The sequence below is a fragment of the Lelliottia sp. CFBP8978 genome, from assembly GCF_034046055.2.
Taxonomy (GTDB): domain Bacteria; phylum Pseudomonadota; class Gammaproteobacteria; order Enterobacterales; family Enterobacteriaceae; genus Enterobacter.
In genome coordinates this window covers 3161359-3276701 of sequence record NZ_CM188253.1, presented here as the reverse complement: position 1 = coordinate 3276701, position 115343 = coordinate 3161359, and the positions used below count along the sequence as shown (strand labels likewise).

The following is a 115343-nucleotide window of genomic DNA, read 5'->3' as shown; positions in this document are numbered from 1 at the left end:
GGCACTGGTGTCTGATATCAGCACCCAGATTAGCCTGGTAACAGACAAGCTCAAAGCGCTCCAGTCTGCCGTGATACTGGCAACCGCTCCCCAGGGCGTGGCCTTTACCTCGGGTGAACATCTCCAGATGAGCAGCACGAAGAACACGATGATTAACGCCGGTCAGCACCTCGATATGGGGGCCATGAAAAACCTGTCAGTGACGGTTGAAAAAGCGTTGGGGCTGTTTGTGCATAAAGAAGGGGCAAAGCTGGTCGCCAACCAGGGGGATATTGAAATCCAGGCCCAAAAAAACACCATGGCATTGTTCTCGCAAAAGCAGCTCACGGTCACCAGTAGTGATGACGAAATCATCATCACCACCCCGAAAACACTGACGCTGAACGGTGGCGGGTCTTACCTGAGGCTGAGTAAGAACGGTATTGAACATGGCTCATCTGGTGAGTTCATTATGAAAACGTCGGACTACCTGGTACCAGGGTCTGGCTCAAATCTCCCCAACGAAACACCCAATTTCAGCCTGACGGATATCACTCAGGAAAGCAAAATCAGCAGCAAGTCTTTTAACGACTGACCTTTTGCGTGTTAAGAAGTGGCATTAATTCTGAATAAGGAAAGACGTATATCATGAAGTACCATTTGAAATTACATACGATAATCTGTGCTATTCTATTAGGTTTTTTTGCAACTTTTAGTTTCGGATCTTCAGATATAAATAACTCTCCAGAAACTGTTGTCAGCCATTTTTATTCTGACTATCTCGCTGCTTGGAATGACTCTGATGTTGGGAGTGGGCTAGAAAAAAGCCAGCAGGCTATTGATAACTTTACTACAAAACACCTTCAGAATCTGAAAAGCAAAGATGATTCAGGAGCTGATTATTTTACAAATGTGCAGGAGATCTGCCCTGAGTGGGTTAGTGAGATCACTACACATATCTCATCGCTAAATAATAGCAAAGCCATTATTGAACTGACTCTTGGCCACAGTGACAGCGAATCTAAATATAAAATAAACCTTGTCAAAAATGATGGTAGATGGCTCATGGATTCAGTGTTATTTGTTTCCAATGCAACAGGCCACTGCAACAATAACTAATGGTGAACAACATGTTTAATAGAGAAAGTGCCATTAGCACGCTAAACGAAAATGCAGCGGTCGTCGCAAGAGATAACTTAGATAGATTTAATCGTGGGTTAGATGATCACCTCAAATATGGGAAATCCCGGTGTGCCCATTATGTTAAAGTAGCATTAATCCAAGGTGGATTATCTTCCAGAAATTCAGGAATAAAGTCTGCCAAAGATTACGGTCCATGGCTGCTTGAAAACAATTTCCAGGTTGTTAATGATGCAGTGACTGTGCATGCTGGTAATGTCTTTTCAATTTCTGGCCAACAGACGGGGGATGTTGTCGTAATTCAGGATGCACCTGGCCATTCAGATGGGCATATGGCAATGTTTAATGGTACAAAGTGGGTCTCTGACTTTGTTCAGGAAAAAGGGTTTTATCCCGGCCAACCCTATCGTAATAACAACATTGCCTACAAACTATACCGTTATTCAGACAGCAGCAGTGCAACCCAAAACTCTGCTGATACTCAAAAAGGAAAGTTCAACATCGTCTGGCCGGTACCCTCTAACGACCGGGGAAAGGAATTCAGTAACCTGGAAGAAATACTCGCACATCTTGCGGGGGAATCTACCGGGCAATATACGATAGGCCGTAGCGGGATGTGGCATGGCGGGATCCATATAACGGAAGCCACGACCCCGTGGTGTGCTCTTAGCGGAAAGTCGCCTCTTGAAGCATTAGATTTCCCAGTTCCCTTTAAAGGGGATCAGGCTGTTCGATGCATGGCTGACGGCGAACTGGTTGCTTATCGGATCTGCAAGGATTATCTGACGCTTGGCTGGGAATCCGGTCCGCTAAGTTTTTCGGGGTCATTTGTCCTAGTAAAACACTATATTCAACCAGGTGAGAAAGAGTCCAGCGGACTGCATTTCTACACCCTGTATATGCATCTTGCGCCGTATTCAGCTTATGAGACCAAAGCAGAAAATCAGTGGGTCATTCAGGATACACTGAGAGCATATTCTGAAATGGACTGGCTGACGGCAAAACTTACTTCAGAAAAAACTTCTCCACAAATTGCCGGGCACATGCCTAAAGGTGCCAAAGTGGAGTGGGACCCAGCAGACAGCAATCTTAACGCCACAGGAAATAACAAGCGAAAATATGGTCTTGTGACGCTAAAAGGTTTACCCGAAGAAACCAACAGTACTCTCACACTTGGTCAGCGCTATTGGGTTGTTGTGGATAACAACAATGTTAAGTCAGCGCCGGGGGCCGGTCCAGGCTGGTGGCGACACTTGCTTCCCCCCGCAAAGGAAGTCATGGTATTCGATAAAACGGTAAGCCTCAGTACACCATTTGCTATTAAGGCCGGTGACCCGATTGGGCACATGGGCTACTATCAGGCACCAAAGGATGGGGGTTATGAGGCACGATACCAGGTACATATCGAATGCACGAGCATGGATGATAATCTGGAGAAATTCCTGACCAATCCTGAAAAAGTAGGGGAGAAAAATCCACTCTGGCTGAAGTATTCTCCTAGCCTTGCTCTGTACACAAAAGATGTCGCGAAAGGCACCTTCGCAAAGGTGGGGACGTCAACAACGCGGACAGGCATTCTACCGTTGAGTAAGGTCACAACTGAAACTGATAAATCAACAAAACAGGAATACTGGCAACTGCGTCCGGAAAATGCCTACGCTCCCAAAGGTCAGACGGAGCCTCAACTTCTGTCACAGTATGACTTGACACAACTGGGATTCAGAACGGAAATCGCAGAGCTTATCAGCTTTGATTACCTGGATGGAAAAAACCAGCCCACTGGATTTTTCCGCAGCCTTATCAACTCGCTCTACGAAGCTGCGACCGGTGATACACGAACCAGCCATGCACTGGTTAAGCATAATTATCAGCGCCTGCTGGATAAAATTGATAGCGGAAGTGACCGTTACTCTCCAATGGAATACTGGAGAGCACTTCATAATCCTGACTATCGTGATGTCATTCAGAAAACAATAGTAAAACATCCCAGTGACTGGTACTTCAAAAAAGGCGATGCTATCTGGCAACCGTTCCTGAATGCGCTGAAGAAAGATGCTCCGGAATGGAAGAAATACAGCGAAGATTTCCTTGATAAGATGGCGTGGATGCAAGATGTAACAACGGAGAATCTTGGCCCTTCATTATGGCACATGCATCCGATTATGTTTCTTGGAGCATTAATAAAGAACCGAACAGGTTGGGCACATAGTAAATTTGGTGATTTCCTTGGTAAGGTTGAGTCCAAAAATGATTATTCTGCTTATAACGTACATGTTACCTACAGACCACATTACAAAACTAAACTTACCAGCATGACAATCAAAGAAGTTATGACTTCTCAAGAGGATGACACTTCTAATGGTCTATTTGCTACAGGGCGATTCCAGGTGGTACCAAAAACTTTGAAGGACGCCGTGAGTAAACTTAGCCTGGATGTCAATTCTATTTACAATGAAGAAACACAAGACAAAATATTTAACGAATACCTTATAAAGATAAAGCGTCCAGCAATCATAAATTTCCTTGAAGGGAATGGCAGTGTTGAAGATGCTATTTATGATTGGGCAAAAGAATTTGCCTCTGCTGGGGTAAGAAAAGGAAAAGAGATAAGCCCTTCTAAAACTGAATTTGAAACAAATCCAGACGGTTCCTTTGTAAGGGACAAGAAAGGAAACAAAATTCATAAAAGAAGATATGCCCAAACAGAAGGTGTTTCTTACTACTCTGATGATGGGATAAATAAAGCGCACATAAAACCTGACGATATGGTTAAAGTACTTGAGGAGTCAAAATATGAAGGTTCTTAAACTTCCCTTTCTTTTTATTACTGCCATATGCTTTTCTGCACTAGCTAATGAAGGAGATGCTCCAACATTTAAAGAACATAATGTGTTGTTAAGTCATGGACCATTTACGACAAAGATTCACTTAACAAGTGAGCAGCTTAAAAAATCTGAAACATGGAAAAATCTAATGCAGAAGCAGCTCAGCGAAAAAATTAATTTTGCAGGGCACTATCGCCTATACATAATCGGGAAAGGTGAATTACCTAAAGATTGTGGAGTTAATGGCTGGGTTTGCGGATGGGTCGTTGATAAAGAAACTGGTGCTGTAGTTTCTGAGTTGCCTTCATTTAATGGCAATACTAAATATTACTCAACCATTGATAATGGCACTCCGTCTCCTGATTTTTTCTCTGCTGAGTTTTATCCAAACAGTAATTTAATTTGGATTAATGGTGAAAACATCCCAGAAAGTAAAATCGGAAACATATCGTTAGGTGATAAAAAGTGCTCGAATAGCGCTTATTTATTCAATAACAACTCATTCCATAATGTTTTTGAGGGTGAGTGTGAAACAGATACTGGTGGCTAACAAAGATTCATCAACAAAATCTTATAATCAGTAAATCTGAAATGCACCAGCGATAATATCCACAGGGAAATGAGCGCATTATGCTTCAAATTATCCGTAAAGGCGATAAAACCACCCACGGTGGCTCAGTACTGACCGCTTCAGAAACGATGAAATTCGGTGGTATCGGCGTTGCCCGCAATGGCGACAAAGTGTCCTGCCCGGTCGAAGGCCATGGGCCAACAACCATTATAGAAGGCAATCCTGATTACCTTGATCATGGTATCCCGGTTGCATTTCACGGTCACAAATGCGCCTGTGGTTGCACGTTGATCAGTTCATTTGCCGCAGCAAAGGTTGCCTGATTATGCCCGTCTGGCTGGATGCCATCCCTGAAAAGGCCCCTAAGGTAGCGCGTCCCGGTACCGGCCGTTGGTTGCTTTTCCTCGCGTTTGTCATGCTGGGGGGCATAGCGCTCACGCTATGGTGCTGGACGTCAGAGCGAACTGGTTTTGTCTTCTGGTTCACCGCTCTGGGCCTTCCATTTTGCATCTGGGGGCTTCTTTTCGGTCTACGCAGGGTTGCCTATAAAGCAGAGCAGGTTGGAGCTGAGTCGCGTAATGTCGACCGTGAAGCACTTATCGACAGTGAAATTCTTCGCGGTCAGCGCTGTGCCTGGATCCTCGGTACATACATTCAGGCCCCGGCCGGAAACAAAGCCGATGACCTGCTTGAGGCAATGAAGGCCGCAGCCCCCGCTGTCGACTTCTCCCGCCCAAGAGGATGTGACAAACCGGTCAGATACGCAGCATTAACAGAATACCAGGCAGATTTAGCAAAGGCCCTGACGGCGGCGGTGACTAAACTGACCACGCGTGTAGAAGGGATCGTTCAGCCGCTTCCGCCAGAACTGCCATGCTGGCTGGTGCTGGATTGTGATAACGACCTGTATCCCCTGATTGAAGAGCAGCTTAAGGCCGATCTCTCACTCAAGACGGGCAGGATTTTTCGCCTGATGTCCGGAAAAGGGCTGAGTGCATTCGATGCCTGGCTGGACAAGCGATGGGACAATCCGGGCATTATGGTTGCCATCACGCTGTCGTTACCGGCGTCTCCCCGGGAAGAAGATGCTGATGCCATCTCGATGGTGGTATTGAGCAACCGCAAAGCCCACGCCTGGCCGGATGCACTCCGCCTTCATCGCCCCGAAAGGGGAGCAGAAACAACGCTCACAAAGTCACTCAACCGGGCGCTGCTTTGGGCGAAGACCCGGCCCGATGAACTCAAAGGAAGCTGGATCTCCGGTCCCACATTGACGTCTGGAAGCGGCTGGAATAATGCCTGCGAGCAGAGCGGAGTGGAATTTAGCCTTTCAGAGGACAACTTCAGTATCGATCCAGTGCTGGGATACACGGGCCATGCGGCTCCATGGCTGGCCATCACGCTTGCCAATGCTGATGTTGAACAACGAGGGCCACAGGTTATCGCCGCACAACCCGCCGCTGACAAAGACGACATCTGGGTCGCCGTCATCACCAAAGAAGAAGTTCGCAAGGAATCGCCTAAGAATGTCTAAGGTAAAAGTAAAAACTCTCATCGGCTCCGTTGTGACTGTCGCTTTTTTCCTGACAGCCATCGTGGCATTTTTGTTTTATGCCTTTCCGGAAAATGTGGCCTCAGCCACCGGCTTCGGACCGTATGACGGCCAACGGATACTCACATTCTGCGCCATACTGGTTGCCGCGATATTTTTACTCGGCTGGCTGATAGAGAAGGCTTTCGACCACGCGGGTAAATCCGGGTTGTATTTCCAGTGGGGGCAGAAAAAGGCTGAGAGTGCCGCTCCGTTGACGAACCCAATTCCCAGTGAAGAAGACGACGATGAACCGGTTTTCAGCGAAGACGCCGTGTCCGAACACCTGCGCTTTCGCTATGGCCGACGCTGGCAGCGTAAGGTTCGTATCCTGCTGGTCATGGGCAATCAGGACGAGGTCCAGAAGGTGGCTCCGGGTCTGGGTCATGACCTCTGGCAGGAAGGCGACGGCAATGTGCTGGTCTATGGCGGTGACGCACAGTCTCTTCCGGATGACGTTTTCCTGTCAAAATTAAAACGCCTGCGTTCCGGTCATCCCATTGATGGCATCGTGCAGGTGATGAATACCGCCGCGTTGCCAACGGATATTGAGCGTGATGCGTTTTTACGTTGCCGCCAGAAAGCCGATCATCTGCTGGGCTGGCAGGCTCCGGTCTGGTTATGGCTGACGGACAAAGAATCTGGTGATCCAGAAGGGCGAGAGTCCGTGGCAACCGGCGCGATATTCGGTCCGGGTGCCGCGCCGCAGGACGCGGTTTCAACTCTGGATACGCTGGTCCCACGTTTGCGGCAGGTCGGGATGTCACAGGTTCTGAAGAACCCGCAACATGACGGGTTCCTGCAACTCTCTTCCCGTTTGCAGAGCGAACTGAAAGCGAGCCTGAATGTTTTGTTTACCGGACTGATGCAGGGCTCCGCCGCATATCGCCTTCGGGGGGCGATGTTCAGCCCGGAACTGGCTGTCGCCGGTACAGTGCCAAACACCCGAATCGACACGCCGACCTGGACTGCCGTCCTTGATGACTGTGCCGCCGTGCGTTCCAGAAAGCTCTCTTTCGACTGGCTGAAGGGCCTGCGGTTACTGCTGCTTGCCCTGATTGTGCTTTGGGGGGCCGGTACATTGCTGTCTCTTACCGTCAACCGGGCGCAGATTTACCAGGCGCAGAACACCGCGCGTCTTGCCGCCGATACAACACTGCCGCTGACTGAACGACTGCGTAACCAGCTCACGCTTCAGCAGGCTATTGCCCGTCTGCAAAATCGTGAAGCGACCGGTGCGCCGTGGTACACCCGCTTCGGTCTCAATCAGGACCACGACACGCTGGCGGCACTCTGGCCGTTGTATGCCCGTAACAACGCGCTGTTAATGCGTGATGCCACAGCAGACCACCTGAAGCAGCAACTGAACGCTTTTGTGCAGCTCCCCCCGGCCAGTGATGCCAGGGCGCAGGGCACACAACGCGCCTACGATGTGTTGAAAAGTTATCTGATGATGACCCGACCGGAGAAAGCGGATGCGGGGTGGCTGGCGAAAAATGTGCTGACGGTCTGGCCGACGCGTCAGGGCGTGGCGGACGGCACCTGGCAGGCGCTGGCTCCGAAATTGCTGGGCTTTTATGCGCAAAACCTCCCGGCACACCCGGAGTGGAAAATTAAGCCTGACGCTGAATTAATCAGTACCGTACGCCAGATCCTGCTCAAACAGATAGGGCAGCGTAACGCCGAATCAGGGCTGTATCAGGACATGCTCAAACGCATTGCCAGCAACTGGCCTGATTTAACGCTGGCCGACCTGACCGGTGATACCGATGCCTCGACGGTGTTCAGTACCGAAGAAGTGGTGCCGGGGATGTTCACCCGCCAGGCCTGGGACGAACAGGTTCAGGATGCGATTGACGAGATGGTCAAAACCCGCCGCGATGAAATTGACTGGGTACTGACGGATAAAACTCACCAGCCGGGAAGCGACATTGCCCCGGAAGCGCTAAAAGCCCGTCTGACCGAACGCTACTTTACTGATTTCGGGAATGCCTGGCTCAATATGGTCAACAGCATTCAGTGGCAGGAGGCGGGTTCGCTGTCAGAAGCTATTGCACAATTAAACCTGATTGGTGATGTCCGTCAGTCTCCTCTGGTGGCGCTGATGAACACGCTGGCCTGGCAGGGAAAAACCGGGCAGCAAGGCGAGGCACTGGCCGATTCGATTGTGGACTCCGCGAAGAAATTGATCGGCAAGAAGAAGAACGCAAAGCAGTTTATTGAACAGGCACAGGGACCCAAAGGACCGCTTGACGGGGTATTTGGTCCGCTAACGGGGCTGATGGAAGGTAAGGAGGGAACTGGCAATAACGGTAACCTGAGCTTCCAGTCCTGGCTGGCCCGTGTCACACAGGTACGTCTGAAACTTCAGCAGGTCACCAGTGCGCCCGACCCACAAGCGATGTCCCAGATGCTGGCCCAGACCGTGTTTCAGGGCAAAGCTATTGACCTGACCGATACACGTGATTACGGCAGTCTGGTGGCGGCAAGCCTGGGGCAGGATTGGAGCGGCTTTGGTCAGTCTTTATTTGTGCAACCGCTGGATCTGGCCTGGCGGCAGGTGCTGGCACCGGCTGCGGGAAGCCTGAATACCCGCTGGCAGACAACGATTGTGGATCAGTGGAATAAAGCGTTTGCCGGTCGCTATCCATTCAAAGCAACAGGCAGTGATGCCTCACTGCCGCTGCTGGCACAGTTCCTGCGCAGTGACTCCGGTCGTATTACCACATTCCTGAAAACCAACCTTGGCGGCATCCTCCACCAGGAGGGCAATCGCTGGGTGGTTGACCCTGCCGCCAGCCAGGGGATGGAAGTAAACCCTGATTTCCTTCGGGCGATTAACCAGCTGGCCGAACTGTCAGACATTGTGTTTGCCCAGGGTGATGCAAGTGTTCACTTTGAGCTGATGGCCCGTCCTTCCCGGGATGTGGCGCGTATCCAGCTCTCTCTCGATGAGCAGAAACTGGATTTCTTCAACCAGATGGAAAGCTGGCAAAGCTTCACCTGGCCGGGGAATACTTACTACCCGGGGGTGAGCCTCAGCTGGCGAAGTGTGAACAGTGGTATGCAGCTCTATACCAACAACCAGGGCAACTGGGGATTCATTCGGTTACTGGATCAGGCACTGATCACCCCACTGGATGGCAGTCGTACCCAGCTGGTGTGGATAAGCCAGGATGGCAACCCGCTGAAGTTTGTGATGCGCAGCGAGCTTGGCGACGGTCCGCTGGCATTGCTGAAGCTTCAGGGTTTCAAACTGCCGGTGTCCATTTTTAATGTTGACCCCGTCGCTGAGGGGTCAGAGTAGCGATGGGCGGGAATATTCATCCTGCACTGGCGTTTGCCCGACAGGTCGAGGGCTGGTCACCGGGCATATTCAGCAAGGTGGACAAGTGGCGGGAGACCGACTCGCTTGCTCCCTGGCGGTTTATGACGTTTCGCCAGTGCAAAGCCTGGCTTGCTGACTGGCTGAAGCACAACCCGACGCCTCAGGAGGGGTTTCTGAGTCCTCCGATCATGAAGCATTTCCCACCGCATATCGTTTATATGTCACTGGCAGCATGGCGCACCGGTAAGGCACTACTCCATTGTGATGAGTCACTTTTCCGGATGCTGGGTGAAACAAATCAGTCTGATGCACTCCCGGGTGACATGCTTCGCCGCCTGCCATTCTGGGGGTTCTGGCTCGATTTCCCCGCAGACACGGTCTTTGCGGAAGGTCAGGGGCCTTTGCTGGGAGCCTTTTTCACGCTCACCGATCATGACAACGGGACTGATGCGCTGCTGGCCCTGACGCTTGCCCAGGAACCGTTGGTGGACGGGAACCTGCCGCTGGGAATGGAATACCTCCCGTTGACCGCGCCGGTCTCTACCGCGATCAGTCTACAGGATGAAGGAGTGCGGGGATTCTGGCAGGCCGTATTGCCTGTACTGTTCTGGTTATGTTCAGAAAACAGTGAGTGGGGCACACAAGGTAAACCTGTTCGGCCACCACCACGACGAGTAGGAAAACATCAGCGATTCATTCCACCAAAGAAACCGGTGCAAATTTACGCCGGGGCTCGTGCAGGGGCTGCACTCCGTCAGCCATCTCGCCCGGAACGTGACAGTCCACTGAAGGAGCCTGGCAGCATGTCGAACCGCCGCCTGCGCCCCCACGTCAGAAAAGCCCACTGGCAAACCTACTGGAAAGGGAAACCCACACAGGGGGAGGAGAAAAGCATGTTACTGAAATGGAAACCACCCCAGATAGTGAACGGCCAGAACGACGATCTGGACGCTGTCGTGAGATTTATCAAAGAGAATAACAAACGGGAAAAAGAATGAGTTCGATGAAAACTGCATTGATATAACAGCAAGTTCTTTAACAACTAACAGGGAGTATACGTTGTGTCTGTATTACCCAAAATAGTCTGGCCGATCCCTTCCAATAATCGGGGAAGTGAGTTTGCTAACCAGGAAGAGATCCTTTCTCATGTAGGAGGAGAATCTACCGGTTTATATATGATTGGTCGTAATGGTATGTGGCACGGCGGAATCCATATCACCAGCGCCACCACGCCATGGTGTGGCCTAAGCGGTAAGGCGGCTTCCGAGATAATAGATTTCCCAACTGCCTTTAAAGGTGAGCAGGCCGTGCGCTGTATGGCTGACGGGGAAGTTGTCGCCTACCGTATCTGCAAAGATTACATGCAGATTAAATGGGAAACCGGTCCGCTGAGTATTTCCGGCTCGTTCGTACTGGTGAAGCACTATATTCAGCCCGGTGAGAAAGAAACCAGTGGTTTGCATTTCTACACGTTGTATATGCACCTGGCTCCCTACTCGGCCTACACAGTCAATCCAGCAGAAACAAAGTGGACCGTAAAAGATACACTTACGGCTTACGATCCTGAATGGGTGATGACGGCCAGTACTAATAACAAAGGCACCAGTGAAAGCTATAAAAAAGGGACCATGCCCAAAGGTGCCATTGTTGAATGGGACAAAACGGACAGTAACCTTCATACCGTTGCCTTCAATAAACGGGAATATGGTCTTGTGACCTATGTTGGCCTCACTGAGGATGCCCAACAGAGGGGCAAAAAAACAACACTGAAGCCGGGCCAGCAGTACTGGATGCTGGTGGATAAAAATAACATTTCTCCTGGTACTGACGGTGTAGCCCAGCCTTCGTGGTGGCAGCAGTTGTTACCGCCAGCTAAAGAGACAATGAAGTTTGATCAGGTAGTGTCTCCAACGCCCTATGCTATCAATGCTGGTGATCCGGTAGGGCATATGGGGTACTTTCAGGCGGCGAAAGATGGCGGCTATGAGCCCCGTTATCAGGTTCATATCGAGTGCATGAGCATGGATGATAATCTGGAGACCTTCCTGACGAATCCTGAAAAGGTTGGCGAGAAAAATCCTCTCTATCTGAAGTATTCTCCCGGGCTTGCCTTGTTTACAAAGGATGTCGCGGCCGGAACCTTCATGAAGGGGAAAATGACTGAACGGACGGGTATTTTGACGTTAAGTCAGGTGACAACAGAGGCTGACAAAACGACGAAACAGGAATACTGGCAGTTGCGACCAGAGAATGCCTATGCGTCAAAAGGGCACGCAGAACCTCAGTTGTTGTCTCAGTACGACCTGGCAAAGCTGGGATTCAGGACGGAAATCGCAGAGCCGTCGAGTTTTGATTACCTGGATGGCAAAACCCAGCCGACTGGTTTTTTCCGCAGTGTTATAAATTCCCTGCTCAGCGCAGCGAAGGACGATACCCGCGCCAGTCATGCACTGGTGAAGCATAATTATCAGCGACTTCTGGATAAAATTGACAGCGGAACACCAGATTATTCAAGCCTGGAATACGCAAGTGCGTTCCATAACCCGGATTATCGTGATGTCACTCTGAAAACGATAGTCAAACATCCAAGTGACTGGTATTTCAAAAAAGATGATGCCATCTGGCAACCATTCCTGAATGCACTGAAGAAAGAAGCCCCGGAATGGAAGAAATACAGCGAAGCGTTTCTCGACAAGATGACATGGATGCAGGATGTAACGACTGATAAACTGGGGCCTTCTCTATGGCATATGCATCCAATTGCTTTTTTAGGCCAACTTTCCTTAAAAGCAATAACTATCGAGGAAGCTAGAGTTAGGGCTTTCATGAGGATGATTAGGGTTTGCGAGGGAACTACGGGTGAAGAGGGATATGAACGGTTGTTCGGTGGTGAATCTTTCATTAAGGATTACCATAAAACATTCGCAACTCATCCGCAGATTAAAATTACTCGGCAAAACAAGAAAACCGGCAAAACATACATATCTTCCGCAGCAGGGGCATATCAAGTTATGGGATATACTTGGGATGACCGATCCACGGTTTTTTGGCGAAAACAATATGGAATTGCCGATTTTACGCCTGAATCACAAGATTTACTTTGTGTTGTAATACTAAAGGAAAAAGTTCGAGATAATGCATTGGATTTGATTATTCACGATAAGATTAAAGATGCCATTGAGAATAGCTGTAGTTATGAATGGGCAAGCCTTCCTCCTGGACGACATGGTCAGCCAATTAAATCGCTAAGCGAATGCCTGAGTGTTTATAATAAATTCCTCAAAGAAGAGATGGATGGGGAAACTAATTTACATATAAACAATGGGTTTTTAAATGATTTCTAAAATGACAAAAATCATCACAATGTTGGTTTGTTTTTTTCCTGTCTTGGTTTTGGCGAATACCGGAGAAAGTGTTGGTTACTGGGCTGTAAAATGCGGTGGGTTTGGCGGCTCCATAGAAATTGATGCTTCAAATAAGGCGAAAGTAAACGTAAATGATAATAATCTATATGTTTCTACGAATTTGGTTAAAGGTTCTAATAGTAAGTCACAACTTTTTTATCGTGATGTCATTGAATCAACTAACGACAAAATTAGTTGGGAGTCAATTTCCAAGAATAAACCTATTGCTGAACTTTCAATTGAGGATGGCATCATACATATGGCATGGAAAGGATTCTTTGATGTCAAAAAGAAAGCCTATATTTGGAAGGTGGAGCCGGATTTTATTGTTGCATCCGGTGGGAATGTAGATGTTGAAATGAAAAAATGTGATTTCTAATCAGCTGAATGGGGTGCGTGCAACGCATTTAATCTAATCGCGCACCACCCACATACTCGTGAAGAATGATTTTATTTGGTTCTGGTGGCTGAAATTCATGCTGTGAGTTGTTCAATATATAGCATATCAGGCCAGGAAGTTAAAGAAACGACTGTAAGTATTGATATAGAGTCGATGCAGGATATTATCCATAATATTTATGGTGCTGAATGAAAGGAATTAATTTATTAATATGTTTGTTTTCAGTGGTGATATTCACTGCTTATGCAGGCGTTAACAATAACACAAAGTTTTCCGATTTTCCAGTTACTGTTAGCACTGGACATTTTGTAAGTAAAATTGACGTCAGTGTCGAGCAAGAGCATCACACTGACAAATGGAAACAATATATTCAAAAAGAACTACTTAAACCTGTGAACTTTTCGGGCCATTATCGAATAATCATGAGTAGAAATGGTGAGTTGCCACAAGATTGTGGAAATGATGGATGGGTGTGCGGGTGGATAGTAGACAAATTAACCGGAAAGACTATATCCGAGTTACCTGAATTCAATGGGAATACTAAATATTATTCGACTATTGATAATGGAACGCCTTCTCCTGATTCATTTGACGTTGAGCACCATTCAAATAGCAGCATGATATGGGTTTCTGGTCAAAATACTCCTGCAAAAGGCAAAAAAGGAGAAGCAAAATGCGCTAACACGGCTTATATCTTCAAAGATAACGAATTTATTAAGTTAGTTTCATCTCGCTGTGAGGTTGATGTAGGTGGTGATTCGAATGCTGACCCTTATCTACCTTAACCCGATGATCTTTTGTATTTTAAAATATTAGGGAGCACTTGTGGGTTTAGCTGGTGACCTAATGATGGAATGTTAAATAACATTGAGGTTAACATGCGTAAGTTTTTCTTTGTATTGCTGTCACTTTTTTCAGAGTATGCCTTGGCTAACAGTTTTGACCTACCAGTAGTTCATTCAACAAAAAATGGGAATCAATGTGAAATCACTTTCAATAATAAAGTTGTTTCAAAGCATGATTGTGAGTATGAATCTCCCTCCTATTTAACATCTTACTCTCTCCTTCCAGATTCTTGGACAGGAGTGTGGGTATTTCATGATGTCCCAATGGGAAATTCTTGCGAGGCAGGGCCAATTAGAGTCATTTCTATGGATGCTGAAAACAAAATAGAAACTTACAATCCCATAGACTATTGCTCAGGAAAACTAACTATTAATAATGATGGCAATCGGATAGAGATACAAATTCGCGATAATGAGAATGCCAAAAATACTGAGGTATGGCAATTCAAAGATAATAAATTACTAAAGCTAAAGTAGGAAAAGTAAATCCCATTTCGACTAATGAAGAAAAATTAGAAGGGTTTATAGAAACTAATTATCCAGAGGTTTTATGAAAAAATTACTTTTCCTTTTAATAATTCCATGTTTTTGTTTCGCTAGCGAACCAAATACTTTCAAGTCATCTTGCGGTGGCATTCAATATAAGATTGAATCTTTTTGCAAGGCAAATTATTTGAAGGATGATCAAGACAAACTTGATATCCCTGTGTGTAAAAAGCAAGTCATCTCCCTTGAGGGGATAGATAATGATTTATCTAAAGCAACTGGCTTTGTTGATAGAATTAGTCAGAATGGAGAAAAGGTCAAGATGATGAATTTTGTCTTTTATGGAGCATCATGTAAAAACGATAGATTAATTTTATCTGGTTCTGGAGGGTGTAATTCATGTGGTGAGATGTTTAAGACATTTAACCTTTCCGGAAAAGAAATAAAAGAAGACTCAGGCTCTTTGGATTTGGAGTCTATGCAGGAAATTATTCCTGATAATAACAGTGCTGAATGAGATTGGATAAGATAATTCGAGGGCCATTCTATCTCGCATTTATTACTTGTACATGTTGCGTTAATCCAATGCTGAATATTGATTTTTCATTTAAATACTAATGGTATTACTTTCTTGTTGCTAAAAATAATTCTTTTGAAAGAGATAAACAAACGGGAAAAAGAATGAGTTCACCGGAAGCCCTGTTATCTGCATGCACTACTGATCAACTAGATCAGCAGCACCTTATCGCCCGGGCATCCGATGCTCTCCCTCTCTGGGATAACTGGTTGTTGCCACTCAGTCCTGAGCAGGAAACCGGAGACGACCCGGCATATGACGACAACTTCCAGCTGATGCGCGAAGAGATTAATAAGCTCTCCGGCACAGACCCTGAGCAACTGTGTGCGCTGGCGGAAAAGTGTCTTTGCGAAAGTGCCAAAGATATCCGCGTAGTAACCTGGTACATCCAGGCCCGCCTGAGCCGCGACGGAGAGAAAGGACTGGCGGAAGGTTTGCTGCTGATGGTGGCGATGTTGTCACGCTACGGCAAACGTTGTCATCCTCAGCGCCCTGTTGCCCGGAAAGCCGCGCTGGAGTGGCTCAGCAGTACAAAAATGCTGGATACGCTCTCACTCTGGCCGGAAGTCGAACGGGATGATGCCGGTCTGACCTCGGGGGCCATCAGCCTGCTGGCTGCGGCCGTCGCTGACTGGCCTGAGAATGAAAAGCCCTCTTTTGCCGGACTCTGTAGCGCACTGGAGAGTCGTCTGGCACGTTCCGGTGGGATGGATGCATTAATCCCTCAGAACAGCAGTCCCCATGAATCCGGGCACGAATCGGTCCTTTCACAGTCACCCCGGTTATCTGCCGTCAAGTCCGGACGCGATTTACTCGACCAGGCAAAGTTACTTTCCCGCTGGCTGGGTGAGCAACCACAGGGCTGGCTGGCCTCCCACCGGCTGATGAAAACCGTACGCTGGGATACCGTCGATCAAATCCCCCCGTTGGACAGCAGTGGCCGTTCCCGCCTGGTTCCGCCGAAACCAGAGTACCGGGCACAGCTGAAACGGCTGTACCTGCAAAAAAACTGGGCTGAGCTGGTTGAGCAGGCCAGTCAGATGTACTGCGAAGGGGTAAACCATTTCTGGCTCGATCTTCAGTGGTATCTCTGGCAGGGGCTCAGTCATGCGGGTCAACCGTGGGAGAGCTGGTCTGATTCCGTGCTGCTGGATCTGCGCCTGTTCCTGAAGCGTATGCCTGGGCTGGAGGGACTGGCCTGGAATGATGGTACTCCGTTTGCCGATGAGGTCACCACAGGCTGGATAGCCGAAAAGGTGAATGAAGAAACGCGGATGTTCGGAGATGAACCGGCAACGGTGACCAACGGACAGGGTGACGATGTGCTGTTACTCGAATCCGAAGCGATGGAGAAGGGAGACAGTGAAGGGCCCGAGTCGGCACTGGCCTGGCTTCAGTCCCGACCGGGACTGGACACTCCCCGGCAGCGCTGGCTGGTGCGTCTGCTGATGGCCCGGGTTGCTGAGCAGTACGGCCGTAATGAAATGGCGCTGCATTTGCTGGGTGAACTGACCGCCAGCGCCCCACAACTGACGCTTGGCGACTGGGAGCCGGGCCTGTTATTTGAGGTGCAGGCTCGCCGTCTGAAGCTTCTGCGTATGAAAGCCGGTCGCAGTGAAAGTGATAAAGCTCGACTGATGCCTGAGATGGATACGCTACTGGCAGGTCTGATTGCCATCGATCCTGCCCGTGCCATGGTGCTCTGTGGCTAACTTTTTGTCTTACCCGTCATACCTGAAGTTGCCTCTGTGTTGGCTGCTTTCGCTTACCCGAATCACTTACTTCAGTAAGCTCATCGGGATGCACTCTCTTGCCGCCTTGATGCAACTCCAGTTATTTAGGGTATATAACTTTCAGGATACCCGTGCATGGATGATTTAACCCTGCGTTATTACGAAGCCGAAATGCGCTACCTGCGTGAGGCCGGTAAAGAATTTGCCCGGGCGCACCCGGACCGGGCGGCAATGCTTAATCTGGATAAACCCGGCGCACGTGACCCTTATGTAGAACGCCTGTTTGAAGGCTTTGCCTTCCTGATGGGGCGTCTGCGTGAAAAGCTTGATGATGATTTGCCGGAGCTGACCGAGGGGCTGGTGAGTCTGTTGTGGCCGCACTACATGCGGACTATTCCGTCGCTTGCTATTGTTGAGTTTTCTCCTGAGTGGCAAAGTCTTCGCCAGGCGGAAACGCTGGCTGAAGGTTTCTCGGTTCTCTCGCGTCCGGTGGGGCCACACAAAACCGCCTGCCAGTACCGGACCACGCGGGATGTGCCTCTGCAACCACTGCACCTTGCTGATGCGCGTCTTCATACCGAAACCGATGGACGTTCTGCCATCCGCCTGCGTTTTGAATGCCCGGGAAAAGTGGACTGGAGCAAGGCCGGGATCGACAAAGTCGCCATTTTTCTCAATGCCGAAAGCCCAGTCAGCTCCGCCCTGCATCTGGCGATGACCCGTCGCGTTCATGCCATGCATGCCCGTCACGCCGGAACCCGCACCGAACGTCATAAGTTTGAGGGCTGGTGCAAGCCGATGGGTTTTGATGACAATGACGGCCTGTGGAAGAAAGCGGATTCCGCCTTCAGTGGTTATCAGCTGTTGCTGGAATACTTCAGCTTCCGGCCGAAGTTTATGTTTGTTGAGCTGCAGGGTCTTGAAACCATCGGGCTGAATGCGGCCAGCACCTGGTTTGAAATCGACATTGTCCTCAGTGAGGCCTGGTCATCTGACTTACCATTTGAAACGGAAAATTTCCGCCTGCACTGTGCGCCGGTTATCAATCTCTTCACACTCGAAGCCGACCCGTTGACGCTTAACCCACTGGATAATGAATACCTGCTGCGGCCACTGCGTCTTCAGGACGGCCACACTGAGATTTACAGCGTCGATAACATCCACGGTGCGGTGAAACTCGGCAAACACCAGTATGTCCCGTTCACCAGCTTCCGGCACCGGGGCGGCATGATGCGTCACGATGCACCCGAGCGCTATTTCCATACCCGCGTCAAACGCGGGGCATCGGGCCTTTATGACACCTGGCTTATTCTCGGTGGCCGCTCCTTTGAACTGGACCAGCTGTCTGAGAAACCCGAATCACTCTCGATGCGGATCACTGGCACTAACGGCCAGCTCCCGCGTAAGGCACTGGAAAGTACCTTGCTGGACAGGGTGGTCAAAGCAGGCAAAGTCCCGGTCCGGGTGCTGAATGTTTCCGCACCGACAATGCCGCTGTATCCCCCGGCGAATGACCGTTTCCACTGGCGGGTCATGAGCCATCTGGGGTCAAACTTCCTCAGCATGATGGATAACCCTGAAGTGCTGCGGGGGACGCTGGCGCTGTATGACTGGACCGACGATGAGATGAACCGCCGTCGCCTGGAAGCTATTGTCGCGGTGAAGCACACCCTGATCCGGCGCTTTGAAAAGGGATTTATGCTGCGGGGCGTGGATATCGAGGTCACACTGAACATGGATAATTTTGCTGGTGAGGGGGATGTGAATCTCTTTGGCGAAATGCTGCATCGCTTCTTCGCGCTGTATGCGGATATTCACCTCTTTAACCAGCTCACGCTGGTGTTGCAACCGACAGGGAAACGACTGAGATGGAAAGAATTCCACAGCCAGCACGTACCGGGCTGACACTTGCCCTCAACAAAGACATCTGGCGAGCTAACTTTTATCGTTTCTGCCAGCTGCTGGAGCAGGAAAATCCGGATTCACCCAAGCTCGGGGCCACCAGCCACCTGGCAAACGATCCGGTGCGTTTTCGCCCCTGGCCGGGGATGGGATTCCCGGTCAGCACGCTGAAGGCGGTTGAGACGGATGAAGACCATCCCGAACGCCCCCCGACCGTGCGCACGACTTTTCTGGGAATGTACGGTGTGGATTCTCCGTTACCCAGTGCTTATCTCGATGATATCGCGCAGCGCCGGGAAGGGCATGAAGCGGTCACCTCGTTTCTGGATATCTTCAGCCACCGTATCACCACCCAGTATTATCGGATCTGGCGTAAGTACGCATACCCGGCCACGTTTGAGGCCGGAGGGCGAGACGCTACTTCCCAGTGTCTGCTGGGTCTGGTGGGCCTCGGCATTCCGGGCACGGCTGAACATGTTGCAACCCCGGTTTCCCGATTCCTGGCGCTACTGGGCACCATGCGCTTACCGACCCGCAATGCGGAAGGTATCCGGGCACTGGTCAGCCTGCTGGCCCCGTATACCCGGGCGATCATCACTGAACCTGATCCGGTCAAAGTGCATATCAATAACCGCAGTGGGTTAGGGGCTGGAAACCGTGTTCAACTTTCGCAGCGAGCGACACTGGGCAAAACCGCCAAAGAAGCATGCAGTCGTGTTCTGGTGACACTGGTGACAGAAGACCCGGAGGAAGCCGCAGGCTGGTTACCTGGCGGTCACATCCATACTGATTTGCTGGCACTGATGCGCGTGTATCTGGGCTACCGCAGTGATGCGCGGTTACGCCTGACTGTACCGGTGCGCTTGTTACCTGAGCCACGACTGGGGAAAGGCCGACGTATTCAGCTGGGGCGTACCGGTCTGCTCGGACTGAAAGACGGCAAACTCAGCGATAACCGTGAAACCCTGACCGTCAGTCTGGGTTGCTATGAAGGGCTGCAATGCCAGGTGCTGGCACCGGCTGAAGATGGCCACTACCGTTTCGATTAATCGTAACTCATCAACTTTCCCCAAAATAATTCTGGTTGCAGGAAGGCGGCAAACGAATAAGTCCCCGGGAGCATAGTTCACTATGTGACCGGGGCGAATGAGCGCAGCCAACGCATCTGCAACCAGAATTATGAAGGGGAAAAAAGGAACTTCTGAATGGCAACAACAACCCGCTGGTGGGCGCTGACGCTTGTCGCCTGCAGTCTGCTTTCAGGCTGCGGTCTGACCCAGACCGTCACGGATGGCACAGTCAGTCTGACGAAATCCATCTTCTATAAACACATTAAAACCCTTCATCTGGACTTCACGCCGCGTACTGCCGTCAATGCCGATGGCGCACAGACGCCACTGGCGACAATGGTCCGGGTCTATCAGCTCAAAGACCGAAAAGGTGTGGATGCTGCTGATTATCAGACGTTGCTGCGTAACGCCGATACGGTACTCAAAGAGGATGTGCTGGCCTCAAAAGAGCTGCTGGTGATGCCCAACGGCAGCGTGTCGCTCAATATGCCGATGGATGAAAATGCGCAGTTCGTGGCGGTGGTTGCCCTGTTCAACCGGCCGGATATGAAAGACAACCGCTGGCGGAAGGTTTTGACCCGTGATGACCTCGATCCGGACAAACCGCGCACCATTGAGCTCGGTGATGGCTGGCTGAGCCTCGTGCCGGTAAAGGAGTAATGTGATGGATAACTGGTTAGCTCTTTTTGACGGGCAGACGCGCTATTGTCTGGAGATTAACGACAGCACCGTGAACCCCGATGTGCTGAATTTCACCGGGCGGGAAGCGTTAAGCGAGCCGTTTAGCTGGGAGATTGAATTTACCACTCCGCAGGCAAACATTTCCCCGGAGCAGGTGCTGATGAAATATGCCTCCCTGCGGATGCGCAGCGGTAAAAACGTTCATGGCATCATCACCCGTCTGGAATGGTTGTCCACCACCCAGGACCAGTCGCATTACAACGTGACGTTAAGCGCCCGCCTGGCGTTGCTCTCCTTTACCCGCCAGTGTGCGGTGTTCCGGGACCAGTCCGTCCCGGAAGTGGTGGAGCAGGTCTTGCGCCAGCACGGGCTGGAAGGGGCAGATTTTGAGTTTCGCCTGGAGCGGACCTATCCGGCGCGTGAACTCATCACCCAGTGGCGGGAAACCGACCTGGAGTTTGTGCAGCGCATTCTGTCGGAAGTGGGGATTTACTGGCGCACGGAGATGGACAGTACCCGTGAGCTGGATGTTTACCTCTTTGCCGACAGCCAGCTTAACTATCAGTTTGATGTGCGCCTGCCGTACAGCGAGCCATCGGGTTTGTACGATGGTGCGACAGAGTCGGTGTGGGATGTGCGCACCCGGAACCACGTGGTGACCGGCACGGTTGCCACGCGTGACTACAACTACCGTACCGCCAGTACCCCACTGGATACGGCAGTGAGTGTGCGGCAGGACGCCAGCATGACCGGGGAACATTACCGCTACGCCGCCCCTTACCGCGAAGCCGGGGATGACACCGACCCGGAGCCGGAAACTGAAAGCGGGGCGTTTTATGCAAGAATTCACCATGAGCGCGAACTGAATAAATCAGCCCGTGTCAGTCTGGACAGTAACGCCTCAATGCTCACGCCGGGGCAGGTACTGGAGCCGCAGGGTGCGGTCATCAGCGCCCTGAAAGAGGGCGTGATTATCACCGTGGTCACCTACCATGCCGCCCGTGATACCCGTCTGCATGTGTCGGTCGAAGGAATGCCCTACAGCGAGCGCTACAGCTTCCGCCCGGAAGAAATCCCGCGTCCGGAAATTCACGGCACCCTGCCAGCGCGCATTGAAAGCCGGGAGAAGAACGATATTTATGCCCACCTGGATGACCAGGGCCGCTACCGCGTGAAGCTGGACTTTGACCGGGAAGGGACGGAGCAAGGGTACGGCTATCTGTGGCTGCGGATGGCGAAACCGTATTCGGGTGACACCCTCGGCTGGCACACGCCGCTCATCGACGGGACAGAAGTGGCGATTGCGTACAGCAACGGCGATATCGACCTGCCGTATATCTCTCACGCAATGCACGACTCAGAACATCCGGACCATGTTAACCGCGACAACCACACCCGCAATGTCCTCAGAACGCCTGCCAACAACAAGCTGCGGATGGAGGACCAGCGCGGCGAGGAGCATATCAAGCTCGCGACGGAATACGGCAAAACCCAGCTGAACACCGGGCATCTGGTGGATGCGCAGGGTAAATTGCGTGGCAAAGGCACGGAGTTACGCACCGATGAACGGGGAACAATCCGCGTTGGTAAAGGACTGTTTATCAGTGCGGATGCTCAGGCCAAAGCCCAGGGCAAGGTGCTGGATATGGATGCCGCCCTGAAAGAAATCGACCAGCTGAACCAGCAACTGCAACAGCTGGAGATGGCCGCAGAGCAGGCCCAGGCGCTGAAGGCGGATATCGACAGCCAGATACAGATGTTTGAACAGCGGCTGAAACCCCTTAACGAAGCCATTCTTTTCTCAGCCCCGGAAGGGATAGCGCTCACCAGTGGCGAACACCTGCAACTGACGGCCACGAAAAACGTTGCCATTAATGCCGGGGGCGATATCAGTGCCGGTGTGATGGGCAATATGACCGCGCTTGCCGGGGAGAAGCTGGGGCTCTTTGCCCGCACCGGACAACTGAGCCTGAAAGCAGGGGAAGGTCCGATAGATGTGCAGGCGCAGAACGCCAGCATGCGCCTGTTTGCAGAAAAGAAACTGACGTTTACTTCAGAAAGTGACATCTCGTTTGCCGGGAAGAAGCGCATCACGCTGATTGGTGGTGGCAGTTACCTGCGGCTTGAGGCAGGGAAGGTGGAGTACGGCACCACAGCGTCGTATATCCGCAAGGTGAAAAGGACGATGTTTGCTGCACCAAATGCGTTACCGCTGGAAACAGTCAGCCTGCCGCCTCCGGCAACAATGCGTGAATTTAATCCTGAAACGCTGACGCCATGGGTGACGCCGGTTTATGCCAAATCATGCCTGAAAGAGAAAGGGTGTACTGACGCCGGGACAAACGAAGAGCCTGCCGATAACTTTGGTGAGATGACGATTTTTGCCCAGGCAGTTGAGGACGACTGCTGCGGTTATGGTCATCAACATGAGCATGATGATGACGTCGTTCAACATGCACAGTCTGCCAAACGGCGAAAACCCGGAAGTGAGAGTGCAGTAGCACCGGCTGAAGCTTCAGTCGCACCGCTTGCTTTAGGGGGGGGAGCGCTGGCTGCCAGAACAACTGCTGGCGTCATGACTCAGGTATGGGGGGAATGGTCTCTTACTGGTGTTTTGGGTGCCGCACTGAACATTCCAATGGTGGGGGCGATGATGTCCGCGCTATATAGCCCGTCAGCGGGGGCAGGAAGCGATAAAGTTCCTGGTCGCGACGAATACTGGTACGAAGAAGAGTTGCGACAAAAGGCGCTAACGGGTGCCAAAGCCACAACCCGGGTACGCTTTTTCTGGCGTGCCGATGAACAGGGCAATATGCATGTTTATGGCGTCCACACAGGTGAAGGTACGCCGTATGAAGGTGTACGCACGGCCGGCATGACGTGGGTGGAAGCCAGCAACCGTTATGAGTTCACACCCGCTCATGGTGTGGATGGTCCACTGATCACCTGGACGCCAGAAAAACCGGAAGGAAGCGACCTTCCATCACATACTGGCAGCGACATCAAGCCAATAGACCAGGCGACAATACTGGTCACACCGATCCCTGATGGTAAAGACGAATACACGACCCCGCCATTCCCGGTGCCTGAAGAACGTGATTTTAACGATTACATTCTGGTGTTCCCTGCGAAATCAGGGATTAAGCCAATTTATGTTTATCTCAATGAGACCAAAACATCATATACTCATGGCTACAAGCACTATCCTCCTAAAAATAAGACCTGGAGTGAAGTTGTGAAAAATACAAAATCTGGTCCAGCAAAATTTAAGCCAGATGTAAATATTGAGTCTATAGATCATGATGTTTGGGAGAATGGCACTCCTACTACAAATGGTCAAAATTGGAAGATCAAAGAGTTTGACAGCGTGCAGGGTGCATATAAAGGCAAAGAAACAAATTGGGTAGTAACTAAAGAATCACAAGGTACTATCCATTCTCATCCAATAGGGCCTCAAGAGGCTGGAAAATTAAAAAAATGAAAAAAAAATATCGCATCTTAGATAAAACCCATCAAATGGAAAATGTTCAGAATGTATATGATGAAATTTCAAGCCTAGATTTCACTAAAGCCATACATGAACAAGTAAACAAACTTGATGAAGATCTATTCCAGTTAACATTTAACAATGGGAATGTTATCGACGTTGGCTGGCACCCTGCATTTGAGGAGGATGGGGAGTTTATTATTCAGGTTGTCTCCAATGACGACTGGGAAGAACCAATATTTAAATCATCATCCAACTGGGATAAAAATGAACTAATTGAGAAAATTGATGAAGCATTAAATAACTGCCCATCAATATAGTCTCATGTAAAATTATCATGAATAATGTATCTATCGAATGCAGGAAAGCATCACCAATAAGAATGGATACAACTTGAGAGTTGTGACATCATTGCTTCATGATGAAGTTCATTATAGGAGATAAAATGAAATGCGAATTTAAAAATGCGATTAGTGATTATACTGAAGATGACTTCATCGAATTTTTACATGAATTTAGGCGAGCAACCAGGAAGGATAAATCTCTAAAAGGAAGTGAACTAGATTCTTACTTAGATAGACTAATGGACCACTTCATAAAAATAACTGAACATCCTAAACAAGGTGATCTAATTGCATACCCAGAATCACCAGCGGCTAGGGAATCAGAGAATATAATAAAATCAGTGATAGAATGGCGAAAATTCAATGGATTGTCTTTGTTTAAAGATTCCAAATAAACTTCATGACGGGAAATAAACATATTATCGCCTCAAGTGATTTTTACTATTACCCAGATAAAACCAAATATGTACAACCCAGAATCCGTTTTAACGGAACAAATCAATTCAGACAAAATCAAGCGCTTGTTTTTTAAGGTTCATCAATAATTTCAAACAACATTCAAAACATCTGCCACCAAAAAATTGTTAGGAATATAGTGTGTCATGGATAGAAAATCCCCCTCCTTATATGAAATTCTCACTGGAAATTTCACAGGTGACCTTCCCCTCGAACTGGCAAATGAAGAGGACCAGGTTATTTTATCCGTACTGGATAACATCCAACGGATATTAAATTCTCGTGCGGGGGCCATCTCTCATTTACCAGATTTCGGTTTGCCGGATATGACTAAAATCCTGCAAGGCATGCCCGGAACCGCCCATGAACTGATAGATACACTTTCCGGCGTTTTACTGAAGTATGAGCCTCGTTTGCAGACGCTCAATGTCACACTGCTTGAACAGGAAGTACCTGGAGAGCTGCGTTACGCCATCGATGCCGAATTGAAAGGTATTGGGCTTGTACGGTACGGCACTGAATTCATGCCTGAAGGTAAGGTGATGCTCAGGCATCTGAAACAACAGCAGTATCTGGAAAAACACCAGTTTATCTAGCCCTCGCATCAACAACCCAAATTTGTTAGCTCATCTTCTATAAAAAAATCAAAACGCTGCATCTGGACTTCACGCCGCGTACTGCCGTCAATGCCGATGGCGCACAGACGCCACTGGCGACAATGGTCCGGGTCTATCAGCTCAAAGACCGAAAAGGTGTGGATGCTGCTGATTATCAGACGTTGCTGCGTAACGCCGATACGGTACTCAAAGAGGATGTGCTGGCGTCAAAAGAGCTGCTGGTGATGCCCAACGGCAGCGTGTCGCTCAATATGCCTATGGATGAAAACGCCCAGTTTGTGGCGGTGGTTGCGCTGTTCAACCGACCGGATATGAAAGACAACCGCTGGCGGCTGGTTTTGACCCGTGATGACCTCGATCCGGACAAACCGCGCACCATAGAGCTGGGTGATGGCTGGCTGAGCCTCGTGCCGGTAAAGGAGTAATGTGATGGATAACTGGTTAGCTCTTTTTGACGGGCAGACACGCTATTGTCTGGAGATTAACGACAGCACCGTGAACCCCGATGTGCTGAATTTCACCGGGCGGGAAGCGTTAAGCGAGCCGTTTGCCTGGGAGATTGAATTCACCACCCCGCAGGCAAACATTGCTCCGGAACAGGTGCTGATGAAATATGCCTCCCTGCGGATGCGCAGTGGCAAAAACGTTCATGGCATCATCACCCGTCTGGAATGGTTGTCCGCCACCAGAGACCAGTCGCATTACAAAGTGACGTTAAGCGCCCGCCTGGCGTTGCTCTCCTTCACCCGCCAGTGTGCCGTGTTTCAGAACCAGTCCGTGCCGGAGGTGGTTGAACGGGTCCTGCGCCAGCACGGGCTGGAAGGGCCGGATTTTGAGTTTCGGCTGGAGCGGACCTATCCGGCGCGTGAACTCATCACTCAGTGGCGGGAAACCGACCTGGAATTTGTGCAGCGCATTCTGTCGGAAGTGGGGATTTACTGGCGCACGGAGATGGACAGCACCCGGGAAATGGATGTTTACCTCTTTGCCGACAGCCCGCTCAACTATCAGTTTGATGTGCGCCTGCCGTACAGCGAGCCGTCCGGTCTGTACGATGGTGCGGCGGAGTCGGTGTGGGATGTGCGCACCCGGAATAAAGTGGTCACCGGCACGGTTGCCACGCGTGATTACAACTATCGCACCGCCAGTACCCCACTGGATACGGCAGTGAGTGTGCGGCAGGACGCCAGCATGACCGGGGAACATTACCGCTACGCCGCCCCTTACCGCGAAGCCGGGGATGAGACCGACCCGGAGCCGGAAACTGAAAGCGGGGCGTTTTATGCAAGAATTCACCATGAGCGCGAACTGAATAAATCAGCCCGTGTCAGTCTGGACAGTAACGCCTCAATGCTCACGCCGGGGCAGGTACTGGAACCCCAGGGCGCGGTTATCAGCGCTCTGAAAGAGGGGGTGATTATCACCGAAGTCACTTACCGTGCCGCCCGTGATACCCGGCTGCATGTGTCGGTCGACGGGATGCCGTACAGCGAGCGCTACAGCTTCCGACCGGAAGAAATCCCGCGCCCGGAAATCCACGGCACCCTGCCAGCGCGAATTGAAAGCCGTGAGAAGAACGATATTTATGCCCACCTGGATGACCAGGGCCGCTACCGCGTGAAGCTGGACTTTGACCGGGAAGGGACGGAGCAAGGGTACGGCTATCTGTGGCTGCGGATGGCGAAGCCGTATTCGGGTGACACGATGGGCTGGCACACGCCGCTCATCGACGGGACAGAAGTGGCGATTGCGTACAGCAACGGCGATATCGACCTGCCGTATATTTCCCATGCCATGCACGACTCAGAACATCCGGACCATGTTAACCGCGACAACCACACCCGCAATGTCCTCAGGACCCCGGCGAACAACAAGCTGCGGATGGAGGACCAGCGCGGCGAGGAGCATATCAAGCTCGCGACGGAATACGGAAAAACCCAGCTGAACACCGGCCACCTGGTGGATGCGCAGGGTAAATCGCGTGGCACCGGCACCGAGCTGCGTACCGACGAACGGGGCACAATACGCGCCGGTAAAGGGCTGTTTGTCAGTGCGGACGGGCAGAGTAAAGCCCGGGGCGAGGTGCTGGATATGGATGCGGCCCTGAAGGAAATCGACCAGCTGAACCAGCAACTGCAACAGCTGGAAATGGCCGCAGAGCAGGCCCAGGCGCTGAAGGCGGATATCGACAGCCAGATACAGATGTTTGAGCAGCGGCTGAAACCGCTCAACGAAGCATTATTGTTCTCGGCCCCGGAAGGGATAGCGTTCACCAGCGGGGAACACCTGCAACTGACGGCCACGAAAAACGTTGCCATCAATGCCGGGGGCGATATCAGTGCCGGAGTGATGGGCAATATGACCGCCCTTGCCGGGGAGAAGCTGGGGCTGTTTGCCCGCACCGGGCAACTGAGCCTGAAGGCAGGGGAAGGCCCGATAGACATGCAGGCCCAGAACGCGAATATGCGGCTGTTTGCAGAGAAGAAACTGACGTTGACCTCAGAAAGTGACATCTCGTTTGCCGGGAAGAAGCGCATCACGCTGATTGGTGGTGGCAGTTACCTGAAGCTGGAGGCAGGGAAGGTGGAGTACGGCACGACAGCGTCGTATATCCGTAAAGTGAAAAGGACGATGTTTGCTGCACCTAATGCGTTACCGCTGGAAACAGTCAGCCTGCCGCCTCCGGCAACAATGCGGGAATTTAATCCTGAAACGCTGACGCCATGGGTGACGCCGGTTTATGCCAAATCATGCCTGAAAGAGAAAGGGTGTACTGACGCCGGGACAAACGAAGAGCCTGTCGATAACTTTGGTGAGATGACGATTTTTGCCCAGCCAGTTGAGGACGACTGCTGCGGTTATGGTCATCAACATGAGCATGATGATGAAGTCGTTCAACATGCACAGTCTGCCAAACGGCGAAAACCAGGAAGTGAGAGTGCAGTAGCACCGGCTGAAGCTTCAGTCGCACCGCTTGCTTTAGGGGGGGGAGCGCTGGCTGCTCGAACGGCTGCTGGCGTCATGACTCAGGTATGGGGGGAATGGTCTCTTACTGGCTTGTTGGGTGCCGCCCGTGGAACTCCATACGTGGGGGCGATGATGTCCGCGCTGTATATTCCGTCAGCGGGGGCAGGAAGCGACAAAGTTCCTGGTCGGGACGAATACTGGTACGAAGAAGAGTTGCGACAAAAAGCGCTAACGGGTGCCAAAGCCACAACCCGGGTACGCTTTTTCTGGCGTGCCGATGACCAGGGTAATATGCATGTTTACGGCGTCCACACAGGTGAAGGTACGCCGTATGAAGGTGTACGCACGGCCGACATGACGTGGGTGGAAGCCAACAACCGTTATGAGTTCACACCCGCTCATGGTGTGGATGGCCCACTGATCACCTGGACGCCAGAAAAACCGGAAGGAAGCGACCTTCCATCACATACTGGCAGCAACATCAAGCCAATAGACCAGGCGACAATACTGGTCACACCGATCCCGGATGGTAAAGACGAATACACGACCCCGCCATTCCCGGTGCCTGAAGAACGTGATTTTAACGATTACATTCTGGTGTTCCCTCCGAAATCAGGAATTAAGCCGATTTATGTTTACCTCAAAACCGCCAGAGGTGAGCCAGGTGTAGCAACTGGGAAAGGGGAAGTCATATCAGGTACAGAGAAATGGCTTGAAGCAGCTAGCTCGGGTCTTGGGGCTCCTGTACCTGCACAGGTTGCTGATAAACTTAGAGGAAAATCCTTCCGTAACTTTGACCATTTCAGGGAGGAGTTTTGGCTTGCTGTTAGTGAGTGTCCGGAACTCTTGAGCCAATTCAATAAATCCAACCAGACAATTATTAAAAATGGTGGTGCACCATTTGTAATAGAGGAGCAAGCAGTCGGTGGACGGGAGTTATTTGAGTTGCACCACGTAGAGGAAATTCAATACGATGGACCTGTTTACGATGTGGATAATCTACGCGTCAACACTCCGCGAAATCATATCCGCATCCATAAAGAGGAAAAATAGAATGTTAAAAAACCGCCTGGAAGATTACACAGAGTCTGAAATGATAGAGTTCTTAAAGGAGTTTTATGAAAACCCTCATGGACTGAAAGGTAGTGAGTTAACAAACCATTTGAGTCAGATGGTCAAGCATCTGATAAAAATCACCGCCCATCCAGAAGGAAGGGATCTGATTTTTAATCCGCCAAGTGATAGAGATGATTCCCCTGATGGGGTGCTCACCGAAATCAAAAAATGGAGGTCATCTCAAGGGCTATCTATATTTAAAGAAAATGAATAAAAATTATTATAGATAACCGTCTCGCCTTGTGAATTTATCACCGGTAGCTTTACCGGTGATTAGCACCGACGGGACCTAGTGCAGGTTTCTACCAGAGGCCTAATAAACTAGTGAAAAAATTCGAGATCCAGCAAATTAAGCCTATTGAGGAAGACGAATGAGTGTTTTATATTGATGGTTTTAGGATAGTAACCTCTCGTTTATATGATGAAATTCATTATAGAAGGTAAAATAATGTTCGAATTTAAAAATGCAATTAGTGATTATACTGAAGATGACTTCATCGAATTTTTACATGAATTTAGGCGAGCAACCAGGAAGGATAAATCTCTAAAAGGAAGTGAACTAGATTCTTACTTAGATAGACTAATGGACCACTTCATAAAAATAACTGAACATCCTAAACAAGGTGATCTAATTGCATACCCAGAATCACCAGAGGCTAGGGAACCAGAGAATATAATAAAATCAGTAATAGAATGGCGAAAATCTAATGGATTGTCTTTGTTTAAAGATTCCAAATAAGCTTCATTGCGGGAAATAAATATATTATCGCCGCAAGTGATTTTTAATATCACCCAGACAAAAACCAAATGCGTACAACCCAGAATCCGTTTTAACGAAATAAATCAATTCAGATAAAATCAAGCGCTTGTTTTTTTTAAGGTTTATCAATAATTTCAAACAACATTCAAAAACATCTGCCGCCAAAAAATTGTTAGGAATATAGTGTGCCATGGATAGAAAATCCCCCTCCTTATATGAAATTCTCACTGGCAATTTCACGGGTGACCTTCCGCTCGAACTAGCAAATGAAGAGGACCAGGTTATTTTATCCGTACTGGATAATATCCAACGGATATTAAACTCTCGTGCGGGGGCCATCTCTCATTTGCCAGATTTCGGTTTGCCGGATATGACTAAAATCCTGCAAGGCATGCCCGGAACCGCCCATGAACTGATAGATACACTTTCCGGCGTTTTACTGAAGTATGAGCCTCGTTTGCAGACGCTCAATGTCACACTGCTTGAACAGGAAGTGCCCGGAGAGCTGCGTTACGCCATCGATGCCGAACTGAAAGGTACCCGCAGCGTGAGTATTCTGCCGGAACAGCTTTACCAGAAGGGTCAGAAAGGTTGTTTAACAATGACCGTTGAGATGCCGGACCTTGAGCCCACCCGGCAACATTTTTATTTGAGTATGGCACCGGAAGCGGGCTGGTTTGTCCGTGCTGAGCATCAGGCTGTATCAGGCAAAACTATCATGACCGAAGACGTATTCTTTCGCGTTATCGAAAACCTGGCCTGAATGTAAATATAACAGCTAATTGAGGCTCGTTATATTGCAGATAAAGTCCGAAACAAATTATTAAATAATAATATTCTATTTTCTTTTGCTGTCGGTATTTCGGCGGTCTCTGGTTATTTCAATTACGGACAAATTACGAGGGTTATTATTGTGGGTCTGGTTTATAAAGAAGATGAAGATTTACATTTTTTACAGCATTGCCCGGAGGAACAGTTAAAAGCGATTGCTGCCTTGTTAACCCATGACGAAAAAGGAAAGCAACGCCTTGCCAGTGAATTACTCAAACATGAAGAATTCCGTGCACTCGATGACCATCCTGAGCAACACCGTCGTCACTGGCAGCTGATAGCGGGTGAGCTACAGCATTTTGGCGGTGACAGTATTGCCAATAAGGTGCGTGGGCATGGCCTGCTGTACCGAACAATTCTGCTGGATGTGTGCAAACGGCTGAAGCTGAAAGCAGGCAAAGAGATGTCCACGCTGGAGATAGAGCAGAGCCTGCTGGAGCATTTTCTGCGTAACAGCTGGCAGAAGATGGATGAGGCTCGCCGGGCTGAATTTCTGGCGGCGGTGAACGCGAAGGTCACGGAGCTTGAAGAGTTGTTGCCTCAGCTGATGCAGGACAAACAGCTGGCGGCAGGCGTGTCGCACCTCCTTGCAGGGCAACTCAGTAAGATTTTACGCACACATGCGGCTATCGGGGTTATCGGTCACGGCCTGGTACGTGGGGCCGGGCTTGGTGGGCCGTTTGGTGCGGCACTCAATGGGGTCAAGGCAGTCAGCGGCGGGGCATTCCGGGTCACTATCCCAACCGTACTGCAGATAGCCTGCCTGCGCCGGATATTCCTGTCAGCCCAGACCACCGAATGATACGGGGATTTTTGTGCGTAATGTTAACCACCCTGCTGCTGGTGGGGTGTACCGGCAAACCTGTACCGAGGACATCGGATGAGTTTGCTGCACCAGAAAGTGCAGTGATGATTTGTTGTCCGGTGAAAAACGGTTTTGCCTGCGACTGGCTGACCGAAGCGGAAGACGGGCACGAAAAAATGGCGCTTGCCCGGATCAGCAAAAGCACGGGTGTAATGACAGCAGTCTGTCCTTTATCGCCTTCGGCATAAAAGACACATTGCAGAGGATGCAGAAGACAAGGGTTAACGATGTCGGACGTTGTACAGGATGCCGTGGCTGAAAAGCTGGAGGTATCAGGTTTATTGTAAGCATACCTGTTTTAGCTCCACACACTTTTTGAGAGTTCCGGTTTTTCAGCCATCAGCCGGTATTCTTCCGGCGTCAGATTATTCAGGGATTCATGAGGTCGCTCGCTGTTATATTCGGCCAGCCAGCGCTCCGTGATTTCCCGTGCTTCATTCAGTGTCCTGAACAAATAAAAATCCAGGATTTCTGTCCGGTACGTCCGGTTAAAGCGCTCGATAAACGCGTTCTGTGTCGGCTTACCTGGCTTGATGAATTCCTGCACTACCCCATGTTCTTCGGCCCACTGCGCCAGCGCCACTGAGATAAGTTCCGGGCCATTATCCATCCGCATCCTCAGCGGATAGCCCCGGTTTGCTGCGATCCTGTCCAGCACTCTCACAACGCGTTGGGCCGGGATATTCAGGTCAATTTCTATCGCCAGCGCTTCGCGGTTAAAGTCATCCACCACATTGAAGGTTCTGAAGCGTCTGCCACAGACCAGAGCATCATGCATAAAATCGATGGACCAGCTCTGGTTTAGCGCTTCCGGCGTGGCCAGTGGCGCGGGGTTGCGTACTGGCAGACGCTGCTTTCCCCTGCGACGAAAATTCAGTTTCAGCAGACAGTAAATCCGGTGCACGCGTTTGTGGTTCCAGGTGTTGCCTTGCCTGCGCAGTAGCTGGAACAGCTTCTTAAAACCGTATCGTGGATAGCGCTCCGCCAGCTCAGTCAACGCGTGGATCACCGGTTCATCACGCCGGGTATCGGGCTGGTAAAAGTACACCGTCCTGCTCAGCGATAACGTCCTGCATGCCTGGCGAGTGCTCATCATAAATTGCGAGGTCAGATAACCGACGAGTTCCCGCTTTATCGCTGGTTTTAAAGCTTTTTTTCAATGACGTCTTTCAGCGCCCGGCATTCCAGACTGAGATCGGCAAACATCTGTTTGAGTCGGCGGTTTTCGTCCTCAAGATCTTTCATCTTTTTGATATCAGAGGCTTCCATACCGCCGTACTTTGCTTTCCAGTTGTAATACGAGGCCTCCGATATTCCCGCTTCGCGGCAAACATCTTTGACGGTGCGTCCGGCTTCGACAGACTTCAGAACGGTGATGATCTGGTGCTCGGTGAATCGGGCTTTGCGCATGACGATCTCCTCAGGGGACATAAACAGTATGTCGGAAGATCTCTAAAAGTGAATGGTTCGTTTTACAGGGATACTTACAGGATGACCACGCGGGAAATCGTCGCCACGTTTAAAGAAATGTACGACGCTGATGTCTCCCCCTCGCTGATATCAAAGGTTACCGATGCGGTAAAAGAACAGGTTACTGAGTGGCAAAACCGGCCACTGGATACTCTCTATCCCATTGTTTATCTTGACTGTATTGTGGTGAAAGTTCGTCACAATGGCAGCGTAATTAATAAAGCCGTATTCCTTGCGTTGGGGATTAATACCGAAGGTCAGAAAGAACTACTGGGTATGTGGCTGGCGGAAAACGAAGGTGCAAAGTTCTGGCTGAATGTGCTGACAGAGCTGAAAAATCGCGGCCTTCAGGACATCCTGATTGCCTGTGTGGACGGACTGAAAGGCTTCCCGGAGGCGATAAACAGTGTTTATCCGCACACTCACATCCAACTGTGTATTATCCACATGGTGCGTAACAGCCTGAAGTATGTGTCGTGGAAAGACTACAAAGCGGTAACCAGTGGGTTAAAAACGGTGTATCAGGCTCCGACAGAGGAAGCGGCTCTGATGGCGCTGGATGCGTTCGCGAACGTCTGGGATGAGAAATACCCGCAAATCAGCAAAAGTTGGCGTACTAACTGGGAAAATCTCAACACGTTCTTCGGTTACCCAGCCGATATCCGCAAAGCGATCTACACGACCAACGCAATCGAATCGCTGAACAGCGTGATCAGGCAAGCGATTAAAAAGCGTAAAGTGTTCCCGACAGACGACTCGGTGAGAAAAGTTATTTATCTGGCGATCGAGTCGGCGTCGAAAAAATGGAATATGCCGATCCAGAACTGGCGGTTGGCAATGAGTCGCTTTATTATCGAGTTCGGTGACCGTCTAAACGAGCACCTTTAATAGGCTGGCAGTTACACAGAATTATGGACAGGCTCCTGCTGACAGGAGGCGGGTTTTTATTTGCCACTCATGACATAATCAACCCACGTCTGCATCATTGCCCCCGTTGTTCCAGCAGATCTGTTCTAGGGGCCATTTTACTACCCAACAAGTCGTAGCTTTTTCACTTCACCTTCAATCATGCTTCCAGTATCTGCCGCTTTCACAAAATCAGCCCACCATTGCATCATTGGACGACGCTGCTCCAGGTAATCGCTGCGGTTATAAGCACGACGAACCTCATTCTTATCCACATGGGCAAGTGCTGCCTCAATGACATCAGGCGGGAAGCCTTGCTCATTAAGGGCCGTACTGGCAATAGATCGCAGACCGTGTGAAACAAGCACCCCACCAAAACCTGCGCGTTTTAGCGATGCGTTGACGGTCTGACTGTTCATTGGCTGGTTTGGCTTGATACGGCTGGGAAAGATAAATTCTCGGTTGCCGCTTAACGGCTTAATCATTTCCAGAACAGCCATTGCTTCATTTGACAATGGAACGGTATGGTCACGGTTCATTTTCATGCGTGATGCAGGGATTTTCCATTCTCGTGCTTCCAGGTCTACCTCATCCCAACGAGCCTCAGCTGCTTCGGCAGGGCGGGTGATAGTAAGTAGTTGCCACATGAATAGGCATCGTGTTGGTAGGATAATGTTGGCGGTACGCATGGTCTGCATGAGTTGCGGTAGCTGGTCTGGACGTATACTTGGCATGTTCTTTTTCTGAGGCTTCTCAAATGCCTTGCCAATATTGACACTGGGGACAGCATCAATCAGACCTGTGTTTTGAGCATAAACCATGACCTCATTGATTCGTTGGCACAGGCGACGGACGGTTTCCAGTGCTCCTCTGGCCTGAACCGGTTGAACTGCCTGAACCAGAGTATGGGCTTTAATATCTGTAATACTGATATCGCCAATCTTTGGTAAAACATCTCTCTCCAGCGAGCGCCAGATATCCTCTGCGTAGTCCTCGGTCACACTGGCTTTCTTCACATTCCACCAACGTTCAGCTACGAGTTGGAAAGTGTTGGTTTTGGCTTCAAGCGAACTGCGGAGTTGTTCTTGCTGATGCTCCTGAGGATCAATTTGTTTTGCGAGTAGAACGCGAGCCTCTGTCCGGTAGCTTCGAGCATCGGCAAGTGTGACTGACGGATAGGGGCCGATGCTTTTCTTCGCCCGCTTCTTGGTGACAGGGCGAATGTAGCGAAACTGCCATATTTTACTGCCACTGGATTTGATGAGTAGCTCAAGGCCATCGCCATCATAAAGAACGTAGTCCGCTTCTTTGGGTTTTGCTGATTCGATTTCCTTGACGGATAAAGGTTTGGTTTGTCTTGCCATTGTCGGGTTTCCATAGTTTTAGGCACCTTGAAAACAATAATGCTTTATGAGGTGCCTAACAAGGTGCCTAAAAGGTTCGGATTTAATTAGTTTGCTTCAGACTTCCCAGGACAAATTAAAGGCACAAAAAAGCCCGCAGGGCTTGTGCCATGCGGGCTCTTTAGACTTAATCGGATGACTCTGGTAATCATCGATTGAAGATTTTGGTGGAGCTGGGGGGATTTGAACCCCCGTCCGAAATTCCTACATCCTCGGTACTACATGCTTAGTCAGTCTTTACATTCGCCTGGCACCTGCGGACAGACACGCCACTACCAAACTAGCCTGATTAGTTTTAGCGCTTTAGCCCCAGGCAGGACTTCCACGCGATCTCTTTTGGGTTTGACCTCTCTTGATCCCCGTCCTAAGAGCGGAGGCTGGGGAGAGAGGGCTCTTAGCAGGTTATTAAGCTGCTAAAGCGTAGTTTTCGTCGTTTGCGACTATTTTTTTGCGGCTTTTTACGAGGCAAACCGCCCCTCGGCATGCACCTTGGGTTTCGCAAATCCCGTCGAATCCAGAATCAGCCCCAATGTGTTGAACTCAGTATACCAGAACTGTCATCGGAGATGCCAGCGCCGAACGATAAGTTCTTAAATCAGCATAATAAGTACAAAATACAGACAGAAATTAACGACCAGCGTGTTTCATGATACGCGCTTTATCGACCTGCCATTCGCGGTCTTTCACGTCATCACGTTTGTCGTGCTGTTTTTTACCCTTCGCCACGCCGATTTTCACTTTACACCAGGCGTTTTTCCAGTACAGAGACAGAGCGACGACGGTGTAACCTTCGCGGTTAATACGGCCAAAGAGTGAAGCCAGTTCGCGCTGGTTGAGCAGCAGCTTACGCGTGCGCGTCGGGTCACAAACGTAGTGTGAAGAGGCGACCGCCAGCGGCGTAAAGTTCGCGCCAAACAGGAAGGCTTCGCCATCAATCATAATCACGTAGCTGTCGCTGATGTTTGCTTTACCTGCGCGCAGGGATTTAACTTCCCAGCCCTGCAACGCAAGGCCAGCTTCGAATTCTTCTTCAATGAAATACTCATGGCGGGCACGCTTGTTGAGCGCAATGGTTGCCGAGCCAGGTTTATGTACTTTTTTCTTCGTCATAAGTGTCGTGAAGCCATAGGTAATCTGAGTTCAAAAAGTAACCTCATTGCGATTGCGTCCTGTGAGGTCTAACGCGCTATCTTAGCACGAGATGAGCCTTAGCGTTTTTTTAACAAGGGATAAATGTTATTATTTGTCCGTTGTGTGACCATGGAAAAAGCTATGCCTCAGATTAGCCGTACTGCGCTTGTCCCCTACAGTGTGGAACAAATGTATCAGTTAGTGAATGACGTGAAGTCCTATCCGCAGTTTATTCCGGGATGTACCGGTAGCCGGGTGCTGGATGTTGGCCCGACGCAGATGACAGCAGCGGTGGATGTCTCTAAAGCCGGGATCAGTAAAACGTTTACCACGCGTAATACGTTGACCGATAACCAAAGCATTTTGATGCATTTGGTCGATGGCCCGTTCAAAAAACTGATGGGAGGCTGGAAGTTTACTCCACTCAGCGCGGATGCCTGTCGTATTGAATTCCATCTGGATTTTGAGTTTACCAATACGCTGATCGAGCTGGCGTTTGGCCGTATATTTAAAGAGCTGGCTTCTAACATGGTTCAGGCATTCACCGTCCGTGCCAAAGAGGTCTACAGTGCCGCCTAAAATTGCCATTGAAGTGGCCTACGCACTGCCGGAAAAACAGTATTTGCAGCGAGTGAAGCTCGAAGAGGGGGCGACCGTTGAAGACGCCATTCGTGCTTCTGGTTTGCTCGAACTGCGCAGTGATATTGATCTGACGAAGAATAAAGTGGGTGTTTACAGTCGTCCGGTCAAACTGACGGACACGCTTAACGATGGCGATCGCGTTGAGATTTACCGCCCGCTTATCGCAGACCCCAAGGAGTTGCGCCGCCAACGCGCAGAAAAGTCAGCAAAATAACGGAATCGCTGAATTTGTCATTCTGAATGGCAATGATTTACCGAAACAAAAAAGGTGCTCATTGAGCACCTTTTTGCATGACTAAACCCTTACTCTTTGGTGAGCGCCGGTTTGTTATCAATGTTGGTTAACACACCGCTGCTATTAAATGTCAGCGTCAGCGTTTGCTGCGTCACACCTTCATGGCCAGGCTGCTGGCGGAATACGTAGAACCAGGTATTAGTGCCGAACGGATCGGACATCATCGGGGTTCCCAGTGCATAAGCGACCTGCTGTTGTGTCATACCAACACGAATTTTAGACACATCGTTAGGTGTGAGGTAGTTCCCCTGGTTGATATCAGGACGGTAAACCACTCGCTCCAGAGTGGAACAACCTGCGGTCAACATCAGAAGAACCGCTGCGACAGCGGTCAGCGTTTTACAGCGCATAGTGATTTGATTCCTTTTCGGGCCCGAGCAATACGCGGCTCATATGTTATATGCCGATGATAATAGACCTTGCCCCACTTTGAAACCGGTCTTACGGCGTTTTTGTTGTTCTGTATGACCCTGAGATCCCGAAAAAGTTTACGCAGCCAGCAGTTCTTTGGCGTTAGCCAGCGTATTACGCGTCACTTCGCTTCCGCCCAGCAGTCGCGCCAGCTCTTGCAAACGTGCCTTTTTATCTAACGGTTGCATGTGAGTTTCTGTCATTTCGCCATCGGTTTCTTTACTGACAAAGAAGTGATGGTGCCCGCAGCCCGCCACCTGAGGAAGATGCGTCACGCACATGACCTGGGTGGACTCGCCCAACTGACGTAGCAATTTACCGACGACAGCCGCCGTTGGGCCGCTGATCCCGACATCCACTTCGTCGAAAATCAGTGCTGGCGTTTCCATTTTACGGGCGGTGATGACCTGAATTGCCAGAGCGATACGTGATAACTCACCGCCGGAGGCGACTTTGGAGATCGCTTGTAAAGGCTGGCCTGGGTTAGTGGTGACGCGGAATTCTACACGGTCAGCACCTTCGGCGGTCAGGTGGTTTTCTTCCAGTTTGACATCAATCGTAAAGACGCCATGCGGCATCGACAACGCATGCATGCTGTCGGTGATGTATTGACCCAGTTCCTGCGCATAGTGCTGGCGGACGGCATGAAGCTGTTTTGCCGTTGCCAGCGCCTGTTGATGATGAACGCCCACTGCCAGTGACAAGGTTTCCAGTGAGTCGGCCTGATCGTCGAGCTGCTGCTGTTCGTCCAGCAAAGAACGATGATAATTCGGTAACTCTTCTGGCGTGACGTGGTGCTTACGTGCCAGAGAAATTTGTCGGGAGATGCGTTGCTCAAGCTCAAACAATCTGTTGGGGTCGAGATCCAGACGCTCGCAATAATGGCGCAGTTCTTCGCCGGCTTCAGAGATCTGAATAGCCGCTTCTTCCAGCATATCCAGCACCCCAGAAAGTTTGCTGTCGAGGCTGGCCAGTTCAGTCACCTGCTGACGCACGGTATATAGCTGGCTCTGTAAATTCAGCTCTTCACCATCGGCCAGCAGATTCAACGCTTGCTGGCTGGTTGAAAGCAGGTGCCCACTGTTGGCCAGACGTTTGTACTCTTCGTCAATCTGCTCAAACTCGCCGGGCTGTGGGTTGAACTCATTGAGCTCTTTTAACTGATAGTCCAGCAGTTCGGCGCGGGCGGCGCGCTCCTGGCTTTGCTGTTGATGCTGGGCCAGTTCACGACAGCTCTGGTGCCATTGACGGTAGTGCTCTGCCATAAGTTGAGTGAGTGCATACTCACCTGCGTAGCCATCAAGCAGTGCTTTTTGTTGTTCAGGTTTGATGAGCTGCTGATGGGCATGCTGTCCATGGATTTGAATCAGCAGTTGGCCCAGCTCGCGAAGCTGAGAAAGGGGAACGGCAGTACCGTTGATAAAGCCGCGCGAACGGCCATCGCTACTAATTACGCGGCGAAGTAAACACTCACGCCCGTCTTCGAGTTGATTCACTTCAAGCCAACGCAGCGCGGCAGGAGTATCTTTCAATGAGAAACGTGCGCAGAGGTCGGCACGGCTTGCGCCGGTGCGCACAATGTCGCCTTCGGCACGGCCGCCCAGACACAAGCCGAGCGCATCAATGGCAATGGATTTACCTGCACCGGTTTCACCGGTAATGGCCGTCATTCCGCTCTGAAAATCGATCTCAAGCTCACGAACAATGGCAAAGTTGCTGATGGTCAGTTGTGCCAGCATAATTGTTTTCCTGTATGAAAAACCATAACTGTGTTTTCATACAGTATAAACTGGTTTTATATACAGTAAAGTGCTGGATGCAAAATTAGAACAATTTTTTTGACCAGCCGAGTTTTGAGCTTAGCGTGTTGAAATAACTGTAATCTTTCGGGTGAATCAGATTTAAATGATAGTCGCATCGACGAATTAACACATCTTCACCTTCCTGAATCGGCAGCGCGATTTGACTGTCGCAGCTGATTTCGAGGTCGTTGCGGCGATGTGAGAATCGCAGGCGGATGGTGCTGCTGCTGTTAATGACCAGCGGGCGAGCCGAGAGGGTGTGGGGGAACATCGGCACCAGGGTGATCGCATCCAGCGAAGGGGTCAGAATGGGGCCGCCCGCGGAAAGAGAATAGGCTGTCGAGCCTGTGGGCGTAGAGATGATCAGCCCATCCGAACGCTGTGAAAAGGCGAAAACTTCGTCGATATAGACTTCAAACTCAATCATGTGCGCCACTTTGCCTGGATGCAAAACGACCTCATTGATGGCAGTGCTGATGCGCTTCTGACAGTCTTGTTGACATACCTGCGCTTCCAGCAGAAAGCGTTTTTCGCTGATGTAATGGCCATCCAGCACATCGGCAAGCTGCTGATGGGCATTATCCGGGTCAAGATCGGTCAGGAAGCCAAGGTTGCCGCGGTTGATTCCAATGACTTTAATGTCGTAGCGCGCCAGCGTTCGCGCGGCACCGAGCATATTACCATCGCCGCCAACCACCACGGCGAGATCGGCCTGTTGCCCAATTTCCGCCAACGTGCCGGTTTTGACATTTTTGAGCTGCAGTTCCTGCGCTATTTGCTGTTCAACGATGACGTCATAACCCTTCGCGCACAGCCAGCGATACAGCATTTCATGTGTCGTCAGCGCGGTAGGATGACGTGGATGCCCGACAATCCCAATACACTTGAAATGATTATTCATTTTCTGGAGGTCCTTGTGTCGAATGATGATGACAATGTGCTTTGTTCCCTTGAATCCCGGAAACTGATCCCCATAATAAGCGAAGTTAGCGAGATGAATGCAGAAAAACGCGGAGAAATTCATGAGTAGTAAAGAACAGAAAACGCCTGAGGGGCAAGCCCCGGAAGAAATTATCACGGAACAGCACGAAGAAGTTGAGGCTGTAGAGCCGGACACTTCTGCTGAGCAGGTGGACCCGCGCGATGAAAAAATTGCGAATCTGGAAGCTCAGTTAACAGAAGCGCAGAATCGCGAGCGCGAAGGCGTGCTGCGTATCAAAGCGGAAATGGAAAACCTGCGTCGCCGTACCGAGCTGGACGTGGAGAAGGCGCATAAATTTGCGCTGGAGAAATTCGTCAACGAGCTGCTGCCTGTTATCGACAGCCTGGATCGCGCGCTGGAAGTCGCAGACAAAGCGAATCCGGATATGGCTGCAATGGTGGAAGGCCTTGAGCTGACGCTGAAATCCATGCTGGATGTGGTACGTAAGTTTGGCGTTGAAGTGGTGGCTGACACCAACGTGGCGCTTGACCCGAACGTTCACCAGGCGATTGCGATGGTTGAATCTGAAGATGTGGCGGCGGGCAACGTGCTGGCTGTGATGCAAAAAGGCTATACGCTGAATGGTCGTACGATTCGTGCGGCGATGGTGACTGTCGCGAAAGCGAAGGGCTGATTCAGTTTCCCCTCTCCGCCTGGAGAGGGGACTTTTCATTCTGCCACGCTGTCCCGAAGCGGTTTTACCGGGATAACTTTCACCTGCTTAATCATGTTGTCCTGAACATCCAGGATATCAATATCATACTGGCTGATGCGAACCCGCGTTCCAGCCGCCGGGATCTCCTCCAGCGCTTCCAGAATCATACCGTTGATCGTCCGGGCGTCATCCTCTGGCAGATGCCAGTTAAAGGCTTTGTTGAGTTCACGCACGTTGGCGCTACCGTCAATTAGCACCGACCCGTCATTTTGCGGCGTAACCTCTTCTGCAAGAGAAGGCGACATTGATGTCGTGAAATCACCGACAATCTCTTCCAGAATGTCTTCGACCGTCACCAGTCCCTGAATATCACCATATTCATCGACCACCAGGCCGACTTTCTTTTTATTTCGCTGAAACTTAACCAGCTGCGTGCTGAGCGGCGTGCCTTCCGGAATGAAATAGATCTCATCAGCGGAACGGAGCATGACCTCTTTGGTGAACTCCTTTTTCTCGGTCATCAGACGATAGGCTTCGCGCACGCGCAGCATCCCAATGGCGTCGTCCAGCGAGTCGCGATAGAGCACGATGCGGCCATGCGGTGAGTGTGTCAGCTGGCGGACGATGGCTTTCCAGTCGTCGTTGATGTCGATACCCACGATTTCATTACGCGGCACCATGATGTCGTCAACGCTGACTTTTTCCAGATCCAGCACCGACAGCAACATGTCCTGATTCCGGCGCGAAATTTGCGAGCGGGATTCATTCACGATGGTGCGCAGTTCGTCTTTGCTGAGCGCGCTGCTGATCGTGACGTCCGCTTTAATGCCAACCATACGCATCAGCAGGCGAGTCACCATATTCAGCAGCCAGACCAGCGGCATCATCAGGATCAGCAGAGGCGCGAGAAGGAAACTGCTCGGATAAGCCACTTTCTCCGGATAGAGCGCCGCGATAGTTTTTGGCAGCACTTCTGCAAACACCAGCACCACAAACGTCAGAACCCCCGTTGCGATCGCGACGCCGGCATTGCCATACAACCGCATTCCTACGATGGTGCCTAACGCCGAGGCGAGAATATTGACGAGGTTGTTGCCGATGAGTACCAGGCTAATCAGTCGGTCAGGCTTGCGCAGTAATTTCTCTACGCGACGGGCAGCACGATTGCCGTGTTTAGCGCGATGACGTAACCGATAGCGGTTCAGGGTCATCATGCCGGTCTCTGAACCAGAGAAATAGGCGGAAATAACCACCATGACGATCAGCGTGACGATCAGTGTGGTGGTGGAGATGTGTTCCAGAGGGAACTCCTTTGTTACTTAGCCGACAAACTGCTGAATGACGCGGCTACCGAAATAAGCCACCGTCAGGATGCCTGCGCCAGCGACGTTAAACCAGACGACGCGAAGACCGCGCCAGCCCTTGTGATAGTGGCCCCACAGCAGGACGATATAAACGAACCACGCGATAATTGAGAGAACGGCTTTGTCGATATTCTCAATGCTGAACAGGTTCTGCATATAAAACAGGCCGGTACACAGCGTCAGCGTGAGCAGAACGACACCAATCTGGGTGATATGGAACATCTTACGCTCAATGACCATCAGCGGTGGCATTTCCTGATTGAAAACCAGCTTTTTATTCTTAAGCTGATAGTCAATCCAGGCCAGTTGCATGGCATACAGCGCCGCAATGATCAGCGTGGCATACGAGAAAAGCGACAAGCCAATATGCACCATCATGCCCGGAGTTGTTTCCAGGTGGGTGATGAATTCGTTAGGCATAAAGGTGGCGAAGGCCAGATTGATGAGAGCAAAGGCATACACAATCGGCAGCAGAAGCCAGCCACGGTTTTTGGACGCGACGATGGTCATGACCGTACAGATCATCAGACTGACCAGCGATCCCACGTTCAGTACGCTCAGGTTTTGTACGCTACCATCGCCAGGAATGATGCGCGACTCCAGTGCAAACGCATGGCTGACCAGGGCGATAACTGCCGACAAAATAGCCATTCGTCGCCAGCCGCTGTTTTTTTGCAACAGGCCGGGAATGATCAGCGCAAGGCTGAAAGAGTAGGCAACAAGGGCGATCAGTGCGAAAACAGGCATATAGGCGTCGACAGTTGTCTTAATTAGAAAGATAAGCAGTATAACGTTACGTGACGCGTGCTCCAACCGTTGCATAACAACAAAGGCGCCTTCATGTTATACTGCGGCAAAATTCTGTGTATGTGTCGCTGTGGCGACCTAACGTTTCTACCTCAGGCGATAGACAATGTTTGATAATTTAACCGATCGTTTGTCGCGCTCGCTGCGCAACATCAGCGGACGTGGACGCCTCACTGAAGATAATGTGAAAGAGACGCTGCGCGAAGTGCGTATGGCGTTACTCGAAGCCGATGTGGCGCTGCCCGTCGTGCGTGAGTTCATCAGCCGTGTGAAAGAGAAAGCGGTTGGTCATGAAGTCAATAAGAGCCTGACGCCGGGTCAGGAATTCGTCAAAATCGTGCGCAACGAGCTGGTTGCGGCGATGGGCGAAGAGAACCAGGTCCTGAACCTGGCCGCGCAGCCGCCAGCGGTTGTGCTGATGGCGGGTTTACAGGGTGCGGGTAAAACAACCAGCGTCGGTAAGCTGGGTAAATTCCTGCGCGAAAAGCACAAGAAAAAAGTGCTGGTTGTGTCTGCCGACGTTTATCGCCCTGCGGCGATCAAACAGCTCGAAACTCTGGCAGAGCAGGTTGGCGTGGATTTCTTCCCGTCCGACGTCGCGCAGAAACCCGTCGATATCGTTAATGCGGCGCTGAAAGAAGCGAAGCTGAAGTTTTACGACGTGCTGCTGGTGGATACCGCCGGTCGTCTGCACGTTGACGAAGCAATGATGGACGAAATCAAACAGGTTCATGCCGCGATTAATCCGGTAGAGACGCTGTTTGTTGTCGATGCGATGACCGGCCAGGATGCCGCGAATACCGCAAAAGCGTTTAACGAAGCGCTGCCGTTAACCGGCGTGGTGCTGACCAAAGTGGACGGTGATGCCCGCGGCGGTGCGGCGCTCTCTATTCGTCATATCACCGGTAAGCCGATTAAATTCCTCGGCGTCGGCGAGAAGACTGAAGCGCTGGAGCCGTTCCACCCCGATCGTATTGCCTCCCGTATCCTCGGCATGGGCGATGTGCTGTCGCTGATCGAAGATATCGAGAGCAAAGTTGACCGCGCGCAGGCTGAGAAGCTGGCGAGCAAGCTGAAAAAAGGCGACGGGTTTGATTTAACCGACTTCCTGGAACAGCTGCGTCAGATGAAAAACATGGGCGGAATGGCGAGCCTGATGGGAAAGCTGCCGGGCATGGGCCAGATTCCGGATAACGTAAAAGCGCAGATGGATGACAAAGTGCTGGTGCGTATGGAAGCGATCATCAATTCGATGACGCTGAAAGAACGTGCGAAGCCAGAGATTATCAAAGGTTCCCGTAAACGCCGTATTGCGGCCGGTTGCGGGATGCAGGTGCAGGATGTAAACCGCCTTCTGAAGCAGTTCGACGACATGCAGCGCATGATGAAGAAAATGAAGAAGGGCGGGATGGCGAAAATGATGCGTGGCATGAAAGGCATGATGCCGCCGGGATTCCCTGGCCGCTGAAACAAGGGATATAAGGCTATCTTGTTTGCCATTTTAGCTCCGGGGTGTGCTCGAAATGCTCACGTACTACGTGTACGCTCCGCTTTCTGCGCGCACGCCGGAACTAAACTGGCTGCACCGATATACGCCTTATAACCCTTGTTTGGCATATGTGAAGCATATGCTGATTGCAATTTCTCCAGAAATCAGTAAAATTTTCGGGCTTTTAATATGACACTGGGCTCCGTTCCTCGATGGGGCCCAGTGTTTTATTCACACAAGAGGATGTTATGGTAACTATTCGTTTAGCACGTCACGGCGCAAAAAAGCGTCCGTTCTACCAGGTTGTTGTGACTGACAGCCGTAATGCACGCAACGGTCGCTTCATTGAGCGCGTTGGTTTCTTCAACCCGATCGCTAGCGGTTCTGAAGAAGAAACCCGTCTGGATCTGGATCGTATCGCTCACTGGGTTGGCCAGGGCGCTACTGTTTCCGATCGCGTTGCTACGCTTATCAAAGCAGCAAACAAAGCAGCTTAATCTGTCACGGTGGTCATGATGAGCATTAAAGCACCTGTTGAACCGATCGTATTGGGAAAAATGGGTTCTTGCTACGGTATTCGTGGTTGGCTCAGAGTGTTTTCCTCCACTGAAGACGCTGAAAGCATTTTTGATTACCAGCCCTGGTTTATCCAGAAAGGCGGTAAGTGGGAAGCGGTCGAGCTGGAAAGCTGGCGCCACCACAATCAGGATATCGTGATCAAGCTGAAAGGCGTTGACGATCGCGATGCAGCGAATCTCCTGACCAATTGTGAAATTGTCGTTGATTCGTCGCAATTGCCTCAGCTTGAAGATGGAAGCTACTACTGGAAAGACCTTATGGGTTGCCAGGTAGTGACCACTGAAGGCTATGCCCTGGGGAAAGTCATCGACATGATGGAAACCGGGTCAAATGACGTTCTCGTCATTAAGGCAAACCTGAAAGATGCATTTGGCATCAAGGAGCGGCTGGTTCCGTTCCTCGATGGGCAGGTTATCAAGAAAGTCGATCTCACTACTCGCACGATTGAAGTAGATTGGGATCCTGGTTTTTAAATTCTCCGGATAAACGGTAAAAGACGGCGCTATGTGGATTGGCATTATTAGCCTGTTTCCTGAAATGTTCCGCGCGATTACTGATTACGGGGTAACTGGCCGGGCAGTAAAAAAAGGCCTGCTGAGCATCGAAAGCTGGAGTCCTCGTGACTTCACGCATGACCGGCACCGTACCGTGGACGAACGTCCTTACGGCGGCGGACCGGGGATGCTAATGATGGTGCAACCCTTACGGGACGCCATCCATACAGCAAAAGCCGCGGCAGGTGAAGGCGCGAAGGTGATTTATCTGTCACCTCAGGGACGCAAGCTTGATCAAGCAGGCGTAAGCGAACTGGCCACGAATCAGAAATTGATTCTGGTGTGTGGACGCTATGAAGGCATAGATGAGCGCGTAATCCAAACCGAGATTGACGAAGAATGGTCTATCGGCGATTACGTTCTCAGCGGTGGTGAGTTACCGGCAATGACGCTGATTGACTCCGTTGCCCGGTTTATTCCGGGTGTACTGGGCCATGAAGCTTCGGCAACAGAAGATTCTTTTGCTGATGGATTGCTGGACTGCCCACACTATACCCGCCCTGAAGTGTTAGAAGGGATGGAAGTACCGGCGGTATTACTGTCGGGGAACCATGCTGAGATACGTCGCTGGCGTTTGAAGCAGTCGCTGGGCCGTACCTGGCTTAGAAGACCTGAACTTCTGGAAAACCTGGCTCTGACTGAAGAGCAAGCAAAGTTGCTAGCGGAGTTCAAAAAAGAACACGCGATACAGCAACATAAACATGATGGGCAAGCGTAACACGCTCCCGAATATCAGTTTACCCAGGATAAGAGATTAAATTATGAGCAACATTATTAAGCAAATTGAACAAGAGCAGATGAAGCAGGACGTACCTTCATTCCGTCCGGGTGATTCCGTGGAAGTGAAAGTATGGGTTGTTGAAGGTTCCAAAAAACGTCTGCAGGCATTCGAGGGCGTGGTTATCGCTATTCGTAACCGCGGTCTGCACTCTGCATTCACTGTTCGTAAAATTTCCAACGGCGAAGGTGTTGAGCGTGTCTTCCAGACTCACTCTCCAGTAGTTGACAGCATTACTGTCAAACGTCGTGGTGCTGTACGTAAAGCTAAACTGTACTACCTGCGTGAGCGTACCGGTAAGTCTGCTCGTATCAAAGAGCGTCTTAACTAAGATTCGCTTATGCGACATCCTGTTAAAAGGGCTGGCCGAAAGGCTGGCCCTTTTTTATGGTATCGACCTCATCGTGTTAACCGTTTTCTCATAAATCATTTACAATGCCCCCTCATTGTCGGAGGGGAAGTGGATAACGTACTGCATCAGCCAGCCTTGAAACGCGCAGCGGCCTGGACCGCGCTGTTCGCGATCCTGCTGATTGTGGTGGCGCCGCTTATCTCTGTTTCGCTGCAAAAAGATCCCATGAGCGCGATGCCGGGTATGCACCATGACATGAGCCAGATGTCGATGGCTGGACATCATGGTGAAGCGCCGCACTCAATGCCTGTCGATCACGCCGAAGCCTGTGGTTATTGCGTCCTGATGGCGCACGTGCCGGGCATGCTGCTGTCTTTGATTGTGTTGCTGTGCGCGTTATTGCTACGACAAAGTGTCACACCGCCGCGTCAGAGGGTGAGTCACTGGCATTTTTTCCCCTGGTTATACCCCGATACCCGCGCCCCGCCGGAGCGGTCTGCTTTTTCCCGTTAAAAAATAAAACGTATGCCTGTCTGGCGTACCGATAACTTTTTACCTGTAAAGGAAAAGTATGACTACCTGCACTCCGCGCGTGGCATGGATAAACCTGCTGCGGCGCCTTCATTTTTATATCGGGTTATTTGTCGGCCCGTTCATTTTCTTCGCGGCCCTGACCGGTACGCTCTATGTAGCGACCCCTCAGCTGGAAAGCCATCTGTATAAACACGCGCTCTCCAGTGATGTGACCGGCGAGGCGCAACCGCTGGCCGAACAAGTTGCGGTAGCGGAAAAAGCCACTGGCGACGAACTACGTCTGCAGGCCGTGCGTCCCGGTTTGATCGCCGGAGAAACAACTCGCGTGATGTTTATCGATCCGACGCTTGGACCGTCGGAAAATAGAGCCATTTTCGTCGATCCTGTGACGCTGGCGATCCGCGGCGATCTGACGGTGTATGGCACCAGTGGGATCTTGCCGTTGCGTCAGAAAATTGATTATCTGCACACATCGTTGATGCTGGGCGATTTCGGCCGTTTGTATAGCGAGCTGGCGGCATCGTGGATGTGGATTGCGGCCCTGGGTGGGATCGCGCTGTGGTTTTATACCTGTCCTAAACGACGTATCAATAACACCTTCCAGAATCGTCGCCGCATCCACGTTTCACTTGGTTGGCTGCTGTTGGGCGGGATGCTGTTGTTTTCGGCCACCGGGCTGACCTGGTCACAGTGGGCCGGTGGCAATGTCGATAAGTTGCGGAGCAAAATGAACTGGCTGACGCCGCAGGTCAACACCCAACTGCATGGGCCTGCGGCAGAAATGGATCCTCATGCTGAACATCGCGGTCATCATGGAGCAATGATGATGCCCGCGATGACAACCGATCTGACGCTTTTTGATAATGTACTCCAGGCGGCAAGAGGGGCAGGGATTGATGCGCATAAGCTGGAAATCCGACCCGCTAAAATGGACGGACAGGCCTGGACGGTGACGGAGATTGATCGCAGCTGGCCGACGCAGGTTGATGCCGTGGCCGTCGATCCGCATTCAATGCAGGTGGTTGACCGCACGCGTTTCGCTGATTTTCCCCTGATGGCTAAACTGACCCGCTGGGGAGTCGATTTTCACATGGGGATCTTGTTTGGTCTGGTGAATCAGCTGGTATTGATCGCGTTTGGCACGGCGCTATGCGTATTGATCGTATGGGGCTATCGGATGTGGTGGATGCGACGGCCTGCGCAGGCGGCAGCAAATCCGGTGCAGACCTTTTGTCAGAGCTGGCTGGTACTACCCGCCAGCGGCAAAGTTGTGACTATTGCTGTTAGTGTGGTGCTTGGGCTGATGATGCCAGTGATGGGCGTCAGTCTTGCTCTGTTCGTGCTGATTGACTGGCTGCGCTGGCGCGCGCAATCCGCGTTATCACTGGCTGAGTCGCGTTAATTCCAGGTTAAGGCGCGCTGATGACCACCGCCACCCGGCGGTTTTCGGCGCGTCCTTGCGAGCTCGAATTACTCGCAACAGGGTATTTTTTGCCTAATCCCTGCGTGGTGAGATTGCTGCGCGGGATCTTCGCTCCTTTTGCCCAGGCATCAGCCACAACGTTAGCGCGTTTCAGTGACAGCGATTCGTTGTAGCTCTCTTCGCCGTAGTTGTCTGTGTGTCCGTCCATCCGCGCATGGGTTAAGCCGGTAGACGCCAGCCGAGTCGCCATGGTCTGGATCTGCTGTTCGCTTTCCGGGCGGAGCTGATATTCGTTTTTACCGAACAGAATTTTGGCAGACAGCCCCAGCGACCAGTCGCCGTTTGTCTCGTTAAAGCCGTAGGATTTCATCGCTGCGATTTGTTCCGGGTTGAACTTTCCCTGTGGTGCCTGGCAGCCCGCCAGAATCGTTGATGCCATAAAGATCGGCGCGAGGTATCGCTTTAACATAACGTGTTCCTTTTACGATATTGTCTTTGAGCGCTGGTTTTTCACCAGGTACATATTGCGGTCGGCTTGCTCCAGTAACATGTCTACCGACGTTGTTTCCCACGTCAGAGCAAAACCAATACTGAGGGACATTTTAACGCGGTGCCCGTTATGCAGATCATACGGGCGTATTAACTGCTGTGAGAGCGCCGCACAAATCTGTTGAACGTCCGGGCCGGAATGGACGCCATACAGGATCATGGCAAATTCATCACCGCCCAGCCGGTATGACTGATGTCGTTTCGCCCCAAATTCTACCATTCTGCTGGCGACCTCGATCAGCACGCAGTCACCCGCCGCGTGTCCCCAGGTGTCATTGATCGCCTTAAAGTTATCGCCATCGAGGAACAGCAGGGCAGAGTTGGTTTGCGCTGAGGGGTCTTTCATCAAGGCCGCAATGCTATTACGAAACGCCGCGCGATTCGCAAGGCCGGTCAGAGGATCGTGCATGGCGGTACGCATCAGCTGCGCATTCCGGGCCTGAAGTTTGAGTTGCCACTCCTCCATTTCGTCGAGCAGGCTGTTGAAGTCCTGCCCAAAACGGTGAAATTCTTCGATGCGCTCCTCTTCAACCCGACGAGAAAAGTTGCGGTTCGTTCTGACGTCATGCACGACATCGGTGATATTTTGCAAAGCCGTGACGATTCCATGATGCAAAGAGTGGGTAATCGCCAGCGCCACAAAGGAGGCGAAGAGAATACAGCCCGTCAGGACGGCGAAGGAGGTCCAGATAAAGTGGCTAATCAGGCTGTCGCGTGCGGTGATACGCACTTCGCCAATAACGGCACCATTATGCATAACCGGCTGCGCGGCAGGGACCGGGAAGAGCAGGCGACTCACCAGCGTTCCCAGCGTGTCAGGATTTTCATCGGGGTTCCACGACCAGTAAGCAAAACGCTTCTGATGGATGTCGAAGACTTCGGCGACGGCGAACTGACCCTGTTTACCCAGCGTGGCGAGCGTTTCAGTGGCTGCAGTCGCATCGTTGAAGACGAGTGAAGCTTCCAGGCTCCGGCTCATAGTGGCGCTGGTGAGTTCGAGATTTTTTTGCGCGTACTGTTTTAACGTCACCACCGAGGCGATGCATAATAATAACCATACGATAGTCATGGCTATTATTACGCTAATCATACTGATACGCCGCAACGTTCTTTTAAACGTTGGCCGTGGCATTGAGGTGAATTCCTTATTCATGCTTTTTATTCCGGGCAAGCATTAACACATCCGGGTTGACTCTTACACCGCTGCGCGACAGTGCATCCAGATTAACTGAAAATCTTACCGTGTCGTCATTTATTATCAGACAGAAGGCGCTACCAATAACACACTCAGGGTTTTGTTCGGCGATTAATAGCAATGCTCTTCCCTGATAATTCGCGAATATTGCCAGCTGATTTGCAGGCGACTCATGACCAAAATAAATAGCATCACAGGTCGCTGCCAGCGCCTCGGCTTCGTTATGCACGATCTGGGGTGTGTACGGTAACGGCGTTGGCTTACTGTCGCTTAGCGCCTGTACAAAATGAGAGGAAGAGAAAATACAGAGTTTGGGCTGGTTTGATAGCGTTGGCCAGCGGGTGTAGCTGACGATGCCAGAAACGATTGAGCGCACCGATTTATCCGTTTCGGTCAATGTTCCGGCAAGAGTTTGCCCGCCGACAATGAACAATAATATCGCCAAAGTCAGTTGGCTTAAAGGGATCAAAAAATAATGTCGCACCAGAATCCGCTACACCACTCTGGAAATATAAGTCCTTAATGAGTGCCGGCAGAATATCATCGTTTACCTGCACAGTCATTATGTGAAAAGGCTATGAATGCGGCGAGAGCTCAATGAGAAGCTGTTATTAATGAAGACTCAGGTAATGAAGTCAATTAAGTCTGGTGGCTCGCATACCTTCATCCATTCCTTTTTGCCAGGCCTGACGTAATGGCTCTGCATTTTCTGAAGTATCGCAGCTGGCGGGAAATATTTTCCCCGAGACGCCCCAGGCATAGACAAAATCTTCCGTACAGATTCTTTTTTGGCCGTCGGCATAACCGCGCAGGTATTCACTGCGGTTTACCTCAGGATCGTTAAAATTATCGGCAAGTGTTTCATTACTTTTTACCGAAACACCGTTCATGGCGTCTTCTTTACCGGCCGTAAACCAGTTTGTGCCAGTCCAGTGCGGCTGGAAGGTATAGGGATTGATCTGACAGCCTGTCAACAAAAGAGCCAGCAGTGCGAAAGCAGTCGGACGCATAATGATTCTCCTTTTTCTTCAGCATAGCCTGGCATGAGATAAGGTGCGTGTAATTAAAAGTTTACATAATAAGCGGGATTAATTTGCCTGAAAAGGCTTGTTGTAAAGTATTGTGTACGTATTTTGGATTGAAATCTTTACTTGATGTGATATTGTTAAGTCACCTCTTTGAGGAAACCACTATCGCAAACGAGCATTACAGGATCGCCATCATGCAAAAAGACGCGCTGAACAACGTACATATCACCGACGAACAGGTTTTGATCACTCCGGATCAGTTGAAGCTGGAATTCCCGCTGAGTTCTGAGCAGGAAGCGCAAATTGAGCACTCCCGCCAGACCATTTCTGACATTATCGCCGGTCGCGATCCGCGCCTGCTGGTGGTATGTGGGCCATGCTCCATTCACGATCCTGAAACTGCGATTGAATACGCTCGTCGATTTAAAGCATTAGCCGAAGAGGTCAGCGATAGCCTCTACCTGGTCATGCGCGTCTATTTTGAAAAGCCACGTACCACAGTTGGCTGGAAAGGGTTGATTAACGATCCGCACATGGATGGTTCGTTTGATGTGGAAGCAGGCCTGAAGATTGCGCGTCGCCTGCTGGTGGAGCTGGTGAGCATGGGCCTGCCGCTGGCAACAGAAGCCCTTGATCCCAATAGCCCGCAATACCTGGGCGATCTGTTTAGCTGGTCAGCGATTGGTGCCCGTACCACGGAGTCACAAACTCACCGCGAAATGGCGTCTGGTTTGTCGATGCCGGTTGGGTTTAAAAATGGTACCGACGGTAGCCTGGCCACCGCGATTAATGCCATGCGTGCTGCTGCAATGCCGCATCGCTTTGTGGGAATTAACCAGGCCGGTCAGGTGTGTCTGTTGCAAACCCAGGGTAACCCGGATGGTCACGTGATCCTGCGCGGCGGTAAGGCACCGAACTACAGCCCGGCAGATGTGGCACAGTGTGAAAAAGAGATGGAACAGGCGGGACTGCGCCCGGCTCTGATGGTAGATTGCAGCCATGGTAATTCCAATAAAGATTACCGTCGTCAGCCTGCGGTTGCGGAATCCGTTGTCGCGCAAATTAAAGACGGTAATCGCTCGATTATTGGTTTGATGATTGAGAGTAATATCCATGAGGGTAATCAGTCATCAGAGCAGCCGCGTAGCGCGATGAAACACGGCGTCTCCGTAACGGATGCCTGCATTAGTTGGGAAGCGACTGATGCACTACTGCGCGAGATCCACAAAGATTTGAACGGCCAGCTGGCGGCACGTCTGGCTTAAGAGGTTAGTTATGGTTGCAGAATTGACCGCATTGCGCGATCAAATTGATGAAGTCGATAAGGCGCTGCTGGATCTGCTGGCGCGCCGTATGTCACTGGTTGCCGAAGTCGGTGAAGTGAAAAGTAAATATGGACTGCCGATTTACGTGCCGGAGCGTGAGGCGTCAATGCTGGCGTCACGTCGTCATGAGGCGCAGTCGATGGGGGTTTCACCCGATCTGATTGAAGACGTTTTGCGCCGTGTGATGCGAGAATCGTACTCCAGCGAAAATGACAAAGGCTTTAAAACGCTTTGCCCGTCTTTGCGTCCAGTGGTGATTGTGGGCGGTGGCGGTCAGATGGGGCGTCTGTTCGAGAAAATGCTGACGCTTTCTGGCTATCAGGTACGCATTTTTGAAAAAGAGGACTGGGCGCGTGCGTCAGAGCTGATGGCTGATGCGGGCATGGTGATCGTCAGCGTGCCGATTCATGTCACCGAACAGATTATCGCGAAGCTCCCGCCTCTGCCGGAAGATTGTATTCTGATTGATTTGGCGTCTGTGAAGAATGGTCCATTGCAGGCGATGCTCGCCGCGCACAACGGCCCCGTGCTGGGATTGCACCCTATGTTTGGCCCCGACAGCGGCAGCCTGGCGAAACAGGTCGTGGTCTACTGTGATGGCCGTCAGCCGGAAGCCTATCAGTGGTTCCTGGAACAAATTCAGGTGTGGGGCGCGCGTTTGCACCGCATTAGCGCCGTCGAGCACGATCAAAATATGGCCTTCATCCAGGCCCTGCGCCACTTTGCGACCTTCGCTTATGGCCTGCATCTGGCGGAAGAGAATGTGCAGCTTGAGCAGTTATTAGCGCTTTCTTCACCAATCTACCGCCTTGAACTGGCCATGGTTGGACGTCTTTTTGCCCAGGACCCGCAGCTGTATGCTGACATTATTATGTCGTCAGAGAATAATCTGGCGCTGATCAAACGCTATTATCAGCGTTTTGGTGAGGCCATCGCGTTGCTGGAGCAGGGCGATAAGCAGGCGTTTATCGACAGCTTCCGTAAAGTTGAGCACTGGTTCGGGGATTATGCAAAACGATTCCAGAACGAAAGCCGTACCTTATTACGTCAGGCGAACGATAGTCGCCAGTAATCCAATGATGTATATACTGAAAGCCAGCATTGCTGGCTTTTTTCATTTTGGGGATTTGTCATGACTGAACCACAAGTTCTGTTTAATTACACCGGAAACTTACCGGAATGTCCCACCTGGAGCGAGGAAGAGAAGGCGCTCTATTGGGCGGATATTCTGGAAGGGGAGATCCATCGCTATCATCTGCCTACAGCAGAGCATGCGGTTCTCTCATTTCATGAAGAAGTCGGGTGTTTTGCATTGCGTGCCCGCGGCGGCTTTATTGTGGCGATGCGTAATGCTATCTGGCTCACTGATAAACATGGCTTGTTGCAGCAAAAAGTCTGCGATAACCCTTCCAACCCGCAATTAGCCCGTTTCAATGATGGCGGCACTGATCCTCTGGGGCGCTTCTACGCCGGGACATTCTGGGGACCGGGCGACTATAACGGGGCGATGTTGATGCGTATAGATCACGATCTGACGCCGAAAGTGATTCAGTGTGATATTCATGGCCATAATGGTCTGGCTTTCAGCCCTGACAATAAATGGATGTTAACTTCGGACACGCCGAATGCGGTTATTTATCGTACGCCATTAGATGAGCAACTCGAACCGGGAACGCGTGAGGTGTTTCATCGCTTCAACAAAGGCGAAGGGATTCCGGATGGGGCGGCCATGGATGTTGAAGGTTGCTACTGGAGCGCATTATTTGATGGCTGGCGTATTGCGCGGTTTTCTCCGCAAGGTGAGCAGCTGGAGGAGTATCGACTGCCGGTGCGTTGCCCGACGATGGTCTGTTTTGGCGGCAAAGAGATGAAAACGCTGTTTATCACGACCACGCGAGAAAATATGGGCAGTGATGAAGTGGCAAAATATCCCCTTTCTGGCGCGATCTTCACCCTGCCAGTTAAGGTGGCAGGGATGAAGAAAAGCCCATTTATTGAACGTTAAACCGGATCGACCGGGACAACGTTTTCGCTTGGATAGCAGCCTAACACTTTCATTGAACGGGTAATTTCGCCGAGTTCACGCAGGGCTTTCTGCATGGATGCAGACTCCAGGTTGGCCTGAACATCAAGATAAAACATCTCTTCCCACGGGTTGCCGTTAATCGGGCGTGATTCCAGTTTGGTCATGATCAGATTGTGATTACGCAATACCAGCAAAGCTTCTACCAGCGCGCCCGCCTGCTGGCCGGTCGCCATCAGTAAGGTCGTTTTTGCCGGAACCTGCTCGGAAACGTTTATGGATTTGCGTGCCAGAACCACGAAACGAGTGATGTTCTGCGTTTGGTTAGCCAGATTCCGCTCCAGTACCTGTAATCCATACAACGCTCCGCCGGCTTCGCTGCCGAGCGCCGCGACGGACGGGGAGTTTGCCTGCGCCACTTTTTCCATCGCAGCGGAGGTGCTTTCGGTGTACTCAATTTTCCAGTGCGGATAGCGGTTAAGGAACTGGCTGCACTGCTGGAAGGGTTGCGGGTGGCTGTAGACGGTGTCGATTTGGCTGAGATCGGTTGATCCAGAAACCAGTACGCAGTGGTCAATCGGGATAGTCAGTTCGCCAACCAGGGACAGGCTGGTGTGCTGGAGGAGATCGTAAACGTCGTTGATCGCCCCGGAACTGGTGTTTTCAAGCGGAACGATGGCGTAGTCTGCTTGTCCGGTTTCGACCTGATTGAAAATATCGGCGAATTTAGCACAGCCGCTTTCAATGAATTCTTCGAAATGGCGTGCGGCATATTGACGAGCCGCCAGATGTGAGTAGGAGCCTTTAGGACCAAGGAACGCGACGCGCGCTGAGTGCGGGTTGGTTTTATTCAGATGTTGTTGCAGCAGCGCTTGCTGGGTGAGGACGGAATCTTCAATGATCAGCTGGAACAGGCGGGTGATGTAATGCGCATCAAGATGGTGTGATTTACCTAACTGGATCAGGCGTTCCAGTAAATCGCGCTCGCGGTCAATATCGCGGACAGGGCGATGGGACTCCAGCTTGGCTTTACCCACTTCAACCGCGAGTGTGCGGCGTTCGGCCAGCAGCGCCAGTAATTTCTCATCCAGTGCACTGATTTTTACTCGCAGATCCAGTAACGGGTTTTCCGGTGTCATAGCGTTGCCTATTTCGTTTATTGTTATCAATAAAAAAGGCCTCCCGCTTTGGGAGGCCTTGTTGTTCGTCTTCGCATTCTTTATCACACGACGAAACGCCTCCCAGTCAGGGGAAGGTAAAAAAGAATGCGAAGAAAAACGGCGTATGTTTCATGGGATCATCCTGTGCGTGATACCGTTAAAGTACCTGCACTGTTTTCATCCTGTCAATAAAAAACGCGCCCGAAGGCGCGTTGGCGGTACACTCAATTTAAAGGATTACTCTTCTTCAACTTCTTCCGCAAAGCTTGCGTCTTTCACTGATGTTGCAGCGCGACGGGCCTCGCCTTTGTGTTGCACTTTATTGAGCTGCCGTTCCAGCTTGTTGATCAAATCGTTGATAGCGGTGTACATATCTTCGTGTTTTGCGCTGGCGACCAGATGGCCGTTAGGAGTATTGATAGTTGCGTCAGCGGTGAAACCCTGTGGTTCCTTGGACAGAATGATATGCGGGTTAATCAAATGTGTTTGCCACTTATCCAGTTTGGCGAGACGGTCTGCGACGTGCTGGCGGATTGCCGGAGTAATTTCCATTTGTTTACTGGTAATGTTCATTGTCATAAATGTTACCTCTTGTCTTTCCGTCTTGGTGATTCCAGCATACCTTTCCTAATGTCAAAATGTGTGATCTGAATCACATTATTTTGTCACTTTTTGTCAGGGAACCTTTTTTGTGAGGCAAGACAGGAAGAGGGGAGATTTACCTTGTAGAAGTTGGAAATTAGCGCCATAGTTGACTGGATTCGTCGGCACTAAACTGCTTCAGCAGTGGGCGGGAACGGATAAAAAAACGGCAGCCATTGGGCTGCCGTTTTGCATTGCATTGAGCTATCAGGTATTGCTGCTGTTGGCGGCAATAATTTTCGCGACTTTATCAGCCTGAGCATTCATCTGCATCTGGCGATAGGCGTTTTCCATCAGCTTCAGGCCATCACGTGTTGCCTGAGTGTCCGGGTAATCACGCAGCATACCTTCGACACGGTTAACAACCGCCACCCATGCGCCACGCCGCGTATAATATTCGGCGACGGAATATTCATACTTAGAGAGGCGATCTTTCAGGAAGACCAGGCGCTTTGTAGCATCCGTCGTGTACTGACTGTTCGGGTAGCCGCGGACCAGTTTGGAGAAGTCGTTAAAGGCATCGCGCGCATGCTGTGGATCACGATCGGAACGGTCAACCCCGAAGAAACCTTGCAGAGCGCTATCATCCAGCGCCATGTTGGTCAGGCCGCGCATATACATGACATAATCGATGTTCGGATGAGTCGGGTTCAGACGCATGAAGCGATCGATGGCTGCCTGAGCCAGCGGCAGATCGGCATTTTTATAGTAGGCGTAGATGAGATCTAACTGTACCTGTTGGGAATAAGGACCAAATGGATAACGATTATCCAGCGCTTCCAGTTGCGTTATCGCCTGTTTCCAGTTACCGTCCTGCAGTTTTTGTTGTGCAGTCGCATAGATTTCATTCGGCGGATTGTCAGGGACCTGTTCATTTGAACCGGAGCAGCCCACCAAAGCCAGGCTCAACGTGGCCGCTGCCACCAGATATTTCATGCGCGTCATGACGTTTTGACTTTCCTCAAATGTTTGTCCGGGAGAATCTCTTTCCTGCTCCCGATTAAGACCAGCTACAATAGCACACTATATTATACGGCAAAGCCGTAAAACCCAACGTTAAACGAAGAAGCAGTCTATGGCACAACGAGTAGAACTCACCGCAACAGTCTCCGAAAATCAGCTCGGTCAACGCTTAGATCAAGCTTTGGCCGAAATGTTCCCTGATTATTCACGTTCACGCATAAAAGAATGGATTCTCGACCAGCGCGTGCTGGTTAATGGCACTGTATGGGACAAGCCAAAAGAGAAAGTGTTAGGTGGGGAAGCTGTCGCCATCAATGCTGAGATCGAAGAAGAAGTGCGCTTCGAAGCGCAAGATATCCCGCTGAACATTGTCTATGAAGACGATGATATCCTGGTGATCAACAAGCCGCGCGGTTTGGTGGTTCATCCGGGCGCAGGCAACCCGGATGGTACCGTGCTGAATGCGCTCCTTCATTATTATCCGCCAATTGTCGATGTGCCACGCGCGGGTATCGTTCACCGTCTGGATAAAGACACGACAGGTTTAATGGTCGTGGCTAAAACCGTTCCGGCGCAGACGCGTCTGGTGGAATCACTACAGCTGCGTGAAATCACCCGTGAGTATGAAGCGGTAGCGATTGGTCATATGACATCAGGCGGTACGGTAGAAGAGCCGATCAGCCGTCACCCGACCAAACGTACACACATGTCTGTGCACCCGATGGGTAAACCGGCAGTGACGCATTATCGCATTATGGAACATTTCCGCATTCATACGCGCCTGCGTCTGCGTCTGGAAACGGGCCGTACTCACCAGATCCGTGTGCATATGTCGCACATTACCCATCCGCTGGTGGGCGATCAGGTTTACGGTGGTCGTCCTCGTCCGCCGAAAGGCGCGTCGGAAGAATTTATCAGCACGCTGCGTAAATTCGATCGCCAGGCCTTACACGCGACCATGCTGCGTCTCTATCACCCGATCACCGGTATCGAGATGGAATGGCATGCGCCGATCCCTCAGGACATGGTTGAGCTTATTGAGGCAATGCGCGCTGATTTTGAAGAGCATAAGGATAAAGTGGACTGGTTATGACCAAACTGATTGTCCCGGAGTGGCCAATTCCTGAGGGCGTGGCAGCCTGTAGTTCAACCCGAGTCGGGGGCGTAAGCCAAAATGCGTGGGAGTCATTGAACCTCGGCGCGCATTGTGGCGATAACCTCGATCACGTTGAAGAAAATCGCAAACGTCTGTTTGCGGCGGGGAATCTGCCATCCCGGCCGGTCTGGCTGGAACAGGTGCATGGTAAAGACGTATTAAAGCTGACGGGTGAACCGTATGCGTCCAAACGCGCTGATGCCTCATACAGTAATACTCCCGGGACAGTGTGTGCCGTTATGACCGCCGATTGTCTGCCGGTGCTTTTTTGCAACCGTGCAGGTACTGAGGTGGCCGCAGCTCATGCCGGATGGCGTGGGCTGTGCGCGGGCGTACTGGAAGAGACCGTTGCCTGCTTTGATGACCAGCCGGACAATATTATTGCCTGGCTCGGCCCGGCAATAGGGCCGCGGGCTTTTGAAGTCGGCCCTGAAGTGCGTGAAGCTTTTGTTGAAAAAGATGCGCAAGCGGTAAAAGCCTTCCAGCCGTCAGGGGATAAATATCTGGCCGATATCTATCTGCTGGCGCGCCAGCGTTTGTCAAATGTCGGCATTACGCAGGTCTTTGGTGGAGATCGCTGTACCTTTACTGAAAAGGATGATTTTTTCTCTTATCGTCGCGACAACACTACCGGCCGTATGGCAAGTTTTATTTGGCTGATATAACCTAAAGAATCAAGACGATCCGGTACGTGCCGTTTTCTTTTCGCATAATTAAGGTCATTAACCTTGAATAATTGAGGGATGACCTCATTTAATCTCCAGTAGCAAATTTGACCTGTTATGGGAGGAGTTATGCGTCTGGATCGTCTTACTAATAAATTCCAGCTTGCTCTCGCCGATGCCCAGTCACTCGCACTGGGGCACGACAACCAATTTATCGAACCACTTCATTTAATGAGCGCCTTGCTGAATCAGGAAGGGGGATCGATACGTCCTTTACTCACGTCCGCTGGTATCAATGCTGGCCAGCTGCGCGCAGCCATTGATCAGGCGCTGAGCCGTTTACCGCAGGTAGAAGGTACCGGTGGAGATGTTCAGCCGTCTCAGGATTTGGTTCGCGTATTGAACCTGTGCGACAAACTGGCGCAAAAACGTGGGGACAACTTTATCTCGTCAGAACTGTTTGTTCTGGCGGCACTTGAATCACGCGGTACGCTGACCGATCTTCTGAAATCGTCCGGTGCGACAACCGCGAATGTGACTCAGGCGATTGAAAAAATGCGCGGAGGTGAAAGCGTGAACGATCAGGGGGCCGAAGACCAACGTCAGGCTTTGAAAAAATTTACGGTCGATCTCACTGAACGTGCGGAGCAGGGCAAACTTGATCCGGTGATCGGGCGTGACGAAGAGATTCGCCGTACCATTCAGGTACTGCAACGTCGTACCAAAAACAACCCGGTACTGATCGGTGAACCCGGCGTGGGTAAAACCGCCATCGTCGAAGGTCTGGCGCAGCGAATTGTTAACGGCGAAGTGCCGGAAGGACTGAAAGGTCGTCGCGTGCTGGCGCTTGATATGGGCTCGCTGGTGGCCGGTGCGAAATACCGTGGTGAATTCGAAGAGCGTTTGAAAGGCGTGCTCAACGATCTCGCAAAACAGGAAGGCAACGTCATCCTGTTTATTGACGAGTTGCACACCATGGTCGGTGCCGGTAAGGCCGACGGGGCGATGGACGCCGGGAACATGCTGAAACCAGCTCTGGCGCGCGGTGAACTTCACTGCGTCGGCGCCACTACGCTGGATGAGTATCGTCAGTACATCGAGAAAGATGCCGCGCTGGAACGTCGCTTCCAGAAAGTGTTTGTTGCGGAGCCGACGGTCGAAGATACCATCGCTATCTTGCGTGGTCTGAAAGAGCGTTATGAACTTCATCACCATGTTCAGATTACTGACCCGGCAATTGTCGCGGCGGCCACGTTGTCCCATCGCTATATTGCGGACCGACAACTACCGGACAAAGCCATCGATCTGATTGATGAAGCTGCGTCGAGCATTCGTATGCAGATTGACTCTAAACCAGAAGAACTTGATCGCCTGGACCGCCGAATTATCCAGCTCAAACTGGAACAGCAGGCACTGAAGAAAGAGTCTGATGAAGCCAGTAAGAAACGCCTGGATATGCTCAACGAGGAACTGGACGACAAAGAGCGCCAGTATTCTGCCTTAGAAGAAGAGTGGAAGGCGGAAAAAGCGTCGCTTTCGGGTACCCAGACAATCAAATCCGAACTTGAACAGGCGAAAATTGCCATCGAGCAAGCACGGCGCGTGGGCGATCTGGCGCGGATGTCTGAACTGCAGTACGGCAAAATTCCTGAACTGGAAAAACAGCTGGAGATGGCAACGCAGTCAGAAGGCAAAACGATGCGTCTGTTACGTAATAAAGTGACGGATGTGGAAATCGCTGATGTACTGGCGCGCTGGACGGGGATCCCTGTTGCTCGCATGCTGGAAGGTGAACGTGAAAAACTGCTGCGTATGGAGCAGGATTTACACCAGCGGGTGATTGGTCAGGATGAGGCCGTTGAAGCTGTCTCGAACGCGATTCGTCGTAGTCGCGCTGGTTTGTCCGATCCGAATCGCCCGATTGGTTCGTTCCTGTTCCTGGGGCCGACTGGTGTCGGTAAGACCGAACTGTGTAAGGCACTGGCCAACTTTATGTTCGATAGCGATGACGCGATGGTGCGCATTGATATGTCTGAGTTTATGGAGAAACATTCCGTCTCACGTCTGGTGGGTGCTCCTCCGGGATATGTCGGCTATGAAGAGGGGGGGTATTTAACGGAAGCGGTGCGTCGCCGTCCTTATTCCGTCATCTTATTAGATGAAGTTGAGAAAGCGCATCCGGATGTCTTCAATATATTGCTGCAGGTTCTGGATGATGGTCGTTTGACCGACGGACAGGGGAGAACGGTCGATTTCCGTAATACGGTCGTTATCATGACCTCTAACCTCGGTTCCGATTTGATTCAGGAACGTTTTGGCGCGCTGGATTACGGTCATATGAAAGATCTGGTTCTGGGTGTGGTTAGCAACAATTTCCGCCCAGAGTTTATTAACCGTATAGATGAAGTTGTGGTATTCCACCCTCTGGGTGAGAAACACATTGCATCTATTGCTCAGATTCAGCTGCAGCGTCTGTATAAACGACTTGAAGATCGTGGTTACGAAATCCACATCTCTGACGACGCGCTGAAGCTGCTGAGCGAAAATGGTTACGATCCGGTGTATGGCGCACGACCTTTGAAACGTGCTATCCAGCAACAGATCGAAAACCCGCTGGCCCAGCAAATCCTTTCCGGGGAGCTTATTCCAGGAAAAGTTATTCGTCTCGAAGTCAATGAAGACAGAATTGTGGCAGTGCAGTAAGTCATAAAACGTCAAAACGAGCCTTACGGGGCTCGTTTTTGTTTATAAAGCAGGCTGAAATCACTCTCAAAGCTATAAATTGCCTGGAAAGTGAGCGGTTGATAATTATTTTCTGATTTATACTTGCAGCCTCAGAATAACTCCCTATAATGCGCCTCCACTGACACGGAACAACGGCAAGCAAGCCGCCGGGGCAGAAGGGGTTCAGCGATGAACGCCGACGGAGAAAAGCGAAAATAAACGCTTGACTCTGAATGAGGAAAACGTATTATACGGGACCTCGCAACGGTGAGCGAAAGCCGCGTTGCACTGCTCTTTAACAATTTATCAGACAATCTGTGTGGGCACTCAAAGTGACATGGATTCTAAACGTCGAAAGACGCTAAATGAATACCCAAGTCTCTGAGTGAACATACGTAATTCATTACGAAGTTTAATTCACGAGCATCAAACTTAAATTGAAGAGTTTGATCATGGCTCAGATTGAACGCTGGCGGCAGGCCTAACACATGCAAGTCGAGCGGTAGCACAGAGAGCTTGCTCTCGGGTGACGAGCGGCGGACGGGTGAGTAATGTCTGGGAAACTGCCTGATGGAGGGGGATAACTACTGGAAACGGTAGCTAATACCGCATAACGTCGCAAGACCAAAGAGGGGGACCTTCGGGCCTCTTGCCATCAGATGTGCCCAGATGGGATTAGCTAGTAGGTGGGGTAACGGCTCACCTAGGCGACGATCCCTAGCTGGTCTGAGAGGATGACCAGCCACACTGGAACTGAGACACGGTCCAGACTCCTACGGGAGGCAGCAGTGGGGAATATTGCACAATGGGCGCAAGCCTGATGCAGCCATGCCGCGTGTATGAAGAAGGCCTTCGGGTTGTAAAGTACTTTCAGCGAGGAGGAAGGCATTGTGGTTAATAACCGCAGTGATTGACGTTACTCGCAGAAGAAGCACCGGCTAACTCCGTGCCAGCAGCCGCGGTAATACGGAGGGTGCAAGCGTTAATCGGAATTACTGGGCGTAAAGCGCACGCAGGCGGTCTGTCAAGTCGGATGTGAAATCCCCGGGCTCAACCTGGGAACTGCATTCGAAACTGGCAGGCTAGAGTCTTGTAGAGGGGGGTAGAATTCCAGGTGTAGCGGTGAAATGCGTAGAGATCTGGAGGAATACCGGTGGCGAAGGCGGCCCCCTGGACAAAGACTGACGCTCAGGTGCGAAAGCGTGGGGAGCAAACAGGATTAGATACCCTGGTAGTCCACGCCGTAAACGATGTCGACTTGGAGGTTGTTCCCTTGAGGAGTGGCTTCCGGAGCTAACGCGTTAAGTCGACCGCCTGGGGAGTACGGCCGCAAGGTTAAAACTCAAATGAATTGACGGGGGCCCGCACAAGCGGTGGAGCATGTGGTTTAATTCGATGCAACGCGAAGAACCTTACCTACTCTTGACATCCACGGAATTTAGCAGAGATGCTTTAGTGCCTTCGGGAACCGTGAGACAGGTGCTGCATGGCTGTCGTCAGCTCGTGTTGTGAAATGTTGGGTTAAGTCCCGCAACGAGCGCAACCCTTATCCTTTGTTGCCAGCGGTTCGGCCGGGAACTCAAAGGAGACTGCCAGTGATAAACTGGAGGAAGGTGGGGATGACGTCAAGTCATCATGGCCCTTACGAGTAGGGCTACACACGTGCTACAATGGCGCATACAAAGAGAAGCGACCTCGCGAGAGCAAGCGGACCTCATAAAGTGCGTCGTAGTCCGGATTGGAGTCTGCAACTCGACTCCATGAAGTCGGAATCGCTAGTAATCGTAGATCAGAATGCTACGGTGAATACGTTCCCGGGCCTTGTACACACCGCCCGTCACACCATGGGAGTGGGTTGCAAAAGAAGTAGGTAGCTTAACCTTCGGGAGGGCGCTTACCACTTTGTGATTCATGACTGGGGTGAAGTCGTAACAAGGTAACCGTAGGGGAACCTGCGGTTGGATCACCTCCTTACCTGAAAGAACCTGCCTTTGTAGTGCTCACACAGATTGTCTGATGAAAAGTGAATAGCAAGGCGTCTTGCGATTGAGACTTCAGTGTCCCCTTCGTCTAGAGGCCCAGGACACCGCCCTTTCACGGCGGTAACAGGGGTTCGAATCCCCTAGGGGACGCCACTTGCTGGTTTGTGAGTGAAAGTCGCCGACCTCTGTATCTCAAAACTGACTTACGAGTCATGTTTGAGATATTTGCTCTTTAAAAATCTGGATCAAGCTGAAAATTGAAACGACACACTGTGTCTGTTCTCCGTAATAAGAACAGATAAGCGGTGTGTTCGAGTCTCTCAAATTTTCGCAACACGACGATGTTTTACGAAACATCTTCGGGTTGTGAGGTTAAGCGACTAAGCGTACACGGTGGATGCCCTGGCAGTCAGAGGCGATGAAGGGCGTGCTAATCTGCGATAAGCGTCGGCGAGGTGATATGAACCTTTGACCCGGCGATACCCGAATGGGGAAACCCAGTGTGTTTCGACACACTATCATGTCATGAATACATAGTGGCATGAGGCGAACCGGGGGAACTGAAACATCTAAGTACCCCGAGGAAAAGAAATCAACCGAGATTCCCCCAGTAGCGGCGAGCGAACGGGGAGGAGCCCAGAGTCTGAATCAGCGCGCGTGTTAGTGGAACGGTCTGGAAAGTCCGACGGTACAGGGTGATAGTCCCGTACACAAAAATGCACGCGTTGTGAACTCGAAGAGTAGGGCGGGACACGTGGTATCCTGTCTGAATATGGGGGGACCATCCTCCAAGGCTAAATACTCCTGACTGACCGATAGTGAACCAGTACCGTGAGGGAAAGGCGAAAAGAACCCCGGCGAGGGGAGTGAAAAAGAACCTGAAACCGTGTACGTACAAGCAGTGGGAGCCTACTTGTTAGGTGACTGCGTACCTTTTGTATAATGGGTCAGCGACTTATATTCTGTAGCAAGGTTAACCGTATAGGGGAGCCGAAGGGAAACCGAGTCTTAACTGGGCGTTAAGTTGCAGGGTATAGACCCGAAACCCGGTGATCTAGCCATGGGCAGGTTGAAGGTTGGGTAACACTAACTGGAGGACCGAACCGACTAATGTTGAAAAATTAGCGGATGACTTGTGGCTGGGGGTGAAAGGCCAATCAAACCGGGAGATAGCTGGTTCTCCCCGAAAGCTATTTAGGTAGCGCCTCGTGAACTCATCTTCGGGGGTAGAGCACTGTTTCGGCTAGGGGGCCATCCCGGCTTACCAACCCGATGCAAACTACGAATACCGAAGAATGTTATCACGGGAGACACACGGCGGGTGCTAACGTCCGTCGTGAAGAGGGAAACAACCCAGACCGCCAGCTAAGGTCCCAAAGTCATGGTTAAGTGGGAAACGATGTGGGAAGGCACAGACAGCCAGGATGTTGGCTTAGAAGCAGCCATCATTTAAAGAAAGCGTAATAGCTCACTGGTCGAGTCGGCCTGCGCGGAAGATGTAACGGGGCTAAACCATGCACCGAAGCTGCGGCAGCGACACTTAGGTGTTGTTGGGTAGGGGAGCGTTCTGTAAGCCGTTGAAGGTGAACTGTGAGGTTTGCTGGAGGTATCAGAAGTGCGAATGCTGACATAAGTAACGATAAAGCGGGTGAAAAGCCCGCTCGCCGGAAGACCAAGGGTTCCTGTCCAACGTTAATCGGGGCAGGGTGAGTCGACCCCTAAGGCGAGGCCGAAAGGCGTAGTCGATGGGAAACAGGTTAATATTCCTGTACTCGGTGTTACTGCGAAGGGGGGACGGAGAAGGCTATGTTAGCCGGGCGACGGTTGTCCCGGTTTAAGCATGTAGGCGGAGAGTTTAGGTAAATCCGGACTCTTATCTAACGCTGAGGTGTGATGACGAGGCACTACGGTGCTGAAGTAACAAATGCCCTGCTTCCAGGAAAAGCCTCTAAGCATCAGGTAACATCAAATCGTACCCCAAACCGACACAGGTGGTCAGGTAGAGAATACCAAGGCGCTTGAGAGAACTCGGGTGAAGGAACTAGGCAAAATGGTGCCGTAACTTCGGGAGAAGGCACGCTGGTGTGTAGGTGAAGTCCCTGCGGACGGAGCTGAAACCAGTCGAAGATACCAGCTGGCTGCAACTGTTTATTAAAAACACAGCACTGTGCAAACACGAAAGTGGACGTATACGGTGTGACGCCTGCCCGGTGCCGGAAGGTTAATTGATGGGGTTAGCCGCAAGGCGAAGCTCTTGATCGAAGCCCCGGTAAACGGCGGCCGTAACTATAACGGTCCTAAGGTAGCGAAATTCCTTGTCGGGTAAGTTCCGACCTGCACGAATGGCGTAATGATGGCCAGGCTGTCTCCACCCGAGACTCAGTGAAATTGAACTCGCTGTGAAGATGCAGTGTACCCGCGGCAAGACGGAAAGACCCCGTGAACCTTTACTATAGCTTGACACTGAACACTGGTCCTTGATGTGTAGGATAGGTGGGAGGCTTTGAAGCGTGGACGCCAGTCTGCGTGGAGCCAACCTTGAAATACCACCCTTTAATGGCTGGTGTTCTAACGTAGACCCGTAATCCGGGTTGCGGACAGTGTCTGGTGGGTAGTTTGACTGGGGCGGTCTCCTCCTAAAGAGTAACGGAGGAGCACGAAGGTTAGCTAATCCTGGTCGGACATCAGGAGGTTAGTGCAATGGCATAAGCTAGCTTGACTGCGAGAGTGACGGCTCGAGCAGGTGCGAAAGCAGGTCATAGTGATCCGGTGGTTCTGAATGGAAGGGCCATCGCTCAACGGATAAAAGGTACTCCGGGGATAACAGGCTGATACCGCCCAAGAGTTCATATCGACGGCGGTGTTTGGCACCTCGATGTCGGCTCATCACATCCTGGGGCTGAAGTAGGTCCCAAGGGTACGGCTGTTCGCCGTTTAAAGTGGTACGCGAGCTGGGTTTAGAACGTCGTGAGACAGTTCGGTCCCTATCTGCCGTGGGCGCTGGAGAATTGAGGGGGGCTGCTCCTAGTACGAGAGGACCGGAGTGGACGCATCACTGGTGTTCGGGTTGTCATGCCAATGGCATTGCCCGGTAGCTAAATGCGGAAAAGATAAGTGCTGAAAGCATCTAAGCACGAAACTTGCCCCGAGATGAGTTCTCCCTGACTCCTTGAGAGTCCTGAAGGAACGTTGAAGACTACGACGTTGATAGGTCGGGTGTGTAAGTGCAGCGATGCATTGAGCTAACCGATACTAATGAACCGTGAGGCTTAACCTTACAACGCCGAAGATGTTTTGGCGAAAGAGACGATATTCAGCTTGATACAGATTAACTGACGCGCGAAGAAGCGTGTTGGTAACAGAATTTGCCTGGCGGCTTTAGCGCGGTGGTCCCACCTGACCCCATGCCGAACTCAGAAGTGAAACGCCGTAGCGCCGATGGTAGTGTGGGGTCTCCCCATGTGAGAGTAGGGAACTGCCAGGCATTAATTAAGTGAAGAGGCCATCCGAAAGGATGGCCTTTTTGCGTTTTTGTCTTTTAAGGAATTCTCTGGCACTCCTCTGAATCGATTATCCTGCTAAGTAAATGTGTGACGCAGTTCTCAATGTCTAGCATAACAAAACTATAACATTTCATTTACTAAATGATTGGGACTCAGTACCCGGCAAGCCGAAGTTATAAGCTTTGGCAGGAGCATCGCTAAAATGACAGAAAGTATCACATCGAACGGGACGCTGGCTGACGGCGATACCCGCCGCAGGGTATGGGCTATTATCAGTGCCTCATCAGGTAACCTGGTCGAATGGTTCGACTTTTACGTTTATTCCTTTTGTTCCCTCTATTTTGCACATATATTTTTTCCATCAGGAAACACCACGACACAGCTACTGCAAACTGCCGGAGTATTTGCAGCTGGTTTTTTGATGCGGCCAATTGGTGGCTGGTTATTTGGTCGAATCGCAGATCGGCGAGGGCGAAAGACCTCCATGCTTATTTCAGTGTGCATGATGTGTCTGGGCTCGCTGGTTATAGCATGCCTGCCGGGCTATGAGACTATTGGCACGTGGGCACCGGCTCTACTTTTATTAGCACGATTGTTTCAGGGACTGTCTGTAGGGGGCGAGTACGGAACAAGCGCGACGTACATGAGTGAAGTTGCACTGGAAGGCCGCAAAGGTTTTTATGCCTCCTTCCAGTACGTGACGCTCATTGGCGGACAGTTATTAGCGATTCTGGTCGTTGTCATTTTGCAGCAGATCCTAACCGATGAGCAGTTGCATAGCTGGGGATGGCGAATCCCTTTCGCAATGGGAGCTGTATTGGCAGTTGTTGCATTGTGGTTGCGTCGTCAACTGGATGAGACCTCGCAAAAAGAGGTCAGGGCACTGAAAGAGGCTGGCTCACTGAAGGGATTATGGCGTAACCGTAAAGCCTTTTTGATGGTGCTTGGATTCACTGCTGGCGGGTCGTTAAGTTTTTACACCTTTACGACCTATATGCAAAAGTATCTGGTCAATACTACCGGGATGCATGCCAATGTTGCCAGCATAGTGATGACCGTTGCACTCTTTCTGTTCATGATTATCCAACCAATTATCGGCGCGCTCTCTGACAAAATTGGGCGACGGACGTCGATGTTAATATTTGGCGGACTCTCTGTTTTCTGTACAGTCCCGATCCTGTCGGCACTACAACATGTCAGCTCACCCTACGCCGCATTTGCACTCGTTATGATGGCGATGATTATTGTGAGTTTTTACACATCGATCAGTGGAATACTGAAAGCAGAAATGTTTCCGGCTCAGGTTCGTGCTTTAGGCGTGGGATTATCTTACGCGATTGGTAATGCGCTCTTTGGTGGTTCTGCGGAGTATGTTGCGTTATCGCTCAAGTCGATGGGCAGTGAAAATATCTTCTTTTGGTATGTGACTGTTATGGGGGCGTTGGCTTTTATCGTCTCACTAATGCTGCATCGTAAAGGCAAAGGTATTCGTCTTTAGTGATCTGCCAGTTGCCATAATGCGTAGCCGGTGCTGGCACCGGCTATGTCCCAGGCGAAATCCTTCCAGCTCCAGCCGCTCCCTGCCGGGCGGCTATCCCAAAGCTCTTTTGATGCGCCAAGACTCACTGAAAAAACCAGTCCGAAAGCCGCACTACGATCGTGGCTAAAGCCCTGGCGTTGAGCGTACTCATTGCCTGCAGCGGAGAGCATTGCTGAAGCGATAAAATGTTGAGCTTTATCCTGACCCTGCCAGCTGTCATTGGCCATATGGCTACAGCCTGATAACAAGAAAACAGTCAGCAGAAAAGAAAAACGCATAACGGCCTCCAAAAAAAGCCCTGTCAGTGACAGGGCCTGGACGTTACAGAATGCGGCTAATCAGACGATCGATACGGATACGGCGTAAACGGCGAATAAGCTTCCGCACTTTAACAGGATAGTCGGCGATACTTTGCAGATTGCGATAGTGACGCACTGTCGTCGTATGGGTACGAATGAGAGCAAGTTCACGTTCACGCTGGGCAGAAAGTTCGTGGCGCGGATCGTGAATCAGGATCGCGTTTTCAAGATCCAACCGCCAGGCGCGCGGATTAAGGTTATTACCGGTTAGCAGCATCCAGTTATCATCAACCCACATGCCTTTCAGATGGTAGCTGTTATCTTCATCTTTCCACAGGCGAACGACCAACTGATCGGTATTAACGTAATATTGCAGGCGACTCAGGAATCGGCGCAGGTTGATCTCATACAGATACGGCAATGCACCAATAATTTTGAAGGGCTGATCTTCCGGAATATAGAAGTCGTTTGCTGTTTTATCACCAACAATAATTTCAACTTTTTTGCCATCACGCAGCAGCTGAATAATATTACGCACCAGTATGGCGGGTAAGTTGAAATAGGGAGTGCAGATCGTGAGTTTTTGTTCCGTACATGGCATCAGATGGTAGATAGTCTTATTAAGCAGACTGGATTTACCAAGACCCACCAGAGGTGTAACGGAGAGTTGCTCATTGTCCGCATCGCCCTGGAAATGATACACCGCATCACGCAATTCCTGGCGGAAAAGGCGGATATCATTTTTGATTTCCGGACTCTTAGGACGATTAGGGTCATCCAGCCGGTTTACGCCACGGCCGCGGACCAGATTCTGATCGACCCAGTTAAACATAATGTCAGCCATCTGTGCATTACGGATCAGATGGTAGCGGTCGTAACGATACTTATCGAGCTGATGCAGATAAACGTCATTGAGGCTGGCGCCGCTATAAAGCACGCTGTCGTCAATTATGAATCCTTTAAAATGCAGAACGCCCAGGGCTTCGCGCGTATTCACGGGAACACCATACACACGTACATCTACGGCAGGATTCTCCTGAGCCATACGGCAGTACCAGTCGGCATTGGTATTCGATGCTGCAGCACCAATTCGGCCGCGTTGCGCGCGATGCCAGTCAACCAGGATGCGAACATCCAGTTCCGGTCGCTGACGTTTAGCTTCATAGACGGCGTTTAAAATAGCGCGTCCACCTTCATCCTGTTCAAGATAGAGCGCCACAATGCATATACGCTGAGTGGCACTCGCGATCTTTTCCAGAAGCGTCTCCCTGAAATGGGCGGGAGCGTAAAAGAACTCGACATCATCAACTGACTGAGAAATCTTCGGTAGTTGAGCAAGGTGTTGTTGATGTTTATTACGCTTAAATTTTGACAACATCACAGTGCGTATCTTCTCTGTTCATTGAAGGGTTATCTGATCTTTTCAGACAACATAAGCGGATAATGATACCACCAGAACTGTCTAAAGTGGTCAACATTTCCAGTACCTTACTCTTGACCGGGCGTAGGTGCCAGGCGAAGCGACAGGGCAACAATCCCCTCTTCCAACTGGACATCAACGTCAAATCCCAGCTTGCGCGCCAGGGTGATCATGCCACGGTTATTCGGCATCGTAATACCATTCAGGCACAACAATCCGTGATCTCGGGTGTAACCAATAAGTTTTTCCAGCAAGCGCCTTCCGAGGCCCAAACCTTTGAGATCGGAGCGAACCAGCACGGCAAACTCAGCATCCACATTGTCGGGATCAGAAATAGCACGTGTCACACCCAGGATCTCGTCGCCTTCGTCACGATGACGAACGGCCACAAACGCCATTTCCCGATCGTAGTCGATCTGGGTCATATTGGCTAAATCATCATGGGTAAATTCGCTGATTTCGCTAAAGTAGCGATAGTACAAATCTTCTTTGGTAACCTGGGCGATGAAGGCGCGTAGCTGGGGTTCATCTTCAGGAAGGATAGGGCGAAAAAGGGCTTGCTCACCGTTTTTCATCTCAACCCACTCTTCCAGATGAAGAGGATAGGGCCTAATCGCGAGTCGGCTTTCCGGGTCGCCATCGAATGGCGCGATATCCAGCGTAACGTCCAGCGCGATAAATTCCTGACCCGTGGCCAGAAGCGGATGAATATCCAGCCGTTTAATCTCGGCGCAATCGACAATCAGGTTCGAGACCTGGACAAGAAACTGGCTAAGACCCGCAATGTCCAGTGACCGGAGCGCGCTACGTGCGCGGATCTTCTTGCTCTTAATGGCCTGAATGACAAGGTAACGAGCCAGATTCATATTCAGCGGCGGGAGTGCGACAACTGCCTGCTCTTCCGGCCGCCATTCCACTCCTCCTTCACCGAGCATAATCAGTGGGCCGAAGACAGGATCGTGGTCGACCACCACTCTTAATTCCTGGGCACCGGCCCGATTCGCCATACTCTGAACGAGAAGCCCATGAATTCTTGCCTGTGGCCAGGTCATTTTGACGCGGTCAAAAATAGCCTCGGCGGCTTGTTGCACTTCTGTCGCGGTGCGCAGATAGAGCATTACACCCTGGACATCCGATTTATGCGGAATATCAGGAGAACGCAATTTCAGGGCGACCGGATAACCTATTTGTTCGGCGATATGCACGGCTTCGGCACTGTCTCCGGCGATCCAGGTCGGCAGGGTCTGCATGCCATAGGCATTCAAAATTGGCTGCACCTCATGGGTGTCCAGCGAGCGGGCACCGTCCTCAATCGCCTGTCGTAACAGATTGTGGGCCTCGGTAGCATTTGCTTTCAGATTACCGGGTAATGCAGGCGTCTCACGCAGCTGCTTTTGATTGCGGCGGTATTCCACCATATGCATGAAGGCGGTGATCGATCCTTCTGGCGTACGGTAGGTTGGTAATCCCGCTTCGCTAAACAGCCGTCGGGCCTCCTGCGAAGAAAACTCACCGCACCAGTTGGTCAGAAGGGTGATGTATTTGCCGCGCGGATGATGCTTAACGGCATCAATCAACGCGCGCGCGCTTTCACTGCCGGGCGCGGCGGCGCTGGGGGAGTGGATTACCAGCAGGGCGTCAAAATCCTGGCTATCCAGCAGTAACGAAATCGCCTGGATATAGCGTTCACTGGTGGCGTCATCCCGCAAATCAAGGGGGTTGCCAGGCGTGACGCTGACAGGCAGCGCCTGACGTAATTGAAGCAGCGTCTCTTCGCTCAGGGTGGCGAGTTTACCGTTGCGTAACCACAATTCATCAAGCGCCAGCGCTGCGGGCGCCGCGCCGTTACTCAGAATCATCAACTTTTCGCCGCGTAAAGGACGCATATGGCTTAACGTCTCCACCGCGGAGAAAAGCTCGTGGGTATCCTGTACGCGCAGCAAACCGGCACGTTGAATAGCGGCATCCCAGGCCGGGTCCATCCCCGAATGCGAATGCAATAAGCGCTGAGCCGCCGGGCTACGACCGCTTTTGATAACCAGAATCGGTTTATTACGCGAGGCGCTGCGTGCCGCAGAGACAAAGCGGCGCGCATCACTCAGATGCTCAAGATAGAGAAGAATCGCGCTGGTTTTGCTGTCACGCGCCAGAAAATCGAGCAGTTCATCCACGTCAATATCCAGGCTGTCACCTAACGCGATGAAATAGGAAAATCCCATTTCACGCTGCTGCGCCCAGTCGAGGATGGTGTTAGAAACGGCGGCAGACTGGGATATAAACGCCAGTTTGCCTTTGCGTATCGGAACAGGAGAAAAGCTGGCGTTCAAGCCCTGCCACGGGGCGAGCAGCCCGAGGCTATTTGGCCCGAGCAATCGCATCTGGTACCGACTCGCACAGGCCAGTAGTTCCGCCTGCTGCTCAGGGGGCGACGAGAGAATAATGCACGTTTTGCAACCTTTCTCGCCCAGCGCCTCAAGGAGCGCGATAGTGCGTTTGGCATGCGTGCAGAGCACGGCAAGATCAGGGACAAACGGCAGACTTTGTATATCTGGCCACGCGAGGACGCCCTGAACCGCTTTATAAGCCGGTGTGACCGGCATGACAGGACCATTAAATCCACCGGCCAAAAGGTTACGCATCATTAAGTATCCCGCACGATCGGGTTTCATTGATGCGCCAATCACGGCAATGGATTTAGGGCGGAGTAGCGCTTCTAGCCCTCGCTGGCTCATACAAGTCTCCTGTAAACGCGAGTGACCTGATGATTTTAAACGCTTTGTGGATCTTCTGCTGTGACGCTTCCCGTACGAATGGGTTTTCCTGCCAGATAGCGTTCGCGAAAACAGGAAAAATGATCCCCGAGCGCGCTGGCTGCCGTAGTGTCACCCGCCAGATCAAGCAGAGCGATCGCCACTTCCGCCGTGCAATATTGGCCCTCGGCATGCGCTTCGCGCAGGCGATAGGCAGATACTCTTGAGAGATCGACGGAGATCACGGGTAATGCATCAAGGTACGGGCTTTTACGGAACATTTTTCGCGCTTCCGTCCAGGTGCCATCCAGCATAATAAACAGAGGCGGTTTATCGGTAGGCGGGGTGGAAATTACCTCCCGCGCGTCGCCAGCATAGGAGGCAGGGAACACCACCATCGGCTGATAATCAGGACAGGCAACCAAATCGAGCAGGGCCTGCGGCGGTTCAGTCCGTGACCACTGAAACGCGGCGGTATTCGGCAAAATATCAGCAATCAGTCTTCCGGTATTGCTGGGCTTCATGGGTTCGGTGTCGAACATCACCAGACAAAAACGGCTTTGGGCATGACTGGTCGTCAGCGTTTCGCACAGACACTGTTTGAGGGGCAGAAGGCATCGCTGGCAGCGACGAACGCGGTTGCCACGGGCGAGAAAAGGGCGAGTCGCACGCGCCAGGCGTTCGGCGCGCAATTGAAGTACGGCGTTATCAGTCATGGAAGAGGCGCAGTAAAAACGCCATTTTCGCAGAGGGAACAACGGGGCACAAGATGTGCCCCGCGAATGTTACAAAGATTCGTTCAACCAGCTATCAAAAGGCGCTTTCGGTACCGCTCCGTTGAGCATGTCGATCACTTCACCATTTTTGAAAATCATAATGGTAGGAATGCTGCGAATGCGGAATCGTGCGCTTAATTCCCGTTCGGCTTCAGTGTTCACTTTCACGAAGCGCATTTTACCGCTGCGCTCTTCGGCGACATCTTCAAAAATTGGCGCAAAGTTACGGCATGGCCCGCACCATGGGGCCCAAAAATCCACCACGACCGGCAGATCGTCTTTCAGCAGTTTATCGAGAGTTTCACCCGTTGCGTTGATCACGTCGCCATCGAAAAGCTCATGCCCGCAACGCCCGCATTTTGCCCCATCATCCATTCGATCATCCGGAATGCGATTCAGGGCCTGGCAGTTGGCACATACGGTATTCATAACTAACCTCTGATAATGCAGTGGGACATAGCGGCAATAGGCCGATAATGTTTCTGATATGTTACATATTATCATCGAGCCTGTTTGAAACGACAATGCGTTTTATTCAATAGGAACAATAGTCACAGGCTTTTGTATGAAATAATGGCTATGCGCTTGCACATCGGGTAATCTGCGCGCTTCGCGCAGCGCTGGTGGAGAAAAGCATGAACGACGAACTGAAGAATAAAAGCGGCAAGGTCAAAGTGATGTATGTCCGCAGTGATGATGATTCTGACAAACGCACCCAAAATCCGCGTACCGGTAAGGGTGGGGGCCGTCCGGGACCATCTCGTGCAGACGGTGGCCGTCGCCCCGCCCGCGATGACAAAAATACCCGCGGTGATGACCGCAAACGTGATGACCGTAAGCGTGACGATCGCCGTCGCGACGATCGTCCACGTGATGATTTCCCGCGTGACGCATCGCCATGGCGCACCGTTTCCCGCGCCCCAGGCGAGGAAGCGCCAGCGAAAGCCGATCACGGCGGTATTAGCGGTAAGAGCTTTATTGATCCGGAAGTTCTGCGCCGTCAGCGCGCGGAAGAGACCCGTGTCTATGGTGAGAACGCCTGTCAGGCGCTGTTCCAGAGTCGCCCTGACTGTATCGTTCGCGCCTGGTTTATTCAAAGCGTCACCCCGCGCTTCAAAGAAGCCCTGCGCTGGATGGCTGCGAACCGCAAAGCCTACCACGTGGTGGATGATGCCGAGCTGACGAAAGCGTCTGGCACAGAGCATCACGGCGGCGTCTGCTTCCTGATTAAAAAACGTAACGGTACCACGGTGAAGCAATGGGTTAGTCAGGCTGATGCCGATGACTGCGTGCTGGCGCTGGAAGATGTCGGTAACCCGCATAATCTGGGCGCGATGATGCGAAGCTGTGCGCACTTTGGCGTGAAAGGCGTGCTGTTGCAGGATGCTGCGATTGTGGAATCTGGTGCGGCAATTCGTACTGCTGAGGGTGGTGCGGAACACGTGCAGCCTATCACTGGCGAGAGCGTTCTGGATGCCATTGAAGAATTCCGTAAAGCCGGTTATTCGATCGTGACCACTTCCAGCCATACCGGTACGCCGCTGTTTAAAGCGACACTGCCGCGCAAGATGGTGCTGGTGCTGGGGCAGGAGCGAGATGGCTTGTCTGACGCGGCACTTTCTTCTGCCGATCTTAGCGTATCCATCGACGGGACTGGCAAAGTAGAGAGCCTTAACGTTTCCGTTGCGACTGGCGTTCTGCTGGCCGAATGGTGGCGTCAGAACAAAGCCTAATATTGCTTTGTCTACCATGATGCCCGGTTATAGCCGGGCATTATTATTTTTATCTCTTCTAAGAAATCACTCGCTTTCAGCCGGTAAAACGGGCATCCAGTCAATTGGCGCATCATTGCGTTTTTTCAACCACTCATTAGTCAGAACAAAATGGTTACAGCCAAAAAATCCGCGGTGAGCCGACAGTGGAGAGGGATGTGGCGCTTTCAGGACATGATGACGTTGGGCATCGATAATCGCCCCTTTCTTCTGCGCGTGAGCGCCCCACAGCAAAAACACCACGCCTTCACAATGTTCATTGATAAGGCTGATGACTTTATCCGTAAAGGTTTCCCAGCCCAGACTGGCGTGTGAGTGAGCCTGTCCCGCGCGAACCGTTAACACGGTGTTGAGTAACAGCACACCCTGGCGCGCCCAACTCTCAAGATAACCATGCGCAGGGCGGGTAAAGCCCGGAATCGACCCTTCCAGCTCTTTATACATATTCAGCAGTGAAGGGGGCGTGGCAATACCCGGACGAACGGAGAACGCGAGTCCGTGCGCCTGTCCCGGACCGTGATAAGGATCCTGCCCCAGGATCACCACTTTGACGTCCTTCAGTTCCGTATAACGAAAGGCGTTGAACACATCTTTCTGCGGCGGGTAGATCGTCTGGCCGGCCTGCCGTTCGGTCGCAACGGTATTCAGGGTATTGATAAAATAGGGCTGCTGCTTCTCATCGGCCAGTACATCATGCCAGGTTAACGGTGTTGTCATCTTGCTCTCCTGCAATTCTCAACTGTGCCTAGCTTACCCGTTTAAAGGAAGGGAGCAAAATTCCTCGCGACATTTACGGCTAAGTCTTTCAATTTAATTTGAATTACTCAAATCTGCGCGGGTGTTTGGCTTGTTAAAATTGATCTGAAACAACAAAATCAAACCACACTATTTGTGTGGTTGCGTTTTTTGTTGATTTAAATCAAAGAATCATAGGGTGGCGGCTGATATATATACACTCAAGCAACAATGGTTTTACCAATTGGCCGCGAGAGGCCGACATTCATTAATTAATGTAGCCCTGGAGGCATGACATGATTACAGGTATCCAAATTACTAAAGCTGCAAACGACGATCTGCTGAACTCATTCTGGCTGCTGGACAGCGAAAAAGGCGAAGCGCGCTGTGTGGTTGCGAAAGCCGGTTTTGCTGAAGACGAAATCGTTCCGGTCAACAAACTGGGCGAAATCGAATACCGCGAAATCCCAATGGACATCCAGCCGGAAGTCCGCGTGGAAGGCGGTCAGCACTTGAACGTTAACGTTCTGCGTCGTGAAACCCTGGAAGATGCGGTTAAGAACCCAGAAAAATACCCGCAGCTGACTATCCGTGTTTCTGGCTACGCGGTACGCTTCAACTCTCTGACCCCAGAACAGCAGCGTGACGTTATCGCGCGTACCTTTACTGAAAGCCTGTAAGGCTTGAGGTTTTGGGGTAATAAAAAAGCCGGGTGATTAACCCGGCTTTTTTTTACTCTTCGTTTTGCGACGTTGGTGGCGTACCGCTTGGCTTACGGCGCTTACCAATGTTTTTGGCATCGCGATGGCGATTCTTCACGCGCGGTTTCTCTTTCGCCTGCTCTTTTTTCTTCTCTTCGCGTTTCGCGAGCACTTTCTTGGACGGTTTGCCCGTCATCTTCTCGCTCGGTGGGCGCGTGGTCGGACGCAGTTCATCAATGACGCGGGCTTTCAGCGGTTCTTCAATGTAGCGACCCACTTTCATCAGCAGCATATAGTCATGAGCTTCGACCAGCGAGATAGCAATCCCTTTACGTCCGGCACGACCGGTACGGCCAATGCGGTGCAGGTAGGTGTCACCGGTACGCGGCATGTCGAAGTTAATGACATGGCTGACATCAGGGATATCGATACCGCGCGCTGCGACGTCGGTGGCAACCAGCACATTGACGCGACCTTCAGTCAGACGTTTAATACCTTCGGTACGTTTCACCTGAGCCATCTCACCTTCGAGATAGCAGTTGTTGATCCCGGCGGAGCGCAGCTTATCTGCCAGCTCATGCACGCGCTCGCGCTTACGCACAAACACGATGGTACGCGTTGCGTCGTCCTGCTTCAGCAGATGCTTCAGTAACTCAACTTTGTGGTCTAAATCATCGGCGCGGTAATACCACTGATGAATCTTTTTGCGCTCGCGCGTGGATGGGGTTGCAGAAACTTCAGCCGGTTCGTTAAGAAGACGGTCAGCAAAGTCTTTAATCGCATCGCCTTCCAGCGTTGCAGAGAACAGCATCGTCTGTTTGCGCCAGCGAGTTTCGCCCGCAATGTGTTCGATATCCTGCGCAAAACCCAGTTCCAGCATACGATCTGCTTCATCAAGGATCAGCGTTTCCACCGCGCGGCAGTCAAAGTTTTCTTCTTTGATGTACTGCATCAAGCGCCCGGTTGTCGCCACCACAATATCCTGGTTCTCACTGAACACTTCGGCGTGGTTCATATAGGCGACGCCACCGGTGATAGTGGCGATATCCAGATGGGTATTCGCAGCCAACTCGCGGGCATGTTCTGCAACCTGAACGGCTAATTCACGTGTCGGTGTCAGAATAAGAATACGCGGTGGGCCAGATTTCTTGCGAGGAAAATCAATAAGATGCTGCAAGACGGGCAGCAGGTACGCCGCCGTTTTACCGGTGCCTGTCGGCGCAGAACCGAGTACATCACGGCCTTCTAACGCAGGCGGAATGGCAGCCGCCTGGATGGCAGTCGGGCGTGTGAAGCCTTTATTCTGGAGAGCTTCCAGCAGGCATTCATCGAGTTCAAGTTCGGAAAAAGTCGTTACAGTCATGTTCTACCTCTGTGTGGGGCGCTGATTATAGACGTTATGGCTGCAATCTTCATCTGTTTGTATGGATATCCCTCGCTCTTCCGGCTATGAATGTCCTGGCTGCGCGCATTTATCCAAATCATTTACTGATGTAAACCCATCGAGGGGCGCGCTGTGGCGGTCACTCCGTAAGCGGAATGATTTAGGCTATTTATCCCTTTTCCACCCCTTCGCTTTCCCCTATGCTACTCCGGTTTCAATAAGAAGAGTTGCTTTGACATGTCTCAACCCAAAGCGCAGCTGCGCCGCGATGGTTTTACGTTTAAACAGTTTTTTGTTGCTCATGACCGCTGTGCGATGAAAGTCGGGACCGATGGTATTTTACTGGGAGCGTGGGCTCCCGTCGCGGGCGTTAAGCGAGTTCTGGATATTGGCAGTGGAAGCGGACTTTTAGCGCTAATGTTAGCGCAACGAACCGAACAGCACGTCACCATTGATGCCGTAGAGATTGATGTCCAGGCCGCCAGCCAGGCCAGTGAAAATGCGGCGGAATCCCCGTGGAATACTCGCGTTCGGGTGGAGTGTGCCGATATTCTCACCTGGGCGACAGAGCAAACGGCGCGTTACGATCTTATCGTCAGCAATCCCCCTTATTATGAGCCGGGAGTCGAATGCGCCACGCCGGAACGCGAGCAGGCACGGTACACCGGTTCGCTGGATCATCATGCCCTGTTGACTGCAGCGGCGAATTTGATCTCGGAAGAAGGTTTTTTCTGCGTCGTGCTGCCAGAAAGCACTGGCAATACGTTTATTAAAAAAGCGAATGACATCGGCTGGTTCTTACGCCTGCGTACCGATATTGCTGACACAGAAGGAAAGCTGCCGCACCGCGTGTTATTAGCGCTCTCTCCGAAAGAGGGGGAGTGCTTTAGCGACAGAATGGTGATCCGCGGGTCAGACCAGCGTTATTCCGAAGATTACACTGCGCTGACCCAGGCGTTTTATCTGTTTATGTGAGCGAGGGGGGAGAGTACGGACGGGCCGGATTCCGCCAGTTGATCGGGATAATCCAGCGTGTAATGCAAGCCTCGACTCTCTTTACGCATCATGGCGCAACGGACGATGAGTTCCGCCACCTGGACCAGATTACGTAACTCCAGCAGATTGTTGGAGACACGGAAATGGGCGTAATACTCGTCGATTTCCTGCTGTAACATCGTAATCCGGCGCAGCGCGCGCTCCAGACGTTTGGTCGTGCGCACAATCCCTACGTAATCCCACATAAAGAGTCTCAGCTCGTGCCAGTTATGCTGAATGACCACCAATTCATCGGGATTATCCACCCGGCTTTCGTCCCAGGCGGGCAGCTGTTCGACATGACGAGCATAAGGCGTTCGTTTAACGATATCTTCTGCGGCTGACCATCCGTAAACCAGACACTCCAGCAGCGAGTTTGACGCCATGCGGTTTGCGCCATGCAGCCCGGTATAACTCACCTCACCGATGGCGTACAGGCCATCAACGTCGGTACGTCCATAATCATCCACCATCACGCCACCGCAGGTGTAGTGTGCGGCAGGAACGACAGGCACCGGTTGTTTGGTCAGGTCGATACCCAGGCCCAGTAATTTCTCGTAGATCGTCGGGAAGTGTTGGCGGACAAAATCGGCCGGCTTGTGGCTAATATCCAGATACATACAGTCGACCCCGAGACGCTTCATCTCATGATCGATGGCGCGGGCCACAATATCGCGCGGAGCGAGCTCACCGCGCGGATCAAAGTCAGGCATAAACCGTGAACCATCCGGACGTTTCAGGTGAGCGCCTTCACCACGTAGCGCTTCGGTCAGCAAAAAGTTACGCGCCTGCGGATGGAATAACGCCGTTGGGTGGAACTGATTAAACTCCAGATTCGCGACCCGACAGCCAGCACGCCACGCCATTGCAATACCGTCGCCTGAGGAGATGTCCGGGTTGGTAGTGTACTGATAAACTTTAGAGGCCCCGCCGGTTGCCAGTACGACGGATTTTGCCTGGCAGGTTTCAACGGTCTCTTTATTACGATTCCAGATCCATGCCCCGACGACACGCCGTGTTCCCGGCAAACCAATTTTATCGGAGATGATCAGATCCACCGCATTGCTACGCTCAAGCACCTGGATATTAGGGTGGTTGCAGGCCTGACTGACCAGCGTCGTTTCAACTTCTTTTCCGGTGGCATCTGCTGCATGCAGGATGCGGCGATGGCTATGCCCGCCTTCACGGGTGAGGTGGTAGCTCTCTTCGCCATTGGGTTGAACATGAGTATCGAACAAAACCCCCTGATCGATAAGCCATTGAACGCAGTGCCTTGCATTGCTGGCAACAAATTCAGCGGCGTGCTCGTCAACAATGCCTGCACCGGCAATTAGCGTGTCTTCCACATGCGAAGCTATGCTATCTGTTTCATCAAAGACGGCGGCGATCCCCCCCTGCGCATAGAACGTTGAACCTTCGCTCATCGGACCCTTACTCAGGACAATCACTTTCTGATGAGAGGCCAGTCTGAGGGCCAGAGAGAGTCCCGCAGCGCCGCTGCCGATAATCAGTACATCGCATTGAAGTTCAGGAGTTGTGTTCATATGGTTTGTTTAATTTACTAAACAGTGTTCAGCCACAATAGCACCAGGATGCGATGAATCGCACGTTTTTTTTATCAGGCGTTGCAGAGACTAAACGTAAATGTAGAGCTGAAAAACGTGTAAAAAAGAGAAAATATTTTGCGAAGCAGATCGTTAGCGTCAGATAATGTGATGAAATAATAGCTGTGTTGCGGTACTCTGCTGTCAGCAAAAAGACCATTTCTTAATAGAAATTGGAGTCCATATCGTTAACAGACTTATAATGAGAGAAAATGAATAGTCTGCAACACGATGAACAAAAACAAAGGCGTAACGGAACTTATTGATGAACAGACCCTCTAACCCCCTGCTTGCTCACTTTGCAGTGTTTTTAGAGTGGCGTTTCGATAACGCGTGGAATTTAGGTTTGGGGAGACATTACCTCGGATGAGCGAGCAGTTAACGGACCAGGTCCTGGTTGAACGGGTCCAGAAGGGAGAACAGAAAGCCTTCAACTTACTGGTAGTCCGCTACCAGCATAAAGTGGCGAGTCTGGTTTCCCGCTATGTACCGTCAGGAGATGTTCCTGATGTGGTGCAAGAATCTTTTATTAAAGCCTATCGCGCGCTGGATTCTTTCCGGGGAGATAGTGCTTTTTATACCTGGCTGTATCGAATTGCAGTGAATACAGCAAAGAATTACCTTGTCGCTCAGGGCCGCCGTCCGCCTTCCAGTGATATCGATGCCATCGAGGCTGAAAATTTCGAAAGCGGCGGCGCGTTAAAAGAAATTTCGAACCCTGAGAACTTAATGTTGTCAGAAGAACTGAGACAAATAGTTTTTCGAACGATCGAGTCGCTTCCGGAAGATTTACGCATGGCTATTACCTTGCGGGAGCTTGATGGTCTTAGCTATGAAGAGATAGCGGCTATCATGGATTGTCCGGTCGGAACGGTTCGTTCGCGAATTTTTCGTGCTCGAGAAGCTATTGATAATAAAGTTCAACCGCTTATCAGGCGTTGACGATAGCGGAATACTGGAAAAGGTATTAGGCATGCAGAAAGAAAAACTTTCCGCTTTAATGGATGGTGAAACGCTGGACAGTGAGCTGCTACACGAGCTCTCTCATTCTCCCGAGATGCAAAAGACCTGGGAGAGCTACCATCTCATCCGTGACTCTATGCGCGGTGATACGGGCGATGTTCTCCATTTCGATATCTCTGCTCGCGTTATGGCGGCAATTGAGAACGAGCCTGTACATCAGACCACTCCGCTGATTCCTGAAGCCCAGCCTGCCCCGCATCAGTGGCAGAAAATGCCATTCTGGAAAAAAGTGCGCCCTTGGGCGAGCCAACTTACCCAAATGGGTGTTGCGGCATGCGTATCGCTTGCAGTTATTGTTGGTGTCCAGCACTATAACGGTCAATCTGAAGCCAACCAGCAACCTGAAGCGCCAGTGTTTAATACGCTGCCGATGATGGGTAAAGCGAGTCCGGTTAGCCTTGGCGTGCCAGCTGATGCGTCAGTTAGCCCTGGCCAGCAGCAGCAGGTGCAGGAGCAACGCCGTCGGATTAACGCGATGTTGCAGGACTATGAGTTGCAGCGTCGTTTGCACTCAGAGCAGCTTCAGTTTGAGCAGGCACAGACCCAGCAGGCTGGTGTGCAAGTGCCAGGAACCCAAACTTTAGGAACACAATCGCAGTAATGAAGCAACTTTGGTGCGCCATGTCTGTGGTGGCGGGTAGCCTGTTCTTCTCTGCCAACGCCTCGGCTGATTTATCGTCCGGGGCGTTGTTGCAGCAAATGAACATGGCAAGCCAGTCACTCAATTACGAGTTGGCCTTTATCAGTATCAATAAGCAGGGTGTAGAGTCGTTGCGCTATCGCCATGCTCGTCTTGATAATCAGCCACTCGCCCAACTTTTGCAGATGGACGGTCCGCGCCGTGAGGTTGTCCAGCGCGGTAATGAAATCAGCTACTTTGAGCCAGGCCTTGAGCCATTTACGCTCAATGGTGATTACATCGTCGATTCGCTCCCGGCCCTTGTCTATACAGACTTTAAGCGCCTGTCACCCTTCTACGATTTTATCTCCGTCGGTCGTACGCGTATTGCAGACAGACTTTGCGAAGTGATTCGCGTGGTCGCAAGAGACGGTACGCGCTACAGCTACATTGTCTGGATGGATGCTGAAAGTAAGTTGCCGATGCGGGTCGATCTCCTTGACCGGGACGGTGAAACGCTGGAGCAGTTCAGGGTGATCTCTTTTACCGTGAATGGTCAGGTGGGTAACAGTATGCAGAATCTGGCGAAAGCCAGTCTTCCGCCGCTTCTGTCCGTGCCCGCGGGCGATAATACCCAGTTTAACTGGGTGCCATCATGGATACCGCAAGGTTTCAGCGAGATATCCAGCAGCCGACGTCAGCTTCCCACGATTGATACGCCGGTAGAGTCGCGTCTCTATTCCGACGGGTTATTCAGCTTCTCGGTGAATATCAACCGCGCAACGGCCAACAGTTCCGAACAAATGCTTCGCACCGGGCGTCGAACAGTCAGCACCACCGTGCGCGATAGTGCAGAAATCACTATCGTCGGTGAATTGCCTCCGCAAACGGCGAAGCGCATTGCCGACAGCATTAAATTCAGGACGGCACAATGATTAAAGAATGGGCCACGGTGATTTCGTGGAAAAATGGCGTTGCGCTGGTGAGCTGTGACGTAAAAGCCTCATGCAATAGCTGTGCGTCTCGTGCCGGTTGTGGCAGCCGTGTGTTAAATAAGCTGGGGCCGCAAACCTCGCACACCCTCTCTGTACCGAGTGAGCAGCCGCTTACCGAAGGGCAAAAGGTCGAGCTTGGGATTGCCGAAGGAAGCCTGCTTGGTTCGGCTATGCTGGTCTATCTCACCCCGCTGGTTGGCTTGTTTGCGCTGGCAGGCATCTTCCAGATGCTTTTTGGTACCGATCTCGCCGCTATGTGTGGCGGAGCGTTGGGCGGCGTGGGCGGTTTTATGCTGGCGCGCGGCTTTTCCGGGAAGCTCGCCGAGAGGGAAGCCTGGCAGCCTGTCATCCTTAGCGTAGGGCTTCCGCCAGACATGCTTCGTGTAGAAACGCTCACTTCTGAAGCCCGATAATTCGTCGGGCTTTATCTTTATTTACATCTCAGAACAGAAATCGTCGTTTTCTGGCGCTATGCTTGGCTTCAAGAGCATTTCCTGGTGACGAAGATGTAGTGTAGAATGCTGCGTTTTCGCACTGAAAAACGTCAGGCTAAGAACAGCGGCCTCCAGGAATTCGTAAGGCATAATTATTTAACTATATGAAGAACATACGTAACTTTTCGATCATTGCTCACATTGACCACGGTAAGTCGACGCTGTCTGACCGTATTATCCAGATTTGCGGTGGCCTGTCTGATCGTGAAATGGAAGCCCAGGTTCTGGACTCCATGGACCTGGAACGCGAACGTGGTATTACCATCAAAGCGCAGAGCGTCACACTCGATTACAAAGCGGCTGATGGTGAAATCTATCAACTGAACTTTATCGACACCCCAGGCCACGTTGACTTCTCCTATGAAGTTTCTCGTTCGCTGGCAGCCTGTGAAGGCGCGCTGCTGGTGGTCGACGCCGGGCAGGGCGTAGAAGCCCAGACCCTGGCGAACTGCTACACCGCGATGGAAATGGATCTCGAAGTCGTGCCGGTGCTCAACAAAATCGACCTGCCGGCAGCTGATCCAGAGCGTGTTGCAGAAGAGATTGAAGATATTGTTGGCATTGATGCGGCTGATGCCGTGCGCTGCTCAGCGAAAACCGGTGTCGGTGTTCCTGATGTGCTGGAACGTCTGGTCCGTGATATCCCGGCGCCGGAAGGTGACGCGGATGCACCGCTGCAGGCGCTGATCATCGACTCCTGGTTTGATAACTATCTCGGCGTTGTGTCACTGGTTCGTATTAAAAACGGCACGATGCGCAAAGGCGATAAAATCAAGGTCATGAGTACAGGCCAGGTCTATAACGCTGACCGCCTGGGCATTTTCACGCCTAAGCAGGTCGACCGTACCGAGCTGAAGTGTGGCGAGGTGGGCTGGCTGGTTTGTGCTATCAAAGATATCCTGGGCGCGCCAGTGGGCGATACCTTAACGCAGGCACGTAACCCGGCGGATAAAGCTCTCCCGGGCTTTAAAAAAGTGAAGCCACAGGTTTATGCGGGTCTGTTCCCGGTAAGCTCTGACGATTACGAAAACTTCCGTGATGCACTTGGCAAGCTGAGCCTGAACGATGCGTCTCTGTTCTATGAACCAGAAAGCTCAACCGCGCTGGGCTTCGGCTTCCGCTGTGGCTTCCTGGGTCTGCTGCACATGGAGATCATCCAGGAACGACTGGAGCGCGAATACGATCTGGATCTGATTACCACGGCACCGACCGTAGTGTATGAAGTTCAGACCACCAACAAAGAAGTGATTTATGTCGATAGCCCATCCAAGCTGCCGCCATTAAATAACATCGAAGAGCTGCGCGAGCCGATCGCTGAATGTCACATGCTGCTGCCGCAGGAGTACCTGGGTAACGTCATTACGCTGTGCATCGAAAAGCGTGGCGTTCAAACCAACATGGTTTACCACGGTAATCAGGTTGCGCTGACCTATGAAATTCCAATGGCAGAAGTGGTTCTTGATTTCTTCGACCGTCTGAAGTCCACTTCGCGTGGCTATGCGTCGCTGGATTACAACTTCAAACGCTTCCAGGCCTCTAACATGGTACGTGTCGATGTGCTGATTAACGGCGAGCGTGTTGATGCGCTGGCGCTGATCACTCATAACGAGAACGCGCCTTATCGTGGTCGTGAACTGGTCGAGAAAATGAAAGAGCTGATCCCACGTCAGCAATTCGATATCGCGATTCAGGCCGCAATTGGCAACCACATTATTGCTCGCTCTACGGTCAAACAGCTGCGTAAAAACGTTCTGGCGAAATGCTATGGCGGTGACGTCAGCCGTAAGAAGAAACTGCTGCAGAAACAGAAAGACGGTAAGAAACGCATGAAGCAGGTCGGTAACGTCGAACTGCCGCAGGAAGCGTTCCTCGCCATTCTGCATGTTGGTAAAGACGGAAAATAATTCTTAAGGAGTTGGCATGGCGAACATGTTTGCCCTGATCCTCGTCATTGCGACGCTGGTGACAGGGCTGTTGTGGTGTCTGGATAAGTTTATTTTCGCCCCAAAGCGTCGTGAGCGTCAGGCCGCTGCTCAGGCAGCGACTGGCGATCAGCTGGATACGAAAACCCTGAAAAAAGTGAGCCCGAAACCAGGCTGGCTGGAAACAGGTGCATCTGTATTTCCGGTTCTGGCGATTGTACTGGTGGTGCGTTCGTTTATTTATGAACCTTTCCAGATCCCGTCAGGTTCGATGATGCCAACGCTTTTGATTGGCGACTTTATTCTGGTCGAGAAATTTGCCTACGGCATTAAAGACCCTATCTACCAGAAAACCTTGATCGAAACGGGGCATCCAAAGCGCGGCGATATCGTGGTCTTTAAATACCCTGATGATCCGCGTCTGGATTACATCAAACGTGCTGTCGGTTTGCCTGGCGATAAAGTGAGTTACGATCCTGTTGCGAAAGAAGTGACTGTTCAGCCGGGTTGCAGCTCTGGCACGGCGTGTGAAAATGCATTGCCGATCACCTACTCAAACGTCGAGGCGAGCGATTTCGTTCAGACGTTTGCGCGCCGTAATGGCGGTGAAGCAACCAGTGGTTTCTTCCAGCTGCCAAAGGGCGAAACCAAAGAAAATGGTATTCGCCTGGTGGAGCGTAAAGAGACACTGGGTGATGTGACGCACCGCATTCTGACGGTACCGATCGCACAGGACCAGCTGGGCATGTATTACCAGCAGCCTGGCCAGCAGCTCGCGACCTGGATTGTTCCACCGGGACATTACTTCATGATGGGTGATAACCGCGATAATTCTGCGGACAGCCGTTACTGGGGCTTTGTGCCGGAGGCTAATCTGGTCGGTAAAGCGACGGCAATCTGGATGAGTTTCGAAAAACAGGAAGGGGAGTGGCCAACGGGGGTTCGTCTGAACCGAATTGGCGGGATCCATTAATCCTGATAATTGAACACGTAACCACCTTAAAAAGTGGTTACGTGAATTATTTAATAGATAATATCATCTGGCTAACGACATCCCCTGTCGTTGTGTATAGAATATTCCCCCGAGTTTAAGGTTGGCGCTGACTCAGAGCCACGGCACACGAAACCGCGTTGGTTTTTCTCAGGTCGGTTTCGTGTGCTGCATTTTTGACGCATTCATTTACTGGTATCGCATGAACCCCATCGTAATTAATCGGCTTCAACGGAAGCTGGGCTACACTTTTCAGCATCAGGAGTTGTTGCAACAGGCATTAACCCATCGCAGTGCCAGCAGCAAACACAACGAGCGCCTCGAGTTTCTGGGTGACTCCATTTTAAGTTATGTCATCGCGAATGCGCTTTATCACCGTTTTCCACGCGTGGATGAAGGTGACATGAGCCGTATGCGTGCAACGCTGGTACGCGGCAATACCCTTGCTGAAATTGCTCGTGAGTTTGAGCTGGGCGAATGTCTGCGACTGGGGCCGGGTGAGTTGAAAAGCGGTGGTTTTCGCCGTGAATCTATTCTCGCGGATACTGTCGAAGCATTAATCGGTGGTGTTTTCCTCGACAGCGATATTCAGACCGTCGAGCAACTCATTCTGAACTGGTATCAAACGCGCCTGGACGAAATCAGTCCTGGCGATAAACAAAAAGATCCGAAAACCCGTTTGCAGGAATATTTGCAGGGTCGTCATCTTCCTCTGCCATCCTATCTGGTGGTGCAGGTTCGCGGCGAAGCCCACGATCAGGAATTTACCATCCATTGCCAGGTTAGCGGCCTGAGTGAACCGGTGGTTGGCACAGGTTCAAGTCGCCGCAAGGCGGAACAGGCTGCCGCCGAACAGGCGTTGAAAATGCTGGAGCTGGAATGAGCGAAGAAAAGAGTTACTGCGGTTTTATTGCCATCGTCGGACGTCCGAACGTCGGCAAATCAACACTGCTGAATAATCTGCTTGGGCAGAAAATTTCTATTACGTCCCGTAAGGCGCAGACCACGCGTCACCGTATCGTGGGAATCCACACTGAAGGCCCGTATCAGGCGATTTACGTTGATACCCCAGGCCTGCATATGGAAGAGAAGCGAGCGATCAACCGCCTGATGAACAAAGCGGCCAGCAGCTCAATCGGTGACGTTGAACTGATTATTTTCGTTGTTGAAGGCACTCGCTGGACGCCTGATGATGAAATGGTGCTGAATAAGCTGCGCGAAGGCAAATCACCAGTGATTCTGGCGGTCAACAAAGTTGATAACGTTCAGGAAAAAGCCGATCTGCTGCCGCACCTGCAGTTCCTGGGGAGTCAGATGAACTTCCTGGATATCGTCCCGTTATCTGCCGAAACCGGTATGAACGTCGATACTATCGCGGGCATTGTGCGTAAGCATCTGCCGGAAGCTGTTCATCACTTCCCGGAAGATTACATCACCGACCGTTCTCAGCGCTTCATGGCGTCTGAAATCATCCGTGAAAAGCTGATGCGCTTCCTCGGGGCTGAACTGCCGTACTCTGTGACGGTTGAAATCGAGCGTTTCCAGACCAACGAGCGTGGCGGTTACGATATCAACGGGCTGATCCTCGTTGAGCGTGAAGGGCAGAAGAAGATGGTGATTGGCAACAAAGGTTCCAAAATTAAAACCATCGGAATCGAAGCGCGTAAAGACATGCAGGATATGTTTGAAGCACCGGTACACCTGGAGCTGTGGGTGAAGGTGAAATCAGGCTGGGCTGATGACGAGCGCGCGCTGCGTAGTCTCGGTTATGTCGACGACCTGTAACCGTCGCCGTCTTTCACGTTTGCGGCCTTCCTGCAATCTGAAACCCTTAGAGTATAAGTATTGATGGAAGGCTGGCAGCGTGCATTCGTTCTGCACAGCCGTCCATGGAGCGAAACCAGCCTGATGCTGGACGTCTTCACGGAAGAGTCCGGTCGGGTGCGCCTTGTTGCCAAAGGCGCACGCTCCAAACGTTCTAATCTGAAAGGCGCATTACAGCCTTTCACTCCGCTTCTGGTTCGTTTTGGCGGACGTGGCGAAGTCAAAACGCTGCGCAGTGCCGAAGCCGTCTCCCTTGCGCTTCCTCTGTCAGGCATCACGTTGTACAGCGGTCTGTATGTCAATGAACTCATCTCACGCGTTCTTGAACACGAGACCCGCTTCTCTGAACTCTTTTTCGATTACCTGCACTGTATTCAGGCGCTTGCTGGCGCAGCTGGCTCTCCTGAACCCGCGTTACGCCGCTTTGAGCTCGCGCTGCTCGGTCACCTTGGCTACGGCGTTGATTTTCTCCATTGCGCGGGCAGTGGCGACGCGGTGGATGACGCCATGACCTACCGGTATCGGGAAGAGAAAGGATTTATCGCCAGCGTTGTCATCGACAACACGACCTTTACCGGACGACATCTCAGGGCGCTGTATGAGCGTGAATTTCCCGATCAGGATACCTTGCGCGCGGCAAAACGCTTTACCCGTATTGCCCTCAAGCCGTATCTTGGTGGCAAGCCCTTAAAGAGTCGCGAATTATTCAGGCAGTTTGTGCCAAAGCGTTAATGAACAATGAGAAAACCGAGGATTGTCATGGCTGAATTACTGTTAGGCGTCAACATCGACCACATTGCCACGCTGCGTAACGCACGCGGTACTGCTTATCCTGATCCGGTTCAGGCGGCATTTATCGCCGAGCAGGCTGGCGCCGACGGCATTACCGTGCATTTGCGTGAAGACCGCCGCCATATCACCGATCGCGATGTCCGTATTCTGCGTCAGACGCTGGATACGCGTATGAATCTCGAAATGGCGGTGACGGAAGAGATGCTGGCAATCGCCTGTGAAACGCAACCCCATTTCTGCTGCCTGGTGCCGGAAAAACGCCAGGAAGTGACCACCGAAGGCGGGCTGGATGTGGCTGGGCAGCGCGAAAAAATGCGCGATGCCTGCAAGCGTCTTGCTGATGCGGGTATTCTGGTTTCTCTGTTTATTGATGCTGATGATGAACAGATTAAAGCGGCCGCGGAAGTTGGCGCACCCTATATTGAAATTCACACCGGCTGCTACGCGGATGCCGAAGACGAAGCCACTCAGGCAAAAGAACTGGCTCGCATTGCCAAAGCGGCCACCTATGCCGCGAGTCTGGGTCTGAAGGTCAACGCCGGTCACGGTCTTACTTACCACAACGTAAAAGCCATTGCTGAAATCCCGGAAATGCACGAGCTGAACATCGGCCACGCGATTATTGGCCGCGCGGTGATGAGCGGTCTGAAAGAGGCCGTTGCGGAAATGAAGCGCCTGATGCTGGAAGCGCGTAAGTAATGGCGATTCTGGGTTTAGGAACTGACATTGTCGAAATTGCCCGCATCGAAGCGGTGATCGCCCGTAGTGGCGATCGCCTGGCTAAACGGGTACTGAGCGACAATGAGTGGGCCATCTGGGAAACGCACCAACAGCCGGTGCGTTTTCTGGCGAAGCGCTTCGCCGTCAAAGAAGCGGCGGCTAAAGCGTTCGGCACAGGTATACGCAACGGGCTCGCATTTAATCAGTTTGAAGTCTTTAACGACGAACTGGGCAAACCCCGGCTGCGGCTGTGGGGCGAGGCGCAAAACCTGGCGGAAAAACTCGGTGTCGCCCATATGCATGTGACGCTGGCCGATGAGCGTCACTATGCCTGTGCAACGGTGATTATTGAGAGTTAAAGCTTGTCGGCGTGGTGCATCAGCACAAATTTGTCCCACAGTTGTTCTTCGGACTCGGCGTGCGCCGGGTCTTTAAGAATGGTATTGGGGATCGGGCAAACTTTCTGGCAGGTCGGCGTTTCGTAATGGCCGATGCACTCGGTGCAGCGATCGCTGTTAATCTCATAAATGCTGTCACCCATCGAAATGGCCTCGTTAGGGCATTCGGGTTCGCACATATCGCAATTGATGCATTTTTTGGTGATTAACAGCGCCATCAGGAAAATCTCAGAAACATCACAAACAGGGCGGGCATTATACGCTCATTCCCTGTTCAAACCAGTTTTTTTACCAGCGCTTCACTGTGACGAATACGTTCCGGCGCATGCTCAAGATCCTGTTGCACCAGTGCCATAAACAGGAGGTCCGTCAGCATCATCTGCGCACTGGTCGATGAAATTGCCGCACTGCGAGTCGCTTGTTCTTCTGCGATAGTGTACAGACAGCGCGTCGCCCGCTGCTGGAGCGCATTCGGGGTAAAACCGGTTATCGCCAGAATCTTGCCCCCCACGCGTAATGTCTCATCGGCGGCAAGATTGACCTCACGCCGTTCGCCGGAATAGGAAATGGCCAGCAGCAGATCGTCTGGATCCATGGCCTGCACAGTGGATAACAGGGCGTGCATGTCCTGTTCGACGATGGCGTTATAACCTATTTTGGTCAGCTTCCAGCCAAAATTACGCGCAACCAGCCCGGAGGCGCCAATGCCCGTCAGGATGATGCGCCGTGCAGTCCGCAACATTGCCACGCTCTCCAGCAGTTTCTCCTCGCTGTTCACATCCAGCGTGGCATGCATGGCCGTCACATTCTCTTTGATGAGTTTTTCACCCACCAGACGCATGGGGTCGTCGCCGCGAATCTGATTATGCAGCGGCATGGATTGCGGATTCGGATTGTTGACCAGCGCTTCGCTGATGGCCAGTTTCAGCGCCGGAAAACCTTTGAAACCAATCTTCTGCGCAAATTTCACCACACTCGACTGGCTCACTCCCGCTTCACTTGCCAGCTGCTGCGAACTCAAATGCCGGGCATAATCCGGCTGCGCCAGCAGGAAATCCGCCAGTTTCTTATCGCTCTGGGCAAAGCCCGCGTAACGCTGACGAATACGAATTAAACAGTTCATATGCTCTCCTGGCGAAAATGTGATTGCTGCAGCAAAACAAGAAATTTACTCGCCCGAATGAATTTTATATTCCATTATAGTACGGTTAATGTGAATTAAAAATTCTTGAGGTGCAAAAGATGAATCTCGGCTCATTAGTTTCTGAAACCCGTAACCCGCAAACCATGGATTTGGATGCGCTCTCCACCCTTGACCTGGTAAGCCGTTTTAATCAACAGGATACGCTGGTCGCGCTGGCAGTGAAAGAGACATTGCCAGAGGTTGCCAAAGCCGTGGATGCCGCTGCCAGTGCCCTGAAATCGGGCGGACGCATCATTTACATGGGAGCAGGGACCAGCGGGCGTCTCGGTGTACTGGATGCGTCCGAATGTCCGCCAACGTTTGGTGTGCCGCATGGCCGGGTGGTAGGGCTGATTGCCGGGGGCCCCGGAGCGTTGTTAAAAGCGGTTGAAGGAGCTGAAGACAATAAGCAACTGGGCGCCGACGATCTCATGGCATTAAATCTGACCGCGCAGGATCTGGTCGTCGGCCTGGCCGCGTCTGGCCGGACGCCGTATGTCATTGGCGGTCTGGAATACGCAAAAAGTCAGGGTTGTACCACCGTTGCAATCTCCTGTAATCCAGGCTCGCCTATTGCTCAGGTGGCGGCAATTGCGATCTCTCCGGTGGTAGGGCCCGAAGCACTGACCGGCTCAACGCGCCTGAAGTCCGGCACGGCACAAAAACTGGTGCTTAATATGATCTCTACCGGCGCGATGGTGAAATACGGCAAGGTCTACCAGAATCTGATGGTGGATATGAAGGCCACCAATATCAAGCTGGTGGACAGAGCATGCCGCATGGTTGTTGAGGCCACCGGGGCGAGCCGCGAAGAAGCAGAAAACGTACTCAAACAGACCGATCACGAGGTGAAACCGGCCATTCTGATGATTCTGAGCGGACTGGATGCCGCGGCAGCGCGGGCAAAACTCGATGCGCATCAGGGATTCTTACGGGCGGCTTTAGAAAACTAAAATAACCGAGGCGTGTATGGAAAAGACAGCAGCGCTTGCCAGCGAAATTTTGCAGGGGATTGGCGGGGAGAAAAATATCCGACGTCTGGAAAACTGCATGACGCGCGTACGGGTAGAAGTGCAGGACGACGATCGGCTGGATCTGGATCGTCTGAAAAAGCTCTCCGGCGTCAGCGGCTACGTTAAACAGGGGGCGCAACATCAGCTGATTGTTGGCCCGGGCAAAGCCGCGCAGGTGGTGGAAGCTATGCGTGCGTTAATGACCGGCGAAGAAGCCGGATTGCTTGACGATACCGAACGCAATAAAGCGCAGGCAAAAGCCAAATATAAAGCCCCGATGAGCGATGCGCTGCGACAGCTGGCCAATGTCTTTATTCCGCTGATTCCGGCGTTTATTGCCTCTGGCCTGATCACCGGCATCATCAATATTCTCAAGCGCCCGGATATCGTCGGCGATTTTGCCACGCACTACCCCAATATGCTGGGGATTTTGGGCATTTTTGGCAGCGCGGTGTTTGCCATTATGAACATCCTGGTGGGCGTCAATGCGGCGAAGGTGTTTGGCGGATCGCTGGCCATGGGCGGCGTGATGGCGGGCATACTGTCCAGCCCGCAACTGGCGCAAATCAGCCTGTTTGGTGAAGCGCTCCAGCCTGGACGGGGCGGCGTGATTGCGGTGTTGCTGGTGGTCGTCCTGATGTGCTGGGTCGAGAAAAAGCTGCGCAGCATGCTTCCGGGCTCGATAGAGCTGATCCTCAATCCGCTGCTGACGACACTCATTACGGGCAGCGTGGCCATTATTGCTCTGCAACCGCTCGGAGGCTGGATTTCCGACGCGATCGCCCACGGGGCGTCGCTGGCTATCGATCGCGGCGGTCTGCTGGTCGGGGCGATTCTGTCCGGAACATTCCTGCCGCTGGTCTTAACCGGGCTGCATCAGGGGCTGGTGCCCATTCACGTTGAGCTGGTTCAGGCGCACGGTTACAACGCGCTATTGCCAATATTATCCATGGCCGGGGTAGGCCAGGTCGGTGCCGCCATCGCGGTGCTGATGAAGACCCGCAACGCTCGCCTGAAAAAAGTCATCAAGGGGGCGTTGCCAGTGGGTTTGCTCGGTATTGGTGAACCCCTTATTTTTGGGGTGACGCTGCCGCTTGGAAAGCCGTTTATCGGTGCCTGTCTCGGGGGCGCAGTGGGCGGTGCGCTGATCAGCTACTGGAAAGTGGCAACCGTTATTACCTTCGGGATCTCCGGTTTACCCCTGGCATTAACCATCGTGACCGGAAAAGTCATGCTCTATCTGTTAGGCTATTTGATAGCGGTTATCGCCGGGTTCCTGTTTACCTGGCTGTTAGGGTTCAACGATCCAGAGGAGTAAGGTTTGGTTAATCACGAGCGTCGTGTCGTCTTTTTTGATTTAGATGGAACGCTACACCAACAAGATATGTTTGGCAGTTTCATGCGCTATCTGTTGCGTCGCCAGCCCCTGAATGCACTGCTCGTGCTGCCACTTTTACCCGTCATCGGCATTGCGCTTTTGATCAAAGGACGTGCGGCGCGCTGGCCAATGAGCCTGTTGCTGTGGGGATGCACTTTTGGCCATAGCGAAGCGCGGCTTAAACAGCTTGAGCAGGATTTTGTCCACTGGTTTCGCGGTCATGTCACCGCGTTTCCGGTGGTTCAGGACCGTCTCACCAATTATCTCAACGCCAATGACGCGGATATCTGGTTGATTACCGGTTCGCCGCAGCCGCTGGTGGAACAGGTCTATTTCGACACACCCTGGCTACCGCGGGTTAATCTGATCGCCACCCAAATGGATCGCCGATACGGTGGCTGGGTGCTGACCCTGCGCTGTCTGGGCCATGAAAAGGTGGTGCAACTGGAGAAAAAAATCGGCACACCGTTGCGTCTCTACAGCGGTTACAGCGACAGTAAACAAGACAACCCACTTCTTTACTTCTGCCAGCACCGCTGGCGCGTTACCCCGGCGGGCGATCTTCAGCAACTGGAATGATTTTGTGTATAAGCATAACGGGTGTGTATAATGCCGCCCGCTTTCCACTGGAGACCGTTGCGTTGTCTGATCCTGAACTCAACCATGAATACTGGATGCGCCATGCGCTCACGCTTGCCCAACGCGCCTGGGACGAGGGTGAAGTGCCCGTGGGCGCCGTTCTGGTACATAATAACCAGGTGATTGGGGAGGGATGGAACCGCCCGATTGGCCGCCACGATCCCACTGCGCATGCCGAAATCATGGCTCTGCGTCAGGGCGGCATGGTGCTGCAAAATTATCGTCTGCTGGATACCACGCTCTACGTCACTCTTGAGCCGTGCGTCATGTGCTCAGGCGCAATGGTGCATAGCCGCATCGGTACGCTGGTGTTTGGTGCGCGAGATGAAAAAACCGGCGCGGCGGGTTCACTGATGGATGTGCTTGGACACCCGGGCATGAATCATCAGGTACAGATTATCGACGGGGTGCTTGCACCAGAGTGTTCGGGGCTATTAAGTGATTTCTTTCGAATGCGCCGTCAGCAGAAAAAGCAACAAAAGGCTGAATTGAAGTCCTTGGGTGGTTGAGCTCGTGCACAGACACCACCGGGTAGCTCTGCGCCAGCTGTTTCGCTTCCGTCACTTCTTTTTCTTTCTCCATCAGATAACCTACCAGGCTTATCTGATACTTACGAATATTCTCCACGTAGGCGTACGCCTCATGTCCACGCGCGTATCCGTAGGTGAGCTTGTTGTACCAGGGTTTCTGGCTTAACAGCGGTAAACGCTGTTTTACGTCAGACCAGCTGTCAGGATTACCCTTCGTTTTGGCGGTCAACGCGCGGGCGTCAAGCATGTGCGCGTAGCCCATATTGTACGCCGCCAGCGCAAACCAGATCCGCTCTTCTTCCGGCACGGTTTCCGGCACTTTCGCCATCATATCCTGTAAATAACGCGCGCCGCCGCTGATGCTCTGTTCGGCGTCGGTACGGTCAGTCAGGCCGAGGCTCTGCGCCGTATTTTTGGTCAGCATCATCAGGCCGCGTACCCCGGTCGGCGAGGTGGCTTGCGCGTCCCAGTGCGATTCCTGATAAGAGATCGCCGCCAGCAGACGCCAGTCTATCTCCTGAGCATATTTCTCAAACAGCGGCTGCAGATCGGGCAGAACACTGTCCACGGCGCGCAGGAAGCTGCGGGTATCGACATAATCAAAATCGCCGCCATGACCGAGATATTTCTCCTCCAGCCGCGCGAGGATGCCGTCTTCGTTCATTGAATTGAAGAAATCGAGCATGGCGGCGGAAAGGGTCTGGTCATCATCGAGCGGACTAAACCAGGTGACGGGCTGCTCGTCGGTGACATCCAGCGCAACGGCAATCTCCGGGTGAACGCGCTGGAACAAACTGATTGCCACAGAATCGGCGATCGTATAGGCGAGCTTTTTGTCCTTCACCTGCTCCAGCAGCGCCGTGGTGCCCAGCTTTTCATCGACCTTCCAGCTGAGATCGGGATATTTCTTCTCTTTCAGCGAACGCAGGTCGTCAATCACCACATGGCCGGGGGCAATCGTCAGTTGCTGATCGTTAAGTGTGGCCAGTGAGCGTGGACGAACGCCGCCCACGCGATACACCAGCTGCTGTGACACAGAGTAGTAGGTCGGTCCCGGCTGATAGTTTTTACTGCGTTCGCTGTTATAGACCAGTCCGGCGGCCAGCATGTCGGCATCGCCGTTATCCAGATCGTCGAACAGCTGGCTGATATTCTGGCGTACGGTGATTTTGAGGTTAACGCCAAGATAGTCGGCAAACTGCTGCGCCAGCTCATAATCCAGGCCGGTGATTTTGCCGTTAATATTGTTGTAGGTGAGGGGCGAGTTGATGGTACTGACGCGCAGCTCCCCTCGCTCCTTAATTGCAGCGATGCGATTTTCGGCTTTGCCGAACCATGGGATTGATGGCCATAAGGCCGCTGCCAACAGCAAGGTCACAATGCCGATGAGCAGATAATTAATCTTTAATTTTTTCAATTAGTTAATTCTCTGCGCCGTGCGATGCCTCAGTATGCTGTAGCCATGTTAAGAATAAGGTTTGCTATTGAATGTGCGGCATTTTGCGTAAACTTGCGCCAGTTGGCAACCAATTAGAGAGTTTGGTCACATCAATTGATAAAGAACGGTATTGATTTTATTTCGACGCAAACGGTTTCGTCGGCGCTCAGGATTCTCTATAATGACGCCCGTTTTCCCCTTGCGCACACTGTAAGCGCCTCAGGCGCTTCGAAGACGAGAGACTTATGATGGAAATTCTGCGTGGTTCGCCTGCACTGTCTGCCTTCCGTATCAACAAACTGCTGGCACGTTTTCAGGCTGCCGATCTTCCGGTAAGCCATATTTACGCTGAGTATGTCCATTTTGCTGACCTGAATGCTCCATTAAATGCGCAGCAACAGGCGCAGCTCGAACGTTTGCTCAAGTATGGACCGAGTTTGAGCAGCCATGCGCCAACCGGCAAACTGATCCTGGCGACACCTCGCCCTGGCACCATCTCCCCCTGGTCTTCTAAAGCCACCGACATCGCCCACAACTGCGGGCTGACCCGGATTAATCGTCTGGAGCGCGGCGTGGCGTATTACGTTGAAGCCTCGACCCTGACGAAAGAACAATGGCAGACGGTTGCCGATGAACTGCACGATCGCATGATGGAGAGCGTGTTTGCCTCTCTGGACGACGCGCAGCAACTGTTCTCCCACCATCAACCCGCACCTGTTCAAAGCGTGGATTTGCTGGGGCAGGGCCGTCAGGCGCTGATTGACGCTAACTTGCGTTTAGGGCTGGCGCTGGCGGATGATGAGATTGATTACCTGCAGGATGCGTTCGTTAAGCTGAACCGCAACCCGAACGATATCGAACTCTATATGTTTGCGCAGGCCAACTCTGAGCACTGCCGTCATAAAATTTTTAATGCCGACTGGATTATCGACGGCGAAGAACAGCCGAAGTCGCTGTTCAAAATGATCAAAAACACCTTTGAACAGACTCCGGATCACGTGCTGTCGGCTTATAAAGACAACGCGGCGGTGATGGAAGGTTCCGAGGTTGGCCGCTTCTTCGCCGACCGCGAAGCAGGGCGCTATGATTTCCATCAGGAGCCGGCGCACATCCTGATGAAAGTGGAAACCCATAACCACCCGACGGCAATTTCGCCATGGCCAGGCGCTGCGACCGGTTCCGGCGGTGAAATCCGTGATGAAGGCGCGACCGGGCGCGGTGCAAAACCAAAAGCGGGCCTGGTGGGCTTTTCGGTGTCTAACCTGCGTATTCCGGGCTTTGAACAGCCGTGGGAAGAAGATTTCGGTAAGCCGGAGCGCATTGTTACCGCACTCGACATCATGACCGAAGGCCCCCTCGGCGGCGCGGCGTTTAACAACGAGTTTGGTCGCCCGGCGCTGAACGGCTACTTCCGTACCTATGAAGAGAAAGTGGATAGCCACAACGGCGAAGAGCTGCGCGGCTACCACAAGCCGATCATGCTGGCGGGCGGGATCGGTAATATCCGTGCCGATCACGTGCAAAAAGGCGAGATCACCGTTGGCGCCAAACTGATCGTGCTGGGTGGCCCGGCAATGAATATCGGGCTGGGCGGTGGCGCGGCATCATCTATGGCCTCTGGCCAGTCTGATGCGGATCTGGATTTTGCCTCTGTGCAGCGTGACAACCCGGAGATGGAGCGTCGTTGCCAGGAAGTGATCGACCGCTGCTGGCAGCTTGGGGATGCAAACCCAATCCTGTTCATCCATGACGTCGGTGCGGGCGGTTTGTCAAACGCCATGCCGGAGCTGGTGAGCGACGGCGGGCGCGGCGGACGCTTTAACCTGCGTGACATCCTGAGCGATGAACCAGGAATGAGCCCGCTGGAAATCTGGTGTAACGAATCTCAGGAACGCTATGTGCTGGCGGTTTCCCCCGATCAGCTGCCGCTGTTTGATGAACTGTGCCGCCGCGAACGCGCACCGTATGCGGTGATCGGCGAAGCCACAGAAGCGCTGCACCTGAGCATGAACGATCCGCATTTTGACAATCAGCCGATTGATCTGCCGCTGGATGTGCTGCTGGGCAAAACGCCGAAAATGACCCGCGACGTGCAAACCCGTCAAGCTGCGGGCAAAGCGCTGGATCTGCACGGAATCACGATGGCTGATGCCGTGAACCGTATTCTGCATCTGCCGGCGGTGGCTGAGAAAACCTTCCTTGTTACGATCGGCGATCGCTCGGTAACCGGCATGGTGGCGCGTGACCAGATGGTGGGACCGTGGCAGATCCCGGTGGCGAACTGCGCAGTGACCACCGCGAGCCTGGACAGCTATTACGGCGAAGCGATGGCGTTAGGTGAACGTACGCCGGTCGCGCTGCTGGACTTTGCGGCTTCTGCGCGCCTGGCGGTGGGTGAAGCGCTGACCAACATCGCCGCCACGCAGATTGGCGATATCAAACGCATTAAGCTTTCCGCTAACTGGATGGCCGCGGCCGGTCATCCGGGTGAAGACGCCGGTCTGTACGAGGCGGTGAAAGCGGTGGGTGAAGAGCTGTGTCCGGCTCTTGGCCTGACGATTCCGGTGGGCAAAGACTCAATGTCGATGAAAACCCGCTGGCAGGAAGGAAGCGAGCAGCGCGAGATGACCTCTCCGCTGTCGCTGGTGATCACCGCGTTTGCCCGCGTGGAAGATGTCCGTCATACCATCACACCGCAGCTCTCGACGGAAGACAATGCGCTGTTGCTGATTGATTTGGGTAAAGGCCACAACGCGCTCGGCGCAACTGCTCTGGCTCAGGTTTATCGTCAGCTGGGTGATAAACCAGCCGACGTGCGCGATGTGGCGCAGCTGAAAGGGTTCTATGACGCTATCCAGGCGCTGGTCGCCGCGCGTCAGCTGCTGGCCTATCATGACCGTTCAGACGGCGGCCTGCTGGTGACGTTGGCAGAAATGGCGTTCACTGGTCATTGCGGTGTGGAAGCCAATATCGCCTCGCTGGGCGACGATCGTCTGGCGGCGCTGTTTAACGAAGAGCTGGGGGCGGTCATTCAGGTGCGCGCCGAAGATCGTGCAGCGGTTGAAGCGCTGCTGGCGCAGTACGGTCTGGCAGACTGCGTGCATTATCTCGGGAAGGCCGTCACCGGCGATCGCTTTGTTATCGAAGCGGACGGTCATGCGGTGTTCAGCGAGAGTCGCTCAACGCTGCGTATGTGGTGGGCGGAAACCACCTGGCAGATGCAGCGCCTGCGCGATAACCCGGAGTGTGCCGATCAGGAGCATGAGGCAAAAGCGAAGGACAGCGATCCGGGCCTGAACGTGAAGCTCTCTTTCGATATCAACGACGATATCGCCGCACCGTACATCGCGACCGGAGCACGTCCGAAAGTGGCCGTGTTACGCGAGCAGGGCGTGAACTCCCATGTTGAAATGGCGGCGGCGTTCCATCGGGCGGGCTTTGATGCCATCGACGTGCATATGAGCGATCTGCTGGCTGGGCGTATCGGTCTGGAAGATTTCCAGGCGCTGGTGGCCTGCGGTGGCTTCTCTTACGGGGACGTGCTCGGTGCAGGCGAGGGTTGGGCGAAGTCGATTCTCTTCAACAACCGCGTGCGCGATGAGTTCGAAACCTTCTTCCATCGCCCGCAAACGCTGGCACTGGGCGTCTGTAATGGCTGTCAGATGATGTCTAATCTGCGTGAACTGATCCCGGGAAGCGATGCGTGGCCGCGCTTTGTCCGTAACCAGTCCGACCGCTTCGAAGCGCGTTTTAGCCTGGTAGAAGTGACACAAAGCCCGTCGCTACTGTTGCAGGGAATGGTGGGGTCACAAATGCCAATCGCGGTTTCTCATGGCGAAGGCCAGGTCGAAGTGCGTGACTCAGCGCATCTCGCCACGCTCGAAAGCAAAGGGCTGGTCGCGCTGCGCTTTGTGGACAACTTCGGCAAAGTGACGCAAACCTACCCGGCTAACCCTAACGGATCGGCGAATGGTATCACTGCCGTGACCAGCGAAACCGGTCGCGTCACTATCATGATGCCGCACCCTGAACGCGTATTCCGTACCGTGAGTAACTCGTGGCATCCGGAAAACTGGGGCGAAGACAGCCCGTGGATGCGGATTTTCCGTAACGCGCGTAAACAGTTGGGTTAACTTCCATCCCCACGCCTTTCTTGAAGCTCCCGTCAGGGAGCTTTTTTTTGTGACGGTGCGCAGGAGTCGGTGTCGGGTAATCCCGACAATAGAGGATCCTGTATGTCTCCAAAAGGAGACATTTAAGTCATTGATTATTAAGCTGGTGCGAAAAGGGCGATTAAGGTGTTGCTGATTAGAGACACTTAGGCTGAAAATCATTCGATCGGTAATCAACATGAAAATGCGATAAATACTTTGTTTTTCATGATGTTAATATTTTATTTTCATTTATGGCACGGCTGTTGCATAATATTAACCAGTGGCTCATTCACCCTCTTATGTCAGCCCCTTCGGGACGCGCTACATAAACTTCGAATGACGCACAACAAGGTGCCTGCCGTCCAACTACTGATTATAGCGATGCTTTATCAGACCCAGGGCGAAACGTCGAGTAAGGCACCGCCTCATTCCATCACAAAGCCGGGTTTTTACCCGGCTTTGTTGTATCTGAAGGGCAGACTCGGTTACGCTCTCCTGACACCCTGACTGAGAGAGTAATGCGTTGAAACGCTGGCCTGTTTTTCCTCGCTCCCTGCGACAGCTCGTTATGATGGCGTTCTTGCTGATCCTGTTACCGCTGCTGGTACTGGCGTGGCAGGCATGGCAGAGCCTTAATGCGCTTAGTGCTCAGGCGGCGCAGACTAACCGTACCACGCTGATTGATGCCCGCCGCAGCGAGGCGATGACCAATGCGGCGCTGGAAATGGAGCGCAGCTATCGCCAGTATTGCGTGCTCGATGACCCCAGGCTGGCGAAGGTGTATCAGAATCAACGCAAACGCTACAGCGAAATGCTGGATGCCCATGCCGGCGTGTTGCCCGATGACAAACTCTACCAGGCTTTGCGCCAGGATCTGAACGACCTGGGCCAGCTACAGTGCAAAAATAGCGGCCCTGATGCCGTCGCCACTATTCGCCTCGAAGCCTTTGCCAACGCTAACACCGAGATGGTGCAGTCCACCCGCACCGTCGTTTTCTCTCGTGGTCAGCAACTTCAGCAAGAGATTGCCGAACGCGGTCAGTTCTTTGGCTGGCAGGCGCTGGTGCTGTTTATGGTGAGTCTGGGATTGGTCCTGCTGTTTACGCGTATGATCATCGGGCCGGTGAAGGGGATTGAGCGGATGATCAATCTTCTGGGAGAAGGCAAGTCGCTTGGCAACACCGTTGTCTTTAAAGGGCCACGCGAGTTACGTTCGGTGGGGCAGCGCATCATCTGGCTCTCCGAACGGCTGGCATGGCTGGAATCTCAGCGCCACCAGTTTTTGCGTCATATCTCTCATGAATTAAAAACGCCGCTCGCCAGCATGCGCGAAGGCACCGAGCTACTGGCCGACGAAGTGGCGGGGTCGCTCACCTCCGAGCAAAAAGAAATTGTTGAGATTCTGGATGCCAGCAGCCGCAATCTGCAAAAGCTGATTGAGCAACTGCTTGATTACAATCGTAAACTTGCAGACGGCGCCGTCGAGCTGGAAAAAGTGGAGATTGAACCGCTGGTGGATATGGTTCTCTCCGCCCACAGCCTGCCAGCGCGAGCTAAAATGATGCATACCGAGCTGGAACTCAATGAGCCGGTCTGCTTTGCAGAGCCTATGCTGTTAATGAGCGTGCTGGATAATCTTTATTCCAATGCGGTGCACTATGGTACTGAATCCGGTAACATTTATATTCGCAGCTTTACCCACGGTTCGCGGGTCTGTATCGACGTCGCCAACACCGGTAGCCCCATTCCGGATGATGAAAAAAAGATGATTTTTGAGCCCTTTTTCCAGGGAAGTCATCAGCGAAAAGGTGCGGTTAAAGGGAGCGGTTTGGGCTTAAGTATTGCCCGCGATTGCATACGACGTATGCACGGTGAGCTTTACATCTCGGATGACGATCGTGCGGATGTGTGCTTTCGAATCGAACTGCCCCTTGAGCCGGAAAAATCAATGAAATGAATCTAAGTCTGGTGAGTATGTCACACGTCTTTTCCCGCGCGATTATCGCAGCGTTTTCCAGCAAAGTTCTCCGTTCAGGGCTGTCATGTCTGCTCCTGGCGGGGTGCGTTTCACACACGCCAAAAAGTGCCATCAGCGATAAACAAGACAATAAATTACCTGAGCATCAGTTGGCCGATTTCCTTTCTACCGATTGCAACGACATCTGGCTACTCGGGGGGCATGAAGTGGAGTCGAATCCCCTGTTCTGGCTGCGCGGTATGGACTGCGCAGAGCGTCTTGCGCCTGCGGCCGCGCGAGCGCAGGCCCATCTGTGGGCCGATGACACCTGGCAGGATACTTTTAAGCGGGGCATTCTCCTGGCCACGGCGAAAATCAACCCGGTTGAACGCCGCGCCAATACCACGCGAATGGATGCGCTTAGTTCGCAAATTCCGGCCCAGATTCGCCCGCTGTATCAATTGTGGCGTGACGGACAAGTGCTGCAGTTGCAGCTTGCCGAAGAACGCTTCCGCTACAGCAAGCTGCAGCAATCCGCAGACGGTGAGCTGGACTCGCTGCGCCAGCAGCAGCAGTATTTACGTTCCCAGCTGGATACCACAACGCGTAAGCTGGAAAACCTGACGGATATTGAGAGACAACTGTCTACCCGCAAACCGGCCAGTAATTATCTGCAGGATGGCTCGAAAAGCAACGCGCAGCCCGCGAAAACCCCGGATCAGGAAAGTGATACCCAGAAACAAGAGGAAGTGAAACCATGACAAGTCGCAAACCCGCCCATCTCCTGCTGGTGGATGACGATCCCGGCTTGCTGAAGCTGCTGGGGATGCGTCTGGTCAGCGAAGGGTACAGCGTCGTCACCGCTGAAAGTGGCCTGGAAGGGCTGAAAGCGCTGGGTCGCGAGAAAATAGATCTGGTGATTAGCGATCTGCGCATGGACGAGATGGACGGGATGCAGCTATTCATTGAAATCCAGAAGCTACAGCCGGGCATGCCGGTGATTATCCTGACTGCCCACGGCTCGATTCCGGATGCGGTCGCTGCCACGCAGCAGGGCGTTTTTAGCTTCCTGACCAAACCGGTGGACAAGGACGCGCTGTATAAAGCCATCGACGATGCGCTCGAACACTCCGCGCCGTCCATTGATGAAAAGTGGCGCGAGTCCATCGTCACCCGCAGCCCGGTGATGCTGCGTTTGCTTGAGCAGGCGCGGATGGTCGCCCAATCAGACGTCAGCTTGCTGATCAACGGCCAGAGCGGTACGGGTAAAGAGATCCTCGCGCAGGCGATCCACAACGCCAGCCCACGCAGTAATAATGCTTTTATTGCCATTAACTGCGGCGCATTGCCGGAGCAACTGCTGGAGTCTGAACTGTTTGGTCATGCCCGTGGCGCATTTACCGGCGCGGTCAGCAGCCGGGAAGGGCTTTTCCAGGCGGCGGAGGGTGGCACGCTGTTTCTTGATGAAATTGGCGATATGCCGGCCCCGTTGCAGGTGAAATTGCTGCGCGTGTTGCAGGAGCGCAAAGTCCGTCCGCTGGGCAGCAACCGCGATATCGACATTAACGTGCGGATCATCTCGGCCACCCACCGCGATTTGCCAAAAGCGATGGAGCGCAAAGAGTTCCGTGAGGATCTTTATTACCGTCTGAATGTGGTCAACCTGAAGATCCCCGCGCTCGCTGAGCGTTCAGAAGACATTCCGCTGCTGGCAAATCATCTTTTACGTCAGTCCGCCGACCGGCATAAACCTTTCGTCCGCGCGTTCTCTACCGATGCGATGAAGCGCCTGATGACCGCCAGCTGGCCGGGTAACGTGCGTCAGCTGGTGAACGTGATTGAGCAGTGCGTGGCGCTCACCTCTTCGCCGGTCATCAGCGACGCGCTGGTGGAGCAGGCGCTGGAAGGAGAAAATACCGCGCTGCCAACGTTTGTCGAGGCGCGTAACCAGTTCGAACTAAACTATCTGCGTAAGCTGTTGCAAATCACCAAAGGCAACGTCACCCACGCTGCGCGGATGGCCGGGCGCAACCGCACTGAATTTTACAAACTGCTGTCGCGTCATGAGCTCGAAGCAAACGATTTTAAAGAGTAATACCGCAATATTTGATTGACTATGATACTGTGAGCAACCGATTACGAAGCAGCTGACAGGCACGAGTTCAAGGAACCACCATGAAAAAGATTGATGCGATTATTAAACCTTTCAAACTGGATGATGTGCGTGAAGCGCTGGCTGAAGTGGGCATCACCGGGATGACCGTCACTGAAGTGAAAGGCTTTGGTCGCCAGAAAGGCCATACCGAACTGTACCGTGGTGCAGAGTATATGGTGGACTTCCTGCCAAAAGTGAAAATCGAAATTGTGGTGACTGACGATATCGTGGAAACCTGCGTGGATACCATTATCCGCACGGCGCAGACCGGTAAGATTGGTGACGGCAAGATCTTTGTCTTTGACGTGGCGCGCGTCATCCGTATTCGTACGGGTGAAGAAGACGACGCAGCGATCTAAGCTGAATTTTCCCCTCCCGCCCGGGAGGGGAAAGCGCATTACAGCACCTTATGCGGGCCGAAACATTCGTAATGAATGTTGTCTTTATTCACACCCAAATCCACCAGTTGCTGCGCGGCAAACTGCATAAATGCCACCGGACCACAGACATAGAACTGCATTTCCGCTGTGCTGAATAACCCTTCATACTGACGTAAATCCATCAAACCCACGCTATTAAAGCGCGCCGCTGCGCGATCGGCTTCTGTCGGCTGGCGATACCATGTGTGGGCGTTAAATTGCGATATCCCAGCGGCAAGGGTTTTAACCTCATCGTCGAAGGCGTGAACATCGCCATTTTCCGCCGCGTGGAACCAGTTAACCTGCGCGCTGTGGTTTGCTTTAGCCAGTGTGTCCAGCATCGCCAGCATCGGCGTTTGCCCCACGCCCGCAGAAATCAGCGTAACCGGCGTGTGGGATTCAACTGCCATAAAGAAATCACCCGCCGGAGCCGCCAGATGCACCACATCCCCGACTGACGCTGCGTGATGCAGCCAGGTAGAAACCTGACCGCCTTCTTCGCGTTTAACGGCAATACGGTAGGTTTTACCGTTCGGCTGGCGCGTCAGTGAGTACTGGCGGATTTCCTGATGGGGAAATCCTTCTGGTTTGAGCCACACGCCCAGATACTGGCCGGGTTGATAATCTGCGACGGGCAGACCATCCACAGGCGCAAATTCAAAGCTGGTGATAAGCGCACTGCGCGGTGTTTTGTCAACGATGCGAAACGCGCGCGTGCCTTCCCAGCCGCCGTTTTTCGTCGCGTGCTCGCTGTAGATTTGCGCTTCGCGCTGGATAAACACATTCGCCAGCACACCGTAAGCTTTGCCCCACGCATCAAGTACTTCCTGGCCCGGGCTGAACATCTCGTCCAGGGTGGCCAGCAGATGGCCGCCGACAATATTGTACTGTTCGGGTTGAATCTGGAAGCTGGTGTGCTTCTGAGCGATTTTCTCGACGGCAGGCAGCAGTACCGCCAGATTTTCAATATTGCTGGCGTAGGCGGCAATGGCGTTAAACAGGGCTTCGCGCTGATCGCCGTTGCGCTGGTTGCTCATGTTGAAGATTTCTTTCAGCTCCGGATTGTGGGCGAACATGCGATCGTAGAAATGGGCGGTGAGTTTAGGACCGGTTTCGACCAGCAGGGGAATGGTGGCTTTCACTGTAGCGATGGTTTGAGCGTCTAACATAGCAACTTCCTTTGACGGTTATTTTAATGGTGCATTTTAAATGCATCTTATAAAAAATAACCCTGTGTTGTAAATGGTTCTTTGCAACATGAAATAGTTGCATCACAAACCTGAAAAGAAATCCATTGATAATCGCGAGGTCTTTATTCCTCAAACCCTTGCGTGGCGTGGAGGTAAACGTTTGCGTAAAATCGTTTGTCAAGACCTGTTATCACACAACTATTCGGTTATACTGTTGCCCGTCGTCCACCAGGACTGCCTTTTTCAGGCCAAAATTTTATTGTTAGCTGAGTCAGGAGATGCGGATGTTAAAGCGTGAAATGAACATTGCCGATTATGATGCCGAACTGTGGCAGGCTATGGAGCAGGAAAAAGTACGTCAGGAAGAGCACATCGAACTGATCGCCTCCGAGAACTATACCAGCCCGCGCGTTATGCAGGCGCAGGGTTCTCAGCTGACCAACAAATATGCTGAAGGTTACCCGGGCAAACGCTACTACGGCGGTTGCGAATACGTTGATATCGTTGAGCAGCTGGCTATCGACCGTGCCAAAGAGCTGTTTGGCGCTGACTATGCTAACGTGCAGCCGCACTCTGGCTCGCAGGCTAACTTCGCGGTTTATACCGCTCTGCTGCAACCGGGCGATACCGTTCTGGGTATGAACCTGGCGCAGGGCGGCCACCTGACTCACGGCTCCCCGGTTAACTTCTCTGGCAAACTGTACAACATCATTCCTTACGGTATTGATGAGTCCGGTAAAATTGACTACGAAGATATGGCGAAGCAGGCTCAGGCCCACAAACCGAAGATGATTATCGGCGGCTTCTCTGCTTATTCCGGTGTCGTTGACTGGGCCAAAATGCGTGAAATCGCAGACAGCATCGGCGCATACCTGTTCGTCGATATGGCACACGTTGCGGGTCTGATTGCGGCGGGCGTCTACCCGAACCCGGTTCCACATGCGCACGTCGTGACCACCACTACCCACAAAACCCTGGCGGGTCCGCGCGGCGGCCTGATCCTGGCGAAAGGCGGTGACGAAGATCTGTATAAGAAACTGAACTCTGCTGTGTTCCCAAGCGCACAGGGCGGCCCGCTGATGCACGTTATCGCGGCTAAAGCTGTCGCGCTGAAAGAAGCGATGGAGCCAGAGTTCAAAGTTTACCAGCAGCAGGTTGCCAAAAACGCGAAAGCGATGGTGGAAGTGTTCCTGAGCCGCGGCTACAAAGTGGTTTCTGGCGGTACTGAAAACCACCTGTTCCTGCTGGATCTGGTTGATAAGAACCTGACCGGTAAAGAAGCTGACGCAGCCCTGGGTCGCGCGAACATCACCGTGAACAAAAACAGCGTACCGAACGATCCGAAGAGTCCGTTTGTGACTTCCGGTATCCGTATCGGTTCTCCGGCTGTCACTCGCCGCGGCTTCAAAGAAGCCGAAGTGAAAGAGCTGGCAGGCTGGATGTGTGATGTTCTGGATAACATCAACGACGAAGCGGTTATTGAGCGTATTAAAGGTAAGGTGCTGGATATCTGCGCACGCTTCCCGGTTTACGCATAATCTCCTCGCAGAAATAAGAAAGGCCGCGCAAGCGGCCTTTTTTTTATCTAGCGACGGTCGATAGATATCGTCCCTGGCCCGGTCACAGCCAGCAGAAGAAATCCCCCGGCAATACTCACATTCTTGTAGAAGTTAATCATGTTCGGCATCACCGCATCGCCACTCATATCCCAGTAGTGGTGGCCAATCACCGCCGTCCCCAGGGTATAGAAGACAAATAACACTGCCAGTGGTCGGGTATAGAAACCGAGCACAATCAAAATCGCGGCGGGCACTTCCATGATCACCGCAATAATCGCCGCCAGCATTGGCATCGGTGCGCCGAGCGACGTCATATATTGCACCGTTCCATCAAAACCGGTCATTTTCGGAATACCAAAAATAATAAACAGCACAACAATCGCGATACGTGCAATCAGCAGTACCAGCGAGCGTGACTGGCCGAAATCGAAATAGCGTAATGTGTTCATGGCAGGCTCATTTTGCGGTGGGGCTTACCCTAAAATTAATACACAAAACGCAGCCTCGCCATTTTGGTTCTCTTAATAAATCAGGCATACGAGTGATGTCATTTTTGGACAGAGCGGCGTTGCCCGGGATATCGGTTTTAATCGACGCTTTTCATGGTGAAAATAAAACGACAACTCTGTTATTTCGCTGAAGGTTGAGCGATTCCCTGTCTGACTTTATCGTTTAGCGCCTGTTATTGTGGCTATGACGGATGTAAAGCAAAACCCGATACCCTGAGCCGGAAGAGAGCTAAAAACCCCTCAAAATAAAGGTGTTATTTTATTGTTAATCGTGGCTTGCGTTGACACCGTATTAAAGACAGACTAACGCCTCCAAAACGGGAGGGATTCATGGTTTTGCATTCCACACGCTGGCTGGCGCTCAGCTATTTCACCTATTTTTTTAGCTACGGTATTTTTTTGCCTTTCTGGAGCGTCTGGCTCAAGGGGATCGGCCTGACGCCAGAAATGATCGGCATCCTGCTGGGGGCGGGTCTGGTCGCGCGATTCCTGGGAAGCCTGCTCATTGCGCCGCGCGTTAGCGATCCCTCTTTGTTGATTAAAGCCATGCGCGTCCTCGCGCTGCTCACGTTGGTGTTCCTCGCCGCCTTTTGGGTCAGTCAGCAGTTTGCCTGGCTGATGGTAGTGATGGTGGGATTTAACCTCTTTTTCTCACCGCTGGTCCCGCTGACGGATGCTCTGGCCAATACCTGGCAAAAACAGGTCACGATGGACTACGGACGTGTGCGCCTGTGGGGCTCCATCGCTTTTGTCATTGGTTCGGCGCTGGTGGGCAAACTGGTCAGTATCTACGATTATCACGCCATTCTGGCGCTGCTCAGCGTGGGGATTGCCTCGATGCTGCTGGGCATGCTGTTACAACCTTCGGTGATGCCGAAGGGCGAAACTCGCCATCAGGAAGGTGCCGGCTGGCACGCCTGGCGTGGCTTAATCGTGCAGAGCTGGCGCTTTCTGGCATGCGTCTGTCTGCTGCAAGGGGCACATGCCGCGTACTACGGTTTTAGTGCGATTTACTGGCAGGGGGCGGGATATTCTGCCTCGGCGGTCGGCTATCTCTGGTCGCTTGGCGTGGTGGCCGAAGTCATCATTTTCGCCTTGAGCAAAAAGCTCTTCCGCCGCTTTGGCGCTCGCGATTTACTGCTGCTCTCCGCTGTTTGTGGGGTTGTGCGCTGGGGAATTATGGGCTGGACCACCGATCTGCCGTGGCTTATTGTGGCGCAGATCCTGCACTGCGGTACGTTCACCGTCTGCCATCTGGCAGCGATGCGCTACATCTCCGCCCGTGAGGGGAGTGACGTCATTCGTCTGCAGGCGGTCTATTCCGCGGTGGCAATGGGCGGCAGCATCGCGGTGATGACGGTGTTTGCGGGCTTCCTCTATCAGCATCTGGGCCACGGCGTCTTCTGGGTCATGGCGCTGGTGGCGCTGCCTGCGATGGTCGTTCGTCCCAAAGTGGCAGCGCGCAGTCAGGCGTTATGATTCCAGCATGGCGCGAATATGCTCTTGCTGCTGCGTATTCAATGTCTCGACGGCATGAATAAGCGGCGGTGAGAACAGCGGCAGGGCGGTAGCGTAAGGGGTAATCACCAGCGCCGCCTCGCGCGGAGCCCCCTCCTTCTGGAAGGTCTGAAGCGTGAGATAGCGAATATTCAGGGGTAGCAGGGTGAGTTCCCGAAGTTGCCCCTCAATCAACGTTTCAGCGGCTTTATCTTCTCCGGTTAATAACACCACCTGTTTTTCATACAGATCCGTTTCCTGCATCAGCCAGGCACCCAATATTACGGCGACCAGACACATCTCTTCGTCAGAAAAGCGTAGCCCGAATTCCGCTTCGACTTCAAATAACACCTCCCGGGTGGTACGCATCAAACGGGGATAAAGCCGGCCAATCTCCTCGGGCAGGCTGTTGTCGATACCAATGCCAAACAGCGAGCGATCCAGCGCCTGAGTCAGGTGGGTATAAAGCTGGTCGGTCAGCCCTTGTTCATCGCTAAAACACATTCCCGTTTGCCCGCGAAAACGCCCTATCATCCGTGAAATGGCCCGGCGCAGCCGCTCATCCTGCTGATGGGCATCGCGCAATGGGTCGGGCGTGCGCAGCATCATAAACAGCAGCGACAGGAACAGATGCTCGTCGGTATGGGGCATCTGCAAGACGCGCCGCTGCCAGTGACGGACAATTTCCTGCGCTATCAGGTATTCACCGCGCGACTGCGCCCAGTTACGCTGAATGGCAGAAAACTGCGGCGTCTGTCCAAGATGGTGCTGGAGCAGGCAATATTGCAGGTAGAGCTGCAAAAACTGAATATCACGGCACTCGAACTGACGCTGCAGGCGGCGCGCGCAGAAGTTGATTAGCGCACGCAGATTGGTATCGTCATACAGAGGTCGCGCGATGCCCCGTTGTTTAAGTTCCGTTTTGAGCGCCGGGGTAAACTGCTGAGTGATGAAGCCCGGGCATAGCCGCAATGCCCGACGCAACCCGTGCAGCAGGCAAAGACGTTGATCGAGTGTAGTGCCTTCAATCCGGTAGCAGCCGTCTTGATGCAATGCGATGTTGAGCCGGTGATAGCGCTGGATTTCATCGCAAGTCTCGGCTATATCTTGCCGTGCGATTTCGTCGTCAACCCCATTGATATCAACAATGCTTTGCGGAGTGACGGTAAAACCTGGCAGGTAAAACATCAACAGCACCTGGCAGCGACGCTGCGAACTGGAAAGCACAGATGGGTTTTCAAGCGTCGTCATCATCTGTCGGGTATCCAGTTAGAGTATTCGATAAGAATAGCTAAAGGATGGGGGCTGAAAAGCGTGCCGGGGGCTCTTTCCTTCAGGAATGCAGGAGAACATCACAGAATTTTTGACGTGAGGAAACGATGCAAATAGTTAAACACAGCGCCTGCGCGTTATTTTTTGCGGTTTTATCTTTCACCGCTGCTGCGCATCCTCACAGTTTTATCAGTCTTAAGACTGAGATTGTGGCCGATGAAACACACCTGAGCGGCCTGAAAATGCGCTGGACGATGGATGAAATCACCTCTGCCGATCTGCTCTACGATGCCGGTAATGCAAAGCCTGGTGATGAGGTCTGGAAAAAACTGGCAGCGGAAGTGATGGCCAATGTGCTCGGCCAGCACTACTTCACTGAATTCTGGCATAACGGACAAAAGGTTAAATTTCTTAATCGACCGACGGTATACGGCATGGAGCGCGACGGCCATCAGGCGGTATTAACCTTCATTCTGCCCCTGGCGCAGCCGCAGCCGCTGGCGGGACAGAAATATACCTTCTCCACTTTTGATCCCTCCTATTACGTCGATATGAGTTATGCCGAAGACAAGGACGCAACGCTTCCTGCTGCGCTGCAAAAGCGCTGCAAAATCGCCGTACATACCCCGCAGCCCAGTGAAGAGACGCTGAATTTCGCGCTGTCCCTCGATAAAGCGGATGCGCCGCCTGAGGACATGGATCTGGGTAAACAGTTTGCGCAGCAGGTGACCGTACAATGTCAGTGATTTCCCCTTCACTCAGCAAAAAACGCCGCTGGCTCGATGTATGGCCATTGGTCCTGTTCCTCGTGCTGGCGGCCGCTGGCGGATTTTGGCTCTGGCAGTCGTGGCCGCAGGTGATGATGAAAAGCATCATCTGGCAGCGCGACGTTAACCAGCAGATGAGCGGGCTACTGAAAGCGGTGGCTGAAAACCCAACCAAAGCAGGCGGTTCGCTGCTGATCTTCAGCTTTTTATACGGTGTGTTGCATGCGCTTGGGCCCGGCCACGGCAAAATCGTGATTACCACCTGGCTGGCGACTCATCCTTCGAAACTCAAATCGAGTATCGGCCTGACGCTGGCATCTTCGCTGCTACAAGGTCTGGTGGCGATTGCGCTGGTGGTCGTGGTGCTGACTGTGCTGCAACTGCCTGCCCGTCAACTGCATTTGAGCAGCTTCTGGCTGGAGAGGGGAAGCTACGCGCTGGTGGGCGTGCTGGGGCTGTTGCTTTGCTGGCGGGCGCTGAAGAAACTGCGAGCCTTGCTGCGAAAACCCAAATTTAAAACTTTTACCGCCCGGCATGTTCATGATGCTCACTGCGGCTGTGGCCATCAGCATTTACCCAGCGAGGAGCAGCTGCGCAGCATTGATGACTGGCGCGCCCGAATGATGATCATCCTCTCTATGGGCATGCGGCCCTGTTCCGGGGCGATCATGGTGCTGCTGTTCAGCAAGGTTATCGGTGTATTTAGCTGGGGTGTGATTTCAGCGCTGGCGATGGCGGCAGGGACGTCGTTAACCATTACCTCGCTGGCACTGCTGGTTCACAGTTTCCGTCAGCTGGCGGTCAAACTGAGCGGCAATAAAACCCCGGTATTGTGGCGACAGGTGGGCTGGACGACGCTGGCATTAGCGGGTGGGGTGATTTTACTGGTGGCGGCGGTGACGATGTGGATCAGCGCGGTGCCGGTAGGGCGGGGGTTGCGACCGTTCTAAAACGAACGATGGCACTGCGCTTATCCGGCCTACAGGATCGCAGGCCCGGTAAGTACAGTGCCATCGGGCACAACAAACGGAATTAGCGCTTCAGCGCGTCACTCAGTTCGTCACGCATGTTCGCCAGCATCGCTTTCACAACACGCGGGTTACCGGCAACGATATTACCGCTCATCATGTAGTTATGACCGCCGGTGAAATCGCATACCAGTGCGCCAGCTTCACGGGCAATCAGCTCGCCTGCAGCAAAATCCCATGGTTTCAGCGCAATTTCGAAATAACCGTCAACGCGGCCAGCGGCCACGTAGGCCAGATCCAGTGCAGCAGAACCGGTGCGACGGAAATCCGCGCATTCGGTGTACAGTTTGCCGAGGATTTTCATGTAGGTCTGAGCGTGCTGTTTCGCCTTGAACGGGAAACCGGTCGCCAGAATAGTGCCATCCAGATCGCGAGAGTTGCTACCGCGCAGACG

Annotated in this window: 102 protein-coding genes, 1 tRNA gene, 3 rRNA genes, 1 other RNA gene, 5 pseudogenes and 1 other annotated feature (2 of these 113 only partly in view); of the genes and pseudogenes, 80 read left to right on the top strand and 32 right to left on the bottom strand. The window is 52.1% G+C overall.

Going from position 1 to position 115343, the window contains the following annotated elements; all coding sequences use genetic code 11:
- From SOM82_RS15420 to SOM82_RS15275, 30 genes and pseudogenes are all read left to right on the top strand, one after another.
- Positions 1–574, top strand: partial view of a type VI secretion system Vgr family protein gene (locus SOM82_RS15420; RefSeq protein WP_320461326.1) — the 3' end only. It extends 1784 nt beyond the left edge of the window; 574 of the gene's 2358 nt are visible here — the last part of the coding sequence; the start codon falls outside the window, past its left edge; the stop codon is at positions 572–574.
- Between the two features lie 53 nt (positions 575–627).
- A complete protein-coding gene (locus tag SOM82_RS15415) occupies positions 628–1098 on the top strand; it encodes a DUF3828 domain-containing protein (protein WP_320461327.1) in 471 nt (156 codons plus the stop codon).
- Positions 1099–1109: 11 nt separating this feature from the next.
- On the top strand, positions 1110–3926 hold the full coding sequence (locus SOM82_RS15410) for a hypothetical protein (RefSeq protein WP_320461328.1): 2817 nt from the start codon (positions 1110–1112) through the stop codon (positions 3924–3926).
- Positions 3913–4494 (top strand): hypothetical protein, encoded by a 582-nt coding sequence (locus SOM82_RS15405; RefSeq protein ID WP_320461329.1) that lies wholly within the window; start codon positions 3913–3915, stop codon positions 4492–4494. Before SOM82_RS15410 ends, SOM82_RS15405 begins: the two co-directional genes overlap by 14 nt.
- A gap of 80 nt (positions 4495–4574) precedes the next feature.
- Entirely contained in the window at positions 4575–4838 is a 264-nt protein-coding gene (locus SOM82_RS15400) for a PAAR domain-containing protein (protein ID WP_320461330.1), read from the top strand.
- Between the two features lie 2 nt (positions 4839–4840).
- Positions 4841–6049 (top strand): KPHS_23130 family T6SS system protein, encoded by a 1209-nt coding sequence (locus tag SOM82_RS15395; RefSeq protein WP_320461345.1) that lies wholly within the window; start codon positions 4841–4843, stop codon positions 6047–6049.
- Positions 6042–9413, top strand: a complete 3372-nt coding sequence (locus tag SOM82_RS15390) for an ImcF-related family protein (protein WP_320461331.1) — start codon at positions 6042–6044, stop codon at positions 9411–9413. Before SOM82_RS15395 ends, SOM82_RS15390 begins: the two co-directional genes overlap by 8 nt.
- A gap of 2 nt (positions 9414–9415) precedes the next feature.
- Complete coding sequence (locus SOM82_RS15385) at positions 9416–10432, top strand: AcrVA2 family anti-CRISPR protein (protein WP_320461332.1); 1017 nt, start codon at positions 9416–9418, stop codon at positions 10430–10432.
- A gap of 63 nt (positions 10433–10495) precedes the next feature.
- Positions 10496–12778, top strand: coding sequence for a glycoside hydrolase family 24 protein (locus SOM82_RS15380; RefSeq protein ID WP_320461333.1), 2283 nt, complete (start codon positions 10496–10498; stop codon positions 12776–12778).
- Position 12779: 1 nt separating this feature from the next.
- Positions 12780–13217, top strand: a complete 438-nt coding sequence (locus SOM82_RS15375) for a hypothetical protein (protein ID WP_320461334.1) — start codon at positions 12780–12782, stop codon at positions 13215–13217.
- Positions 13218–13426: 209 nt separating this feature from the next.
- Positions 13427–14023: a hypothetical protein gene (locus SOM82_RS15370; RefSeq protein WP_320461335.1), complete on the top strand. Its 597-nt coding sequence runs from the start codon at positions 13427–13429 to the stop codon at positions 14021–14023.
- Between the two features lie 93 nt (positions 14024–14116).
- Positions 14117–14560, top strand: a complete 444-nt coding sequence (locus SOM82_RS15365; RefSeq protein WP_320461336.1) for a hypothetical protein — start codon at positions 14117–14119, stop codon at positions 14558–14560.
- Positions 14561–14633: 73 nt separating this feature from the next.
- Entirely contained in the window at positions 14634–15086 is a 453-nt protein-coding gene (locus SOM82_RS15360; protein ID WP_320461337.1) for a hypothetical protein, read from the top strand.
- 164 nt (positions 15087–15250) lie between these two features.
- On the top strand, positions 15251–16858 hold the full coding sequence (gene tssA, locus SOM82_RS15355) for a type VI secretion system protein TssA (protein WP_320461338.1): 1608 nt from the start codon (positions 15251–15253) through the stop codon (positions 16856–16858).
- 156 nt (positions 16859–17014) lie between these two features.
- Positions 17015–18784, top strand: a complete 1770-nt coding sequence (tssF, locus tag SOM82_RS15350) for a type VI secretion system baseplate subunit TssF (protein WP_320461339.1) — start codon at positions 17015–17017, stop codon at positions 18782–18784.
- Positions 18748–19830 (top strand): type VI secretion system baseplate subunit TssG, encoded by a 1083-nt coding sequence (gene tssG, locus SOM82_RS15345; RefSeq protein ID WP_320461340.1) that lies wholly within the window; start codon positions 18748–18750, stop codon positions 19828–19830. The genes tssF and tssG overlap by 37 nt, the downstream gene beginning before the upstream one ends.
- Positions 19831–19986: 156 nt before the next feature.
- Positions 19987–20511: a type VI secretion system lipoprotein TssJ gene (gene tssJ / locus SOM82_RS15340; RefSeq protein WP_320461341.1), complete on the top strand. Its 525-nt coding sequence runs from the start codon at positions 19987–19989 to the stop codon at positions 20509–20511.
- A 4-nt stretch (positions 20512–20515) separates the two neighbouring features.
- Positions 20516–22747 (top strand): annotated as a pseudogene (locus tag SOM82_RS15335) (type VI secretion system Vgr family protein); the annotation flags it as partial.
- Positions 22748–22777: 30 nt separating this feature from the next.
- The gene (locus tag SOM82_RS15330; protein ID WP_501083567.1) at positions 22778–24013 is read left to right on the top strand and encodes an S-type pyocin domain-containing protein; all 1236 of its coding nucleotides are present in this window, start codon (positions 22778–22780) and stop codon (positions 24011–24013) included.
- Positions 24010–24339: a hypothetical protein gene (locus tag SOM82_RS15325; protein WP_320461764.1), complete on the top strand. Its 330-nt coding sequence runs from the start codon at positions 24010–24012 to the stop codon at positions 24337–24339. The genes SOM82_RS15330 and SOM82_RS15325 overlap by 4 nt, the downstream gene beginning before the upstream one ends.
- Before the next feature lie 98 nt (positions 24340–24437).
- Complete coding sequence (locus SOM82_RS15320; protein ID WP_501083532.1) at positions 24438–24758, top strand: bacteriocin immunity protein; 321 nt, start codon at positions 24438–24440, stop codon at positions 24756–24758.
- Positions 24759–24965: 207 nt separating this feature from the next.
- Entirely contained in the window at positions 24966–25415 is a 450-nt protein-coding gene (gene tssE, locus SOM82_RS15315) for a type VI secretion system baseplate subunit TssE (RefSeq protein ID WP_115631965.1), read from the top strand.
- Positions 25416–25447: 32 nt separating this feature from the next.
- Positions 25448–25861 (top strand): annotated as a pseudogene (gene tssJ / locus SOM82_RS15310) (type VI secretion system lipoprotein TssJ); the annotation flags it as partial.
- A 4-nt stretch (positions 25862–25865) separates the two neighbouring features.
- Positions 25866–28115 (top strand): annotated as a pseudogene (locus tag SOM82_RS15305) (type VI secretion system Vgr family protein); the annotation flags it as partial.
- A gap of 12 nt (positions 28116–28127) precedes the next feature.
- The gene (locus tag SOM82_RS15300) at positions 28128–29456 is read left to right on the top strand and encodes an S-type pyocin domain-containing protein (RefSeq protein WP_414672137.1); all 1329 of its coding nucleotides are present in this window, start codon (positions 28128–28130) and stop codon (positions 29454–29456) included.
- 1 nt (position 29457) lies between these two features.
- Positions 29458–29733 (top strand): bacteriocin immunity protein, encoded by a 276-nt coding sequence (locus SOM82_RS15295; protein WP_320461761.1) that lies wholly within the window; start codon positions 29458–29460, stop codon positions 29731–29733.
- Between the two features lie 234 nt (positions 29734–29967).
- Positions 29968–30258, top strand: a complete 291-nt coding sequence (locus tag SOM82_RS15290; protein ID WP_320461760.1) for a bacteriocin immunity protein — start codon at positions 29968–29970, stop codon at positions 30256–30258.
- A 211-nt stretch (positions 30259–30469) separates the two neighbouring features.
- Positions 30470–30817, top strand: a pseudogene (tssE, locus tag SOM82_RS15285) (type VI secretion system baseplate subunit TssE); the annotation flags it as partial.
- Between the two features lie 375 nt (positions 30818–31192).
- Positions 31193–31912 (top strand): acidic protein MsyB, encoded by a 720-nt coding sequence (gene msyB / locus SOM82_RS15280; protein WP_320460064.1) that lies wholly within the window; start codon positions 31193–31195, stop codon positions 31910–31912.
- Positions 31913–31932: 20 nt separating this feature from the next.
- On the top strand, positions 31933–32163 hold the full coding sequence (locus SOM82_RS15275; RefSeq protein ID WP_320460063.1) for a hypothetical protein: 231 nt from the start codon (positions 31933–31935) through the stop codon (positions 32161–32163).
- A gap of 110 nt (positions 32164–32273) precedes the next feature.
- Here the strand turns inward: SOM82_RS15275 and SOM82_RS15270 are convergent.
- Positions 32274–33385 (bottom strand): IS3 family transposase gene (locus SOM82_RS15270; protein WP_320460062.1). Its coding sequence is split into 2 segments (ribosomal slippage): positions 32274–33124 and positions 33124–33385, totalling 1113 coding nucleotides; the frame shifts between segments, so codons are not numbered across the junction.
- An 81-nt stretch (positions 33386–33466) separates the two neighbouring features.
- Between SOM82_RS15270 and SOM82_RS15265 the strand changes: the two are divergent.
- Positions 33467–34333: pseudogene (locus tag SOM82_RS15265) on the top strand (IS256 family transposase); the annotation flags it as partial.
- 140 nt (positions 34334–34473) lie between these two features.
- Here the strand turns inward: SOM82_RS15265 and SOM82_RS15260 are convergent.
- The 3 genes from SOM82_RS15260 to smpB all read right to left on the bottom strand — a co-directional run bounded on the left by SOM82_RS15260 (position 34474) and on the right by smpB (position 36864).
- The gene (locus SOM82_RS15260; protein WP_320461691.1) at positions 34474–35715 is read right to left on the bottom strand and encodes an integrase; all 1242 of its coding nucleotides are present in this window, start codon (positions 35713–35715) and stop codon (positions 34474–34476) included.
- Positions 35716–35919: 204 nt separating this feature from the next.
- Positions 35920–36282: a transfer-messenger RNA gene (ssrA, locus tag SOM82_RS15255) on the bottom strand.
- A gap of 99 nt (positions 36283–36381) precedes the next feature.
- Entirely contained in the window at positions 36382–36864 is a 483-nt protein-coding gene (gene smpB / locus SOM82_RS15250; protein ID WP_154128868.1) for an SsrA-binding protein SmpB, read from the bottom strand.
- Positions 36865–37026: 162 nt separating this feature from the next.
- Between smpB and SOM82_RS15245 the strand changes: the two genes are divergently transcribed.
- Both SOM82_RS15245 and SOM82_RS15240 read left to right on the top strand, forming a co-directional pair.
- Complete coding sequence (locus tag SOM82_RS15245) at positions 37027–37464, top strand: type II toxin-antitoxin system RatA family toxin (protein ID WP_320461690.1); 438 nt, start codon at positions 37027–37029, stop codon at positions 37462–37464.
- Entirely contained in the window at positions 37454–37741 is a 288-nt protein-coding gene (locus SOM82_RS15240; protein ID WP_320461689.1) for an RnfH family protein, read from the top strand. Before SOM82_RS15245 ends, SOM82_RS15240 begins: the two co-directional genes overlap by 11 nt.
- Positions 37742–37830: 89 nt before the next feature.
- On the opposite strand, the gene bamE is transcribed toward SOM82_RS15240, so the two are convergent.
- The 3 genes from bamE to nadK form a co-directional block, all read right to left on the bottom strand.
- Complete coding sequence (gene bamE / locus SOM82_RS15235; protein ID WP_095282982.1) at positions 37831–38172, bottom strand: outer membrane protein assembly factor BamE; 342 nt, start codon at positions 38170–38172, stop codon at positions 37831–37833.
- Positions 38173–38310: 138 nt separating this feature from the next.
- The gene (gene recN, locus SOM82_RS15230; RefSeq protein ID WP_154128871.1) at positions 38311–39972 is read right to left on the bottom strand and encodes a DNA repair protein RecN; all 1662 of its coding nucleotides are present in this window, start codon (positions 39970–39972) and stop codon (positions 38311–38313) included.
- 85 nt (positions 39973–40057) lie between these two features.
- Complete coding sequence (gene nadK, locus SOM82_RS15225; protein WP_154128872.1) at positions 40058–40936, bottom strand: NAD(+) kinase; 879 nt, start codon at positions 40934–40936, stop codon at positions 40058–40060.
- Positions 40937–41057: 121 nt separating this feature from the next.
- On the opposite strand from nadK, the gene grpE reads away from it, so the two are divergent.
- The gene (gene grpE, locus SOM82_RS15220) at positions 41058–41651 is read left to right on the top strand and encodes a nucleotide exchange factor GrpE (protein WP_154128873.1); all 594 of its coding nucleotides are present in this window, start codon (positions 41058–41060) and stop codon (positions 41649–41651) included.
- Positions 41652–41686: 35 nt separating this feature from the next.
- On the opposite strand, the gene SOM82_RS15215 is transcribed toward grpE, so the two are convergent.
- Entirely contained in the window at positions 41687–42973 is a 1287-nt protein-coding gene (locus tag SOM82_RS15215) for an HlyC/CorC family transporter (RefSeq protein WP_154128874.1), read from the bottom strand.
- Positions 42974–42991: 18 nt separating this feature from the next.
- Complete coding sequence (locus tag SOM82_RS15210) at positions 42992–43783, bottom strand: cytochrome C assembly family protein (RefSeq protein ID WP_154128875.1); 792 nt, start codon at positions 43781–43783, stop codon at positions 42992–42994.
- Positions 43784–43949: 166 nt separating this feature from the next.
- On the opposite strand from SOM82_RS15210, the gene ffh reads away from it, so the two are divergent.
- The 7 genes from ffh to SOM82_RS15175 all read left to right on the top strand — a co-directional run bounded on the left by ffh (position 43950) and on the right by SOM82_RS15175 (position 49531).
- On the top strand, positions 43950–45311 hold the full coding sequence (gene ffh, locus SOM82_RS15205) for a signal recognition particle protein (protein WP_154128876.1): 1362 nt from the start codon (positions 43950–43952) through the stop codon (positions 45309–45311).
- A gap of 269 nt (positions 45312–45580) precedes the next feature.
- Positions 45581–45829 (top strand): 30S ribosomal protein S16, encoded by a 249-nt coding sequence (rpsP, locus tag SOM82_RS15200; RefSeq protein ID WP_014171249.1) that lies wholly within the window; start codon positions 45581–45583, stop codon positions 45827–45829.
- 15 nt (positions 45830–45844) lie between these two features.
- Positions 45845–46384: a ribosome maturation factor RimM gene (rimM, locus tag SOM82_RS15195; RefSeq protein WP_154128877.1), complete on the top strand. Its 540-nt coding sequence runs from the start codon at positions 45845–45847 to the stop codon at positions 46382–46384.
- 31 nt (positions 46385–46415) lie between these two features.
- Complete coding sequence (gene trmD, locus SOM82_RS15190; protein WP_154128878.1) at positions 46416–47183, top strand: tRNA (guanosine(37)-N1)-methyltransferase TrmD; 768 nt, start codon at positions 46416–46418, stop codon at positions 47181–47183.
- A gap of 43 nt (positions 47184–47226) precedes the next feature.
- A complete protein-coding gene (gene rplS, locus SOM82_RS15185; protein WP_095282974.1) occupies positions 47227–47574 on the top strand; it encodes a 50S ribosomal protein L19 in 348 nt (115 codons plus the stop codon).
- A gap of 129 nt (positions 47575–47703) precedes the next feature.
- Positions 47704–48108 (top strand): DUF2946 domain-containing protein, encoded by a 405-nt coding sequence (locus tag SOM82_RS15180; protein WP_320461688.1) that lies wholly within the window; start codon positions 47704–47706, stop codon positions 48106–48108.
- Between the two features lie 58 nt (positions 48109–48166).
- The gene (locus tag SOM82_RS15175) at positions 48167–49531 is read left to right on the top strand and encodes a PepSY-associated TM helix domain-containing protein (RefSeq protein ID WP_320461687.1); all 1365 of its coding nucleotides are present in this window, start codon (positions 48167–48169) and stop codon (positions 49529–49531) included.
- A gap of 7 nt (positions 49532–49538) precedes the next feature.
- Here SOM82_RS15175 and SOM82_RS15170 read toward each other — a convergent pair whose 3' ends face one another.
- From SOM82_RS15170 to SOM82_RS15155, 4 genes are all read right to left on the bottom strand, one after another.
- A complete protein-coding gene (locus tag SOM82_RS15170) occupies positions 49539–50021 on the bottom strand; it encodes an OmpA family protein (protein WP_320461686.1) in 483 nt (160 codons plus the stop codon).
- A gap of 12 nt (positions 50022–50033) precedes the next feature.
- Positions 50034–51254 (bottom strand): diguanylate cyclase DgcN/YfiN, encoded by a 1221-nt coding sequence (gene dgcN / locus SOM82_RS15165; protein ID WP_320461685.1) that lies wholly within the window; start codon positions 51252–51254, stop codon positions 50034–50036.
- Complete coding sequence (gene yfiR / locus SOM82_RS15160) at positions 51247–51780, bottom strand: regulatory sequestration protein YfiR (RefSeq protein WP_320461684.1); 534 nt, start codon at positions 51778–51780, stop codon at positions 51247–51249. The genes dgcN and yfiR overlap by 8 nt, the downstream gene beginning before the upstream one ends.
- Before the next feature lie 151 nt (positions 51781–51931).
- A complete protein-coding gene (locus SOM82_RS15155; RefSeq protein WP_320461683.1) occupies positions 51932–52306 on the bottom strand; it encodes a DUF2799 domain-containing protein in 375 nt (124 codons plus the stop codon).
- A gap of 212 nt (positions 52307–52518) precedes the next feature.
- Here SOM82_RS15155 and aroF point away from each other — a divergent pair, with 212 nt between their 5' ends.
- The 3 genes from aroF to SOM82_RS15140 are packed head-to-tail and all read left to right on the top strand — an operon-like array spanning position 52519 to position 55654.
- The gene (gene aroF / locus SOM82_RS15150; RefSeq protein WP_320461682.1) at positions 52519–53589 is read left to right on the top strand and encodes a 3-deoxy-7-phosphoheptulonate synthase AroF; all 1071 of its coding nucleotides are present in this window, start codon (positions 52519–52521) and stop codon (positions 53587–53589) included.
- A 10-nt stretch (positions 53590–53599) separates the two neighbouring features.
- Positions 53600–54721 carry a bifunctional chorismate mutase/prephenate dehydrogenase gene (tyrA, locus tag SOM82_RS15145; RefSeq protein ID WP_154128885.1) on the top strand — a complete coding sequence of 374 codons (1122 nt, stop codon included), beginning with the start codon at positions 53600–53602 and terminating at the stop codon, positions 54719–54721.
- Between the two features lie 60 nt (positions 54722–54781).
- Positions 54782–55654 carry an SMP-30/gluconolactonase/LRE family protein gene (locus tag SOM82_RS15140; protein ID WP_320461681.1) on the top strand — a complete coding sequence of 291 codons (873 nt, stop codon included), beginning with the start codon at positions 54782–54784 and terminating at the stop codon, positions 55652–55654.
- Here the strand turns inward: SOM82_RS15140 and pheA are convergent.
- The 4 genes from pheA to bamD form a co-directional block, all read right to left on the bottom strand.
- On the bottom strand, positions 55651–56811 hold the full coding sequence (gene pheA / locus SOM82_RS15135) for a bifunctional chorismate mutase/prephenate dehydratase (RefSeq protein ID WP_320461680.1): 1161 nt from the start codon (positions 56809–56811) through the stop codon (positions 55651–55653). The two genes, SOM82_RS15140 and pheA, sit on opposite strands and share 4 nt — an antisense overlap.
- A gap of 29 nt (positions 56812–56840) precedes the next feature.
- Positions 56841–56966 (bottom strand) — a sequence feature (Phe leader region).
- Positions 56918–56965 (bottom strand): pheA operon leader peptide PheL, encoded by a 48-nt coding sequence (gene pheL, locus SOM82_RS15130; protein ID WP_001386991.1) that lies wholly within the window; start codon positions 56963–56965, stop codon positions 56918–56920. It overlaps the preceding feature by 48 nt.
- Before the next feature lie 103 nt (positions 56967–57069).
- Positions 57070–57411 (bottom strand): ribosome-associated translation inhibitor RaiA, encoded by a 342-nt coding sequence (raiA, locus tag SOM82_RS15125; protein ID WP_320461679.1) that lies wholly within the window; start codon positions 57409–57411, stop codon positions 57070–57072.
- A 270-nt stretch (positions 57412–57681) separates the two neighbouring features.
- Positions 57682–58419 (bottom strand): outer membrane protein assembly factor BamD, encoded by a 738-nt coding sequence (gene bamD, locus SOM82_RS15120; protein ID WP_154128889.1) that lies wholly within the window; start codon positions 58417–58419, stop codon positions 57682–57684.
- 130 nt (positions 58420–58549) lie between these two features.
- On the opposite strand from bamD, the gene rluD reads away from it, so the two are divergent.
- The 8 genes from rluD (at position 58550) to SOM82_RS15080 (ending at position 69965) form a co-directional block, all read left to right on the top strand.
- A complete protein-coding gene (gene rluD, locus SOM82_RS15115; RefSeq protein ID WP_154128890.1) occupies positions 58550–59530 on the top strand; it encodes a 23S rRNA pseudouridine(1911/1915/1917) synthase RluD in 981 nt (326 codons plus the stop codon).
- Positions 59527–60258, top strand: a complete 732-nt coding sequence (yfiH, locus tag SOM82_RS15110) for a purine nucleoside phosphorylase YfiH (protein ID WP_320461678.1) — start codon at positions 59527–59529, stop codon at positions 60256–60258. Before rluD ends, yfiH begins: the two co-directional genes overlap by 4 nt.
- A gap of 129 nt (positions 60259–60387) precedes the next feature.
- The gene (gene clpB, locus SOM82_RS15105) at positions 60388–62961 is read left to right on the top strand and encodes an ATP-dependent chaperone ClpB (RefSeq protein WP_320461677.1); all 2574 of its coding nucleotides are present in this window, start codon (positions 60388–60390) and stop codon (positions 62959–62961) included.
- Between the two features lie 455 nt (positions 62962–63416).
- Positions 63417–64956, top strand: a 16S ribosomal RNA gene (locus SOM82_RS15100).
- Positions 64957–65041: 85 nt separating this feature from the next.
- Positions 65042–65117, top strand: a tRNA-Glu gene (locus tag SOM82_RS15095).
- Between the two features lie 217 nt (positions 65118–65334).
- Positions 65335–68241, top strand: a 23S ribosomal RNA gene (locus SOM82_RS15090).
- 91 nt (positions 68242–68332) lie between these two features.
- Positions 68333–68448: ribosomal RNA gene (gene rrf / locus SOM82_RS15085) — 5S ribosomal RNA — on the top strand.
- The 16S, 23S and 5S rRNA genes sit together here with 1 tRNA gene alongside, the layout of an rRNA operon.
- Before the next feature lie 221 nt (positions 68449–68669).
- On the top strand, positions 68670–69965 hold the full coding sequence (locus tag SOM82_RS15080; RefSeq protein ID WP_320459622.1) for an MFS transporter: 1296 nt from the start codon (positions 68670–68672) through the stop codon (positions 69963–69965).
- On the opposite strand, the gene SOM82_RS15075 is transcribed toward SOM82_RS15080, so the two are convergent.
- From SOM82_RS15075 to trxC, 5 genes are all read right to left on the bottom strand, one after another.
- Complete coding sequence (locus SOM82_RS15075) at positions 69962–70285, bottom strand: YfiM family lipoprotein (protein ID WP_154128226.1); 324 nt, start codon at positions 70283–70285, stop codon at positions 69962–69964. The genes SOM82_RS15080 and SOM82_RS15075 overlap by 4 nt on opposite strands.
- A 43-nt stretch (positions 70286–70328) precedes the next feature.
- Positions 70329–71684, bottom strand: a complete 1356-nt coding sequence (gene pssA, locus SOM82_RS15070; RefSeq protein WP_320459623.1) for a CDP-diacylglycerol--serine O-phosphatidyltransferase — start codon at positions 71682–71684, stop codon at positions 70329–70331.
- A 110-nt stretch (positions 71685–71794) separates the two neighbouring features.
- Positions 71795–74458, bottom strand: a complete 2664-nt coding sequence (locus SOM82_RS15065; RefSeq protein WP_320459624.1) for a bifunctional acetate--CoA ligase family protein/GNAT family N-acetyltransferase — start codon at positions 74456–74458, stop codon at positions 71795–71797.
- Between the two features lie 35 nt (positions 74459–74493).
- Positions 74494–75192, bottom strand: a complete 699-nt coding sequence (gene tapT / locus SOM82_RS15060) for a tRNA-uridine aminocarboxypropyltransferase (RefSeq protein WP_320459625.1) — start codon at positions 75190–75192, stop codon at positions 74494–74496.
- Positions 75193–75261: 69 nt separating this feature from the next.
- The gene (trxC, locus tag SOM82_RS15055; RefSeq protein WP_154128233.1) at positions 75262–75681 is read right to left on the bottom strand and encodes a thioredoxin TrxC; all 420 of its coding nucleotides are present in this window, start codon (positions 75679–75681) and stop codon (positions 75262–75264) included.
- A 206-nt stretch (positions 75682–75887) separates the two neighbouring features.
- Between trxC and SOM82_RS15050 the strand changes: the two genes are divergently transcribed.
- Positions 75888–76985 (top strand): tRNA/rRNA methyltransferase, encoded by a 1098-nt coding sequence (locus SOM82_RS15050; RefSeq protein ID WP_154128236.1) that lies wholly within the window; start codon positions 75888–75890, stop codon positions 76983–76985.
- Positions 76986–77051: 66 nt separating this feature from the next.
- Here SOM82_RS15050 and ung read toward each other — a convergent pair whose 3' ends face one another.
- Positions 77052–77741 carry a uracil-DNA glycosylase gene (ung, locus tag SOM82_RS15045; protein ID WP_154128238.1) on the bottom strand — a complete coding sequence of 230 codons (690 nt, stop codon included), beginning with the start codon at positions 77739–77741 and terminating at the stop codon, positions 77052–77054.
- A 314-nt stretch (positions 77742–78055) separates the two neighbouring features.
- Between ung and grcA the strand changes: the two genes are divergently transcribed.
- Positions 78056–78439, top strand: a complete 384-nt coding sequence (gene grcA / locus SOM82_RS15040; protein ID WP_100779271.1) for an autonomous glycyl radical cofactor GrcA — start codon at positions 78056–78058, stop codon at positions 78437–78439.
- A gap of 52 nt (positions 78440–78491) precedes the next feature.
- Here the strand turns inward: grcA and srmB are convergent, their stop codons facing one another.
- On the bottom strand, positions 78492–79823 hold the full coding sequence (gene srmB, locus SOM82_RS15035; RefSeq protein WP_154128240.1) for an ATP-dependent RNA helicase SrmB: 1332 nt from the start codon (positions 79821–79823) through the stop codon (positions 78492–78494).
- A 258-nt stretch (positions 79824–80081) separates the two neighbouring features.
- Between srmB and trmN the strand changes: the two genes are divergently transcribed.
- Positions 80082–80819 carry a tRNA(1)(Val) (adenine(37)-N(6))-methyltransferase TrmN gene (trmN, locus tag SOM82_RS15030; RefSeq protein ID WP_320459626.1) on the top strand — a complete coding sequence of 246 codons (738 nt, stop codon included), beginning with the start codon at positions 80082–80084 and terminating at the stop codon, positions 80817–80819.
- On the opposite strand, the gene nadB is transcribed toward trmN, so the two are convergent.
- Positions 80804–82423, bottom strand: a complete 1620-nt coding sequence (nadB, locus tag SOM82_RS15025) for an L-aspartate oxidase (protein ID WP_154128244.1) — start codon at positions 82421–82423, stop codon at positions 80804–80806. The two genes, trmN and nadB, sit on opposite strands and share 16 nt — an antisense overlap.
- A 325-nt stretch (positions 82424–82748) precedes the next feature.
- Between nadB and rseD the strand changes: the two genes are divergently transcribed.
- The 12 genes from rseD to acpS all read left to right on the top strand — a co-directional run bounded on the left by rseD (position 82749) and on the right by acpS (position 92222).
- On the top strand, positions 82749–82853 hold the full coding sequence (gene rseD / locus SOM82_RS15020; protein WP_320459627.1) for a rpoE leader peptide RseD: 105 nt from the start codon (positions 82749–82751) through the stop codon (positions 82851–82853).
- Complete coding sequence (gene rpoE / locus SOM82_RS15015) at positions 82850–83425, top strand: RNA polymerase sigma factor RpoE (RefSeq protein WP_154128246.1); 576 nt, start codon at positions 82850–82852, stop codon at positions 83423–83425. The genes rseD and rpoE overlap by 4 nt, the downstream gene beginning before the upstream one ends.
- 31 nt (positions 83426–83456) lie before the next feature.
- Positions 83457–84107, top strand: a complete 651-nt coding sequence (gene rseA, locus SOM82_RS15010; RefSeq protein WP_154128248.1) for an anti-sigma-E factor RseA — start codon at positions 83457–83459, stop codon at positions 84105–84107.
- Positions 84107–85060, top strand: a complete 954-nt coding sequence (gene rseB, locus SOM82_RS15005; RefSeq protein WP_154128250.1) for a sigma-E factor regulatory protein RseB — start codon at positions 84107–84109, stop codon at positions 85058–85060. Before rseA ends, rseB begins: the two co-directional genes overlap by 1 nt.
- Positions 85057–85533, top strand: a complete 477-nt coding sequence (rseC, locus tag SOM82_RS15000; RefSeq protein ID WP_154128252.1) for a SoxR-reducing system protein RseC — start codon at positions 85057–85059, stop codon at positions 85531–85533. Before rseB ends, rseC begins: the two co-directional genes overlap by 4 nt.
- A 185-nt stretch (positions 85534–85718) precedes the next feature.
- Positions 85719–87518 (top strand): translation elongation factor 4, encoded by a 1800-nt coding sequence (lepA, locus tag SOM82_RS14995; RefSeq protein WP_320459628.1) that lies wholly within the window; start codon positions 85719–85721, stop codon positions 87516–87518.
- Positions 87519–87534: 16 nt separating this feature from the next.
- Complete coding sequence (lepB, locus tag SOM82_RS14990) at positions 87535–88509, top strand: signal peptidase I (protein ID WP_154128256.1); 975 nt, start codon at positions 87535–87537, stop codon at positions 88507–88509.
- Positions 88510–88729: 220 nt separating this feature from the next.
- The gene (gene rnc / locus SOM82_RS14985) at positions 88730–89410 is read left to right on the top strand and encodes a ribonuclease III (protein ID WP_095284345.1); all 681 of its coding nucleotides are present in this window, start codon (positions 88730–88732) and stop codon (positions 89408–89410) included.
- Positions 89407–90312 carry a GTPase Era gene (era, locus tag SOM82_RS14980; RefSeq protein ID WP_154128258.1) on the top strand — a complete coding sequence of 302 codons (906 nt, stop codon included), beginning with the start codon at positions 89407–89409 and terminating at the stop codon, positions 90310–90312. The genes rnc and era overlap by 4 nt, the downstream gene beginning before the upstream one ends.
- A 63-nt stretch (positions 90313–90375) precedes the next feature.
- Positions 90376–91083, top strand: a complete 708-nt coding sequence (gene recO, locus SOM82_RS14975; protein WP_154128260.1) for a DNA repair protein RecO — start codon at positions 90376–90378, stop codon at positions 91081–91083.
- Between the two features lie 27 nt (positions 91084–91110).
- On the top strand, positions 91111–91842 hold the full coding sequence (pdxJ, locus tag SOM82_RS14970) for a pyridoxine 5'-phosphate synthase (protein ID WP_154128262.1): 732 nt from the start codon (positions 91111–91113) through the stop codon (positions 91840–91842).
- Positions 91842–92222, top strand: coding sequence for a holo-ACP synthase (gene acpS / locus SOM82_RS14965; RefSeq protein WP_320459629.1), 381 nt, complete (start codon positions 91842–91844; stop codon positions 92220–92222). Before pdxJ ends, acpS begins: the two co-directional genes overlap by 1 nt.
- On the opposite strand, the gene SOM82_RS14960 is transcribed toward acpS, so the two are convergent.
- Both SOM82_RS14960 and SOM82_RS14955 read right to left on the bottom strand, forming a co-directional pair.
- A complete protein-coding gene (locus tag SOM82_RS14960) occupies positions 92219–92479 on the bottom strand; it encodes a YfhL family 4Fe-4S dicluster ferredoxin (RefSeq protein WP_154128266.1) in 261 nt (86 codons plus the stop codon). The two genes, acpS and SOM82_RS14960, sit on opposite strands and share 4 nt — an antisense overlap.
- 56 nt (positions 92480–92535) lie before the next feature.
- A complete protein-coding gene (locus tag SOM82_RS14955; protein WP_154128267.1) occupies positions 92536–93384 on the bottom strand; it encodes a MurR/RpiR family transcriptional regulator in 849 nt (282 codons plus the stop codon).
- Between the two features lie 119 nt (positions 93385–93503).
- Here SOM82_RS14955 and murQ point away from each other — a divergent pair, with 119 nt between their 5' ends.
- From murQ to tadA, 4 genes are all read left to right on the top strand, one after another.
- On the top strand, positions 93504–94397 hold the full coding sequence (gene murQ, locus SOM82_RS14950) for an N-acetylmuramic acid 6-phosphate etherase (protein ID WP_320459630.1): 894 nt from the start codon (positions 93504–93506) through the stop codon (positions 94395–94397).
- 16 nt (positions 94398–94413) lie between these two features.
- Positions 94414–95775: a PTS transporter subunit EIIC gene (locus SOM82_RS14945; protein WP_320459631.1), complete on the top strand. Its 1362-nt coding sequence runs from the start codon at positions 94414–94416 to the stop codon at positions 95773–95775.
- Positions 95776–95778: 3 nt separating this feature from the next.
- The gene (gene yfhb / locus SOM82_RS14940; protein ID WP_154128274.1) at positions 95779–96414 is read left to right on the top strand and encodes a phosphatidylglycerophosphatase C; all 636 of its coding nucleotides are present in this window, start codon (positions 95779–95781) and stop codon (positions 96412–96414) included.
- A gap of 62 nt (positions 96415–96476) precedes the next feature.
- Positions 96477–96983, top strand: coding sequence for a tRNA adenosine(34) deaminase TadA (gene tadA, locus SOM82_RS14935; protein WP_320459632.1), 507 nt, complete (start codon positions 96477–96479; stop codon positions 96981–96983).
- Here tadA and mltF read toward each other — a convergent pair.
- On the bottom strand, positions 96871–98421 hold the full coding sequence (gene mltF, locus SOM82_RS14930) for a membrane-bound lytic murein transglycosylase MltF (RefSeq protein WP_320459633.1): 1551 nt from the start codon (positions 98419–98421) through the stop codon (positions 96871–96873). The genes tadA and mltF overlap by 113 nt on opposite strands.
- Before the next feature lie 266 nt (positions 98422–98687).
- Between mltF and purL the strand changes: the two genes are divergently transcribed.
- The 5 genes from purL to glnB all read left to right on the top strand — a co-directional run bounded on the left by purL (position 98688) and on the right by glnB (position 107067).
- Positions 98688–102575, top strand: coding sequence for a phosphoribosylformylglycinamidine synthase (purL, locus tag SOM82_RS14925; protein ID WP_320459634.1), 3888 nt, complete (start codon positions 98688–98690; stop codon positions 102573–102575).
- Positions 102576–103119: 544 nt separating this feature from the next.
- Entirely contained in the window at positions 103120–104553 is a 1434-nt protein-coding gene (gene qseE, locus SOM82_RS14920; protein ID WP_320459635.1) for a two component system sensor histidine kinase QseE/GlrK, read from the top strand.
- The gene (gene qseG / locus SOM82_RS14915; RefSeq protein WP_320459636.1) at positions 104550–105314 is read left to right on the top strand and encodes a two-component system QseEF-associated lipoprotein QseG; all 765 of its coding nucleotides are present in this window, start codon (positions 104550–104552) and stop codon (positions 105312–105314) included. The genes qseE and qseG overlap by 4 nt, the downstream gene beginning before the upstream one ends.
- On the top strand, positions 105311–106648 hold the full coding sequence (gene glrR, locus SOM82_RS14910; RefSeq protein WP_320459637.1) for a two-component system response regulator GlrR: 1338 nt from the start codon (positions 105311–105313) through the stop codon (positions 106646–106648). Before qseG ends, glrR begins: the two co-directional genes overlap by 4 nt.
- 80 nt (positions 106649–106728) lie before the next feature.
- The gene (gene glnB, locus SOM82_RS14905; protein ID WP_043082508.1) at positions 106729–107067 is read left to right on the top strand and encodes a nitrogen regulatory protein P-II; all 339 of its coding nucleotides are present in this window, start codon (positions 106729–106731) and stop codon (positions 107065–107067) included.
- 38 nt (positions 107068–107105) lie between these two features.
- Here glnB and hmpA read toward each other — a convergent pair whose 3' ends face one another.
- Positions 107106–108296, bottom strand: a complete 1191-nt coding sequence (hmpA, locus tag SOM82_RS14900) for an NO-inducible flavohemoprotein (protein ID WP_320459638.1) — start codon at positions 108294–108296, stop codon at positions 107106–107108.
- A gap of 305 nt (positions 108297–108601) precedes the next feature.
- Here hmpA and glyA point away from each other — a divergent pair, with 305 nt between their 5' ends.
- Positions 108602–109855: a serine hydroxymethyltransferase gene (glyA, locus tag SOM82_RS14895; protein ID WP_154128288.1), complete on the top strand. Its 1254-nt coding sequence runs from the start codon at positions 108602–108604 to the stop codon at positions 109853–109855.
- Positions 109856–109902: 47 nt separating this feature from the next.
- On the opposite strand, the gene SOM82_RS14890 is transcribed toward glyA, so the two are convergent.
- A complete protein-coding gene (locus SOM82_RS14890; RefSeq protein WP_320459639.1) occupies positions 109903–110325 on the bottom strand; it encodes a DoxX family protein in 423 nt (140 codons plus the stop codon).
- A gap of 390 nt (positions 110326–110715) precedes the next feature.
- Between SOM82_RS14890 and SOM82_RS14885 the strand changes: the two genes are divergently transcribed.
- Positions 110716–111864: a 3-phenylpropionate MFS transporter gene (locus SOM82_RS14885; protein ID WP_320459640.1), complete on the top strand. Its 1149-nt coding sequence runs from the start codon at positions 110716–110718 to the stop codon at positions 111862–111864.
- Here SOM82_RS14885 and csiE read toward each other — a convergent pair.
- A complete protein-coding gene (gene csiE, locus SOM82_RS14880; protein ID WP_320459641.1) occupies positions 111859–113136 on the bottom strand; it encodes a stationary phase inducible protein CsiE in 1278 nt (425 codons plus the stop codon). The two genes, SOM82_RS14885 and csiE, sit on opposite strands and share 6 nt — an antisense overlap.
- 125 nt (positions 113137–113261) lie before the next feature.
- On the opposite strand from csiE, the gene SOM82_RS14875 reads away from it, so the two are divergent.
- Positions 113262–113900 carry a DUF1007 family protein gene (locus SOM82_RS14875; RefSeq protein WP_320459642.1) on the top strand — a complete coding sequence of 213 codons (639 nt, stop codon included), beginning with the start codon at positions 113262–113264 and terminating at the stop codon, positions 113898–113900.
- Positions 113891–114871 (top strand): nickel/cobalt transporter, encoded by a 981-nt coding sequence (locus SOM82_RS14870; RefSeq protein ID WP_320459643.1) that lies wholly within the window; start codon positions 113891–113893, stop codon positions 114869–114871. Before SOM82_RS14875 ends, SOM82_RS14870 begins: the two co-directional genes overlap by 10 nt.
- Before the next feature lie 82 nt (positions 114872–114953).
- On the opposite strand, the gene suhB is transcribed toward SOM82_RS14870, so the two are convergent.
- Positions 114954–115343 carry the 3' end of an inositol-1-monophosphatase gene (gene suhB, locus SOM82_RS14865; protein WP_154128300.1) on the bottom strand. Its footprint extends 417 nt past the window's final position, so the window shows 390 of its 807 coding nt (coding positions 418–807); the start codon falls outside the window, past its right edge; the stop codon is at positions 114954–114956.

Bases quoted from the DNA above. Each gene is read 5' to 3' on its own strand.
- trmN (WP_320459626.1), top strand. From the start codon at position 80,082: ATGTCTCAACCCAAAGCGCAGCTGCGCCGCGATGGTTTTACGTTTAAA.
- trmD (WP_154128878.1), top strand. From the start codon at position 46,416: ATGTGGATTGGCATTATTAGCCTGTTTCCTGAAATGTTCCGCGCGATT.
- grpE (WP_154128873.1), top strand. From the start codon at position 41,058: ATGAGTAGTAAAGAACAGAAAACGCCTGAGGGGCAAGCCCCGGAAGAA.
- dgcN (WP_320461685.1), bottom strand. From the start codon at position 51,254: ATGAATAAGGAATTCACCTCAATGCCACGGCCAACGTTTAAAAGAACG.
- rplS (WP_095282974.1), top strand. From the start codon at position 47,227: ATGAGCAACATTATTAAGCAAATTGAACAAGAGCAGATGAAGCAGGAC.
- SOM82_RS15375 (WP_320461334.1), top strand. From the start codon at position 12,780: ATGACAAAAATCATCACAATGTTGGTTTGTTTTTTTCCTGTCTTGGTT.
- SOM82_RS15140 (WP_320461681.1), top strand. From the start codon at position 54,782: ATGACTGAACCACAAGTTCTGTTTAATTACACCGGAAACTTACCGGAA.
- SOM82_RS15400 (WP_320461330.1), top strand. From the start codon at position 4,575: ATGCTTCAAATTATCCGTAAAGGCGATAAAACCACCCACGGTGGCTCA.
- smpB (WP_154128868.1), bottom strand. From the start codon at position 36,864: ATGACGAAGAAAAAAGTACATAAACCTGGCTCGGCAACCATTGCGCTC.
- trxC (WP_154128233.1), bottom strand. From the start codon at position 75,681: ATGAATACCGTATGTGCCAACTGCCAGGCCCTGAATCGCATTCCGGAT.
- rseA (WP_154128248.1), top strand. From the start codon at position 83,457: ATGCAGAAAGAAAAACTTTCCGCTTTAATGGATGGTGAAACGCTGGAC.
- bamD (WP_154128889.1), bottom strand. From the start codon at position 58,419: ATGACGCGCATGAAATATCTGGTGGCAGCGGCCACGTTGAGCCTGGCT.
- SOM82_RS15415 (WP_320461327.1), top strand. From the start codon at position 628: ATGAAGTACCATTTGAAATTACATACGATAATCTGTGCTATTCTATTA.
- SOM82_RS15245 (WP_320461690.1), top strand. From the start codon at position 37,027: ATGCCTCAGATTAGCCGTACTGCGCTTGTCCCCTACAGTGTGGAACAA.
- SOM82_RS15325 (WP_320461764.1), top strand. From the start codon at position 24,010: ATGAAAAAAAAATATCGCATCTTAGATAAAACCCATCAAATGGAAAAT.
- clpB (WP_320461677.1), top strand. From the start codon at position 60,388: ATGCGTCTGGATCGTCTTACTAATAAATTCCAGCTTGCTCTCGCCGAT.
- pheA (WP_320461680.1), bottom strand. From the start codon at position 56,811: ATGACACCGGAAAACCCGTTACTGGATCTGCGAGTAAAAATCAGTGCA.
- recO (WP_154128260.1), top strand. From the start codon at position 90,376: ATGGAAGGCTGGCAGCGTGCATTCGTTCTGCACAGCCGTCCATGGAGC.
- acpS (WP_320459629.1), top strand. From the start codon at position 91,842: ATGGCGATTCTGGGTTTAGGAACTGACATTGTCGAAATTGCCCGCATC.
- SOM82_RS15065 (WP_320459624.1), bottom strand. From the start codon at position 74,458: ATGAGCCAGCGAGGGCTAGAAGCGCTACTCCGCCCTAAATCCATTGCC.
- SOM82_RS15370 (WP_320461335.1), top strand. From the start codon at position 13,427: ATGAAAGGAATTAATTTATTAATATGTTTGTTTTCAGTGGTGATATTC.
- glyA (WP_154128288.1), top strand. From the start codon at position 108,602: ATGTTAAAGCGTGAAATGAACATTGCCGATTATGATGCCGAACTGTGG.
- hmpA (WP_320459638.1), bottom strand. From the start codon at position 108,296: ATGTTAGACGCTCAAACCATCGCTACAGTGAAAGCCACCATTCCCCTG.
- yfiH (WP_320461678.1), top strand. From the start codon at position 59,527: ATGACCAAACTGATTGTCCCGGAGTGGCCAATTCCTGAGGGCGTGGCA.
- ffh (WP_154128876.1), top strand. From the start codon at position 43,950: ATGTTTGATAATTTAACCGATCGTTTGTCGCGCTCGCTGCGCAACATC.
- tssJ (WP_320461341.1), top strand. From the start codon at position 19,987: ATGGCAACAACAACCCGCTGGTGGGCGCTGACGCTTGTCGCCTGCAGT.
- rluD (WP_154128890.1), top strand. From the start codon at position 58,550: ATGGCACAACGAGTAGAACTCACCGCAACAGTCTCCGAAAATCAGCTC.
- SOM82_RS15405 (WP_320461329.1), top strand. From the start codon at position 3,913: ATGAAGGTTCTTAAACTTCCCTTTCTTTTTATTACTGCCATATGCTTT.
- aroF (WP_320461682.1), top strand. From the start codon at position 52,519: ATGCAAAAAGACGCGCTGAACAACGTACATATCACCGACGAACAGGTT.
- recN (WP_154128871.1), bottom strand. From the start codon at position 39,972: ATGCTGGCACAACTGACCATCAGCAACTTTGCCATTGTTCGTGAGCTT.
- SOM82_RS15330 (WP_501083567.1), top strand. From the start codon at position 22,778: ATGCGTGAATTTAATCCTGAAACGCTGACGCCATGGGTGACGCCGGTT.
- tssE (WP_115631965.1), top strand. From the start codon at position 24,966: ATGGATAGAAAATCCCCCTCCTTATATGAAATTCTCACTGGAAATTTC.
- SOM82_RS14890 (WP_320459639.1), bottom strand. From the start codon at position 110,325: ATGAACACATTACGCTATTTCGATTTCGGCCAGTCACGCTCGCTGGTA.
- SOM82_RS15075 (WP_154128226.1), bottom strand. From the start codon at position 70,285: ATGCGTTTTTCTTTTCTGCTGACTGTTTTCTTGTTATCAGGCTGTAGC.
- SOM82_RS15395 (WP_320461345.1), top strand. From the start codon at position 4,841: ATGCCCGTCTGGCTGGATGCCATCCCTGAAAAGGCCCCTAAGGTAGCG.
- rseB (WP_154128250.1), top strand. From the start codon at position 84,107: ATGAAGCAACTTTGGTGCGCCATGTCTGTGGTGGCGGGTAGCCTGTTC.
- pdxJ (WP_154128262.1), top strand. From the start codon at position 91,111: ATGGCTGAATTACTGTTAGGCGTCAACATCGACCACATTGCCACGCTG.
- SOM82_RS15080 (WP_320459622.1), top strand. From the start codon at position 68,670: ATGACAGAAAGTATCACATCGAACGGGACGCTGGCTGACGGCGATACC.
- SOM82_RS15410 (WP_320461328.1), top strand. From the start codon at position 1,110: ATGTTTAATAGAGAAAGTGCCATTAGCACGCTAAACGAAAATGCAGCG.
- tssF (WP_320461339.1), top strand. From the start codon at position 17,015: ATGGATGATTTAACCCTGCGTTATTACGAAGCCGAAATGCGCTACCTG.
- rimM (WP_154128877.1), top strand. From the start codon at position 45,845: ATGATGAGCATTAAAGCACCTGTTGAACCGATCGTATTGGGAAAAATG.
- SOM82_RS15155 (WP_320461683.1), bottom strand. From the start codon at position 52,306: ATGCGTCCGACTGCTTTCGCACTGCTGGCTCTTTTGTTGACAGGCTGT.
- bamE (WP_095282982.1), bottom strand. From the start codon at position 38,172: ATGCGCTGTAAAACGCTGACCGCTGTCGCAGCGGTTCTTCTGATGTTG.
- glnB (WP_043082508.1), top strand. From the start codon at position 106,729: ATGAAAAAGATTGATGCGATTATTAAACCTTTCAAACTGGATGATGTG.
- rnc (WP_095284345.1), top strand. From the start codon at position 88,730: ATGAACCCCATCGTAATTAATCGGCTTCAACGGAAGCTGGGCTACACT.
- qseG (WP_320459636.1), top strand. From the start codon at position 104,550: ATGAATCTAAGTCTGGTGAGTATGTCACACGTCTTTTCCCGCGCGATT.
- SOM82_RS14960 (WP_154128266.1), bottom strand. From the start codon at position 92,479: ATGGCGCTGTTAATCACCAAAAAATGCATCAATTGCGATATGTGCGAA.
- rseC (WP_154128252.1), top strand. From the start codon at position 85,057: ATGATTAAAGAATGGGCCACGGTGATTTCGTGGAAAAATGGCGTTGCG.
- SOM82_RS15260 (WP_320461691.1), bottom strand. From the start codon at position 35,715: ATGGCAAGACAAACCAAACCTTTATCCGTCAAGGAAATCGAATCAGCA.
- SOM82_RS15320 (WP_501083532.1), top strand. From the start codon at position 24,438: ATGATGAAGTTCATTATAGGAGATAAAATGAAATGCGAATTTAAAAAT.
- raiA (WP_320461679.1), bottom strand. From the start codon at position 57,411: ATGACAATGAACATTACCAGTAAACAAATGGAAATTACTCCGGCAATC.
- SOM82_RS15275 (WP_320460063.1), top strand. From the start codon at position 31,933: ATGTTAACCACCCTGCTGCTGGTGGGGTGTACCGGCAAACCTGTACCG.
- SOM82_RS15050 (WP_154128236.1), top strand. From the start codon at position 75,888: ATGAACGACGAACTGAAGAATAAAAGCGGCAAGGTCAAAGTGATGTAT.
- lepB (WP_154128256.1), top strand. From the start codon at position 87,535: ATGGCGAACATGTTTGCCCTGATCCTCGTCATTGCGACGCTGGTGACA.
- SOM82_RS14955 (WP_154128267.1), bottom strand. From the start codon at position 93,384: ATGAACTGTTTAATTCGTATTCGTCAGCGTTACGCGGGCTTTGCCCAG.
- csiE (WP_320459641.1), bottom strand. From the start codon at position 113,136: ATGATGACGACGCTTGAAAACCCATCTGTGCTTTCCAGTTCGCAGCGT.
- SOM82_RS15170 (WP_320461686.1), bottom strand. From the start codon at position 50,021: ATGTTAAAGCGATACCTCGCGCCGATCTTTATGGCATCAACGATTCTG.
- ung (WP_154128238.1), bottom strand. From the start codon at position 77,741: ATGACAACACCGTTAACCTGGCATGATGTACTGGCCGATGAGAAGCAG.
- rpsP (WP_014171249.1), top strand. From the start codon at position 45,581: ATGGTAACTATTCGTTTAGCACGTCACGGCGCAAAAAAGCGTCCGTTC.
- srmB (WP_154128240.1), bottom strand. From the start codon at position 79,823: ATGACTGTAACGACTTTTTCCGAACTTGAACTCGATGAATGCCTGCTG.
- SOM82_RS15360 (WP_320461337.1), top strand. From the start codon at position 14,634: ATGAAAAAATTACTTTTCCTTTTAATAATTCCATGTTTTTGTTTCGCT.
- SOM82_RS15290 (WP_320461760.1), top strand. From the start codon at position 29,968: ATGTTCGAATTTAAAAATGCAATTAGTGATTATACTGAAGATGACTTC.
- murQ (WP_320459630.1), top strand. From the start codon at position 93,504: ATGAATCTCGGCTCATTAGTTTCTGAAACCCGTAACCCGCAAACCATG.
- tyrA (WP_154128885.1), top strand. From the start codon at position 53,600: ATGGTTGCAGAATTGACCGCATTGCGCGATCAAATTGATGAAGTCGAT.
- SOM82_RS14885 (WP_320459640.1), top strand. From the start codon at position 110,716: ATGGTTTTGCATTCCACACGCTGGCTGGCGCTCAGCTATTTCACCTAT.
- tssA (WP_320461338.1), top strand. From the start codon at position 15,251: ATGAGTTCACCGGAAGCCCTGTTATCTGCATGCACTACTGATCAACTA.
- SOM82_RS15295 (WP_320461761.1), top strand. From the start codon at position 29,458: ATGTTAAAAAACCGCCTGGAAGATTACACAGAGTCTGAAATGATAGAG.
- SOM82_RS14875 (WP_320459642.1), top strand. From the start codon at position 113,262: ATGCAAATAGTTAAACACAGCGCCTGCGCGTTATTTTTTGCGGTTTTA.
- pssA (WP_320459623.1), bottom strand. From the start codon at position 71,684: ATGTTGTCAAAATTTAAGCGTAATAAACATCAACAACACCTTGCTCAA.
- grcA (WP_100779271.1), top strand. From the start codon at position 78,056: ATGATTACAGGTATCCAAATTACTAAAGCTGCAAACGACGATCTGCTG.
- glrR (WP_320459637.1), top strand. From the start codon at position 105,311: ATGACAAGTCGCAAACCCGCCCATCTCCTGCTGGTGGATGACGATCCC.
- SOM82_RS15175 (WP_320461687.1), top strand. From the start codon at position 48,167: ATGACTACCTGCACTCCGCGCGTGGCATGGATAAACCTGCTGCGGCGC.
- nadK (WP_154128872.1), bottom strand. From the start codon at position 40,936: ATGAATAATCATTTCAAGTGTATTGGGATTGTCGGGCATCCACGTCAT.
- tapT (WP_320459625.1), bottom strand. From the start codon at position 75,192: ATGACTGATAACGCCGTACTTCAATTGCGCGCCGAACGCCTGGCGCGT.
- SOM82_RS14945 (WP_320459631.1), top strand. From the start codon at position 94,414: ATGGAAAAGACAGCAGCGCTTGCCAGCGAAATTTTGCAGGGGATTGGC.
- SOM82_RS15390 (WP_320461331.1), top strand. From the start codon at position 6,042: ATGTCTAAGGTAAAAGTAAAAACTCTCATCGGCTCCGTTGTGACTGTC.
- rpoE (WP_154128246.1), top strand. From the start codon at position 82,850: ATGAGCGAGCAGTTAACGGACCAGGTCCTGGTTGAACGGGTCCAGAAG.
- SOM82_RS15300 (WP_414672137.1), top strand. From the start codon at position 28,128: ATGCGGGAATTTAATCCTGAAACGCTGACGCCATGGGTGACGCCGGTT.
- rseD (WP_320459627.1), top strand. From the start codon at position 82,749: ATGAACAGACCCTCTAACCCCCTGCTTGCTCACTTTGCAGTGTTTTTA.
- SOM82_RS15210 (WP_154128875.1), bottom strand. From the start codon at position 43,783: ATGCCTGTTTTCGCACTGATCGCCCTTGTTGCCTACTCTTTCAGCCTT.
- purL (WP_320459634.1), top strand. From the start codon at position 98,688: ATGATGGAAATTCTGCGTGGTTCGCCTGCACTGTCTGCCTTCCGTATC.
- era (WP_154128258.1), top strand. From the start codon at position 89,407: ATGAGCGAAGAAAAGAGTTACTGCGGTTTTATTGCCATCGTCGGACGT.
- lepA (WP_320459628.1), top strand. From the start codon at position 85,719: ATGAAGAACATACGTAACTTTTCGATCATTGCTCACATTGACCACGGT.
- SOM82_RS15385 (WP_320461332.1), top strand. From the start codon at position 9,416: ATGGGCGGGAATATTCATCCTGCACTGGCGTTTGCCCGACAGGTCGAG.
- SOM82_RS15365 (WP_320461336.1), top strand. From the start codon at position 14,117: ATGCGTAAGTTTTTCTTTGTATTGCTGTCACTTTTTTCAGAGTATGCC.
- tssG (WP_320461340.1), top strand. From the start codon at position 18,748: ATGGAAAGAATTCCACAGCCAGCACGTACCGGGCTGACACTTGCCCTC.
- nadB (WP_154128244.1), bottom strand. From the start codon at position 82,423: ATGAACACAACTCCTGAACTTCAATGCGATGTACTGATTATCGGCAGC.
- SOM82_RS14870 (WP_320459643.1), top strand. From the start codon at position 113,891: ATGTCAGTGATTTCCCCTTCACTCAGCAAAAAACGCCGCTGGCTCGAT.